106 protein-coding genes and 1 pseudogene (1 of these 107 running past the window's edge) are annotated in these 111,141 nt (G+C 73.0%); 42 read left to right on the forward strand and 65 right to left on the reverse strand.

The window, feature by feature from the left end; all coding sequences use genetic code 11:
- The first annotated feature begins 163 nt into the window (after positions 1-163).
- Complete coding sequence (locus Dvina_RS31805) at positions 164-1,642, forward strand: S8 family serine peptidase (RefSeq protein WP_223092984.1); 1,479 nt, start codon at positions 164-166, stop codon at positions 1,640-1,642.
- A 154-nt stretch (positions 1,643-1,796) separates the two neighbouring features.
- On the opposite strand, the gene Dvina_RS31810 is transcribed toward Dvina_RS31805, so the two are convergent.
- Both Dvina_RS31810 and Dvina_RS31815 read right to left on the reverse strand, forming a co-directional pair.
- Positions 1,797-2,594 (reverse strand): ABC transporter permease, encoded by a 798-nt coding sequence (locus Dvina_RS31810; RefSeq protein ID WP_223092985.1) that lies wholly within the window; start codon positions 2,592-2,594, stop codon positions 1,797-1,799.
- Positions 2,591-3,445: an ABC transporter ATP-binding protein gene (locus tag Dvina_RS31815; RefSeq protein WP_380029326.1), complete on the reverse strand. Its 855-nt coding sequence runs from the start codon at positions 3,443-3,445 to the stop codon at positions 2,591-2,593. The genes Dvina_RS31810 and Dvina_RS31815 overlap by 4 nt, the downstream gene beginning before the upstream one ends.
- Positions 3,446-3,568: 123 nt before the next feature.
- Between Dvina_RS31815 and Dvina_RS31820 the strand changes: the two genes are divergently transcribed.
- Positions 3,569-4,192, forward strand: a complete 624-nt coding sequence (locus tag Dvina_RS31820; protein ID WP_223092986.1) for an exonuclease — start codon at positions 3,569-3,571, stop codon at positions 4,190-4,192.
- A gap of 51 nt (positions 4,193-4,243) precedes the next feature.
- On the opposite strand, the gene Dvina_RS31825 is transcribed toward Dvina_RS31820, so the two are convergent.
- Positions 4,244-5,461 carry a YncE family protein gene (locus Dvina_RS31825; protein ID WP_223092987.1) on the reverse strand — a complete coding sequence of 406 codons (1,218 nt, stop codon included), beginning with the start codon at positions 5,459-5,461 and terminating at the stop codon, positions 4,244-4,246.
- A 123-nt stretch (positions 5,462-5,584) separates the two neighbouring features.
- Here Dvina_RS31825 and Dvina_RS31830 point away from each other — a divergent pair, with 123 nt between their 5' ends.
- On the forward strand, positions 5,585-6,691 hold the full coding sequence (locus Dvina_RS31830; RefSeq protein WP_223092988.1) for an RsbRD N-terminal domain-containing protein: 1,107 nt from the start codon (positions 5,585-5,587) through the stop codon (positions 6,689-6,691).
- Between the two features lie 73 nt (positions 6,692-6,764).
- On the opposite strand, the gene Dvina_RS31835 is transcribed toward Dvina_RS31830, so the two are convergent.
- Complete coding sequence (locus Dvina_RS31835) at positions 6,765-7,109, reverse strand: winged helix-turn-helix transcriptional regulator (RefSeq protein ID WP_223092989.1); 345 nt, start codon at positions 7,107-7,109, stop codon at positions 6,765-6,767.
- A 116-nt stretch (positions 7,110-7,225) separates the two neighbouring features.
- Here Dvina_RS31835 and Dvina_RS31840 point away from each other — a divergent pair, with 116 nt between their 5' ends.
- Entirely contained in the window at positions 7,226-7,537 is a 312-nt protein-coding gene (locus Dvina_RS31840; RefSeq protein ID WP_223092990.1) for an EthD family reductase, read from the forward strand.
- Positions 7,538-7,630: 93 nt separating this feature from the next.
- Here Dvina_RS31840 and Dvina_RS31845 read toward each other — a convergent pair whose 3' ends face one another.
- Entirely contained in the window at positions 7,631-9,208 is a 1,578-nt protein-coding gene (locus Dvina_RS31845; protein ID WP_246655447.1) for a methyl-accepting chemotaxis protein, read from the reverse strand.
- A 329-nt stretch (positions 9,209-9,537) separates the two neighbouring features.
- Here Dvina_RS31845 and Dvina_RS31850 point away from each other — a divergent pair, with 329 nt between their 5' ends.
- Entirely contained in the window at positions 9,538-10,470 is a 933-nt protein-coding gene (locus Dvina_RS31850; protein ID WP_223092991.1) for a S41 family peptidase, read from the forward strand.
- Positions 10,471-10,531: 61 nt separating this feature from the next.
- Here Dvina_RS31850 and Dvina_RS31855 read toward each other — a convergent pair whose 3' ends face one another.
- Positions 10,532-10,690 carry a hypothetical protein gene (locus Dvina_RS31855; RefSeq protein WP_223092992.1) on the reverse strand — a complete coding sequence of 53 codons (159 nt, stop codon included), beginning with the start codon at positions 10,688-10,690 and terminating at the stop codon, positions 10,532-10,534.
- Between the two features lie 176 nt (positions 10,691-10,866).
- Positions 10,867-12,150 carry a glycosyltransferase gene (locus Dvina_RS31860; protein ID WP_223092993.1) on the reverse strand — a complete coding sequence of 428 codons (1,284 nt, stop codon included), beginning with the start codon at positions 12,148-12,150 and terminating at the stop codon, positions 10,867-10,869.
- A gap of 63 nt (positions 12,151-12,213) precedes the next feature.
- Between Dvina_RS31860 and Dvina_RS31865 the strand changes: the two genes are divergently transcribed.
- Positions 12,214-12,681, forward strand: coding sequence for a MarR family winged helix-turn-helix transcriptional regulator (locus Dvina_RS31865; RefSeq protein WP_223092994.1), 468 nt, complete (start codon positions 12,214-12,216; stop codon positions 12,679-12,681).
- 68 nt (positions 12,682-12,749) lie between these two features.
- Here the strand turns inward: Dvina_RS31865 and Dvina_RS31870 are convergent, their stop codons facing one another.
- A complete protein-coding gene (locus tag Dvina_RS31870; protein WP_223092995.1) occupies positions 12,750-14,411 on the reverse strand; it encodes a M28 family metallopeptidase in 1,662 nt (553 codons plus the stop codon).
- Positions 14,412-14,644: 233 nt separating this feature from the next.
- A complete protein-coding gene (locus Dvina_RS31875) occupies positions 14,645-15,211 on the reverse strand; it encodes an RNA polymerase sigma factor (protein ID WP_246655448.1) in 567 nt (188 codons plus the stop codon).
- A 57-nt stretch (positions 15,212-15,268) separates the two neighbouring features.
- Between Dvina_RS31875 and Dvina_RS31880 the strand changes: the two genes are divergently transcribed.
- Positions 15,269-16,693, forward strand: coding sequence for a serine/threonine-protein kinase (locus tag Dvina_RS31880; protein WP_223092996.1), 1,425 nt, complete (start codon positions 15,269-15,271; stop codon positions 16,691-16,693).
- On the opposite strand, the gene Dvina_RS31885 is transcribed toward Dvina_RS31880, so the two are convergent.
- The 8 genes from Dvina_RS31885 to Dvina_RS31920 form a co-directional block, all read right to left on the reverse strand.
- Positions 16,674-17,252 (reverse strand): hypothetical protein, encoded by a 579-nt coding sequence (locus Dvina_RS31885; protein WP_223092997.1) that lies wholly within the window; start codon positions 17,250-17,252, stop codon positions 16,674-16,676. The two genes, Dvina_RS31880 and Dvina_RS31885, sit on opposite strands and share 20 nt — an antisense overlap.
- A 154-nt stretch (positions 17,253-17,406) precedes the next feature.
- Entirely contained in the window at positions 17,407-18,159 is a 753-nt protein-coding gene (locus Dvina_RS31890) for a hypothetical protein (RefSeq protein WP_223092998.1), read from the reverse strand.
- 84 nt (positions 18,160-18,243) lie between these two features.
- A complete protein-coding gene (locus Dvina_RS31895; protein WP_223092999.1) occupies positions 18,244-19,236 on the reverse strand; it encodes a hypothetical protein in 993 nt (330 codons plus the stop codon).
- Positions 19,233-19,745 carry a SigE family RNA polymerase sigma factor gene (locus tag Dvina_RS31900; RefSeq protein WP_223093000.1) on the reverse strand — a complete coding sequence of 171 codons (513 nt, stop codon included), beginning with the start codon at positions 19,743-19,745 and terminating at the stop codon, positions 19,233-19,235. The genes Dvina_RS31895 and Dvina_RS31900 overlap by 4 nt, the downstream gene beginning before the upstream one ends.
- 72 nt (positions 19,746-19,817) lie before the next feature.
- The gene (locus Dvina_RS31905; RefSeq protein WP_223093001.1) at positions 19,818-21,287 is read right to left on the reverse strand and encodes a GGDEF domain-containing protein; all 1,470 of its coding nucleotides are present in this window, start codon (positions 21,285-21,287) and stop codon (positions 19,818-19,820) included.
- A 92-nt stretch (positions 21,288-21,379) separates the two neighbouring features.
- On the reverse strand, positions 21,380-22,336 hold the full coding sequence (locus Dvina_RS31910) for a sensor histidine kinase (RefSeq protein WP_223093002.1): 957 nt from the start codon (positions 22,334-22,336) through the stop codon (positions 21,380-21,382).
- Positions 22,333-23,172: an MEDS domain-containing protein gene (locus Dvina_RS31915; protein ID WP_223093003.1), complete on the reverse strand. Its 840-nt coding sequence runs from the start codon at positions 23,170-23,172 to the stop codon at positions 22,333-22,335. The genes Dvina_RS31910 and Dvina_RS31915 overlap by 4 nt, the downstream gene beginning before the upstream one ends.
- Positions 23,173-23,271: 99 nt before the next feature.
- A complete protein-coding gene (locus Dvina_RS31920; protein ID WP_223093004.1) occupies positions 23,272-23,862 on the reverse strand; it encodes an AfsR/SARP family transcriptional regulator in 591 nt (196 codons plus the stop codon).
- Positions 23,863-23,940: 78 nt separating this feature from the next.
- On the opposite strand from Dvina_RS31920, the gene Dvina_RS31925 reads away from it, so the two are divergent.
- Positions 23,941-24,255 carry a hypothetical protein gene (locus Dvina_RS31925; RefSeq protein ID WP_223093005.1) on the forward strand — a complete coding sequence of 105 codons (315 nt, stop codon included), beginning with the start codon at positions 23,941-23,943 and terminating at the stop codon, positions 24,253-24,255.
- A gap of 166 nt (positions 24,256-24,421) precedes the next feature.
- Here Dvina_RS31925 and Dvina_RS31930 read toward each other — a convergent pair whose 3' ends face one another.
- From Dvina_RS31930 to Dvina_RS31960, 7 genes are all read right to left on the reverse strand, one after another.
- Positions 24,422-24,928 carry a hypothetical protein gene (locus Dvina_RS31930; protein WP_223093006.1) on the reverse strand — a complete coding sequence of 169 codons (507 nt, stop codon included), beginning with the start codon at positions 24,926-24,928 and terminating at the stop codon, positions 24,422-24,424.
- Positions 24,929-25,041: 113 nt separating this feature from the next.
- Complete coding sequence (locus tag Dvina_RS31935) at positions 25,042-25,878, reverse strand: tetratricopeptide repeat protein (protein ID WP_223093007.1); 837 nt, start codon at positions 25,876-25,878, stop codon at positions 25,042-25,044.
- Positions 25,875-28,337 (reverse strand): Hsp70 family protein, encoded by a 2,463-nt coding sequence (locus Dvina_RS31940; RefSeq protein ID WP_223093008.1) that lies wholly within the window; start codon positions 28,335-28,337, stop codon positions 25,875-25,877. The genes Dvina_RS31935 and Dvina_RS31940 overlap by 4 nt, the downstream gene beginning before the upstream one ends.
- A 2-nt stretch (positions 28,338-28,339) precedes the next feature.
- On the reverse strand, positions 28,340-28,816 hold the full coding sequence (locus Dvina_RS31945) for a hypothetical protein (protein ID WP_223093009.1): 477 nt from the start codon (positions 28,814-28,816) through the stop codon (positions 28,340-28,342).
- Between the two features lies 1 nt (position 28,817).
- Entirely contained in the window at positions 28,818-29,669 is an 852-nt protein-coding gene (locus Dvina_RS31950; RefSeq protein WP_223093010.1) for a serine/threonine-protein kinase, read from the reverse strand.
- Positions 29,666-31,756: a septum formation family protein gene (locus Dvina_RS31955; protein WP_223093011.1), complete on the reverse strand. Its 2,091-nt coding sequence runs from the start codon at positions 31,754-31,756 to the stop codon at positions 29,666-29,668. Before Dvina_RS31955 ends, Dvina_RS31950 begins: the two co-directional genes overlap by 4 nt.
- Positions 31,757-31,819: 63 nt before the next feature.
- Entirely contained in the window at positions 31,820-34,879 is a 3,060-nt protein-coding gene (locus tag Dvina_RS31960; protein ID WP_223093012.1) for an AfsR/SARP family transcriptional regulator, read from the reverse strand.
- A gap of 285 nt (positions 34,880-35,164) precedes the next feature.
- Between Dvina_RS31960 and Dvina_RS31965 the strand changes: the two genes are divergently transcribed.
- The gene (locus Dvina_RS31965) at positions 35,165-35,620 is read left to right on the forward strand and encodes a hypothetical protein (RefSeq protein ID WP_223093013.1); all 456 of its coding nucleotides are present in this window, start codon (positions 35,165-35,167) and stop codon (positions 35,618-35,620) included.
- A 164-nt stretch (positions 35,621-35,784) separates the two neighbouring features.
- Entirely contained in the window at positions 35,785-37,257 is a 1,473-nt protein-coding gene (locus tag Dvina_RS31970; protein ID WP_246656611.1) for an alpha/beta hydrolase, read from the forward strand.
- A gap of 85 nt (positions 37,258-37,342) precedes the next feature.
- Here Dvina_RS31970 and Dvina_RS31975 read toward each other — a convergent pair whose 3' ends face one another.
- Together Dvina_RS31975 and Dvina_RS31980 are read right to left on the reverse strand one after the other, a co-directional pair.
- Complete coding sequence (locus Dvina_RS31975; RefSeq protein ID WP_246655449.1) at positions 37,343-38,935, reverse strand: glycoside hydrolase family 44 protein; 1,593 nt, start codon at positions 38,933-38,935, stop codon at positions 37,343-37,345.
- Positions 38,936-39,096: 161 nt separating this feature from the next.
- Positions 39,097-39,729 (reverse strand): hypothetical protein, encoded by a 633-nt coding sequence (locus tag Dvina_RS31980; RefSeq protein WP_223093016.1) that lies wholly within the window; start codon positions 39,727-39,729, stop codon positions 39,097-39,099.
- A 44-nt stretch (positions 39,730-39,773) separates the two neighbouring features.
- Here Dvina_RS31980 and Dvina_RS31985 point away from each other — a divergent pair, with 44 nt between their 5' ends.
- From Dvina_RS31985 to Dvina_RS31995, 3 genes are all read left to right on the forward strand, one after another.
- A complete protein-coding gene (locus Dvina_RS31985) occupies positions 39,774-40,106 on the forward strand; it encodes a hypothetical protein (protein WP_223093017.1) in 333 nt (110 codons plus the stop codon).
- 184 nt (positions 40,107-40,290) lie between these two features.
- Positions 40,291-41,694, forward strand: a complete 1,404-nt coding sequence (locus tag Dvina_RS31990; protein WP_223105823.1) for a ferredoxin reductase family protein — start codon at positions 40,291-40,293, stop codon at positions 41,692-41,694.
- Between the two features lie 10 nt (positions 41,695-41,704).
- The gene (locus Dvina_RS31995) at positions 41,705-42,193 is read left to right on the forward strand and encodes an FMN-binding protein (RefSeq protein WP_223093018.1); all 489 of its coding nucleotides are present in this window, start codon (positions 41,705-41,707) and stop codon (positions 42,191-42,193) included.
- A gap of 52 nt (positions 42,194-42,245) precedes the next feature.
- Here the strand turns inward: Dvina_RS31995 and Dvina_RS32000 are convergent, their stop codons facing one another.
- The 5 genes from Dvina_RS32000 to Dvina_RS32020 all read right to left on the reverse strand — a co-directional run bounded on the left by Dvina_RS32000 (position 42,246) and on the right by Dvina_RS32020 (position 47,676).
- Positions 42,246-44,375, reverse strand: coding sequence for a cellulose binding domain-containing protein (locus Dvina_RS32000; RefSeq protein WP_246655450.1), 2,130 nt, complete (start codon positions 44,373-44,375; stop codon positions 42,246-42,248).
- A gap of 343 nt (positions 44,376-44,718) precedes the next feature.
- On the reverse strand, positions 44,719-45,315 hold the full coding sequence (locus Dvina_RS32005; RefSeq protein ID WP_223093019.1) for a hypothetical protein: 597 nt from the start codon (positions 45,313-45,315) through the stop codon (positions 44,719-44,721).
- Complete coding sequence (locus Dvina_RS32010) at positions 45,308-46,879, reverse strand: hypothetical protein (protein WP_223093020.1); 1,572 nt, start codon at positions 46,877-46,879, stop codon at positions 45,308-45,310. Before Dvina_RS32010 ends, Dvina_RS32005 begins: the two co-directional genes overlap by 8 nt.
- The gene (locus tag Dvina_RS32015) at positions 46,876-47,079 is read right to left on the reverse strand and encodes a hypothetical protein (RefSeq protein ID WP_223093021.1); all 204 of its coding nucleotides are present in this window, start codon (positions 47,077-47,079) and stop codon (positions 46,876-46,878) included. The genes Dvina_RS32010 and Dvina_RS32015 overlap by 4 nt, the downstream gene beginning before the upstream one ends.
- A gap of 138 nt (positions 47,080-47,217) precedes the next feature.
- A complete protein-coding gene (locus Dvina_RS32020; protein WP_223093022.1) occupies positions 47,218-47,676 on the reverse strand; it encodes an SRPBCC family protein in 459 nt (152 codons plus the stop codon).
- Positions 47,677-47,878: 202 nt separating this feature from the next.
- Here Dvina_RS32020 and qcrB point away from each other — a divergent pair, with 202 nt between their 5' ends.
- Positions 47,879-49,492 carry a cytochrome bc1 complex cytochrome b subunit gene (qcrB, locus tag Dvina_RS32025; protein WP_223093023.1) on the forward strand — a complete coding sequence of 538 codons (1,614 nt, stop codon included), beginning with the start codon at positions 47,879-47,881 and terminating at the stop codon, positions 49,490-49,492.
- 111 nt (positions 49,493-49,603) lie between these two features.
- On the opposite strand, the gene Dvina_RS32030 is transcribed toward qcrB, so the two are convergent.
- Positions 49,604-50,821: a pectate lyase gene (locus tag Dvina_RS32030; protein ID WP_223093024.1), complete on the reverse strand. Its 1,218-nt coding sequence runs from the start codon at positions 50,819-50,821 to the stop codon at positions 49,604-49,606.
- A gap of 261 nt (positions 50,822-51,082) precedes the next feature.
- Here Dvina_RS32030 and Dvina_RS32035 point away from each other — a divergent pair, with 261 nt between their 5' ends.
- From Dvina_RS32035 to Dvina_RS54630, 4 genes are all read left to right on the forward strand, one after another.
- The gene (locus Dvina_RS32035; RefSeq protein WP_223093025.1) at positions 51,083-51,814 is read left to right on the forward strand and encodes a mycothiol-dependent nitroreductase Rv2466c family protein; all 732 of its coding nucleotides are present in this window, start codon (positions 51,083-51,085) and stop codon (positions 51,812-51,814) included.
- Between the two features lie 112 nt (positions 51,815-51,926).
- On the forward strand, positions 51,927-52,118 hold the full coding sequence (locus tag Dvina_RS32040; RefSeq protein WP_223093026.1) for a hypothetical protein: 192 nt from the start codon (positions 51,927-51,929) through the stop codon (positions 52,116-52,118).
- 233 nt (positions 52,119-52,351) lie between these two features.
- Complete coding sequence (locus Dvina_RS32045; protein ID WP_223093027.1) at positions 52,352-53,347, forward strand: lipid II:glycine glycyltransferase FemX; 996 nt, start codon at positions 52,352-52,354, stop codon at positions 53,345-53,347.
- Between the two features lie 216 nt (positions 53,348-53,563).
- Entirely contained in the window at positions 53,564-54,688 is a 1,125-nt protein-coding gene (locus Dvina_RS54630) for a hypothetical protein (RefSeq protein ID WP_246655451.1), read from the forward strand.
- A gap of 9 nt (positions 54,689-54,697) precedes the next feature.
- Here Dvina_RS54630 and Dvina_RS32050 read toward each other — a convergent pair.
- Positions 54,698-55,411 (reverse strand): annotated as a pseudogene (locus tag Dvina_RS32050) (aminoglycoside phosphotransferase family protein); the annotation flags it as partial.
- Between the two features lie 87 nt (positions 55,412-55,498).
- Here Dvina_RS32050 and Dvina_RS32055 point away from each other — a divergent pair.
- Complete coding sequence (locus Dvina_RS32055) at positions 55,499-56,113, forward strand: class I SAM-dependent methyltransferase (protein ID WP_246655452.1); 615 nt, start codon at positions 55,499-55,501, stop codon at positions 56,111-56,113.
- 124 nt (positions 56,114-56,237) lie between these two features.
- Here Dvina_RS32055 and Dvina_RS32060 read toward each other — a convergent pair whose 3' ends face one another.
- The 3 genes from Dvina_RS32060 to Dvina_RS32070 all read right to left on the reverse strand — a co-directional run bounded on the left by Dvina_RS32060 (position 56,238) and on the right by Dvina_RS32070 (position 62,033).
- Entirely contained in the window at positions 56,238-59,744 is a 3,507-nt protein-coding gene (locus tag Dvina_RS32060) for a beta strand repeat-containing protein (RefSeq protein WP_223093030.1), read from the reverse strand.
- A gap of 261 nt (positions 59,745-60,005) precedes the next feature.
- Positions 60,006-60,983 carry a fibronectin type III domain-containing protein gene (locus tag Dvina_RS32065; RefSeq protein WP_223093031.1) on the reverse strand — a complete coding sequence of 326 codons (978 nt, stop codon included), beginning with the start codon at positions 60,981-60,983 and terminating at the stop codon, positions 60,006-60,008.
- Positions 60,984-61,106: 123 nt separating this feature from the next.
- Positions 61,107-62,033, reverse strand: coding sequence for a hypothetical protein (locus tag Dvina_RS32070; RefSeq protein WP_223093032.1), 927 nt, complete (start codon positions 62,031-62,033; stop codon positions 61,107-61,109).
- Between the two features lie 280 nt (positions 62,034-62,313).
- Here Dvina_RS32070 and Dvina_RS32075 point away from each other — a divergent pair, with 280 nt between their 5' ends.
- The 4 genes from Dvina_RS32075 to Dvina_RS32090 are packed head-to-tail and all read left to right on the forward strand — an operon-like array spanning position 62,314 to position 67,227.
- The gene (locus tag Dvina_RS32075; RefSeq protein WP_223093033.1) at positions 62,314-62,796 is read left to right on the forward strand and encodes a hypothetical protein; all 483 of its coding nucleotides are present in this window, start codon (positions 62,314-62,316) and stop codon (positions 62,794-62,796) included.
- Positions 62,797-62,807: 11 nt separating this feature from the next.
- Positions 62,808-64,364 carry a proton-conducting transporter transmembrane domain-containing protein gene (locus Dvina_RS32080; protein WP_223093034.1) on the forward strand — a complete coding sequence of 519 codons (1,557 nt, stop codon included), beginning with the start codon at positions 62,808-62,810 and terminating at the stop codon, positions 64,362-64,364.
- Positions 64,361-66,904, forward strand: a complete 2,544-nt coding sequence (locus Dvina_RS32085) for a DUF2309 domain-containing protein (RefSeq protein ID WP_223093035.1) — start codon at positions 64,361-64,363, stop codon at positions 66,902-66,904. The genes Dvina_RS32080 and Dvina_RS32085 overlap by 4 nt, the downstream gene beginning before the upstream one ends.
- Positions 66,904-67,227, forward strand: a complete 324-nt coding sequence (locus tag Dvina_RS32090; protein ID WP_223093036.1) for a P-II family nitrogen regulator — start codon at positions 66,904-66,906, stop codon at positions 67,225-67,227. The genes Dvina_RS32085 and Dvina_RS32090 overlap by 1 nt, the downstream gene beginning before the upstream one ends.
- Before the next feature lie 45 nt (positions 67,228-67,272).
- Here Dvina_RS32090 and Dvina_RS32095 read toward each other — a convergent pair whose 3' ends face one another.
- Both Dvina_RS32095 and Dvina_RS32100 read right to left on the reverse strand, forming a co-directional pair.
- Positions 67,273-68,130 carry a DUF6671 family protein gene (locus Dvina_RS32095; RefSeq protein ID WP_223093037.1) on the reverse strand — a complete coding sequence of 286 codons (858 nt, stop codon included), beginning with the start codon at positions 68,128-68,130 and terminating at the stop codon, positions 67,273-67,275.
- 90 nt (positions 68,131-68,220) lie between these two features.
- A complete protein-coding gene (locus tag Dvina_RS32100) occupies positions 68,221-68,523 on the reverse strand; it encodes a helix-turn-helix transcriptional regulator (RefSeq protein WP_223093038.1) in 303 nt (100 codons plus the stop codon).
- Positions 68,524-68,819: 296 nt separating this feature from the next.
- On the opposite strand from Dvina_RS32100, the gene Dvina_RS32105 reads away from it, so the two are divergent.
- The gene (locus tag Dvina_RS32105) at positions 68,820-71,150 is read left to right on the forward strand and encodes a glycoside hydrolase domain-containing protein (protein ID WP_246656612.1); all 2,331 of its coding nucleotides are present in this window, start codon (positions 68,820-68,822) and stop codon (positions 71,148-71,150) included.
- A gap of 22 nt (positions 71,151-71,172) precedes the next feature.
- Positions 71,173-72,240 (forward strand): hypothetical protein, encoded by a 1,068-nt coding sequence (locus Dvina_RS32110; protein WP_223093040.1) that lies wholly within the window; start codon positions 71,173-71,175, stop codon positions 72,238-72,240.
- Positions 72,241-72,308: 68 nt separating this feature from the next.
- Here the strand turns inward: Dvina_RS32110 and Dvina_RS32115 are convergent, their stop codons facing one another.
- Positions 72,309-72,671: a hypothetical protein gene (locus Dvina_RS32115; protein WP_223093041.1), complete on the reverse strand. Its 363-nt coding sequence runs from the start codon at positions 72,669-72,671 to the stop codon at positions 72,309-72,311.
- Positions 72,672-72,826: 155 nt separating this feature from the next.
- Here Dvina_RS32115 and Dvina_RS32120 point away from each other — a divergent pair, with 155 nt between their 5' ends.
- Entirely contained in the window at positions 72,827-73,720 is an 894-nt protein-coding gene (locus tag Dvina_RS32120) for a glycosyltransferase family 2 protein (RefSeq protein WP_223093042.1), read from the forward strand.
- Positions 73,721-73,971: 251 nt separating this feature from the next.
- On the opposite strand, the gene Dvina_RS32125 is transcribed toward Dvina_RS32120, so the two are convergent.
- Positions 73,972-74,433, reverse strand: a complete 462-nt coding sequence (locus tag Dvina_RS32125; RefSeq protein WP_223093043.1) for a cupin domain-containing protein — start codon at positions 74,431-74,433, stop codon at positions 73,972-73,974.
- Between the two features lie 150 nt (positions 74,434-74,583).
- On the opposite strand from Dvina_RS32125, the gene Dvina_RS55345 reads away from it, so the two are divergent.
- Positions 74,584-74,718, forward strand: coding sequence for a hypothetical protein (locus Dvina_RS55345; RefSeq protein ID WP_281428116.1), 135 nt, complete (start codon positions 74,584-74,586; stop codon positions 74,716-74,718).
- A 42-nt stretch (positions 74,719-74,760) separates the two neighbouring features.
- Here the strand turns inward: Dvina_RS55345 and Dvina_RS32130 are convergent, their stop codons facing one another.
- From Dvina_RS32130 to Dvina_RS32140, 3 genes are all read right to left on the reverse strand, one after another.
- Entirely contained in the window at positions 74,761-75,864 is a 1,104-nt protein-coding gene (locus Dvina_RS32130) for an AI-2E family transporter (protein WP_246655453.1), read from the reverse strand.
- Positions 75,865-75,957: 93 nt separating this feature from the next.
- Complete coding sequence (locus tag Dvina_RS32135; protein WP_223093044.1) at positions 75,958-76,644, reverse strand: Type 1 glutamine amidotransferase-like domain-containing protein; 687 nt, start codon at positions 76,642-76,644, stop codon at positions 75,958-75,960.
- A 160-nt stretch (positions 76,645-76,804) separates the two neighbouring features.
- Positions 76,805-78,460 carry a SpoIIE family protein phosphatase gene (locus Dvina_RS32140; RefSeq protein ID WP_246656613.1) on the reverse strand — a complete coding sequence of 552 codons (1,656 nt, stop codon included), beginning with the start codon at positions 78,458-78,460 and terminating at the stop codon, positions 76,805-76,807.
- Positions 78,461-79,001: 541 nt separating this feature from the next.
- On the opposite strand from Dvina_RS32140, the gene Dvina_RS32145 reads away from it, so the two are divergent.
- Complete coding sequence (locus tag Dvina_RS32145; protein ID WP_223093046.1) at positions 79,002-79,352, forward strand: ArsR/SmtB family transcription factor; 351 nt, start codon at positions 79,002-79,004, stop codon at positions 79,350-79,352.
- A gap of 34 nt (positions 79,353-79,386) precedes the next feature.
- Here Dvina_RS32145 and Dvina_RS32150 read toward each other — a convergent pair whose 3' ends face one another.
- The 3 genes from Dvina_RS32150 to Dvina_RS32160 all read right to left on the reverse strand — a co-directional run bounded on the left by Dvina_RS32150 (position 79,387) and on the right by Dvina_RS32160 (position 82,522).
- Complete coding sequence (locus Dvina_RS32150; RefSeq protein ID WP_223093047.1) at positions 79,387-80,577, reverse strand: FAD-dependent monooxygenase; 1,191 nt, start codon at positions 80,575-80,577, stop codon at positions 79,387-79,389.
- A gap of 95 nt (positions 80,578-80,672) precedes the next feature.
- Positions 80,673-82,022 (reverse strand): WD40 repeat domain-containing protein, encoded by a 1,350-nt coding sequence (locus Dvina_RS32155; protein WP_223093048.1) that lies wholly within the window; start codon positions 82,020-82,022, stop codon positions 80,673-80,675.
- Positions 82,019-82,522, reverse strand: a complete 504-nt coding sequence (locus tag Dvina_RS32160; RefSeq protein WP_246655454.1) for a SigE family RNA polymerase sigma factor — start codon at positions 82,520-82,522, stop codon at positions 82,019-82,021. Before Dvina_RS32160 ends, Dvina_RS32155 begins: the two co-directional genes overlap by 4 nt.
- 139 nt (positions 82,523-82,661) lie before the next feature.
- On the opposite strand from Dvina_RS32160, the gene Dvina_RS32165 reads away from it, so the two are divergent.
- The gene (locus tag Dvina_RS32165) at positions 82,662-82,997 is read left to right on the forward strand and encodes a PadR family transcriptional regulator (RefSeq protein ID WP_223093050.1); all 336 of its coding nucleotides are present in this window, start codon (positions 82,662-82,664) and stop codon (positions 82,995-82,997) included.
- Entirely contained in the window at positions 82,985-84,850 is a 1,866-nt protein-coding gene (locus tag Dvina_RS32170) for a hypothetical protein (RefSeq protein ID WP_223093051.1), read from the forward strand. The genes Dvina_RS32165 and Dvina_RS32170 overlap by 13 nt, the downstream gene beginning before the upstream one ends.
- A gap of 97 nt (positions 84,851-84,947) precedes the next feature.
- Here Dvina_RS32170 and Dvina_RS32175 read toward each other — a convergent pair whose 3' ends face one another.
- The 3 genes from Dvina_RS32175 to Dvina_RS32185 all read right to left on the reverse strand — a co-directional run bounded on the left by Dvina_RS32175 (position 84,948) and on the right by Dvina_RS32185 (position 87,378).
- Positions 84,948-85,709: a ferritin-like domain-containing protein gene (locus Dvina_RS32175; protein ID WP_223093052.1), complete on the reverse strand. Its 762-nt coding sequence runs from the start codon at positions 85,707-85,709 to the stop codon at positions 84,948-84,950.
- Entirely contained in the window at positions 85,706-86,500 is a 795-nt protein-coding gene (locus Dvina_RS32180) for a ferritin-like domain-containing protein (protein ID WP_223093053.1), read from the reverse strand. The genes Dvina_RS32175 and Dvina_RS32180 overlap by 4 nt, the downstream gene beginning before the upstream one ends.
- Positions 86,501-86,652: 152 nt before the next feature.
- Complete coding sequence (locus Dvina_RS32185; protein WP_223093054.1) at positions 86,653-87,378, reverse strand: TetR/AcrR family transcriptional regulator; 726 nt, start codon at positions 87,376-87,378, stop codon at positions 86,653-86,655.
- 95 nt (positions 87,379-87,473) lie between these two features.
- Here Dvina_RS32185 and Dvina_RS32190 point away from each other — a divergent pair, with 95 nt between their 5' ends.
- Positions 87,474-88,268 carry an SDR family NAD(P)-dependent oxidoreductase gene (locus Dvina_RS32190; protein WP_246655455.1) on the forward strand — a complete coding sequence of 265 codons (795 nt, stop codon included), beginning with the start codon at positions 87,474-87,476 and terminating at the stop codon, positions 88,266-88,268.
- Between the two features lie 46 nt (positions 88,269-88,314).
- Here the strand turns inward: Dvina_RS32190 and Dvina_RS32195 are convergent, their stop codons facing one another.
- Together Dvina_RS32195 and Dvina_RS32200 are read right to left on the reverse strand one after the other, a co-directional pair.
- Positions 88,315-88,965: a class F sortase gene (locus tag Dvina_RS32195; RefSeq protein WP_223093055.1), complete on the reverse strand. Its 651-nt coding sequence runs from the start codon at positions 88,963-88,965 to the stop codon at positions 88,315-88,317.
- 12 nt (positions 88,966-88,977) lie between these two features.
- Entirely contained in the window at positions 88,978-89,634 is a 657-nt protein-coding gene (locus Dvina_RS32200; RefSeq protein WP_223093056.1) for a DUF4142 domain-containing protein, read from the reverse strand.
- Positions 89,635-89,956: 322 nt separating this feature from the next.
- Between Dvina_RS32200 and Dvina_RS32205 the strand changes: the two genes are divergently transcribed.
- The gene (locus tag Dvina_RS32205; protein WP_223093057.1) at positions 89,957-91,444 is read left to right on the forward strand and encodes an RICIN domain-containing protein; all 1,488 of its coding nucleotides are present in this window, start codon (positions 89,957-89,959) and stop codon (positions 91,442-91,444) included.
- Between the two features lie 80 nt (positions 91,445-91,524).
- Here the strand turns inward: Dvina_RS32205 and Dvina_RS32210 are convergent, their stop codons facing one another.
- From Dvina_RS32210 to Dvina_RS32230, 5 genes are all read right to left on the reverse strand, one after another.
- On the reverse strand, positions 91,525-93,066 hold the full coding sequence (locus Dvina_RS32210; protein ID WP_223093058.1) for a methyl-accepting chemotaxis protein: 1,542 nt from the start codon (positions 93,064-93,066) through the stop codon (positions 91,525-91,527).
- A gap of 249 nt (positions 93,067-93,315) precedes the next feature.
- Positions 93,316-94,068, reverse strand: a complete 753-nt coding sequence (locus tag Dvina_RS32215; protein WP_223093059.1) for a hypothetical protein — start codon at positions 94,066-94,068, stop codon at positions 93,316-93,318.
- A gap of 67 nt (positions 94,069-94,135) precedes the next feature.
- Complete coding sequence (locus Dvina_RS32220) at positions 94,136-94,609, reverse strand: cupin domain-containing protein (protein ID WP_246655457.1); 474 nt, start codon at positions 94,607-94,609, stop codon at positions 94,136-94,138.
- On the reverse strand, positions 94,566-95,564 hold the full coding sequence (locus tag Dvina_RS32225; RefSeq protein WP_246655458.1) for a helix-turn-helix domain-containing protein: 999 nt from the start codon (positions 95,562-95,564) through the stop codon (positions 94,566-94,568). Before Dvina_RS32225 ends, Dvina_RS32220 begins: the two co-directional genes overlap by 44 nt.
- On the reverse strand, positions 95,548-96,402 hold the full coding sequence (locus Dvina_RS32230) for an SDR family NAD(P)-dependent oxidoreductase (RefSeq protein ID WP_223093060.1): 855 nt from the start codon (positions 96,400-96,402) through the stop codon (positions 95,548-95,550). Before Dvina_RS32230 ends, Dvina_RS32225 begins: the two co-directional genes overlap by 17 nt.
- Positions 96,403-96,450: 48 nt before the next feature.
- Between Dvina_RS32230 and Dvina_RS32235 the strand changes: the two genes are divergently transcribed.
- A complete protein-coding gene (locus Dvina_RS32235) occupies positions 96,451-96,846 on the forward strand; it encodes a winged helix-turn-helix transcriptional regulator (RefSeq protein ID WP_223093061.1) in 396 nt (131 codons plus the stop codon).
- A 61-nt stretch (positions 96,847-96,907) separates the two neighbouring features.
- Positions 96,908-97,330, forward strand: coding sequence for a hypothetical protein (locus Dvina_RS32240; protein ID WP_223105829.1), 423 nt, complete (start codon positions 96,908-96,910; stop codon positions 97,328-97,330).
- Here the strand turns inward: Dvina_RS32240 and Dvina_RS32245 are convergent.
- Complete coding sequence (locus Dvina_RS32245) at positions 97,327-97,842, reverse strand: DUF2269 domain-containing protein (RefSeq protein WP_223093062.1); 516 nt, start codon at positions 97,840-97,842, stop codon at positions 97,327-97,329. The genes Dvina_RS32240 and Dvina_RS32245 overlap by 4 nt on opposite strands.
- The gene (locus Dvina_RS32250) at positions 97,836-98,027 is read right to left on the reverse strand and encodes a hypothetical protein (protein WP_223093063.1); all 192 of its coding nucleotides are present in this window, start codon (positions 98,025-98,027) and stop codon (positions 97,836-97,838) included. The genes Dvina_RS32245 and Dvina_RS32250 overlap by 7 nt, the downstream gene beginning before the upstream one ends.
- 97 nt (positions 98,028-98,124) lie before the next feature.
- Between Dvina_RS32250 and Dvina_RS32255 the strand changes: the two genes are divergently transcribed.
- The 3 genes from Dvina_RS32255 (at position 98,125) to Dvina_RS32265 (ending at position 99,904) form a co-directional block, all read left to right on the forward strand.
- Positions 98,125-98,721, forward strand: coding sequence for a TetR/AcrR family transcriptional regulator (locus Dvina_RS32255; RefSeq protein WP_223093064.1), 597 nt, complete (start codon positions 98,125-98,127; stop codon positions 98,719-98,721).
- Between the two features lie 46 nt (positions 98,722-98,767).
- Complete coding sequence (locus Dvina_RS32260; RefSeq protein ID WP_223093065.1) at positions 98,768-99,193, forward strand: DUF6153 family protein; 426 nt, start codon at positions 98,768-98,770, stop codon at positions 99,191-99,193.
- 84 nt (positions 99,194-99,277) lie between these two features.
- Entirely contained in the window at positions 99,278-99,904 is a 627-nt protein-coding gene (locus Dvina_RS32265; protein WP_223093066.1) for a DUF305 domain-containing protein, read from the forward strand.
- A gap of 74 nt (positions 99,905-99,978) precedes the next feature.
- On the opposite strand, the gene Dvina_RS32270 is transcribed toward Dvina_RS32265, so the two are convergent.
- Positions 99,979-101,691, reverse strand: coding sequence for a tetratricopeptide repeat-containing diguanylate cyclase (locus tag Dvina_RS32270; RefSeq protein WP_223093067.1), 1,713 nt, complete (start codon positions 101,689-101,691; stop codon positions 99,979-99,981).
- 360 nt (positions 101,692-102,051) lie between these two features.
- Here Dvina_RS32270 and Dvina_RS32275 point away from each other — a divergent pair, with 360 nt between their 5' ends.
- The 3 genes from Dvina_RS32275 to Dvina_RS32285 all read left to right on the forward strand — a co-directional run bounded on the left by Dvina_RS32275 (position 102,052) and on the right by Dvina_RS32285 (position 104,962).
- Positions 102,052-102,585, forward strand: a complete 534-nt coding sequence (locus Dvina_RS32275) for a hypothetical protein (RefSeq protein WP_223093068.1) — start codon at positions 102,052-102,054, stop codon at positions 102,583-102,585.
- 99 nt (positions 102,586-102,684) lie between these two features.
- On the forward strand, positions 102,685-103,998 hold the full coding sequence (locus Dvina_RS32280) for a GAF domain-containing protein (RefSeq protein ID WP_223093069.1): 1,314 nt from the start codon (positions 102,685-102,687) through the stop codon (positions 103,996-103,998).
- A 97-nt stretch (positions 103,999-104,095) separates the two neighbouring features.
- Positions 104,096-104,962, forward strand: coding sequence for a universal stress protein (locus tag Dvina_RS32285; RefSeq protein ID WP_223093070.1), 867 nt, complete (start codon positions 104,096-104,098; stop codon positions 104,960-104,962).
- Positions 104,963-105,055: 93 nt separating this feature from the next.
- Here Dvina_RS32285 and Dvina_RS32290 read toward each other — a convergent pair whose 3' ends face one another.
- Positions 105,056-105,940: a class I fructose-bisphosphate aldolase gene (locus Dvina_RS32290; RefSeq protein ID WP_223093071.1), complete on the reverse strand. Its 885-nt coding sequence runs from the start codon at positions 105,938-105,940 to the stop codon at positions 105,056-105,058.
- A 230-nt stretch (positions 105,941-106,170) separates the two neighbouring features.
- Here Dvina_RS32290 and Dvina_RS32295 point away from each other — a divergent pair, with 230 nt between their 5' ends.
- Entirely contained in the window at positions 106,171-106,593 is a 423-nt protein-coding gene (locus Dvina_RS32295; RefSeq protein WP_223093072.1) for an Hsp20/alpha crystallin family protein, read from the forward strand.
- Between the two features lie 90 nt (positions 106,594-106,683).
- On the opposite strand, the gene Dvina_RS32300 is transcribed toward Dvina_RS32295, so the two are convergent.
- The 5 genes from Dvina_RS32300 to Dvina_RS32320 form a co-directional block, all read right to left on the reverse strand.
- Positions 106,684-107,439 (reverse strand): SDR family NAD(P)-dependent oxidoreductase, encoded by a 756-nt coding sequence (locus Dvina_RS32300; RefSeq protein WP_223093073.1) that lies wholly within the window; start codon positions 107,437-107,439, stop codon positions 106,684-106,686.
- A gap of 37 nt (positions 107,440-107,476) precedes the next feature.
- Complete coding sequence (locus Dvina_RS32305; protein WP_223093074.1) at positions 107,477-108,055, reverse strand: CBS domain-containing protein; 579 nt, start codon at positions 108,053-108,055, stop codon at positions 107,477-107,479.
- Positions 108,056-108,105: 50 nt separating this feature from the next.
- Positions 108,106-109,071 (reverse strand): Acg family FMN-binding oxidoreductase, encoded by a 966-nt coding sequence (locus tag Dvina_RS32310; protein WP_223093075.1) that lies wholly within the window; start codon positions 109,069-109,071, stop codon positions 108,106-108,108.
- A 77-nt stretch (positions 109,072-109,148) separates the two neighbouring features.
- On the reverse strand, positions 109,149-109,904 hold the full coding sequence (locus Dvina_RS32315) for an AMIN-like domain-containing (lipo)protein (protein WP_223093076.1): 756 nt from the start codon (positions 109,902-109,904) through the stop codon (positions 109,149-109,151).
- A gap of 113 nt (positions 109,905-110,017) precedes the next feature.
- The gene (locus tag Dvina_RS32320; RefSeq protein WP_223093077.1) at positions 110,018-110,935 is read right to left on the reverse strand and encodes a hypothetical protein; all 918 of its coding nucleotides are present in this window, start codon (positions 110,933-110,935) and stop codon (positions 110,018-110,020) included.
- Positions 110,936-111,109: 174 nt separating this feature from the next.
- On the opposite strand from Dvina_RS32320, the gene Dvina_RS32325 reads away from it, so the two are divergent.
- Positions 111,110-111,141, forward strand: the 5' end (the start) of a protein-coding gene (locus Dvina_RS32325) for a hypothetical protein (RefSeq protein WP_223093078.1). The gene runs 418 nt beyond the window's last position; 32 of the gene's 450 nt are visible here — the first part of the coding sequence; the start codon lies at positions 111,110-111,112; its stop codon lies off the right edge, out of view.

Below are 111,141 nucleotides of genomic sequence, written 5' to 3' on the forward strand. Positions count from 1 at the left end.
CAGCCCGGTTGCGGACCCGTCACCGGCCGACCGGACGGCCGACATCGACCGGGCACATCGTGTCGGGTGGCCGGACAGTTCTGCCCGGCCACCGATGACGCCGGCGCGGCCGCCCGCCATGGTTGGTCCCGGACCTGATTTTCCAAGGACGGAGCAACCTCTGGTGAACGGCAAACGAGTACAGACGGCCATAGTCAGTGCCGTGCTGGCCCCGGCGGCCGGGCTGATGCTCGGCAGCCCGGCCGGTGCGGTGACCGCGGCGGAGACCGCCCCGCCGGCGGCGACCCTGGCCCAGGTGCGGGCGATCATCGGTGCGGACACCGGCACGGCGGCGACGCTTACCGGCAAAGGCGTCGGCGTCGCGCTCATCGACACCGGCGTCGCGGCCGTCGCGGGGCTGCCGGCCGGGCAGATCGTCAACGGCCCGGACCTGTCGTTCGAATCGCAGAGCTCGAACCTGCGCTACCTCGACACGTACGGCCACGGCACCCACATGGCCGGCATCATCGTCGGCAACGACACTGCGACCGGCACCCGCGGACTCGCTCCGGGCGTGAAGCTCACCTCGGTGAAGATCGGCACCGCCACCGGCGCCGCCGACGTGTCGCAGATGATCGCCGCGCTCGACTGGGTCGTGCAGCACCGCAACGACGATCCGGCCAACCCGATCCGGGTCGTCAACCTCTCCTACGACTCCGGCGGCACCCCGGTCACCACGACCGACCCGCTGCAGTACGCGGTGGAGAAGGCGTGGAAGGCCGGGATCGTCGTCGTCGCCGCGGCCGGCAACGACGGCAACGCCGCCGGCGCGCTGACGAACCCCGCCACCGACGACTGGGTCCTCGCCGTGGGTGCCACCGCCACCAACGGCACCACCGGCACCACCGACGACACCCTGGCCCCGTTCACCAACCTGTCCTCCACGAAGACCGGCCAGGTCGACCTGCTCGCGCCCGGCACATCGATCGTGTCGCTGCGCGACCCGGGCTCCAACATCGACAACCTGTACCCGTCCGCGCAGGTCGGCACCACCCTGTTCCGGGGCAGCGGCACCTCCCAGGCGACCGCCGTGGTCAGCGCCGCGGCCGCCCTGCTGGTGCAGGCCCGGCCGAGCGCCACCCCGAACCAGATCAAGGACTGGCTCGTCAACGGCGGCACTGCGCTCGGCACCGGCACCGCGGCCACCCTCGGCCTGCGCGAGCTCAACGTCAACGGAGCATTGGCCCGCACGGGTACCGCATCCGCCACCCCGGCCCTCACCTGGTCCACCGGCACCGGGCCGCTGCAGGGCTCCCGCGGCACCAGCAGCATGAAACTCGACGGGGTGCCGCTGACCGGCGAGCGCAGCATCTGGGGAACCTTCGCCTCCGCGCAGTGGGCCAACAGCACGACGCCGGCCTGGAGTGGCGGCCTGTGGCTGGGCACCCGCATCGCCGGTGACGACTGGACCGGTACCTCCTGGGCGTCCAAAACCTGGGCCCCGGCGGCCTGGACCGCCGCGCCGTGGTCCGGCAACGCCACCGCCGGTTGGACCGACCCGGCGTGGTCGGGCCGCACCTGGTCCGGGCGCACCTGGTCGGCCGGCACCTGGTCCGGGCGCACCTGGTCGAGCAACGGCTGGTCCGGCAGCAGCTGGGGCTGACCGTCACGCGTGGGGCGGGCTTCGGTGCCCGCCCCACGCCGCGGCCGGCGTCGGCCGGCCGGGCGCGACGTCCGCCTGGCGCGTGGTGCCTTTACTGCCCGGCCGGTGCCGCCGGGCTCCGGTCACAGCGCAGGGCCGCCCGGCGGCGCCGCGCTCACCTGTCCTCGCGGCCGGTCCAGCGGAACGTCAGCAGACACAGCGCCAGCCCGCCGATCACCCACGCCCCAAGCACGACAGCGATCCGGCCCAGCTCCCACGACCCGGCGGGTTCGTTCGCGGCGAACGCGTCCGGCAGGAACACCGACCGCATGCCCTGCGCCATCCACTTGAGCGGGAACACCGCCGCGACCTGCTGCATCCACGCCGGCAGGTCGGTGAACACGAAGAAGACGCCCGAGATGAACTGCAGCACCAGCGCCACCGGGGTCACCACGGCCGGCGCCCGCTTGGCCTCCCGCGGCACCGACGAGAACGCGATCCCGCACAGCGTGCAGGCGGCGATGCCCAGCAGCGAGACCCACAGCAGCGTGAACCACTGCCGGGGTGTCGACGGCAGCGTCACGTGGAAGAACGCGGTCGCGATCGCCAGCATGACGGTGCAGCCGCCCACGCCGATGAGGTACACCATGGCGACCTTGCCGATGAAGTACGAGCCGGCCGGCATCGGCGCGCCGTACAGCCGCTTCAGCACACCCCTGTCGCGCTCCATCGGGATCTGGATCGCGAGGGTCTGGAAGCCGTTGGTGAGCTGCGCGGCGGCGATCATCCCGGCCACGAAGTACTGCGTCAGCGTCACTCCGGGCGCGACGTCGACGCCGCCGAAGACCGAGCCGAACACGACGAGCAGCAGGATGGGCAGCGCGAAGGAGAAGATGACCGACTCGCGCCCGCGGAAGAACTGGCGCAGTTCCAGGCCGCTGCGCAGCAGCCCGAGTCGCAGCGTGAGCGTCATGCCGTCTCCTGGATCATCGAGAGGTACGTGTCTTCCAGCGACGGCCGGGTGACCGTCAGCTCCGGCACCTCGCCGCCGAACCGGACGACCAGGTCGGCCACGAACTTCGCCGGGGTGTCGGTGTCGTGCTCCTGCGGGCCGTCCGGGGCGCTCCAGCGGACCTTCGCCGCCGCGCTGCCCCGCCCGCCGAGCGTCGCCGGCGTCGCGACCGCCACCAGCCGCCCGCGGGCGATCACGCCGACCCGGTCCGCGAGTGTCTCCGCCTCGTCCAGGTAGTGCGTGGTGAGCAGGATCGTCGTCCCGCCCGCCGCGAGATCCCGGATCAGCTCCCAGAACTCGCGGCGGGCCTGCGGATCGAAGCCGGTCGTCGGCTCGTCGAGGAACAGCAGCTCCGGACGGCCGATGATGCCCAGCGCCACGTCGAGCCGGCGGCGCTGCCCCCCGGAAAGCACCTTGGCCTTGTCCGCCCGCTTCGCCTGCAGCCCGACCCGCTCGATGACCGTGTCCGGGTCGTCGGGGTTCGGGTAGTACTTCGCGAAATGCTGCACGACCTCCTGCACCGAGAGCTCCTCGAACTCGCCGGTGGACTGCAGCACGATGCCGATCCGCGAGCGCCAGTCCAGCGGGCGGCGCTGCGGGTCGACGCCGAGGACCCGGACCTCGCCGCCGCTGCGCTTGCGGAAGCCCTCCAGCATCTCCACGGTCGTGGTCTTGCCGGCGCCGTTCGGCCCGAGCAGGGCGAACACCTCGCCCCGGGCAACGGTGAGGTCAAGCCCGTCGACGGCCTGGTGGGTGCCGTAGGTCTTGCGCAGGCCCCTGGCCTCGATGGCGTAGGCATCGGTCACGACCATCATCGTGGCCGCTCGGCGCGGTCCGCGGATCACCCGGTCGTTGGACGCGCGCCCGGCCCACCCGTGCATCGCCTGCATGACACAATGCTCGCCGACCCCGCACGGGCCGAGAGGAGCCTTGTGGTGACCGATACAACAGGCGGCCGGGACGAGTGGATCTACGTCGTCACCGATATCGAGGTCGACGGCCCCTGGCCCGGTCCCAACTCCATGCGGTCGTTCGCGTCCGTCGCCGTGACCGCCGAGGGCGAGGAGCGCGGGACCTTCGAGGCGGTCCTCGAGCAGCTCCCCGGCGCGGCCCCGAACCCGGACACGTTCGCGTGGTTCCAGACCCAGCCGGGGGCCTGGGCCGCGGCGACGACCGACCCGGAGCCCGTGGACCGGGTCATGGCGCGGTTCGTGGAGTGGGTCCGCCGCCTGCCCGCTCCGCGGATGTTCGCGGCCTCACCGATCGCCTTCGACGGCACGTGGATGGACTTCTACCTGCGCCGCTTCACCCGCTACGGCCTGGTCCAGGGTCCCTACGAGCGCGACGTCCTCTTCGACGGCCCGGGGCTGTGCCTTCGCAGCTATGCGGCCGCCGTGACGGGCCGGCCGGTCGCCGAGGCGTCACCGCGGCATCTGCCCGCGGCGTGGCTCGGCGACATCCCGCACACGCACCGCGCGATCGACGACGCCCGAGGCTACGCCCACCTGCTCGGCGTCCTCTTCGGACGGGCCCGGGCACTCCGGCCGCCGGCCGAATGACAGGCACGGGCCCCGGCGGCGGTACCGGCCGGGGCCCGTCTCGGCCCGTTCTTACGCGGCGATGTGCCCGATGCGGATGCGCTGCGGGTGGTCGCCGACCGGGACGCTGAGGACCTTCTCACCGGTGGCGAAGCTGATCGCGGTGATCCGGTCGGCGCCGGACTCGGAGATGATGCAGTCCCGGCCGTCGCCGCTGACCGTGGCCCAGTACGGCTTGGCCGCCGCGACCAGCGGGCCGGGCCGCAGTGTGGTGCGGTCGACGACGGTGGCGTAGTCGTCAATGGTGCCGGCCACGCACATCTTCGAGCCGTCGGGGCTCATGGAGAGGCCGTGGTGGCGGGAGTCGTTCACCCAGGCGGTGCGGTCGGGCCCTGTCGCCGGGTTCGCCGGCAACTCCTGGATGCGGGTGATCCGGTCCGCCGCCACGTCGTATTCGACGATGCCGTTGAAGAAGGAGACCTGGAAGTACAGCATCCGCTCGTCAGGGGTGAAGACGGCCGGGCGGACCGCGTCGGAGAGGTCGGGGCGGCCGGCGGCGTCCAGGCGCTGGCGCATGTCGATGGTGCGCACCACCTGGAACGTGTGCGCGTCGGCGATCGTGATGTGCCGGTCGCCCTTCGTCCAGTCCAGCCACGGGTCGTCGAGCGCGGTGTTGACCTCGCCGATGGACATGTTCCACAGGTACCGGCCGTCGCGGGTGTAGATGTTTTCGTGCGGCTTGTCGCCGGCGCTGAACGAGCCGAGCGGCCGGCCGGTGGTGATGTCCAGGACGTGCACCGTGTTCGACGTCGACGCGGAGACCGCGACCTGGGTGCCGTCGGGTGAGACGGCCATGTGGTCGGCCCGGAACCCGGACACGGGGAAGCGCCAGCGCAGCGCGCCGGTGCGCAGGTCGATGGAGGCGACGTCGGCGAAGCTCGGGCGCGACACGACGAGCGCGGAGCCGTCGGGCGTGGTGTACATGTCGTCGATGAGCTGGTCGTGGCCCTCCCCCGGACCCTGCTGGACGCCGAGGTAGAAGGCGAGCTTCACCGGGTTGAGGTAGATCTCCAGCAGCCGCTGGCGCTTGTCCGGCACCACGTCGATCCGGCCGATCCGGGCGTAGGTGCCGCTGGAGCGGACGATGTCGGCGGTGCCGTCCCAGTTGTTGCCGACGAACATGACCTCCTGCAGCGCGGGCGCGGCGGCGGCCGGGCGCAGCGGGGTGAGGACGGCGGCGAGCAGTGCGAGGCCGGCGATGGCGGCGCGCCGGCGCAGGTTCCGCGTCACGGGGTCTCCCTTGATACGTTACCGGGCGGTAGCCTTCAGGAAATCGCCGATCGGCGACGCTCGATAGGTCCCCGCCGACAACGCGGCGCCGCCCGGTTGTCGCCCGCCCACAACGGAGAGGCAATGATCGCGACGCTGCTGGCCGCGCTCGCCGGCGACGAGGGCCTCGTCGACACGCTCGTCGCCGCCGCCCGCGACGCCTCGCCCGAGGTCGCCCGGCTGCCCGTCGAGGAGAGCCGCCGCCACGTCGCCCTGCTCGTCACGGCCGGGCTGGCCGCGTTCCGGACACCCGCCGACGGCATCTCCTACGCGGACGCGGAGAAGCTCGGCGCCGACCGGGCCGCCCAGGGCGTGCCGATCGCCGGGCTGCTGCGCGGGGTGCAGGCCGCCCGGACCCGGCTGCTGGAGATCGCGGTGCAGCGCGGCCGGGCCGCCGGGGTCGCCGACGAGGTGCTGCTGTCGGCCGCGCTGGACTTCGACAGGTATGTGTCGGCCGTCGAGCGGCACGTGGTGGAGGGTCACCACGCCGCCGAGCGCGCGCTGGCCCGCGGGCGCCGCGATCAGCGTGACGCGGTGCTGCGGGCGCTGCTGCTCCCGGGCCGGCCACCCGCCGCGGCCGGTGACGTCGACGGGCTGGGACTGCGGGCGCACCTGCGGTACCGCTGCCTGGTCTTCGACGTGACCGACCCCGCACGGGCCGACGCCCTGGAGGCACGCCTTACCGCCTGCGGCGGTGTGTTCGGGACCGTCGAGGGCCGCCTCACCGGGCTCGCCGTGCGGCCGCCGGGCCCGGTCGATCCGGCGGTGCTGCTCGTCGTCGGGCCGCCGCTGCCGCTGTCCCGGGCCGCCGCCGGGTACCGGGCCTGTGTGGCCGCCCTCGCCGGTGCGGCCCGCTTCGGCGGCACCGGCCGGCAGCACGCCCTCGACCTGGCCGGCCCGGCCGCGCTGGCCGCCCAGCCGGAGCTCGCCGGGCTGCTCGCCGATGAGCTCCTGGCCGCCCTGGACCCGGCCGACGCGTTCCACCGGGAGCTCGCCGCGACGGCACTGTCCTATTTGGACCACGGGCAGCGGCTCGACCTGACCGCGGCGGCCGTCCACGTGCACCCGAACACCGTGCGGTACCGGCTGCGCGCACTCCACGAGCGCACCGCCCTGCCGCTCGACGACACGACGGTCCTGGCCACGCTGCGCTCGTGGTGGGCGCTGCGGACGTGGCTCGACCGGGCGTAGGGCCCGTCAGGGTGTGACGTCGGCGAAGCGGGGCGCGCCCGGCGCGAGCTCGACGCGGGCGGCCCGGGCGGCGCTACCCATCACCCTCCGGCGCCGTGGCCGACGCCCACGCGTCGGACCAGCGGGCGAGCGGGCGCAGCGCCTTGAAGACACCGTGCCCGAGGTCGGTGAGGCCGTAGGCGGTGTCGGGCTGCTGCGCGACGATATGCGCGTCGAGCAGTTCGGTCAGCCGCCGCCGCAGCACGCTCGAGGACATGTTGTCGCAGCGCTGCTGCAGCGCCCGGAAGCCGACGGGCCCGTCCTGCAGCTCCCAGATGATGCGCAGGTTCCACCGCCGCCCGAACAGGTCGAGGGCGGCCATCAGCGGACGCCCGGTGCTCGATCCGCGCACCGGCCGCCCCGGCCTGGGTATCGTCATCGCCCGCCCCGCCCTCTTGTCGCTTCGATATCCGACACAGTAACGTCCGCGTCGAACGATTCGATTTCCGAAGCGGATGGGGCGGTCCGGCCGTCCGCTGCCCGACGGAGGTTGCCGTGCACAAGCTGCTGGTCCTGTACCCCGAGCCCGCCGATCCCGAGCACTTCCGCCACTACTACGTGACCACCCACCTGCCGCTTGTCGCCCGCCTGCCCGGCCTGCTCGCGTGGCGTTACAGCTTCGACGTGGCGGCGACGCAGGGGCGGACGCCGTACTTCGCGGTCTTCGAAGCCGAGTTCGCCGACGCCGCGGCGATGACCGCGGCGAGGGCGTCGCCGCAGGGCCTGGAGGTCACCGCCGACGTCGCCAACTACGCGACGGGCGGTGCGATAGTCGTCCACTATCCGGTGCGGCCCGGCGCGGGCTGAACTTCCGCGCCCATCCTGCGCACCGATCAAGGCCGTGGCCCGGCCACGGCCTTGATCGGCCGGCGCCTCGCGGGCGTCAGGGATGCTCGCGGGCTACACCCGGAACCGGGAGACGAGCGCCTGCAGGTTGTCGGACATGTGGGCGAGCTCCTGCGCGGAGCGCTGGGTCTGGCTGACCGTCGCGGTGGTCGTCTCCGCGGCGGCGGCGACATTGGCGACGCTGCTGGCGATGCTGGTGCTGCCGTGGGACGCCTCGGCGATCGACCGGCTCATCTCGGCGGTCGTCGCGGTCTGCTCCTCGACGGCGGAAGCGATAGTCGTCTGGTAGTCGTTGATCTTCGCGATGATGTCGGAGATCTGGGTGATCGCCTCGACCGCGTTGCTGGTGTCCGCCTGGATGGCCTCGACGCGGCGGGAGATGTCGTCGGTGGCCTTCGCGGTCTCCTGCGCAAGGTCCTTGACCTCGCCCGCGACGACGGCGAAGCCCTTCCCGGCGTCACCGGCGCGGGCGGCCTCGATGGTGGCGTTGAGGGCCAGCAGGTTCGTCTGCTCGGCGATCGAGGTGATCACCTTGACGACGTTGCCGATCTCCGCGGAGGAGTCCCCGAGTTTGGCGACGGTGGTCTGGGCGGTCGCCGCCGAGGTCACGGCCTGCGAGGCGACGCTGGCGGCGTCCGTGGCGGACTGGGAGATCTCGCGGATGGCCGAGCCCATCTCCTCGGCACCGGCGGCGACGGTCTGCACGTTGTGTGACACGCCCTCGGAGACGGAGGCGAGCTTGGCGGTCTGATCGGAGGTGCCGCGGGCGTTGCCGGCGATCGCCTGGGCGGAGGCCGACAGCTGGTTGGAGGAGTCGGCCAGGACGCGCGAGGAGTCCGCGAGGGCGGTGACGGTGGTGCGGACCGAGGCGGTGGCCTTGTTCACCGCCTGTGCCATCTGACCCACCTCGTCGGTGCCGTCGGCCCGGGCCGTGTGGGTCAGGTCGCCGTCGGCGACGGCGTCCAGGACGGTGCGGACGCCGGCGAGGCGCCGTGAGGTATTGCGGCCGATGGCCACGGCCAGGCCCAGGGCCAGCAGGACGCCGGCGCTGACGACGACGAGGATCAAGGTGCGGGCGTCTCCGGCGTCCCGGTGCGCGTCGGTGCCGGCGGCGCCGGCCTGCGCGCGTTCGAGGCCCATGAGCGTGTCGACAGCCTTGTTCATGATGTCCTCGGACTGCGTCCAGGCCTTGATCCGCTCGTCGAGGGTGGCGGGCAGCACGGTCCCGGCGGGAGGGGGCTCATTGAACGTCAGCACGTTGACCACGGCCTTGTAGGTCTTCCAGGCCGCCCCGAACGCGTTGACCTGGGCCTGCCAGGCCGGCGCGCTGTCGGGGGCGGAGACGTAGCGGGACCCCGCGGCGTCCACCGCCTGCTGGGCGTCCTTGACCTGCTTCTGGAACGTCGCCTTGTCGGCGGGTGTGTTGCTCGGCAGCCCGAACAGGAACAGGCCGCGGTACATGTCGGCCATGCCGTTCTGCAACGACACGAGCGCGTCCAGGCGGGCGATGTTGTTGCTTTGCAGACGCTGGACGCGGCCGTCGAGGCTTCCCATGCGCGACCAGGCGACGGCGGCGGTGACCATGGCGACGACCGCGATCACGGCGACGGCCGCGATGATCTTCGTACCCACTCGCAGGTTGCTGAGTTTGAGCACGCGCGAGGGTCCAGGTGCAGGCTGGGTCATCGTCTCTCCCGGTCGGCGGGGACGAACCACCCCGGTCAGGTGGCTCCACGGCCGTATCGGCGCGGAGGCAGTGAAGTTGAGCGCAACCCATCGCGATTTTCCCATTGCGGCGGATTGCGGATCACGAGCGACTACGCTCGTCCTTCGGGATGTATCGGGGCCGGGCGCCCGCACGCCGCCGGACGGGCGAGGCCGCGCCGGCGGGCCGGCGCCGCACCCACCGCCGGGGCGCGGACGGGACCACGCCTGGGGTGAGTCTTCGATAGGGTGCGTCGATGTCGGCGAATCTCGTGGAGAAGGCACTGGAGCTGTTGTGCGGCAACTACATTTTTGCCGACCGGGCGCAGGAGGCGGCCGACGGCATCCGCGGGCGGCTGGCCGCCGGTGAGCACGACCGGCTGGACGAGGAGGCTCTCGGCCGGCGGCTGACGGCGGAGCTCTTCGAGGTCTGTCAGGACAAGCATCTGCGGGTCCGGACGCGCACGGAGGAGATGCGCGAGGCGCTCACCGAGGCCGAGATGGAGGCGGTCTGGCGCGAGCAGCAGCGGCTCACCAACTACGGCATTGCCCGCGTGGAGCGGCTCGACGGCAATGTCGGGCTGCTGGACCTGCGGTTCGTCACCGCGGCCGGCATGGGTGGGCGCGCGATCGCCGCGGCCATGGAACTGGTGTCACAGACGCACGCGCTGATCGTCGACCTTCGCCGGAACCGGGGCGGGTTTCCCGACGGCGCCCTGTTCTGGATGAGCTACTTCTTCCCGGACGGGGAGACCCACCTCAACGACATCTACGAAGGTGCGACCGGTCACACCCGTCAGTTCTGGAGCCATGCGTGGCTGCCCGGGGAGCGGTACCTCGACCGGCCCGTGTACCTGCTGACAAGCGAGTCCACATTCTCCGGCGGCGAGGACATCTGCTACAACCTGCAGGCGCAGGGACGAGCGGTCCTGGTCGGGGCGACGACCAAGGGCGGCGCCCATCCGACCGAGGCCTTCCCGATCACCCCGACCTTCGAGATCACGGTCCCGGTGGCCCGCTCGATCAACCCGGTCACCGGCGGCAACTGGGAAAGCACAGGGGTGGTACCCGACGTGTCCGTGGCCACCCAGGAGGCGTTCGACGTCGCCTACCGGATGGCCCTCCAGCACGTCCTGGCCAGCGCCACCTCGCCGGCCGTGCTGGCCGAGGCGCGCGCGGCGCTGCCGTGACGGCGCCCGCCCGATGACCTGGCCGTCCCCCCGGCGGCCCGGCGACCTGCGCTGAGGCGCGTCACCGGCGCCGGGTGCGGCTGCTCGCCACCCGCGACGCGAGCCGGCGCAGCTTCTCCTGGTTGGCCGGCTTGGACAGCTCGCGGCGACCGACCTCGACGACACGACGGCCGTTGGGACTGTTCAGGAAGCGCATGATGCGCTGCATCAACGTCGACATGATCCTGGAATACCCACCGTCCGGGGCCCCCAACCCCATCCGGCGACGACGGCGCGCCCCGCCGAAGCGCCCTGTGACCGGCCGCCGGGCGGAAGCTGCCGCACGGCGGTGCCGTCGCCGCGGGCGGCGTCCATCTACAGTGGACACTGCGGTGACCGGGCGGGGCGGCCGCGGCCTCAGTGCCGGGCGGCCGGGTCGCCGGGGCGGACGAGCTCGGTCAGTGCCGCCGCGGCCGCGTCGCCGCCCTGGTACGTCGCGAACTCGGCGCGGATGCGGCCCGCCGCCGTGCGGAGCTCCGGGTCGGCCAGCGCCCGCCGCACGGCCTCGGCGATCTGCCGCGGCGCGGGCGTGCGCCGACGCAGGTCGATCCCGGCGCCGACCCGGGTGACCCGGGCCGCGACGTCCGGCTGGTCGTTGCCCCACGGCGCCATCACCACCGGGACGCCCGCGCCGAGCGCCGCCTTGACGCCGTTGTAGCCGGCGTTGGTGACCACGACGTGCACCTCCGGCAGCAGCAGGCCGTGCGGCAGGAAGCCACTGACCCGCGCGTTGGCCGGGACCGGGCCGAGGCGGTCCGGCTCCGGCGTGGTGACCACGACGAGCGCGTCGAGATCCGCCAGGCCCTCGAGCGCGGGACGGGTCAGCAGCTCCGGGTCGGTCGCGACGGAGCCCTGGGTCACGTGGACCACGGCCCGCGCCTGCCGCAGCTGCGGCCACCACGGCGGCAGCGCCACCGAGCCCGGGGCCGGGGCGGGCGGCAGCAGCGGGCCGACGAGCCGCACCGACGGTGGCCAGTGGCGGCGCGGAAACTCCAGCAACGGCGTGCTCGCCTGCAGGTGCAGCTGGTCGGAGAGCATGTGGTCGAACGCGGTGACGCCGGCCGGCAGCGGCGGCAGCCCGTTGGCCGCGCGGCGGTCCGCGTAGGCGTCGGTCAGCCCGCGCATCAGCCGGCTGCCGATCCGCCAGGTCGCGGCGTTCGCCAGTCGCCCCAGCGCCGTCCGCGGGGGCTGACGGCCGCTGCCGAACTGCGGGATGTCGGGCGCCGGGGCGGACAGCGGGCTGATCCCGAGCGTGGCCCAGGGCAGCCCGGTGCGCTCGTGGAAGGCGCGCCCGCCGAGGCAGCACAGGTCGACGAGCACGGCGTCGACGGGCGTGTCCGCGGCGATCGCCGTGTAGTCCGCGAGCTGGCCCTCCATCCGGTCGACCATCAGCCGCCGCAGCGCGCTGACCGCCGCCGCCAGGCCGCGGGTGCCCGGCTCGGGCGCGGCGGGCAGGTCGGCGAACGACGGCGTCCGGGTGGCCGCGACGAAGCGCGCGCCGGTGCTCTCGATGACGTCGCGGTAGGGCTCGAAGCCGTGCCACAGCACGGTGTGGCCGCGGTCCGCGAGGCTCTTGGCGACCGCGCGCGCCGGTGTGACGTGCCCTGTCGCGTCCATGGTGCTGATGAGGAACGTTGCCATGAGGACTCCACCGTTACGATCGGACCGGATCTTCTCCTTTATCTTGAAAGTCGAGTAGCTTGAGTGTCAAGTGAAAGTGCCGAACTGCTGCATGCCATCGGTGACGCCTCGCGCTCGCTGCAGGCCGCCGTCGACGCCTTCGACGACGCGGTAACGGGCCTGCTCGGCATCAACCGGACCGACCTGCGCTGCCTCGACGAGCTGATGCAGGCCGGTGAGGCGAGCCCGGCCCAGTTGGCGGCCCGGCTGCGGCTCACCACCGGGAGCACGACCACGCTGCTGGACCGCCTGGAGCGGGCCGGGTACGTGACCCGCTCACCCGACCGGCACGACCGGCGCAAGGTCGTCGTGCGACCGACCCCGCTCGCGCAGCAGCGCGCCATGGAGGTCTACGGGCCGGTGGCCGCGGACGGTGCCCATGCGCTTGCCGACTTCAGCGCCGGCGATCTCGAGGCCGTACTGCGCTACCTGCGGATCAGCCGCGAGGTGCAGCAGCGGCACCTGCAGCGCATCCGGCCCGAGTCGGACTGAGCCCCCTCCGACGCCGGGGCCGCCTCCACCCCGGCGTGGGCGCCGGGGCGGAGGCGTTGTCGATCCGGTCAGCGGTCCCGGGTGCGCTCGTGGCCCCGGTACTTGAACTGGTGGCTGCTCGTGGCCGTCGTGGCGGCCGCCGCGTTCGCCTTCGGCGGGAAGGCGTTCCTGGCCCGCGCGAAGTACCAGACGGCGTGCACGAGCGTGTTCTTGAACTGCTGCAGCGAGCGCAGCGCGTTGCCGCGCAGGCTGTCGGCCTGCTGCTGCGCGAGTGCCGGGTTCGTGGCATACGTCAGCATCGTCGAGGCCGGCGGCTGCCTGGTGACAGTGGAGTACGTGTCGCAGTCCTCGTGGTAGCAGGGGTCGAGCTGCTCCCCCAGGACGCCGCCGTACCTGGCGACCTGCTCGGCGGTCTTGGGCGCCTCGGCCCCGGCGAACACGCCGCCCGCGGGAATGCCGCGGTTGACGAAGCCGACGTAGTCCGAGCGGCCGTCGAACGGAATCGGCTCGCTGACCATGCCCCGCTGCGCCCAGTATTCGGTGAGCACCCGCTCGATCGTGCCCGAGCCCTCCGGCCCGGAGTTCTCGGAGCCGAACGTCGAGCCGTCGCCGTCGTAGACGAGCCGCGCGAAGTTCGGGGAGGCGATCATGTCGGTGTCGAGCATCATGTCCGTGCGCGCGACCTCGCTGTCGGGCAGGTGGGCCGCGTAGTACTGCGAGCCGACCAGGCCGTCCTCCTCGCCGCCGAACCACAGGAAGCGGATCTTGTTGCGGGGCGGGGCGCCGGCCTTGGCGAGCTGCTCGGCGAGCTCCAGCTGGAACGCCGTACCAGAGCCGTCGTCGTTGACGCCCGGGCCCGCCGGCACCGAATCCAGGTGCGCGCCGAGCAGCACCACGTGGTTCGGGTCCCCGCGCCTGGTCTCGGCCACCACGTTCGGGTACAGCTTCTCCTCGTCGAACCCGTTTGTCGCGAGGTTGACCGTCGGGTTCCGGCCCGCCTTGTACGCGTTGTAGAGCTCCTGGCCGACGGCGAAGCTCGACACCACTGCCGGCAGCGGGTACGAGAACGGGGCCGAACGGAACAGCGCGTTGCTTCGACCCGGCGTGTCGCCCTCGTTGAACACGATCACCCCGGCCGCGCCCGCCTGTACGGCATTCTCCAGCTTCTGCGTGAACGCGCAGGTGCCGCGCTGGATCAGCGAGACGGCGCCGCGAGTGGCCGCCGGGAAGTCCGCGAGCTCGCAGCCGGAGGTCGTCCCGCCGGGACTCGGGATCACGATGTCGTCGGTCGGGACGACCTTGACGTTCGTCAGCGACGCGGTGGGCGTGTGCTCGAACGCGATGAAGTCGACCGACGGTGAGTCGTCGTCCCCGGCGCTGCCCGCGACATAGGTCCGGCCGGTTGGCGACGTCTGCTGCAGTACCGGTGCCGCGTTCTCGCGCCACAGCGGCATGCTGAACATCTCGTAGTGGGCGTTGTAGCCGGCCTTCTCCAGCGTGGCCTTCACATACGCCGCCGACGCCGTGTAACCCGGCGAGCGTGTGGAGCGCGTGCCGCCGTTGCGATCGGCGATGCGCTGCAGTGCCCGCTGATGGTCGAGGATGCCCTCGACCGTCACCAGCCGCTCCAGCCGCCCCGAATCGACGTCCGGTGGTCCCGCCGCCGCCGGCGGCGCGCCGATGAGCGCAACGATGATGACGGCCGCAGCCACCAAACCGACCCGATGCATCTGGCCTCCCGAGTCATGCTTCCTGGACAGCCACCGTCCCATAGCCGCATATCGATAACAACCCCCATCCATGCGCCGCCCACCCGACGCGGTCGCCGAGGAGCAGGGCGCGGCCGATCGCCGATCGACAGCGCCGCCACCCAGCCAGGAAAGTCCACTGTGGACAGTATCGGTAGAGTCCGGCCCGGCCGGCAGGGTGGGAACCCGTTCGTCGTCGGCGCCGCGGTGGGGTCTCAGGCGGACAGCGACGCGCGCACGCGCTGGCGGGCCGCGTGGATGCGCGACTTCAGCGTGCCGTTCGGGATGCCGAGGTGCTCGGCGATCTCCTCGTAGTCCAGCTGGCAGACGTCGCGCAGGACCAGCGGGGTCACCAGCTCCGGCCGCTCGGCGCCCAGCTGCTCAAGCGCCTCCAGGAAGTCCAGCCGCGAGCCCGCGATGACGCTTGTGGTGCGGGGATCGGCGACATCGACGCGCAGCACGTCGCTCGGCTGCTCGGCCGAGCGGCGCTTCAGCGACCGGTAGGTCTGGCGGGCACAGTTGGTGACGACCACGTACAGCCACGTCGTGAACTTCGAGCGCCCGCCGAAGGTGTGGATCTGCGTGGCGACCTGCAGCAGCGCGTCCTGGCAGGCCTCCTCGGCATCCTGCGGGCAGGGCAGGAACCGGATGCAGCGGTGCAGCACCTGCGGGCGGATCCGGCGCAGGAGGACGTCCAGGGCGGCCCGGTCGCCGGCCGCGGCGCGGTGCGCGAGCTCATCGGTCTCGAGCTCGTCGGCCCCGGCCCTCAGCTCGCCTGGCACCACGGCACCTGTACCCTCCCGGACAGCAGACTGTCCCTTACCGACGATAATGGGCACGTGCCCAATCCCGAGAAGATCGGCCGGTACCGAATCCTACAGCGGGTTGGCTCCGGTGCCTTCGCGACCGTGTGGCTCGGCGCCGACGACACGCTCGACGCACTCGTCGCCATCAAGGTCCTCGCCGACAACTGGGCCCACCACCCCGACATCCGGGCGCGGTTCCTGCAGGAGGCCCGCATGATGCGCCGGGCCGACTCGCCCCGGATCGTGCGGATGCTCGACATCGACGAACTTCCCGACGGCCGGCCGTACCTGGTCATGGCGTACGCCGCCGGCGGCACGCTCGCCGACCGGCTCGGCACGGGGCCGCTGAGCGTGGAGCAGGCGCTGGCGGTGGGGGCCCAGATCGCCGAGGCGGTGGCCGAGCTGCACCACATCGGCGTGCTGCATCGCGACCTCAAGCCGTCGAACGTGCTCTTCGACGAGGACCGGGTGCTCGTCACCGACCTGGGGCTGGCCAAGGCGCTGGCCCACGCGTCCGGGTTCACCGTTGTCGCCGGGACGCCGGGCTACATGTCACCGGAGCAGGCCCGGCTGGGCAGCGCCCTGGACGTGCGCTCCGACGTGTACGCGATCGGCGCGGTGCTGTACCACATGCTGACCGGGCAGGTGCCGCCCGCGCGCGACGGCAAGGAGCAGCCGCTGCGCCCGTCGCGGGTGCGGGCGGGCATCCCGTCCGCCGTGGACGCCCTGGTGAGCCGGGCCACCCAGACCGACCCGGCCCGGCGCTGGCCGTCCGCGGCGTCCGTCGCCGAGGCCCTGCACAGGCTCGCCAAACCCGAGTATCCGTCGCCGCGGCGCCGCTCGCGCCGGACCCGCGTGGTGGCCGTCGCCGCGGCGGCCGCCCTTGTCGGGGCCGCCACGGGCGGCGCGCTGCTGGTGCGGGCCCACACCGGGACGGTCAGGGTGAGCGACGAGTCGGGCGGCCTGTCCGTTGCGGTGCCGGCGGCGTGGGCGGGCCAGCTGCGCGACGGCGGGTGGGACCCGGCCACGATCGGCCTGCCGACGGGCCACGCACCGGGCCTGGTGGTCTCCAGCGACCTCTCGGCCTGGGCCGACCCGCACCGCACCGTGCCTGGCGTCTTCGTCGGCGTCAGCCGCGCGCTGGCCTCCGACGCGGCGGCGCCCGCCCTGCCCGAGCACGCGGGCTGCTCCCGGGTGGCCGACCGGGCCGTGACGGTGGACGGCGCCGCGGCGCAGGTGCACCGCTGGGTCCACTGCGACGGGACGGCCAACGCCTTCGACGAGATCGTGTTCGTGCCGGCGCAACGCGGCTTCGGCGTGTACGTGCAGATCCGCGAGACCGATGACCAGGATCACACCAACGCGATCCTGGCCGGCCTGCGGGTCGGCACCTCCCTGACGGTGCAGGCCGCCGGAGTGCCCCGGCGGCCCGCGCCGGTCACGACCTCGCCGCGGTGATCCCGGTGTTGTCGATGTGGAAGCCCTTGCCGTTCGCCGTGCAGGTCACGCCGGTGGTGGCCGACTCGCAGCGGAACGGCCCGACGCCTGTCACCTGCCCGTAGGCGAGGGTCGGCGTGCCCTCGCCGGGGTTGCCGATGCAGCTGCCCTGGGTGCAGGTCTTGTAGGTGCCGGTGGCGTCGAGCCTCACCGAACTGGCCGGCGTGAAGGTCTGGCAGTACGCCTCCGTGAGCCCCGCGTCCTGGAAGTGGATCTCGCAGCTGATGTTCCCCGACGGCGAGAGGAACGAGCCGCCGGTCGAGCGCTGCATCGGCACGAGTGTCGAGCCGGTCGTCGTCTTCGTGGCGGCGGCGGTCGCCGTGGTGGTGGCCGCGGCGGGGGTGGTGGAGCCGGGCGTGGAGCCCGCGCTCGGGGCACCGCCGCTCGGGGCCGGGGCCGTCGCACTGGCCGAGGCCCGCCCGCCGGCCGGGGCCGCGTTGCCGGGCTCGGTGACCGGGCCGCACGCGGCGAGCAGCAACAGCAGGCCGGCGGCCGCACCGGCGAGGGTGATCTGACGCATGGGTATCTCCTCAAGGCTCACGTTCTTGGTTGGTCGGCATGTGTGATGCCGTCCCGACGGGCCTGGTTCTCGGCCTGAGATCACGAAATGGTAACGAGCCGCCGCGGCGGCGCATCCTGTCCGGGAACGTCCGCGTGATGGTGCCGGGGCGGCCTCAGGCGGGCAGCCGGTCCCAGTCGGCGGCCATCGTCGTGGAGTCGTGCGGGTCCACCCGGACCGGGATGACGCCGCCCGGCTGCATGGTGGCCGTGCGCTGCGGCGGGACCGCGAACCGGCCCGGGCCGGCCACCGGTGCCCGGCCGTCGACCTCCAGGTGCAGCTGCACGTCGTAGACGGGGTGTCCGCGCTCGTCGAGCTGGCCGGTGAACGACGCGCCGAGCACTCTGGCCGTCGCGGGCACGCCCGTGCGGAGCAGGTGGTCCCGGAGGGCCGCGTCCGGCGGCGGGGAGGTGCCGGACCAGTCCACGAGGATCCGCTGCCGGTCGGTCGGGTCGACCGTCACCGCGAGCGGCCGGCCGTCGCTGAGCCGGCCGGTCGCGGTCAGGGGGACGAACACCTTGACGGTCACGTCGAACGTGCCGTGCACCGCCGTGCTCACCCGCAGCTCCAGCTGGACCTGCGGCTGGTTGTTGACGTACGTGCCGGTCGGCCGCGCGGCGAGCACCTGCGCCCGCCCGGGCACGCCTGTCGCGCGCAGGCGTTGGGCCGCGGCGGCGTGGCCGCGCAGGCCCAGGCCGATCAGCAGGAACAGCGCCCCGGTGACGAACAGGATGATGCCGATGATGAACAGCACCGTGCGGGCCGCCGGTGCCAGGTCGAACAGGGCCGCCGCGAGCAGCGCGCCACCGATCGCGAGCTCGGCCGAGCCGATCAGGACCATGCCGACAGGCCCGCGGTTGGAAGTCACGGGTACAGCATGATCCACAGGTGTCGGTACCGCAGTCGCGTGGGTGACTGCGGTACCGGCACCTGAGCCCGGCGGGTCACCGCGTCAGCCCAGCAGCGTCGTCCAGGTCGAGCGGTCGGTGCACGAGCCGAACCGGGTCTCGCGCGCCATCTGCTCCAGCATCGCGCGGGTCACGGTCCGGGCGTCCGGGGTGCGCAGCGTGAGGCTGCACCCCGGCTCGTACTGCACGACGAGCGCCGCCGCGCTGGTGTCGTTGTCGCCGAACCAGTCGGAGTTCTCCTTGGTGATGTACCAGGTGTCGTGCCCGGCGATCGGCACCGGCGGCCCGAACAGCGCCGCGAACTGCACATTCTGGCCGAGCTGACTCATCGCCCACAGCACGAGCCGGTGGTCGGCGTCCTGGAAGCTCAGGATCGTCAACACGTCGGCCGGCCGGGAGTCGACCGACACGGCGCGCAGGCCGTCGGGGACGAACCCGAGGCGCAGCGGCGCCCGAACGTCGCGCGGCGGCCCGATCTGCACCGCCACGGCCGCCTTCACCAGGAGATCCTGGGGCACCTTGCCGTACGCGATGATCCACGCGCCGGTCGCGTCGCGCCGGGCGACGGCCGCCACGGCGGTGCCGGGCGCGTCCTTGGCCGTGAACACCGGCAGCGCGAAGCCCGTCGCGCCGTTGCCGAGGCCGATCCGCTCCGCCCCGGCGAGCGTGCTCGGGTCGTACGTGCCCGGGTCGTGCACCTCCGCCTGCACCTGCTGACCGAGGACCAGCCGCTGCACGTCGGCGGAGGTCACGTACCCCTGCAGCTCGAACCCGCTGCCCGCCGCCACGCTCGCCCCGAGCTGGAGCATGCCCCGGCTGTACGGTGCGGCCGGGGTGAGTGTCGGCCGGGCGAACTGCCCCGCGGCGAGGGTCGCGACCACGGCGAGCACCAGCACGCCGGCCGCCGCCGCCGTGATGCGCCGGCGCCGCCGCAGCCGGGCCGCGCCGGTCGTGACGTCGTCGAGCAGGCCGGCGCCGCCGGACGCCAGGTCCGCGTGCTCGTCGAGGCTCTCGCGCAAGACGTCGATGCCGTTCACTGCTGCTGCCCTTCGGTCACGAGGCTGGGGTCGGTGAGCTCGACGCGCAGCGCCGCCAGCGCCCGCGCGGCGTTGCTGCGTACGGTGGCCGGGCGGCAGCCGAGCACGTCGGCGATCTCGGGGTCGCTGAGCCCCTCGTAGTAGCGCAGCACCACCGTGGCGCGCTGCTGCGGTGGCAGGGTGGCCAGCCGCTGCCACATCGCCTCGCGGGCGGCGGCGTCGGTGGCGTAGTCGCGCTGGACCGGGACGGCCGGCCCGTCGAGCGCGTCGAACGTCAGCGGTACCGTCACCACCCGGCGCCGGCGCCGCTGCGACAGGAACTCGTTGGTCAGCATCGCCCGCACGTACGCGTACGGCTCGTCCAGAGCGCCGATGCGCCGCCACCTGACCAGGGACTTGGTGAGGACGTCCTGCACCAGGTCCCGGGCCGATTCGCGCTCACCGCACAGCAGCGCCGCGCAGCGCAGCAACGCAGGCAGCCGGGCCTGCGCGAAGTCCTCGAACCGCATGGAACTCCTTCCGTCGGAAGAAGAACGCAAAAGTGCGGCAATCTGCTGCATCGACCATAGACCGCGGTGCGGTCAGTGCGAGGACCCGACCGGCACGTCGGTGACGCGGCGGCCGCGCCGGGCGGACTTCGCCGTGTACATGAGGGCGTCCGCCCGGCGCAGCAGCGCGTCGATGCTCACGTCGCCCGGCTCCCGCACGCCGACGCCGACGCTGGCGCCGACGACGACGCGGTGCCCCAGGATCGTGAACGGGTGGGCGAGGCGGGCCTCGATCCGGGCGCCGACCTCGCCGGCCTCGGCCCGGCTCGTCACGCCGGGCATGAGCACCACGAACTCGTCACCGCCGAGGCGGGCGACCAGGTCGGCGTCGCGGGTCTCGGCCCGCAGCAGCGCGCCGACCTCGACGAGCAGCGCGTCGCCGGCGGCGTGGCCGTACCTGTCGTTGACGGGCTTGAAGCCGTCGAGGTCCAGGTACAGCAGCGCGAGCGGGCCGTCGAACGCCTCCTGCGCCCGCTCGACGAACAGTGCGCGGTTGCCCAGCCCGGTCAGCGGGTCGTGATAGGCGAGATGGTGCAGCTGCGCCACGACGCGTTGCAGGTCCCGGCTCAGCGTGGTGTTGTCGCGCAGCGCCGCCATCTGGCGGACCAGCACCAGCAGGATCACGGTGCCGAGCAGCACTGCCGGGAAGATGGTCAGCCGCTCGCCCCGCGCCAGCAGGGCCACGGCGGCCAGGACGGCCCCGGTGAGCGGCACGTACGGCAGCCACGGCAGGAACGGGACGCTCTGCCCGCGCTCCGCCCGGCCCGACGGCACGCGGTGCGCGGCCAGGGCGATCAGGACGAACCCGGCCACCCAGCCGGTGTCGATCGGGTCGCCGCAGTTGTACGTGCCGTGCTGGTTGAGGTACGCGAACCCGAGATCGCCAATGCTCAGCGCGACGGCGGACGCGAGCATGAGCGCGGCGGTGGTGCGCTGTCCACGGGCCGCGCGCGGCAGCAGGATCAGGGCGACCGCGGCGAGCAGCACGTCGCTGAGCGGGTAGGCCAGGGACACCGCCTTGGCCGCGACGGTGAGGTTGCCCGCCCGGTAGACGCCTTCCAGTACGAAAACCCAGCTCAGAAACAACAGCGAGCCGGCGATCAGCAGGCCGTCGAGCATGACCCGCAGCAGGCCGCGCCGGACACCCAGCACGGCGACCATGCCGGCGACCGCACCCGGCACCATGATCAGGAAGCCGGCGTCGCCGAGGTTGGGAAACGGCGCATGGCCCTCACGGAACGTCACGTAGAACGCCCACACGGACTCCCCGAACGCCCAGCCGACCATGCCGACAGCGAGGGCCGTCCAGCCGGCGCGGGACCGCCCGGTGCTGCGGCGGGCGGTCCGGGCCGCGCTGAGCGCGGCAAGGAGCGCGGCCAGGATGAGCATCCCGACGCTGACGTTCGTCGCGACCTGCGAGCCGGAGGGCAGCAGCCGCAACGCCAGAAAGTGCGCGGCGACCAGACCCGAACCGAGCAGCACCGCGCGTACCTGACGCGACATGCACCCAACCTTGCGCACCGCCGGTTGCCGTTGTGGCAGCGCCGCAGTGCAGGACGGGTGCACGGCCCGCAGTGCCGGCCGCCGCCCGCCGGTCAGGCGCCGTCCGGGTCCTCCGCGACCAGGCGGACGGTGAAGCCCTCGGGCCCGCGCTGTAGCGACACGTACGCGCACAGCTGATGCATCAGCCACAGGCCCAGCCCGCCCGGTTCGCGGTCCGGCATCAGCCCGGCGACCGGGTTGGCCGGTCCGGGCCCGGCGTCGGTCACCGTGACCACGGCACGCCCGCCGCGGGCCCAGCCTCGCAGGTGCACGGGGGCCCGGCCGTGCCGGATGGCGTTGGTGACCGCCTCGCTGACCGCGACCACCAGGCCCTCGAACTCCTCCTCGGACAGTGCGGCCACCGCCCGGAGGGCGCCGACCGCGTCGCGGGCCCGGGCGGGGGACGGGTCGAGCAGTTCGATCGCCGGCGCCGCGCTCTGCAGCGGCTCGGTCCACGACGTGACCCCGCTGGTGAGGAACTGCCGCGGCGGCTGGTACATCCCGCTGGGCCGGCGGTGACCGTCGGCGCCGACCATGTGGGTGTGGGTGCGCTGCACGTCGTCGAGGATCTCGCGCGGCGCGGTGCGGGTGTCGTAGGGGCACAGGCCGTACATGGGGAACTCGTCGTAGACCTCGTTGACCGCTGACTCGTAGCGCGCCCACCACTCCCACGGCACCCCGACGCCGGGGTGCGGCACGTCGCCGGCGATGCGGATCTGCACGGCGCCGGCGTCGACATAGCGGGTGAGCATGTCGCGGTGGCGGCGGATCGCCGAGGCCGGGCGCAGGTAGTGCCGGCCCCCGTCGATGAACTCGACGCCGCTGTCCGGGCCGAAGACCGAGCGCACCAACCGCTGGTTGTGCGGCCCGAACAGCGACACGGTCGGCTCACCGGCCGCGACGCCGTCGCGCAGGAACGGCACCACCACGGCGAGGAACTCGTCGTCGGAGCCGTAGAACGCGGCCTCGTGGAACAGCCCGGAGTGCCCGAGCGCCGGTCCGGATCTCATGCCTGCACCACCACGTCCGGCCCGGCCACCGGCAGGAGGGCCAGCAGCCGGGGCAGCCCGCTGCCGGCGGCGACGATCAGCCGGGTCTCGGCGCCCCGGGCGCGCAGCTGCGCCGCGAGCGACAGCAGGCTGCGATGGTCGATGAAGGCCAGCCGGCGGGCGTCGAGCGTGACGACGCCGTCGACCGGGCGCAGCGGGATGCGGTCGAGCGCGGTCCGCAGCAGCGGGTAGCTCGCCAGGTCGACCTCGCCTTCCAGGACCGCTGTCAGGCCGGGCTCAGCCGACGCGAACAGCCGTACCGGCGTCGCCGCCGCCCGGGCCAGCGGGTGCATGCAGGCCAGCTCCGCGACCGCCCCTGCACCGAGCCGACTCCGGTCAAATGCGCACATTGCGGACATCGGGTGCGAGGTCATGTAGGCGTCGGCCAGGTGCTCGTATCGGGCGAACGCGTCCCGCCCGGCGTCGGTCTCGACGAGCGGCGTCGCGTCCACGGCGACCCGCAAGCCGGTGTAGCCGTCGGCCAGTGCCGCCTCGGTTGCCTGCGCATAGGCCCGCACCTGCGCCAGCGGGTCGAACAGCCCGGCGTCGGCATAGAAGCCGATGCCGTGGACGTGCGCGGCGCCCGCGGCGAGTCCGGCGGCGAACCAGGCCGCCCCGCTGACCTGCGCGACCTGGTCCGCACCGCCGACGAAGAGCACGCGCTGCCCACCGGCCAGCGCCTCGGCCAGGAACCGCTCGGCGGCCGGCCGGTATTCGTCGGGCGAGTCGAAGACCCAGCAGACGTGATCCTGCCGGCCGAGCCCGTCGACCGTGTCGATGAGCCCGGTCTGCCGCATAAGACGACATTAGCACTGCAAATACCTATGGCCATTTGTCGCCGGCGCCGCCCCCACCAGGGATGATCCGCCGCCGGCCCGTGGCTCACCGCGCGACGGCTACCGCGGGGTCACGCCGATCTCGGCCATCGCGGCCAGGTACCGGTCGTGGGCCCGGCGGGCCTCGCCGTGCCGGCCCGCGTCGCTCAGCAGCCGCACCAGGTCCAGGTGGGCCCGCTCGTCGTACGGGTCGTGGTGCAGCAGCCGCAGCAGGTATCGCGCGGCCTCGTCGACCCGGCCCGCGTGCCGCGCCAGCTCGGCCAGCTCGCGCACGACGTGCAGGTACGCCGCCCGCGCCTCCTCGCGGGCCGGCGTGGCCCAGTCGCCGTAGGGCTCGTCGGCGAGGAAGTCGCCGGTGTAGCGCCCCTCGGCCGCGGCCAGCACCGTACGGGCCGCCTGCGGGTCACCGTGCTCGCGCAGCCGCAGCCCGTACGCGGCGCCGGTCAGGAACGTCTCCAGGTCGACCGCGAGGTGGGTGACGTCCAGGGCCACGCTGGCCTGGTCGGCCAGGACGAAGTGGTCGGCCGGGGCGAGGCGCCGCGGGTCGAGCACGGCGCGGACCGTCGACAGGGCCACCGACAGCCGGTGGGCCAGCCGGGCCGGCTCCTCCTCGTCGCCCCACAGCAGGTCGGTGAGCCGCTCCCGGGGCACCGACCGGCCCCGCTGGCTGATCAGGATCCGCTCGACGCCGCCCGCCGCCGCCTCTACCTCGACCGCGTCGAGGAGGGCATGGCCCTGCTGGAGGCCGGCTCCCGCAAGAAGGAGCCGGAGCCGTTCCCGTGGGGCGACCAGGCGGTCCAGGCATTCACCGCGGCCGCGGCCGGGCTCGGCGGCGCGAAGGTCGTGCTCGCCGCGGTCGGCCCGGTCGACCGGAAGACCGGGGCGATCGACCCGCAGCCGATGCCGTGGCTGTCGACCGCCGGGGCTGAGCTCGCCGCCGGGCTGAACCTGCTGGCGGCCGGGATCCCCATGCCGGAGCCGGCGATCGTCCAGGAGGCGCTGCAGCACTTCGAGGCGGCGCGCGCGGCCCTGGCCGCGGGCTGAGGTTCGGCCACGAGACGGCCGGGGCGGCGTCGCCAGTGCGTCTTCTGCGCGTCCAGCCCGCGGGCGATGGCGCACGGCGACGTCGAGGAGGAGGACGACGAGGTGGTCGTCACGAACAAAGGAGGCGTCGCGCTGACCGCCGACCGGACCCGGTTTCCTGTAGGGCTCAGACGCTGCCGTAGGTGGCGTTCGGGCCCCAGTGCGGCATGGTCTTCGCGGTGTCGATCCGATCGTGCTGGTCGTACTGGCCGTCGTCGTTGCTGTCGCGGTCCATCGTGTCGAGCCGGCCGTCGTTGTTCGTGTCGGTCTGGCGCAGCTCGGGGTGGCCGTCGTGGTCGGCGTCGAGGCGGACCTCGTCGATGCGGCCGTCCTCGTTGTGGTCGTACTCCTTCTGGTCGATGGACCCGTCGTGGTTGGTGTCGTAGCCCGTCATGTCCATCTTGCCGTCGTTGTCGAGGTCGTACTGCCAGGCGTCGTCCTTGCCGTCGCCGTCGGTGTCGGCGCTCACCACGTCGACCCGGCCATCGTGGTTGATGTCCTGCTCGTGCACCTCGGGGCCGTAGTGGTGCGGCGTCTGCTGCGCGTCGATGTGATCGCTCAGGCCGGGGTGCTCGAAGGTGTGGGCATGGTACGGGTCGTCCAGATGGTCGGAGGTGAAGTCGAAGTCGGTCATGGCAGGTCAGCCTCCTCGTCGCTTGTCGCAACGCTACGACCGACTCCGGCGGGCCGAATCCCCCTTTCGTGCCGCATCCGTGCCGGGCGGCGCGCCGGCCGGTCCGCGCGATGTCACGGGTGCAGCACCAGCGTCACCGTCCGGTTGAGCGGCGCGTCGGGCCAGGGGCCCTCGGCCTGGTCGGCGGTGGCGAGGGTGAAGTCGGTGAGCGGCAGCCCCGAGGCGGCGGCCAGCCGCACCGCCGCGGCCTGGGCCCGCGCGTACGCGGTGGTCGACCCTCCACTGGTCCGGCCCCCGGCGACCGCGACGGTGTGGCCCACGACCGTCACGGTGACCCGGGCCTCCGGCAGCCGCCGGCCCACCGCGTCGAGCAGCGCCGCGGCACCGCCGGCGAACCGGGTGTCGGCGCTGAAGATTCCGATCGTGAACACGAGCCGGACGTCCTCGCCCTGCCGCTGCACGCGCACCCCGTCCATGACGAAGAGCCCGGCGACGCGGTCCGCCGCTGAGACGACCGGCGGAGACGCTGATGGAGACGCTGATGGAGAGAGCGACGGCGGCTGCTGCGTCGCCGAAGGCTGCACGAGCACGGCAGGCGGCGCCGAGCCGACGAGCCCTGCCGACGCGATCCCCCCGACGACGACCACGAACGCCGTCGCGGCCACGGCGAGGCGCAGCGGGCCCGGGCGGCCGGAGCGGAGCCGGGCGATCGCCGCCCGCCCCCGCCGCGCGTCGGTGTGCCCGGGGTCCAGCCGCAGCGCCTCGGCCCAGCAGGCGTCCGCCCGGTCCAGCTCCCCGAGCTGCGCGTACACCCGCGCCCGCAGGTCGAGCCCGGCGACGCTCGGCGCGCCGACGCCGTCGAGCAGCCGACCGGCCTCGGCCAGGCGCCCGGCCCGGGCCTCGGCCCGCGCCCGGTCCAGGGTGACGACGTCCTGCAGCTCGACGGTCATGACGCCCGGCGCAGCCCGATGACGTGGCTGCGCTCCTCCTCGGGCAGCAGCCGCACGAGGCGCTGGTTGACCGCGTCGAGTGTCCGGGTGTCCCGCTCGGCGATGGCCTGGCGGCCCTGCTGCACCAGCGGCTTCGCCGGGCCCCGTTCGCCGACGGCCTGGACGAGGCCGAAGAAGAGCCGCACCGGCCAGTCGGGGCTGCGGCGCTGGACGTCCACGACGAGCGCTATGGCGCGGTCGGTCGCCTCGCGCACGGCGGCCGGGTCGCCCGCGGCGACCGCCTCCTCGGCGCGGCGGTGCAGGGCGGCCAGCTCCTGCCGGTCGGCCGGGGTGCTCTGCAGCGGCACGACCTCGTCGGCCTCGGCCAGCACCTCGTGCAGCCGGGCGACGAGCGTGGGCAGCTCGGCGGCCTCCTCGATGTCGTCGAGCTCGGCCTGCAGGTGCAGCAGGCGGTCCTCGGCCGCGGCGGCCGCGCCGGCGTCCACGGCGGCGGCGTCGACCTGGTCGCGGGCGGTGCGCACGGCGTGCTCGTCGTCGAGCTGGTCGAGGCGTTCGCGGGCCTCGCCGGTGAGGCCCTGATCGCGCAGCCCGTTGAGCCGGTGGTCCACCCGGTCCAGCTGCTCGCGCAGCTCCTGGACCGGGCGGGTCCGCACGTCGTCGAGGTTGATCTCGGCCTCGAACTGGGCCTGGACGAGGGGGACGTCGGCGACGACGGTGACGAGGCTCGACGCGTCGACCTCGAAGGTCACCTCGACCTCGCTGCCGGCCGGCAGGTCGATGCGCACGTCGCGGGGGCGGATCTCCAGCATGCCGACCCGGCGGTTGCGGTCGCCGCGGTCGCGCTCGCCCTGCACCACCGGGATGCTGATCACCGCCTCCGGGTCGTCGCGACGCAGGGCATCGGCGGTGTGGAACACCTCCCGGGCCCGGACGGGCAGCGCGGCACCCTTGCGCAGGACCCGGGCGAAGGCCCGGTCGGCGAGCTGGATGCCGAGCGAGTGGGCCAGCTGGACGCCGCCGAACTCGACGTCGCGGTGGGTGATGGTGAACGTGGCGGGGGTCAGCGGGTGACTGGTGCCCTGGCCGTCGGTGAGCTCGACGGTGAAGCGGGAGGTGCGCCGGGTGTCGAGGTCGACCTCGGTCGCGAAGCCGCCGGTGGCGTTGAGGCTGATCCGGGCGGAGCGGAACGGCGGGCGCCCGTCCGGGTTGCTCAGGGTCACGCCCCACCCGGCCCAGCCGCCGGCCGGCGGGCCCTGGATGCGCCCGCCGACGGTCGGGCGGGTCGTGGTGACGCTCGGCTCGTAGGCGAGATCGGCGATGAACTCCCCCGGGGCCGCCGCGGCCGGAGCCGCCGCCGGCCGGCGCAGGGTGGAGGCGAAGATGGCCGCGCCGCGGGCGACGACGGTGATCGGGTCGAGGCTGGTGTCGATCGTGATGCCGATGCCGGTGTCCGGGTCGGCCAGCCGTTCCCGCAGCCCGGGCGCGAGCGTGGCGCCCCCGACGAGCAGGACGCGGTCGATGTCGGCGGCATCCAGCGACGCTTCGCGCAGGGCGGAGCGGCACAGGTTGATCGCGCGGGTGTAGTAAGGCTCGGCGAGCGCGTCGAGCTCCCCGCGGGTGAGGCTGTATTCGAAGGTGCCGTCCTCGAGGTCGACCATGACGACGGCCTGGTCCAGGCGCGACAGCTGGATCTTCGCGTCCTCCGCGGCCAGCTTGAGCTTGCTGAACGCCGGGCGCCAGGCCGCGTTCTCCCGGCGGAAGTCGGCCAGGTTGAACTCGTCGGCGACGGCCGGGGCGAGGACCCGGTCGACGAGCGCCCAGTCGATGAGCTTGCCGCCCAGATACGGGTCGCCGGCGTGGTTGAGCACCCGCAGGTCGCCGTCGCGCTTGCTGACCACGGCCGCGTCGAACGTGCCGCCGCCGAAGTCGAACACCATCCAGTACCCGCGGTCGGTGCCGTCCTGGAAGCCGTAGGCGAACGCCGCCGCCGTCGGCTCCTGCACCAGCGGGCAGCCCGCGTCGAAGCCGGCCAGTTCGGCGGCGGTCACGGTGGCCTTGTTCTGGTTGAGCGTGAACGCGGCCGGGACCGTGATCACCACCGCGCGCGGGGCCGCGCCGAGCTCGCGGGCGGCGTCGGCCCGCAGCGCCTTGAGGACCTCCGCGGACAGCTGCGGCGGGGTCAGTTCCAGCCCGGCCCGCGCGAACGAGCGCCGCGCGTCGACGAGCCCCATCTCCAGCTTGAACTCGGCGTGGGCGTTGTCCGGGTCCGACTGGGCGCGCTCGCGGGCCTTGCGCCCGACGTACACGACGCCCGGTTTGGGGATCCAGACGGCCGACGCGGTCACCTCCAGGCTCTCGGTGCTCCTGACGATCTGTGCGGCGCCGTCGCGGACCACCGCGATGGCGCTGTTGGTGGTGCCGAGGTCGATCCCGACGTCAATCGTGTCGCTGTCCCACATGCCTACTCCTGTTCCGGGCCGGCGACGATGACCTGGCCCATCTGGATACGCCGGTCGAGCAGGTACACCGTCGGCCGGACCGTCTCGACGACGACCTCGGCCGAGCGCCCGGGCTCCGCCTGGAACGCGAGCACCTCCAGCGAGCGGCCCGGGTGGTACGCGTCGCCGTCGTGGTCCTGCACGACGAGGCCGGCCTCGGCCAGCGCCTCGCGGCAGGTCAGCAGGTAGCGGCCGGTCTGGCGGTCCCGGGCCCCGTCACCGCGGGCGAGCCGGCGCTGGGCCCGCCACAGGTTCGTCGCCGCCCCGGCCAGTAGCTGCTCGTCGAAGTGCGGCGCCTCCGGCGGCGGTGGCCCCGCCGAGACCCCGGCCCGCAGCAGCGTCTCAAGCTCGAGACCCAGCGGGGGTACCGCCAGAATCCGCAGCGCCCGCGGATAGCGCAGCTGGCGAACGTGTGCGGTGAGCGACTCCAACGCCTTCACATCAGCCTCCCCCGGCGCGGGCCCGCAGCGCGTCGGCGAGCTGCCGGGCGCTGGGCGTGCGACGGTCCGGATCAACCTCGAGCGCGGCTCCCACGATCGCGTCGAGCTCGGCGTCGACGGTCTCGTTGTAGCTGCTCGGCGGGAGCAGCGGCCGGCGGAACCGGGCCAGCCGCAGCGGCTCGAACGGCCCGCCGGTGTCGTAGGGCAGGTGGTCGGTGAGCAGCAGGTGCGCGATCGTGCCGACGGACCAGACGTCGGCGGCCCGCGAGTAGCCGAAGCCCCGCAGCACCTCGGGTGCCATGAACGCGTAGGTGCCCTGGGCGCTGGCCAGCATCGTGAACGGGTCGGCGTGCTTCGCCAGCCCGAAGTCGCCGATGCGGATTCGCAGGCTCGGACCGTCGTAGCCGACGAGGACGTTCGCCGTCGTCAGGTCGCGGTGCAGTACCGGCGGGTCCAGCTCGTGGGCCACGGCGAGGCCGGAGGCGAGCTGGGTGAGCACGTCGGTGACCACCGGGGTGGGCACGGCCGGTCGGTGGCCGGCGGCGAAGCGCTGCAGCGTGCCGCCCGGCACGTACTCCATGGTGAAGTAGCCGCGCCGGCCGGCGGGCGTCGTGACGGTGCCGGCGTCGAAGATCCGGATGATGTTCGGATGGCCGAGCGTGGACAGCAGCCGCGCCTCGCCCAGCAGGTCGTGGGTCTGCTCTTCGGAGGCGACCTGCTTGAACAGCTTCATGGCCAGCCGGCCGAGGTAGGCGTGCTCGACCCGGTAGGCCTCGGCGAAGGCGCCCTCGCCGAGGAACCGGTCGACGACGAGGGTCTCCCCGACCCGGTCGCCGGGGTGGAGCAGGCTCATGCCGCCGCCCCGCTCCACGGCTGGTCGCCGACCTTGGCCAGGACGCAGACGGTGTACTTGGCCCTGGTGTTCTGGCCCCAGTAACCGCTGCCGGGCGGGCGCGCGAGGTACTGGTACGCGGGGCCCGGCCTGCGCTTGTCGTACAGCGCCCGGCAGGCGGCGTCGGCCGCGGCGGAGACGGCCTTGTCGCCGGGCCACGCGACACCCGGCTCGTACAGCACCGGGTAGCCGAGGATCTCACCCCAGTGCGGCTGCCCGCACCTGACGAAGTCGGCCGAGCCGTCGTTCTTGTCATAGCTCGCCTTGCCGGCGATACAGCTGCCCGGCGGCGGGTCGAGCGTGACGTCGAAGGCGAACATCGACGCCGGCAGCGTGAGACCGGCCTGGCTGGTGCGCAGGGGGTCGACGATGCTGCGCGTCGGCATCGGCTTGTCGCCGGGCCGGCCGACCAGGCAGGTGGCGTAGTTCTCGGTCGCCCGGCCGCCGGTGTTCCAGGTCGCCGAGCCGGTGTAGCCGCCGTCCGCGGCGTACTCCCGCGTGGACAGGCCGTTGCCGGCGAGCAGGAAGCTGCACTCGAACTGCGTCGTCTGCGCCAGGACCTCGTCGCCCGGGTACGGTCCGGGCTCGCCCAGGGGGACGTAGCCGAGGACCTCGGCCCGGTGCTCCCGGTCGCACGGCGTCGACGTCAGCGCGCCCGACCTGGTCAGCCAGTCCTTCCGGGTCAGCAGGCACGTGCCCGCGGGCGCGTTGCCGGCGATGGTGTCGGCGCCGACGGAGACCGTGCTCTGCCGGCCGGCATCGTCCCCGGACGACGAGTCGCACTGGTACACCGCCCAGCCGATGAAGGCCGCGATGAGCGCCAGCCAGACGTACCGCCCGTAGTTCGGCCGCCGGCGCCGGTAGGCGTACGGCCGGACCGGGCGCGACCGCGGGACCTGTGGCGCTCGCGGCTCCACCCGGCGCCGTTGCTCCATCTCGTCCACGAACCGGAGCAGCTCGTTGATGCGCTCGGAGTCATCGGCCCGGCGCTGTGGACCGCGCCGGCCGGGGTCGGGCGTCAGGCGTTGCACGGCCACGAGATCGGCCAGATAGGCGAGGTTGTCGTCGATCTTGGCCTCGGTGTCCGGGTCCGACACCAGCTTGCCGGCCTGTTTGAGCCAGCTGCGCGCGTCCTTGTCGGAGGCTGCGCCGAGGCTGTCGATCAGCCGGACGGCACAGTTGTTGAACGCCGTCGCCACCTCGTTGCGCAGGCGGGCCGTCCGGCGGTGCTGCGCGGCCGGGACCAGGCCCTCGAGCCGCTCGACCTTCGGCATGAGCTGCTTGCGCAGGCGCTGCACCACGATCTGCGGCTTGGTGCCGGCGTCGAGCCGCTCACTGACCGTGCGCACCTCGGTCCGGATCTGCTCGTACAGCGGCTCGGCCGCCTTCTCCAGCTCGTCCGCGACGAACGCCGTGGTCGCCGGCCAGGCGTGGGCGAGCCGGCTCAGGTCGGCCTGGCGCCCGCCCCCGGCGGCGGCCAGCTGGATGAGCGGCCGGACCAGGGTCGTGGGCAGCGCGTCGCGCAGCGCGTCGATGTCGGCCTCGTCGAGCTGCCGGTCGTCGAGCGCGGCGATCCGTTCGCGGAGGTGGTTCCAGACGGCGGCCCGCCGGGCCTGCTGGTGCCAGAGGTTGCCGGCTTTGGTCCACTGCTCGTCGAGCCGGCGCCGCTCCAGCGGGGCCGGCAGCCGGGTGGCCTGCTCGGCCTCGAGGACCTGGCTGTGTGCGCGGACCGCCGCGTCGTGGTCGCGGTGCAGCGCGGCGGTGCAGGTGCAGGTGGCCCCGGGCTCGTCCCACAGCCAGAACAGCTCGTGGACCAGGCGCGGGCGCGGGTCGCCGAGGATCAGGTCGAACGCCGCGGTGGCCGTGTCCAGGTCGGCGTCCAGCCCGGTGTCGGCGCCGACCTTCAGCAGCGTGGTGAGTTTCTGCCGGGCATCGCGCACGGCCCGGCGCTCGGCGTCGGTGCGCAGGCCGGTGATCCGGAACGCGTTGCGGCGATACAGGTCGGGGCCGGCGAGCTCCCGCATCGCCGCCTCGATCGATCCAGCCATTGCACCACCCGCACTGCAGTTGCCCCCGTAGGGGCCAGTGCAGCACGGGCGACTACACACGCCCTACATGTCGATGTGTAGATCGGCCAGCATCCGGGTGGTCGCCTGGGCTTTCGCCGCGTCGCCGACCCGGAGGGCGAGCTCGTGGGCCTCGCGCAGGGCGGTGCCGGCGGCGGCCGGGTCGAGGGTGCCGAGGGCCCGGCCCAGCAGGATGAGCGCCCCGGCCAGGAAGCGCAGCCACCCCCGGGTCCGCCACATCGCCACCGACTGCCGCAGGTAGCCGGCCGCCTCGGCGACCCGCCCCCGCCCCAGCTCGACCTCGCCGAGGATCTCCAGGGCCTCGGCCTCGTGGTGGGCCATCCGATACTCGCGGGCGACGGCGAGCGCGGCCTCGGCGGCCACGTCGGCGTCGGCGTCGCCGCGGCGCAGCTGCAGCCGGGCCATCGCGTTCATCGTGAGCGCCTCGGTGTATGCGTCGCGGTGGCGCCGCGAGATGGCCAGCGACTCGGTCAGGAACTCCTCGCTCGCGTCGAAGTTGCCGGCCTCGCTGTGGCCCATGCCGAGGAACTGCAGGGCGGTCGCCTCCCAGCGCGGGTTGCCGAGCTTCCGGGCGCAGGCCAGCGCCTGGTAGAGGTGCTCCACGGCGGCCGGCAGCCGCCCCGACTCCCCCAGCGCCACGGCCAGGGCGACGTGCGCGCGGGCCTGGCCGCCCAGGTGGTCCGCGTCCTCGGCCCAGCCAAGCGCCTCGGTGGCGGCGGCGACGGCCTCCGCGTGGCGGCCCATGGCGGTCAGCGACCAGGACCGCATCACGCCCGCGTCGGCCATCCCGCCCGGCTCTCCGGCCGCCCGGAACATCCCTTCCAGCCGGGCCGCCGCGCCGAGCGCCCGGGTCATCGCCTCGGTCGTGTGGTCGGTGGTGATCCACGTGTCAACGTCGATCAGCCCGCGCAGCATGACCGCCTCACCGCGCCGGTTGCCCGCCTCCGCACAGGCCGCCCGGGCCGCCTGCCCGGCCGCTTCCCACTCCGCGTACATGCCGCGCACGTCGAAGTACTTCTCCATGCGCTGCACCAGGTCGAACGCCACCTCGTCCCGCCCGCCGGCGCAGGCCTGCCCGATCACCGCCCGTAGCGCCGCCTGCTCCGCGTCGAACCAGCTCAGCGGCGCCACCGCGGCCAGGGCTGCGACGATCCGGCGCACGTCGGGCCGCGGCGCCCGCCCGGCGATCGGCGCGAAGCAGGGCCCGGGAAGGCGCGGCTCGAAGTGCTCGGCCACGGCCAGCCACGCCCCGAAGCCGCGGTCCAGCGCGGCGTCCAGCACCGCCGGCGCCTCCTGCTCCCGCGCCAGCTCCCGGGCGAAGAGCCGCACCAGATCGTGGAACCGGTAGCGCGCCTGCCCGGCCTGGTCGGCACCGACGGCGTTCACCAGGTGGGCGTCGACCAGCTCATCCAGGTCGCGGCCGGCCACCGCGGGCCCGTCGCCGCCCAGCACCTCGGCCAGCCAGTCCGGGAAGTCGGGCACGTCGAACGACCCCAGCAGCCGCAGCAGCCGCTGCCCGGACCCGCTCAGCCCCTCGTAGCTCAGCGCCAGCGACGCCCGCACCTGCAGATCCCCGCTGCGCAGGTGATCGAGGCGCAGCTGCTCGTCGCGGAGGAGGTCGGCCAGGTGGGCGAGCGTCCACGCCGGCCGGGCGGTGAGCCGCGCCCCGGCGATGCGCACCGCGAGCGGCAGCCCGCCGCACCGCTGCACGATCGCCGCCGCGTCGGCCGGGCTCCGGCCGATCCGCGCGTCGTCGACGATCCGCTCCAGCAGCCGCACCCCGTCGGCCGCTGGCAGCACGTCGAGGTCCGTCCACCGCACGCCCTCCAGCCCGGACAGCCGGGCCCGGCTGGTCAGCAGCACCGCGCAGGTCGGCGACCCCGGCAGCAGCGGCCGCACCTGCCTTTCCCCGGCCGCGTTGTCGAGCACCACCAGCACCCGCCGCCCGGACAGCAGCGTGCGGTAGAGCTCGGCCCGTTCCCCGGCGTCGACCGGCACGGCGGGCCCCGGCACACCCAGCGCCCGCAGGAACCGCCCCAGGACGTCGGCCGGCGCCACCGGCTCGGGGTCGGTGCCGGCCAGGTTGGCGTAGAGCTGCCCGTCCGGATAGCCCGCCGCGATCCCGTGCGCGACGTGGACCGCCAGCGTCGTCTTGCCGATGCCCGCCATCCCGGTGATGCCGGCGACGCGCAGCCCGACCGCCGGACCGTTCGGCGCCAGCAGCCGGTAGATCCGCCGCGCCTCCTCCTGCCGCCCGGTGAAGTCGGCCACGGCGGCCGGCAGCAGCGCCGGGCGCGCCCGGCGCTGCTGCTCGCCGGGCCCGCTCGTCGCGGCGCCGCGTTCGTCGAGGATCTCCCGGTGCAGCTCCCGCAGTGCCGCCCCCGGGCCGCGACCCTCGGCCCGCAGGACCCGGCTGAGCTGCTCGTAGGCGTCGAGCGCGCGCCCCCGCTCCCCGCAGCGCTGCAGGGCCCGCAGATACTGGCCCCAGAGCCGCTCCCGCAATGGGTGCTCGGCGCTCAGCCCGGCCAGCTCACCGGCCAGGGCCGCGTGCTCGCCCAGACCCAGCCGCGCCTCGACGTGATCCTCCAGCGCCGCCAGCCGGCTCTCGTGCAGCCGCGTGGCGTGGGGCTGGAACCAGTCGAACCCGGGAAGGTCCTCGAGCAGCGCACCGCGCCAGAGCCCGAGCGCCTGCCCCAGCCGCTCGGCCGCCTGCGCGGGCCGGCCGGCGTCGAGCGCCCGGCGCCCCTCGGCCGCCAGCTCCGCGAAGACGCCGATGTCGCTTTCGCCGGCCGCGAGGTCGAAGCGGTACCCCCCGGCCGTCTTGACCGGCCTCACCCCACTGCCCGGCGGTACGTCCGCCAGCGCCTGGCGCAGCGAGGAGACGTACGAGTGCAGGTTCGCCCGGGCCGACGACGGCGGCCGCCCGTTCCACAGCCCGTCGAGCAGTTCATCGATGCGCACGACGCTCCCGGCGCGCAGCAGCAGCATGCCCAGCAGCGCCCGCTGCTTACGCCGCCCCACCGGCACGAGCGCGCCGCCAGGTCCGCGCACTTCAAGGGCGCCCAGCAAGCGAAAGACCGGCACCGAGGCCCCTTCCCGCATCAAATCGGGCAGAAGGTGCGAGGTCCATTCGACCACATCCATGGCGCGTTCCCAAAGTGCCCGGGAAAGGCTTTGCCCCGGCCGGCGGACGAGGAGCAGATCGTCGCCTAGCATGCCGCGATGCTCCGCGTGCCGGGTGCCCGGTGGTGATCGGTGGCGGTCGGTGGGCAATCATGACGGTATGCAGTTGCACCTGATCACTCGCTCGTCCGGCGGGCCGCGGCGTTGAGCACTGGAGCCCGGCGAAATGATGAACCGGTCGGCTGGGTGCCGATCGACGAGCTCAGCGAACTGGCCCGGGCGCTTGTCGGCGAGCGCCTCAACGGGCGTGACGTCGTTCCGGCGCACGTGCGGGACCGGCTGGTGGCCCTGGCCGGCCGGTGGGCCGCGCACGGGTTCACGGCACAGACCGTCGCCGACTGGGTCGACCTGGAGCCCGAGGCGGCCGCGCTGCTCGTCGCGGCCGGGGCCGGCCCGGCCGAGCTGCGCCGGCAGGTCGTCACCACGCCGGAGGGTGAGATGAGCCTGTGGCAGGCCGTCGTCTCCGGCGCCCTGTCCGCGCAGCAGGCCGCCGATCGGCTGCCGGCGGCGAAGACGCCCGAGCCCCCGGCGGCGCCACGGGTGGCACCCGCGGTGTTCTCCCACCCGCCCGACGCGTCCGAGCGCGACGCCACCGATCAGCGGAGCCGATCGAGGCCGCAGGGCACGCCCTTCCAGAGCTGAGCCCGCGCCGCGGCCGGCCGCACCACCGGGCCCGGCGGCCGGCCGCGGCGTAGTGGCCGGGTGCCACGGTCGGGTCACTGTCCGCTGTTGCCGAACCGGCATGGCCGTCGCTACGTTTCGCGCATCTGCGGGAGCGGCCTGTCGGGCGGGGGACAAGCGGCGTGATGATCGATGAGGCGGCGGAGCGGACGCGCGATCTTGCGGCGTCCCCGCCGCGCGGGCGGCACCGGCACGGGCGTGGCCGCACGGTCGCCATGGCCGTGGCCTGGGTCGCGGCCGGGTGTGCGGTCGCCGGCATCGCCCTGGCGGCGCGGGCCGGGGCGTTCGATCACGTGCCGCTGCTCGATCACGCGGTGGGCGCCGGCGCCGAGGCCGCCGGCGGTGGGCTGCTGCTCGCCGCGTGGTGGAGCCGGGACCGCCGCTGGATCACCCGCACACTGCCGGCCCTGCTGCTGTCGATCGCCGGGGTCGTCGGGCTCGCCGCCTTGGTGCTGTGGGCCACCGGTACCGTCAACGACGCCTACCCGCCCTCGTTCGCGCTGTGGGTCGGGGCCGGGTTCGCGGCCGTCGCGGGATGCCCGCTCGTCCTGCGCCGGCGCCGCTGCGGGCCGGCACCGCACCGCGCGCCGGCCTGGCGCCGGGCGGCGGCCGTCGTCGCCGTCCCCGTCACGGCCGCCGGAGCGTTCATGCTCATCGACCAGCAATACGGCATCTGGCCCCAGATCGGCGACGTCCTCGGCCACTCCGGGGCGCTCGACGCCCAGCAGGCCCACAACCTGATCGACGGCACTGCCACGCCCGGTGGTCACCCACCCGCCCAGGGGGTGATAGCCGACCTCGACGCCCCGGCCACCAGGTCGCACTTCCAGCACCGATCCGGCGTGGTGTTCCTGCCACCGGCATACTTCGGCCCGGACCGGGCGACGCTGCCCGTCCTCGTCATGCTCGTCGGCTCGCCCGGCACGCCGATCAACTGGCTCAAGTCCGGGCACGGCCAGTCGACCGACGACGCGTACGCGGCCGAGCACCACGGCCGCGCCCCGGTCCTCGTGGTCGTCGACCAGAACGGCTCCGCCACCGGCGACACCGAGTGCGTCGACAGCCCGGCGGGCAACGCCGAGACCTACATGACCGTCGACGTTCCCGCGTTCATCACCGGCACGCTGCAGATCCAGCACAGCTCGTCGAGCTGGGGCATTGCCGGCTTCTCCGAGGGCGGCACCTGCGCGCTCGACCTCGTGCTCGGCCACCCCGACATCTACCAGCACGCCATCGACTTCGGCGGCGATGCCCGGCCCAACCTCGGCAACCCGCAGCAGACCCTGCAGCACCTCTTCGGCGGCAACGTCGCCGCGCAGCAGGCCCACGACCCGGCGCGGCTCATGAGCACCCGCCACTACCCCGGCGTCACCCTGTGGTTCGGCGCCGGGGCCGACGACACCCGCGGCATCGCCGTCGGCGAGCAGCTCTCGGCCGCGGCCACCCACGCCGGCATCGTCAACCACCGCTTCGTCGACACCGGCGGCCACAACTGGCAGTTCGCGAGCACCGGCTTCGCCCGGGTCCTGCCGCAGCTGTGCGACGAGATGGTCGTCAGCCGCCTGTCCCCCGCACCGGGCCGCCCCGGCCGCCTCTGAGGCCGCGTCCGGCTGCCCCGCTGGGCGCGACACGGCCGACGATGCTCCAGGGTCACCCCTGACGGGAGCCAGGGGTGACCCCGCATCAGCGCCGGCGGGCCGGTAGGACCAGGAGCGTGATGGAGTTCGCGGGGAACGTCGCGTCGACCTTGCCCCGGCGGACCGCGAGGTCGTCGCCCCGCACGATCGAGCTCGGGCTCGCCGAGCTGTAGGTGAACCGCTGCGCCGTGCCGCCGCCGTTGAAGCCGCTCACCGACAGCGGCGCGGCCTGGTCGCTGCCCGTCTTGTTGACGACCATGAGGGTCAGCGCGTTGTCGCACAGCCGCTGCGCGCCGTACACCGCCAGCTGGCCCTGGTCACTGCTGACCGCCGACACGCTCACGTCGCCGAACCGGCCGCCGGCGCCGTCGTAGTTGCGGTACATCCGGAACGCGTAGGCGCCGGGCTGGGTCGGCTGCGGCTCACCCCACATGGTGGCCAGGTCGAGCCCCTCGCGGCCGAAGATGCCGAGCACGTCGGCCTGCGCCAGGGCGCCGTTGACGGTGTCGAGGGCGCCCCAGTTGTACTCGGTGATGGCGACCTTCGTGCCCGGGTAGTACTTCGCGACCCACGCCTTCATCGTGCGGATGAACTGCAGCGGTGGCGCGTTCACGCCGCTGGGGCCGATCCACGACTCCTCGACGTACGTCGGGTCCCACAGCGAGCGGGTGGACCGCAGGCGCAGCGCGTTGGCGTCGGGGTCGGTGCCGCCGCCGATCTGCGGGTAGTAGTGCTGATCGAAGTAGGTGAGGAAGCGCCGGCCGCCGTGGGCGTCGCTGTAGTCCTTCATGTTCTTCAGGTACCACTGGGAGAAGTTGAGGCCGCCGTGCGCGGCCGCATCGGCGCCGGGCGCGCAGCCGTCGAGCCCCGACGCGACCCACTCGCAGTAGCCCCACCCGGACGGGCCGAGCACCGCCGCGCTGGGGTCGGCGGCCTTGATGGCGGCGGCGGTCGCCGTGCTCTTGCCGCCCAGCTCGTCGTACGACACCGCGTTGGGGTGCACGTCGCGGTGGGTCGAGCTCCACAGCACCGGCTCGTTGTCGAGCTCGTAGATCGCCACGCCGCCGCGCGCCGCCGGGCCGAACTGGCTCACCAGGTGCGACACCATGGCACCGTCGAACGAGGCGTCGGCCGCGATCGACGTGTCGGTGGGTACCGCCCCGGCGATGTCGGCCCCGTTGAGCTTGCCGTTGCCGCAGTTGGCGTCCCACTGGTCGAACCCGTCCTGCGCGGGGAACCGGGTGGCCGGGAAGCCGCAAGCGAACGGGTGCGCGTCCGGGGAGTCCTTGGCCACCCATCCGCTCATCGGCACGGTGACGACCTGCTTCGTCCCGCGATCCCGGTTGGTGGTCACGAACGCCTCGAGCGTCTTGTCGGGCCCGGCCACGATGTTCTCGAAGTACCAGTCGCTGCCGGTGTTGTACGTATGGTTGGTGAAGTTGTACCGGGTGCTCGCGTTGCCGCCCCAGCGCGCCACCGGCATGCCGATCTCGGTGGCGAACCCCGCGTCGGCGCCGTTGAGGCCGTAGATGTCGGGGCTGATGGCGTGCCGGGCGGCGGAGGCGTCGACGGACAGCGTGAGGCCGGTGGCCGCCGCGGCCGGGGTGGTCAGCCCTCCGGCCGCCAGCGCGGCAGTCAATCCCAGGACCGTGGCCGACCGCAGCCTCCGGCGCCGTTGCGCACCCATCACCGACACCTCCAGTTGATTTACTCTCATCAATCCGGAGGGTGGGCCGGTGCAATGCTCGAAGTCAAGTCGCGCCCCGTCACGCACCGCCGCCGCGCACGGCGGCCTGAACGTTACACGGAGCACACCGGCAGCGGTGCGGGCCGGGCGGCGGCCGCTGTACGCACTCTTGCGCACTGCCGCCCGGCCCTCACGTGATTCGTGGCGCACCGGCAACTGCCGGCGACCCGCCTGCGGACGGGCCGGCGGCCGAGCCCGAGCCCGGGGCGCGGTCCACCCGCACCGGCACGGCGGCCACACGCCCGGCCGGCGCGGCGCTGGAGCTGTCGACCGGCGGGGAAGACGAACATCGTGTCGTCGGGGTCGCGGGTGGTGACGCCGAACGCGGGGGCGAAGACGGCGCGGTTCCAGATCTGGCGGTACTGCCGACCGGGCCGGTACGTGGCGGCCGGCGCGGTGAGCATCTCCAGGCCCGTCGAGCTGTCCTCCAGGAACGAGCCGCTCCAGTAGGTCTCCGCACTGTCCACGATGGACCCGCCGGGACCGGGCCGGACCCACCGTCCACCCACGACTGTCGTCACCGGGCCGGGGCCGGAGCTCTCCGGGCCGATCCGGGCCGAGAACAGCCCGTCGAAGGAGGCGGTGAAGAAGCCGCCGAGATTGGTGGTACCGCCGAAGACGTGCTCCCGCGTCGAGAGCTCCGCGGAGACCGGGCTCACGGTGCGGTCCGGGACGGTGATGCGCACCGGCCGGCCGAGGCGCGCGTCCAGGCGGACCGTCGACGGTGCCGGTGGCCGGCTGGTTTCCCGGCCTGGCCGGCGTCATCTGCCTGCTGTGGGACCAGGACGGCATGGCGCCGCGCACCTCCGAGGCCGGCCACGCCCGCTTCGACGCCAAGTTCGGCGGCGCCCTCGCCGACGAGCTCAACGGCCTGCTCGCCGGCGCCCACGACGCCTCGTTGGGCACCCCCGGCCCGGGCGGCCCGACGCTGGCGTGGCGGCTGGACCGGCTGCGCGACCGCCGGCACATCGCCGTCAACCTGGGCACACTCCACATCGACCCAGGCGACACGTACCGAAGCTGCGGGACGGCCGCCGCCCGCTTCGGCGCGGCCGGGCGGTAGCGCCACCACCGCGGCTCACAGCGTGGTCACAGCCGGCGCACAACCGGCCCGCACCTCGGGCCCGTATCCATGAACCATGCAGTCGCCGTCCCCGCCTGATGCCGGTACCAACACCGATGCTCTTAGGAAATTTTTAGCCGGACCTACTGTTGCTCTCATGGTCGGCGCCGATGGTCGAAGCATGATGACGAGCACTGCGCGGCCGCCGGCGACCGTGGCCGGCGGCCCGCGGCGGGCGACGCCGTGGTGGTGGCGTGACGCGGGCGGGGTGGCCGTCGGGCTGAGCCTGCTCGTCGTCACCGCGCTGTGGGTCGCCAACCGCGGGCTGCAGGCGCTCGGCGGGGACTGGCCCGGCGCGCTCGACTCGCTGGGGCGCCTCACCGGGCTGCTCGCCTCCGACCTGCTGCTGGTGCAGGTCCTGCTGATGGCCCGGGTACCGCTGGTGGAGCGGGCCTTCGGCCAGGACCGCCTCGCCCGCTGGCACCGGTGGACGGGGTTCACCTCGTTCAACCTCATGGTCGCGCACATCGTGCTGATCACTGTCGGTTACGCCGGTGACGCGCAGGTCAACGTGTTCGGTGAGCTGTGGGACCTGGTCGTCGACTACCCGGGCATGCTGCTGGCCACGGCCGGCACCGCGGCCCTGGTGATGGTCGTGGTGACGTCGATGCGGGCGGCGCGGCGGCGGCTGCGGTACGAGTCGTGGCACCTGCTGCACCTGTACGCGTACGTCGGCGTCGGCCTCGCGCTGCCCCACCAGATCTGGACCGGCACCGACTTCGCCGGCTCGGCCTGGTCGCGGGTCTACTGGTGGACGCTGTACGCGGCCCCCGCCGGCGCGGTGCTCGTCTACCGCGTCGGCCTGCCCCTGTGGCGCAGCTGGCGCCACCGGCTGGTCGTCGACCGGGTGGTGCCGGAGGGCCGGGGCCTGACCTCGGTGTACCTGCGCGGCCGCGACCTGCACCGGCTGCCGGTGCGGGCCGGGCAGTTCTTCCTGTGGCGGTTCCTGGACGGGCCGGGCTGGTCGCGGGCCCACCCGTACTCCCTGTCCGCCACGCCGCACACGGGCGTCCTGCGCATCACCGTCAAGGACCTCGGCGACGGCAGCGCCCGCGTCGCCGCGCTGCGGCCGGGCACCCGGGCGCTGATCGAGGGCCCCTACGGCCGGCTCACCGCCGAGCACCACACCGGCGGGCCGCTCGTCATGCTGGCCTGCGGCATCGGCGTCACCCCGCTGCTGGCGCTGCTGGGCGAGCTGCGGTACGCCCCGGGCCAGGCCGCCCTCGTCTACCGGGCCCGCAGCGAGGCCGAGATCGCCTTCCGCGCCGAACTGGACTGGCTGGCCCAGCGGCGCGGCGTGCGGGTCGTCCACCTCCTCGGCCCGCGCGCCCGCCGCCAGCCGTCCTGGCTGCCGGCGTCCGCCGCCGGCCTGACCGACGCGGAGGCGCTGCGCCGCTGCGCACCGCAGATCGCCGCCGCGGATGTCTACATCTGCGGCCCCGACGCCTGGACCGCCGCCGCCGAAGCCGCCGCCGTCGCGGCCGGGGCGACCCCCCGGCGGATTCACACCGAACAGTTCGCCTGGTAGGAGAGCATACGTGCGACGCATCACCATCTGGCTCCTGTCGACCCTGGCCGGCCTCGTGCTGCTGTTCAGCTACCGCACCAGCCTGGGCGCCGGCTCCCCGGCCACGGCCACCGCGGCCGGGGGCGGCGGCACGACCGGCAACGGCGCCACGACCGGCGGGAACTCGTCCGGATCGTCGGGCTCCACCGGCTCCGGCGCGAACCCGGGCGCGACCGTCGGCGGCACCGCCTACCAGGGGTCAGTAGCCGCAACCCGCTGGGGCGACGTCCAGGTGACGATCACCGTCGCCGACGGGAAGATCACAGCGGTGAACGTCCCCGTCTACCCGAACGGCAACGGCCGGGACCGCCAGATCAACGCGCGCGCCCTGCCGATCCTCACCCGGGAGACGCTCACCGCCCAGAGCGCCCGCATCGACACCGTCTCCGGCGCCACCGTCACCAGCGACGGCTACATCGAGTCCCTCCAGGCCGCCCTGGACGCCGCCCACCTGTCCTGATGCTCGGTTCGCGCTCGAGCCTCGCCACCGGGCGGGCCGGCACCGCCGGGGGTCAGGGCGAGTAGGTGGTGGCACACACGGTGCCGTTGAGGGTGAACGAGGTGGGCGGCGGGTTCGCGCCGGTCTGGTTGCCGATGAAGCCGAAGCTGGCGCTGTTGGCCGCGTTCGCGGCGAGCGTGGTGTTGTAGGCGGCGGGCGTGACGACGACGTTCTGGCCGTTGACGGCGAAGGTGGCGTTCCAGGTGCTGCCGGAGACGGATTCGGTAGTGGCCGGCAGCGCGAAGGCGAGCGTCCAGCCGGTGACGGGGGTGGGGCCGGTGTTGGTGACGGTGATGGAGGCGACGAAGCCGCTGCCCCAGCCGCCGGAGATGTCGTAGGTGACGGCGCAGGTGCTGCTGTCCGGCGTCCCGGTGGTGAAGGTGACGGGCGGCGACGGCGGCGACAGGTAGCCGTTGGCGTCGGTGGCGAGGACGTTGAGGGTGTACGCGGTGCCGGGCGTGAGGTTGCGGGCGGTGAACGAGGTAGCTGTCGTGTCGCCGAGCAGGATGCTGTTGGTGCCGAACTGCTGGTACACGGCGTAGCGGGTGACCGGGCCGCCGGCCGACGGGCGCCAGGAGACGGTGGCGCTCGTGGCGGTCACCGCAGTGGCGGTGGGGGCGCCCGGGGCGCTCAGCGCGGTGGCGACCGGGTTGGTCGGCGACGGGCGCAGCTTCACGGTGACGATCGAATACGGCGGCACGAGCTGGCTGCCGGCGGTGCCCTGCTGGGCCGTGGTGATCGCGGTGGATCGCGGGCCGAAGGAGTACACGGTCGGCGTCGCGGTGCTCGGCGTCCATCCGTCGTAGTGCAGGTTCACCGTGTGCGCGGTGACCGGGTCCTGGTTGAGCAGCTCGACGGAGAGCCCGCCGTCGGTGTTGCGGGCGGCGTGCACGGCCAGCAGCGCGCTGTCCGAGCCGGCGCGGACCAGGGTGTCGCCGGGCCGGGCGACGTTGCTCAGCATCCGCAGGGCGTGGTACGGGGCGAACGGCGTGTTCAGCGGCGGCTCGCAGACGCCGTCGCTGTTGCAGTTGCCGCTGGAGAGCATGCCGCCGTCGCCGTAGGAGGTGGTGCCGTCCGGCGCGGTCGTCACGCCGTTGTCCGGCATGCCGTTGCGTGTGTTCCAGTAGTCGATGTTGAACACGCCGTTCTCGAGCGCGGTGAAGTAGACATCGGCCGCGAACAGGCCGCCGACCTGGGTGTCGGACTGGTAGTTCGATGCGGTCTCGGTGACCGCGATCCCGATGCCGGCGGCGTTCGGGCCGGCGTACCGGTCGATCTTCTGCCGCAGCTGCGCGAGTTCGCCCGGCAGGAGCTTCGTCTGCTGCAGGACGTCGGCGGCGGTGGTGTGGTTCGGGTAGTAGTGCATGATCGCGAAGTCGATGGACGGCCCGGCGATGGACAGGACGGTGCGGTTCCAGTCGCCGGTGTCCGCGGCGCCGACCACGCCGTCGGGCCAGTTGCCCGGGTCGGTGACCACGGCGCCGATCTTGATGGTGGGGTCGACGGCCTTCATGGCGGCGGCGTACTGCACGACGAGGTTGGCGTAGGTGGTGGCGCTCTTGCTGTCGTGATAGTCGAGTTCCCAGTCGGCGCCGTAGTAGCCGTTGCCGAAGATCTCGTTGCCGATCTCCCAGTACCTGACCCCGTAGTGCTTGGTGAGGTTGGCGTAGCGGACCCAGCCGGCGGCCTCGTCGGGCGTGCCGGAACCGTAGTTGGCGATCAGGATCGCCTGGGCGCCGACGGCCTGGGTGGTGTGCATGAAGGAGTCGAAGTCGGTGCCGGGGGCGACGTACCCGCCGCCGGACACGGTGTTGGTCTGCCAGTGGTAGCCGTCGCCGTATGAGCCGCCGGGGTAGCGCATCATCCGCACGCCGGCGCGGCCGAGCAGATCCACCGACGCCGGGGTGTTCATGTTGGTGTCCCAGACGGCCTGGTTCAGGCCGTACGCGGTGTCGGGCACGACCCCGAGGCCCTCGCGGGCGTTGACGGTGACGTTGATTGCGGCCGGGTCGGCCGAGGCGGCTTCGGCCGGGGCCGCTTCGGCCGAGCCGTCAAGGGTGAGGCCGCCGAAGGCGAGCGCGAGGGCGAGCGCCATCACCGACCGGCGTCGCCGGGTGCGCACCTGACTCACCGACACCAGCATGGCGGCCTCACCTTCATCCCGGCAGCGTGCGCAGCGGACCGCCGCGCACCTCCTGATCGATGGCGATGACTTTCGACACCGGGCCGGACGCCTGTCAACGGACGCCCACGTCGCGCCGAAACAATCGGCGTATTTCGCTGAAACTTTCTACGACGCGTAGGCTCTGATCAGTGGGTCGACTGCGAGGGCCAGGTCCAAATAACAGTTGCACCCCTCAATACCGTCATCTATGGACGTAAGTGGAGCGGAAAGGATCGTCGCATTTCACAGAAAGTTTCTGCGCGACGACGGGTGCACGCTGGCGATAGTCGCCAGGGCATCCATCGCGCCAGCCTGGAGCCGGTCAATGCCGGATCGAGATGCGCAGCCAGCGGGCGCGTCCGGCCGGACGGATCCGCACCTCGTCGAGGCCCGCGTCGTCGGCCTCGCCGACCTGGACCAGCCTCGTCACGAAGTCCTCGAAATCCACGGGTGAGACCTTCCCGCGCAGGTCGTCCGGCAGTCGCGCGTACAGCGCCTCGGCCGGCCACGGGTAGGCGAGCTGCTCGGTTGTGGTGTGCATGCGCAGCTGCAGGAGCAACCGCTCGTCCTGCTTCGTCAGCCGTGCTCTGCGCACGTCGAAGAGCAGCGGGAGCACCTGCGGGAACAGGAAGCCGGGAAGCTGGTCCAGGCCCTCGTGCCACATGACGCCGGCGATCAGGGCCGACGCGACAGCGAACCGGGCCACGGTGCCGCTCAGATCGACCGTCCAGCCGCCCGGCCGCATCTGCAGCCCGCGGTTCGGGTCGAGGGTGCCGAGCACGGCGTCTTCGCACGCTTCCCAGGCGTCGGGGTCGAGCGCCGGGTCGAGGCCCGTGGCCTCGGCCCAGAAGCGGCGCAGCTCGTCCGCGCTGAGGGTCGTGCGGGGCAGCGTGTCGATCAGCGCCTGATCGTCACTCATCGGGTGGCTCCTCGCGTTCGTCGAAGGCTTGGAAGTCGAATGTCGGCTCCTCGGCCAGCAGGTGCCCGATGGAGATCGACAGCAGGGGCTCGTGGCGGTCGGTGAGGTCGTCGTCCCGTTCGGTCCGGGCTCTGAGGTGGGGGTGACTGTCCAGCCACACCTCGAAGGCGGCCGCATAGGCCGGGGTGACAATTGCGATGTGCAGGCGTGACGTCGCGCCCGTGTCGAGGTACAGCTGCCACACCAGGGCGACGACGGTCCGGCCGGCCGCCCGATAGCGGGCCAGGGCATACCGGAGCCGGTGAGCGTCGCCGTCCAGCCACAGCCGCAGGTGCCGGGTCGGTGACAGGTCGACAAGCACGGTGCTGGTGTCGACGGTCAGCAGCGGACCCCACCGCTCCCGGATCTCGTCGTGGGCCAGGGCGGCCATGCTGACGCTTGTCACCACCGGGACGCCGACGTCCAGCAGCTCGGCGGGCCGGCAAGCGGTCATGTCCTTCAGGACGACCGCATGCTCGGGGCCGCCGACGGCGGCGCGCAGCAACGCCAGGTGACGGCCGGTCGCCACCGGGGTGCCGCCGAGGGAGTAGGCGGATCGCACGCGCGCGCCGGGGCGGATCGCCAGGAACAGGTGGCGGCCATCGCCCCGGCCGGCCACCAGCGACCGGAGCGGGGTCTCGGCACCGACGACGGTGGCCGGCACTGCCGGTCGCAGTCGCAGTTGTTCGCTCTCCGCCGAGCGCAGCACCACGTCGGCGTCGCTCGGCGGCCCGGCGGTGCTCGCGCCGGCCGGGACGAGCCGGATCGGGCGGCCGATCGTCTGGACCGCGCGTGCGTGGAGCCGCTCCACGTGAGCCAGCTGGCCCTCGTAGGGCAGGGTCGGGCAGCCGGCTTCGGTGAGGAGTCGCACGCAGCGGTCGTAGAAGACCCGGTTGATCTGCTCCCAGTCGTCGTCGCCCTGCTCGGCATAGTCGCGGACCGTAACCGGGCCGGAGCTGCGGGGCAGCGGACCCCAGCCGTGCGTCTGCAACGCCGCCGTCAGGATGCGCAGGCGATGGTCCGGGCGCGCCGTGCGCGACAGCGACGCCGGCGTGATCCTGTGCAGTGGCAGTGCCGTGTCCGCGACGATCATCTCCGCGATCGCGGACGGCTGCATACAGCTGCGGTACACCGCGTTCAGCGCGTGGATCAGGGTGTAGGGCTCGGCGGTGAGCTGCAGCCGCTGCCGGGCCCGGTCCGCGAGCGCGGCATAGTCTGGGTAGCCGGCCCGCAGCGACGCCAGCGCCGATCCCGCGAGCTGCTCGGTCATCCAGGCGGCGAACTCCTCGTGGGTCCGCACGGCGCCGGCGAGCAGGGTGTGCGCCTGCTGCGACCAGGTCTGCTCGCCGGAGGCATCGGCGGTCGACCACAGCACCTGCACCAGCAGGCCGTACATGGTGGTGAACTGCAGGCGGTCATGCCACATCTCGTGGATGCTCGTGAGCCGGTCGGCCTCGGCGACCCTGTCCTCGGACAGGTCGATCACCCATCCGGTGCCGTGGTAGCGGCCGTGGGCTGCCGTCACGCCGACCGCCCGCCGTGCCGCCCGGTGGGGTTGCCGATGGCCGGCCGCTTCTCGACGACCTGACGCCAGGCGCTCGTGAGCGAGGACGCCGGCACCATAGCCGGGCCGTCCAGCCGCGCCCGGGCCGAGGTGTCCCGCGCGTCATGCGCGAACGCGCCACTCGGAGCCGCGCCGAGCAGCGCCGGCATCTGTCGGTTCATCCAACCAGTATCGGCAGCGCCGCCAAGGGCTGCTCGCCGCGGTGGCGGCCGGCGCGCTCGTGCTCACCGCCCCGCGACGGCCTCAGCCGGCCGTCGTGTGGGCGGTTCGTGCTTGACGCTCCAGCGGGGCGGCCGTGCTCAGCCGGCGGTCGCCCAGGGCGGCGTCGTCGGCCCCTCGCCGGTGGTGATCAGCCGGCGCAGGCTGCTGCCGACGAAGAAGCCCCAGGCGCTCGAGCACGCCTCGAAGCACTCGAAGTCGGAGCGCAGACCCTCGTGGGCGAACCGGATCTCGGTGTTCGCACCCTGCGCGACGATGTCGAAGACGATCTCGGTGCCGGCCCACTCCGCCGGGTCGGCGGTGAACGTGAGCCGGGCCTCGGTGACCCGCCACGCCACCCGGGCGTCGGGCACGAGCTCGGTGACCAGCTGGCGCGAGTAGTGCAGGTCCGCGTACCGGTAGGTGAACTCACCGCCGGGGACGTCGGCGACGCCGTCGACGTCCCCGGTCCACCAGCCACGGACGTTGGTGACGGCCTTGAACACCTCGGCCGCGGAGTGCGGGACGGCGTACGAGAGTGCGAAGTGCTGACTGTTCACGTCTGCTCCACAGGATCGAGTCGATAGCAACCGTTTGGTTGCTATCGAGCATGACGCAACCAATCGGTTGCGTCAAGGAGCAGACCCGGAGGCCGCCGCCGAGATCGGACGAGCGCCGAAGGGTAGACAGACTACGTATAGCGGTGGACGATGGTGGGTGCCGCAGCACGACCGGCGGCCCTGTCCGGGCGGGGGAACGAGCATGACACGACGCAAGTTCGAGGTCCGGGCTCTGCCGGCCGGCTCGGCCAGGGCGCTCGACGAGCGGTTCCAGGCGGCGACCCCGCTGCGCCGCCTGCTGAACAAGGTCTTCCCCGACCACTGGTCGTTCCTGCTGGGCGAGATCGCGCTCTACTCATTCATCGTGCTGCTGCTCAGCGGCATCTTCCTCGCACTGTTCTTCGACCCGTCGATGCGCGAGGTGGTCTACGACGGCAGCTACACCCCGCTCCGCGGTGTCGAAATGTCGCAGGCGTACAACACGGCCCTGCACCTGTCGTTCGACGTGCGCGGCGGCCTGTTCATGCGGCAGATGCACCACTGGGCGGCGCTGCTGTTCATGGCCGCGATCGTCGTGCACATGTTCCGCGTCTTCTTCACCGGCGCGTTCCGCAAGCCGCGCGAGGCCAACTGGATCGTCGGCATGCTGCTCTTCTGGGTCGGGCTGTTCGAGGGCTTCGCCGGCTACTCGCTCCCGGATGACGCCCTGTCCGGCACGGGCCTGCGGATCGCGAGCGCGATCCTGCTGTCCGTCCCGATCATCGGTACCTGGATCACGACCTCGCTGTTCGGTGGCGAGTTTCCCGGTGAGGTGATTCTCGACCGGCTGTACATCGTCCACGTGCTGCTCCTCCCCGGCGCCCTGCTCGCACTCATCACCGTCCACATGGGACTGTTGGTCAAGCAGAAGCACACGCAGTGGCCGGGTCCGGGCCGGACCAACGAGAACGTGGTCGGCGTGCGGATGTTCCCGGGCTTCGCGGCCAAGGCCGGCGGCTTCTTCATGATCGTGTTCGCCATGATCGCCGCGCTCGCGGGCCTCTTCCAGATCAACCCGATCTGGCTGTTCGGCCCCTACAAGGCCGCCGTCGTCTCGGCGGCGAGCCAGCCCGACTGGTACATGATGTTCCTGGACGGCTCCACCCGGCTGTTCCCGGCCTGGGAAATCAGGTTCGACCTGTTCGGCTGGGGTGACGGCTACACCCTCCCGCCGATCTTCTGGCCCACTGTCGCGCTGCCCGGCATCCTGACGATGCTGCCGATCCTCTATCCGTTCATCGAGGCCCGGTTCAGCAAGGACAAGGCCGTCCACAACCTCCTCCAGCGCCCGCGGGACAACCCGCTGCGCACGGCGCTCGGCGCGATGGCGATCTCGTTCTATCTCGTACTGCTGATCTCCGGCGGCAACGACGTGCTGGCCGACAAGTTCCACATCAGCCTCAACGCGATGACCTGGGCCGGGCGCATCGGCATCCTGGTCATCCCGCCGCTGGCCTACTACGTCGCCTACCGCATCGCGCTGGGCCTGCAGCAGCACGACCGCGAGGTCCTGGCCCACGGCGTGGAGACCGGCATCATCCGCCGCCTGCCGGACGGCCGGTTCGTCGAGATCCACCAGCCGCTGCCGTCGGCCGGCGGCGACGGCCCGCAGTACGCGGGCTGGGTCGTGCCGAAGAAGATGAACCGCGTCGGCGCCCTCGCCCCGACGGTCAAGGGCTTCTTCTACCCGCTGGAGAAGGCGCCCGGGCCGCAGCGCCCCGCACCCCGCCAGCTCGCGGAGGAGCGCGAGCCCGAGCGGGTCACCGCGCCGCACTGAGCCGGTGCATGCCGGTCGTCAGCTCACGGGGGTGCGGTTCGGGCCCGCCCGTTGTTCCGGAGGCGAGCGGGCGCCCGCCGGGTCCGGCGGGCGCCCCAGAGCGTGGCTACATCACCCGTAGGTGATGTCGCTCTTGTTCACCTTGCAGTTCGCGTCGTTCCAGCCCTCGCCGATGTACGACGGCTCGCTGCCCTTCGCGACGCCCTTGTACTTGGCGCAGATCTTGATGCTGGAGCTGTTGAGCACCCGGACCCGGGTGATGGTCGCGACGTCGCCCCAGTTGGAGTTGATGCCCACGAGGTAGTCCACGTCATCGACGATCACGTTGTCGACCTTCACGTTGCGGGTGTACGAGTTGGTGCAGTTGCCGCAGGCCCGGTACAGCTTGCCCGTGCCCTTGAGGTAGAAGCCGCTGATGCTGACCGTGCCGTTGCCGTTGTGCTGGAACATCTTGTCGCTGCCGGAGCGCGCACCGCCGCCGATCACGTACGACGTCCCGCCGTTGGTCTGCAGGAACGTCGCGCCGTCCTCGCCGATGTCGTTCCACCACACGTTGCGGATCGTGCAGGTGCCCAGGCAGTGGATGCCGTCGCCGGCCGGCGAGCCGAGGATCACGTTCTGGATCGTGGCCCCGTTGGCCAGCTCGAACATCGGGTCCTGGCTCTCGGACTGGCTGCCGTCACCGATGCAGCAGTACGTCTTCATCCCGCCGTCGAACGTCCCGGAGACGCTCTTCGTGCCGGAGAGCGACACGTTGCCCGCGGACGACGGCCACGTCGTGGTCGGGTTGCCGCCGCCACCACCGCCGGTCGCGGTCGGCGTCGGGTTGCCACCACCGCCGGTCGCGGTCGGCGTCGGGTTCGAGCCACCGGACGAGTAGGTCTCGAACTCGGCGATCCGGGGCGCGCTCGACGCGCTCGTGATGTCGAGCGAGATCTTCTTCAGCGAGGTCGAGGAGAAGTTGATGGTGCTCGGCGTGCCGCTGCCGCTGGCCAGTACCGCGCCCGAGTCGTAGTTGAGCAGCCGCCACGCGTTGATGGAGCCACCGCCGGACGCCGTGCGGATGACGACCGAGGACACCGTCGTCGCGCTGCCCCACTTGACGTTGATCTGCCCGGTGCTGCCGTTCGGCGACCAGTACGTGCTGGTGTTGCCGTCGATCACGTTGCCGTAGCTGCTGCCGCTGGCCTTGCTGGAGCCGTCCGCACCGGCGCCGATGCTGAGGTTGGTGGCAGCCGCCGCGTTGGGCACCTGCATCGCCAGCGTGACAGCGCCCACGGCGACCGCGGCGACTCCTCCTCCCAGCCATCGCAGAGCGACTCGTCTCATGCGTGCCTCACCTTCCGAGAGTGGATGCGCCGCCCCGTGTAACAGGAAAGCGCTTTCCTGGCACCGTAGAGACGGACCAACATCAACACAAGAAGGCGTCCGTTTCGCTCGCTTATGGTCGTGAATGCTGGTGAAAACCGCTGATCAGGCCGGGTAGCGGCCATACCGCCCCGCCACGGCGATCGCGCGGCGCCGGACGGGCCGGCCGAGCTACGTTTTCCAGCAGGCCGATGAGCGGCTCCCGAGCGAAGGACGGTACGCATGGCAGCAACCGCCAAGACCGACATCAACTTCTACTTCGACCCGATCTGCCCGTTCGCGTGGATGACGAGCAAGTGGATCCGCATCGTGCAGGCGCAGCGCGACTACACCGTCGACTGGCGCTTCATCTCGCTGCGCCTCATCAACGCCCACCTCGACTACGACAGCCACTTCCCGCCGGAGTACGAGGCCCAGCACACCGCGGGTCTCCGGCTGCTGCGTGTGGCGTCGGCCGCCCGCGAACAGCACGGCCGCGCGGCGGTCGGCCCCCTGTACGCCGCGTTCGGCGCCCGGATCCTGGAGACCCCGCCCGACGAGCACCGTACCCCCGGCTGGCCGGGCACCCCTGAGCTGGCCGCGGACGCGCTCGCCGAGGCCGGCCTGCCGACCTCGCTCGCCGACTTCCTCGACGACACCTCCCGCGACCCGGAGATCCAGGCCGAGTCGGACGAGGCGCTGTCGCTGACAGGCAAGGACGTCGGCACACCGATCGTCCACTTCGAACCCCCGGAGGGCGTCGCGTTCTTCGGCCCGGTGATCAGCCGCCTGCCCGACGAGGAGCAGGCCGCGGTGCTGTGGGACCACGTCGTCGGCCTGGCACGCTTCCCCGGCTTCGCCGAGCTCAAGCGCAGCCTGCGCGAGCAGCCACAACTGCCGTCCTTCGGCGTCACGGCCGCACAGCCGGGCACGGTCGAGGACTGGCACGCCGGCAGCCGCCGCCTCAAGAAGTAGGCCCGGGCCCGCGCGGCCCCGACCCGGCCGCCGGCTCGGCAGCCCCGCTGTCCGAGCCCGCGGCGCGGCCCTCCGCACGTCGCAGGCGAGCCTCGACTACCGGCGCATCGGTGTGGTCCTGGTCATCGCGTCGATCCCGTTCGGGGTCATGCTGCTGCGGGCGGAAGACCGGCGCCGTGAAGTGCGGTTCGCGCTGCTCACGATGGGGTTGTGGCTGGCCGGCGTTCTCGTGATCGCGGCCGGATCGGCATGGGGGGTCGTCATGATGTCGCGGGTTGATGCCGAGGTGCGCTCTCCTGCGTGACTGACGACCGGTTCGAGTGCAGCGGCGTGTGCCGGCGACCGCCGGCACCGGGCCGATTATGAGGAACCGGTGAAGCCTGGGTTGGGTTTCGATCCGATTCGCATCGTTGGCGGTCTCCGGACGGCTTCTTCATCGGATCCTCACGACTGCCTTCTTATCGTACCGGCCACCGGTGCAAGGTGTGGCCGGCGCATCACCGAGCCTTACCCTCCCGGAAAGGTGAGCCCTTCCGCATGTCTCGGCAACCCTCCGCCTCGTGGTGCGACGAGGCGCCCGGCCAGTCGTGGGACGGCGAGCTGTTCGCCCGCGGCGGGCACTTCCTGCAGAGCACCCACTGGGCGGCGTTCAACAAGCGGCTCGGCCGCAAGGTGTTCTTCGGCAAGGGCCCGGGCTGGCAGTGCCTCGCCATCGTGGAGCGGTCCAACCGGGTGACCCGCCTGTTCTGCCCCTACGGCCCGGTCGCCGACGGCCTGGCCGGCTACCGGCTGGCGATCGCGCAGTTGCAGGCGCTGGCGAAGGACCAGGGCGCCATGTTCGTGCGGGTGGAGCCGTGGGCGCCGGTGACGAGGGCCGATCTGGAGCGGCTCATGCACCGGCCGGCACTGCGGGAGATCCACCCTTCGCTGGTGTTCCAGCAGGATCTGACCAAGCCGCGCGAGCAGTTGCTGCGGGAGATGTCCAAGAACAATCGGCAGCGGTACCGCAACGCCGCCAAGGCCGGTGTGCGCGTCGACGCGAGCCACGACCCGGGCGACGTGGAACACCTGCTGATGGTGGTGCACGAGGTGGCCACCCACAACCGCATCGTCCCGCTCCCGGACGACTACTTCCGAACCATGGCCAGTGTGCTGCTGCCCCGTGGCGCGGCCACCCTGTACGTCGCGCGGCACCACGATGAGCCCGTCTCCGCGGCGCTCGTCTTCGACGGCCCGACCACTCGCCACGTCGCGCACTCCGGAAGCCTCCACAGCCATCGGCACGCCCACCCGGGCGCCATCATGCGCGCCACGATGATGCTCGACGCCCAGCAGCGCGGGCAGCAGACCTTCGACTCGCTGGGCGTGTCGCCGCCCGACGAGCCGGAGCACCCGTGGGCCGGCGTGTCGAAGTTCAAGCTGTCGTTCGGCGGCGAATACCGGTACTACCTCGGGACGTGGGAGTTCCCGGTGAGCTCGCTGTACTACGCCTACCGGTCGGTCTACCGGGCCTACTCGGCGACCCGTCGCTGACGGCGGCGCGGAGGTACCCCCGCCGATCGGTAGCCCTCTATGCTGACGGCCGGCCCACCCGCCGACGCGAGGAGGATCGATGACGGCGCGGTCGTCGGGCTGCTCACGACCGGCCTGCTCTTCGCGCGGCTGCGCTGACCGTCCGTGACATTTGTACCGGGCGATGCCGTACACACGGAGCTACCTTCGGCTCGCCGTCCGGCTGATGCTCGGTACATGCGAAGAAACGCCGTTGCCCTGTTCTTCCTGGCGCCGCTGGTCGCCGAGTTCCTGCTCGGCGACTTCGGGCTCAATGCACTGTTCGCGCTGCTGTTCCTTGCGCCGATGTACGGCGGCGGGGCGATCCTCATCCGCGAGGTCGCGCGGCGCACCGGGCGGGGGTGGCCGGCGATGCTGACGCTGGCCCTCGCCTACGGCGTGATCGAGGAGGGTCTCGTCACCCAGTCGCTGTTCAACCCCGACTATGCCGGGCTGCATCTGCTGCGACACTGGTTCATTCCCGGCCTCGGCATCTCGGTGCCGTGGACGATCACGGTGCTCGCGGTCCACACGGTCTGGAGCATCGCGGTGCCGATCGCGCTCGTGGAGAACCTGAGTCCCGCGACCCGCACGACACCGTGGCTGCGCGGCCCGGGCCTGGTCGTGGCGGCGGCGCTGGCCGTGGCCGGTGCGGCCATGAACATCTTCGGCACCCGGTCCACCGACCACTTCACGGCGCCGTGGCCCCGCCTGGCCGGGGCCGCGCTCGTGGCCGTCGCGCTGATCGGGCTCGCCTTCCGGTGGCGGCACCCGGCGCCCGCGGCCGGCCCGGTGCCCTCGCCGTGGTGGCTGCTGGTGCTCACCCTCGCCGCCGGTGCGCTGTTCCGGCTTCCCGCCGCCGTGCCGACCTGGGCCGCCGTGGGCCTGATGGCCGTCGCGTTCGGCGGCATGACGGCCGTGGTGCTGCGCCTGTCGCGGCGCGACGGGTGGGGCGACGCCCACCGGCTGGCGCTCGCGGCCGGGGCGACGCTCACCTACGCCTGGCACTCCTTCTTCATGACCCCGTTCCAGGGCGACGGGCCGGTGATCACGCCCGTCAGCCACGCCGTGTTCGCCGCCCTCGCACTGCTGCTGCTGTACTGCGAGCTGCGCGCCCTCCGCCGGGCTGCGCGGCGCGCGCACGTCCCGTCCTCAGCTCGTCAGGAGCCTGGTGAGCGTGACCCGGCCGATCTGCTCGAACGGCCGGTCACCGGCCAGCCCGGCGTCCAGCAACGTCAGACCGAAGAAGACGGTCCAGCCCTTCGCCCGGGCCGTCGTGGCGGCCGGGACGCCACCGTAGGCGGCCCAGATGTCGGTGTGTGATCGGACCGGAAACAGCATCCACGCGGCGGCGAGGTCGATGGCGGGATCACCGGCGGTCATGTCGCCCCAGTCCAGCACGGCGGCGAGCCGGCCATCGTCGACCACCACGTTCTTCGGGTGCAGGTCGCCGTGGACGCAGGTGGTGAGCGGCGCCGGTGCGGCGGACAGCGCCTCGCGCCAGTGTTCGCGTACGGCGGCCGCCACCTCGCCGGCAAGGGCCTGGAACAGCTCCTCGACCCGCCCCGAGGCGTCCGCCAGCGCGATGCCGCGCCAGTCGTTGCGCGGGAAGTCGACGGGGGCGGGCTGGTGCAGCGCCGCCAGGAACCGGCCGAACGCGACGGCCTGCGCCGCAGCCGGCGGGGCGTGCTCAGCCGATCGGCCGGGGATCCACGGCACGACACTCCACGGCCACGGAAACACCTCACCGTGGGGCGCTCCGAGGCGCTCGGGGACCGGCACCGGCACCGGCAGCCGTCCGGCGAGTACCGGCAGCCAGCGTTGCTCATGGCGCAGCAGCTCGGCACCCGCCCGGATGCGCGGCAGCCGGACCGCCAGGCGCTCACCCAACCGGTAGGTCACGTTGTCCCATCCGATGGCGGTCAACCGCAGCGGCAGGGCCGCCAGATCGGGATGCTGCGCCAGCAGCAGCGCCCGGACCAGGCCGGCATCGATCTCGATCTCGGCCGCGGGCACACCGGCCGGCGTCACCGGCTCCTCGTACATCAGGGCACGCTACCGCGCCCGCCATGTATGCGGATACCGCTGCGCACTGCCGTATCGGCGGGGGTTGAGGGAGCCCTGCCCCCGGGTGTGGCGCTGGACGCGGCGTGCGGCACCGGCCGGTACACCGCGTACCTGGCGCAGCAGGGTCACCGCGTCATCGGCGTCGACTCCTCCCCCGACATGCTCGCTCACGCCCGTACGCGCGCGCCGAGCACGGAGCTGCGGCAGGGTGACCTGTGCGAGCTTCCACTGCCCGACGACCACGTGGACATCGTCGTCTGTGCTCTGGCGCTGACCCACCTTCCCGATGTCGGACCGGCGATCGCCGAGTTCGCCCGCGTCCTGCGTCCCGGCGGCCATCTGGTGATCACGGACGTACACCAGGAGCTTGTGGCATTGGGGTCGGTGCCGCGCGTTCGCGCGGGCGACGGCGATCCTGGTCTGCTCCCGGCATTCCGCCATCGGGCCAGTGACTATCTGCGCGTCGCCCTGCCGTTGGGGTTGCAGGTGCGACGGTGCGAGGAGCCTCGGATGTCCGGCCAGGCCGGCGGGGACATGCCCGCGGAGATCGGGACGGGGCCGTGGGACGCGTGGCCGTGGTCGCTGCTGGACATCGTCCCGGCGGCGTCCGGTGCCGCCTGGGATGGAACACCGAGCCAGCTGATCTGGCACTTCCAGCTGGCACCGGGCACACCCCGATGAATCTCCGTCGCCTGACGGCTGACGGCAGCGGAGCCGGACCGGTCGGGCCGGGCGGCGACGGGTAACGGGCTGAGCAGCCCGGCCGCGCAGGCGTGGCCGGGCTGCTCCTCATGTGGTGTAGGCGTCAGCGCGTTCGCGGCCGCCGATAGCCGAGCGCCACGAGGCCGATGCCGGCGGCGGTGACCAGCCCGGCCCAGATGGCCAGCCCGGCGATCGGGGCTCCGGTGACCGGCAGCCGGCCGCTGCCGGTCGAGGTCGCCGTGGTGGTGGTGGTGGTGACAGGCATCCGGATCTGGTGGGTGTTGCCGTTGGTGTCGACGCCGGAGGCGACGAGGTTGTGCCGGCCGGCGGCGACGGTGGTGGGGATGGTGACCTGTTTGGTGAAGCTGCCACCGGCGTCGGTGGTCGCGGTGCCCAGGACCACGGGTGTGCTGTACAGCACGACGGTGGCCGTCGAGTACGGTGCGAAGCCGGTGCCGACGACGGTGATCTGCTGTGCCGGCGCCACCCGGTCCAGGACGCCTTCGGTGGTGGTGAGCGTGGTGGGCGCGGCGACTGGAGCGGCCGCCGGCACCTCGGGCGAGGCCGCCGTGACCGGGCTGGACGCGGGCGAGTCGGCCGAGTCGCCGGACGGGCTGTGGGCGACGACGGTGTAGGTGTAGGCGGTGCCGCTCACCGCGCCGATGACGCACGACGTGGCGGTAATGGCCGCGGTGGTGCAGGTGGCCGGCCCGGGGTGGGCGTACACGGTGTAGCCGGTGACGGTGCTGCCGGTGGCCTGCGGCCAGGTGACGACGGCCGATGCCGTGCCCGCGGTGGCCGACGGTGCCCCGGTGGCCGCGGGCACGGTGGTCAGCGTGGTGGCGGCGCTCGCCGGACCGGTACCGGTGGCGTTGCTGGCCCGGACCCGCACCTGGTAGGCGGTCTCCGGGGTCAGGCCGGTCACGGTGCCGGTCACCGTCGGCGCGGACACGGTGGTCGGCAGCGTGGCCCAGGTCTGCCCGCCGTCGGTGGAGACCTCGTAGCCGGTGATGGCCGAGCCGCCGGTCGACGGCTCCGGGAAGGCGACGGTGGCCGAGGTCGCCGCGGGGGTCACGGTCAGCGGCGACGGCGCGGCCGGCACGGTGGCCGGGGTGACCGACGCCGACGGGCCCGACTCGGCCGAGTTGCCGGCGCTGTTCGTGGCGTGGACCGTGAACGTGTAGGCGGTGCCGTTGGTCAGGCCCGTGATGCTGCAGGGACTGGACGGGCAGGTCGCGGTCAGCCCACCCGGCGTCGCGGTCACCGTGTAGGCGGACACGGCCGCACCGCCGGTGGTGCCGGGCGCGGTGAACGCCACCGACGCCGAGGCGTTGCCCCGCGTGGCGGTGACGTTGCCCGGCGCATCGGGCACGGTGGCCGGGGTGACGGACTGCGCCGCGGACGGGTTGCCGGGCCCCTTCGCGTTGATCGCGCGCACCTGCACCGAGTACGCCGCGCCGTTGGTCAGGCCGGTGGCGGTACCGCTGAGCATGCCGTTGCTGCTCGTCGTGCTCAGCGTCGTCCACGAGAGGCCGCCGTCGGTGGAGATCTCGTAGCCGGTGATCGCCGAGCCCTCGTTACTGGGCGCCGTGAATGCGACGCCGACGCTGCCGTTACCGGCGGTGGCCGCGACGGCCGGGGCCGCGGGTACGTCCGCCGGGCTCGCGGCGTTCGAGGCGCCGGACTCCCCGGAGCTGCCCACGGCGTTCGTGGCGTGCACGGTGAACGTGTACGCCGTGCCGTTCGTCAGCCCGGTCACCGTGCACGGGCTCACCGTGCACGTCCCAGTCAGACCACCCGGGCTCGACGTCACCGTGTAGCCCGTGATCGCCGACCCGCCGTCGCTGCCGGGAGCGGTGAACGACACGGTCGCCTGCCCGGCGCCGCCGGTCGCCGTCCCGATCACCGGCGTGCCGGGCAACGACGCAGGTGTCACGGCGGCCGAGGCGGACGACTCGGCCGAGTCGCCGACGGTGTTCGTGGCGTGCACGGTGAACGTGTACGCCGTGCCGTTCGTCAACCCGGTCACCGTGCACGGGCTCACCGAGCACGTCCCAGTCAGACCACCCGGGCTCGACGTCACCGTGTAGCCCGTGATCGCCGACCCGCCGTCGCTGCCGGGAGCGGTGAACGACACGGTCGCCTGCGTGTCGCCGGGTGCCGCCGTGACCTGTGTGGGTGTGCCCGGGACGGTCATGGGGGTGACGGCGTTCGAGGCGGCCGACTCCCCGGAGCTGCCCACGGCGTTCGTGGCGTGCACGGTGAACGTGTACGCCGTGCCGTTCGTCAGCCCGGTCACCGTGCACGGGCTCACCGTGCACGTCCCAGTCAGACCACCCGGGCTCGACGTCACCGTGTAACCGGTGACCGCCGAGCCGCCGTCGCTGCCGGGAGCGGTGAACGACACGGTCGCCTGCCCGGCGCCCCCGGTCGCCGTCCCGACGGCCGGAATGCCCGGCGGCAGCGCGGGGGTGACGGCCGTCGAGGCGCTGGACTCCGGTGAGTCGCCGTTGGCGTTTGTCGCGTGGACCGTGAACGTGTACGCCGTGCCGTTCGTCAGCCCGGTCACCGTGCACGGGCTCACCGAGCACGTCCCGGTGAGACCGCCCGGGCTCGACGTCACCGTGTAGCCGGTGATCGCCGAACCGCCGTCGCTGCTGGATGCGGTGAACGTGACAGTGGCCTGCGCGTTGCCGGGCGCGGCGGCCACCTGCGTCGGGGCGCTCGGGACCGCGGGACCGTTGAAGGTCAGCGTCACCGCGCCTGTCGCGCCGTCGCCGGCGACCAGGCCCGGCAGCTGGATGCCTCCGGTGCCGCTCTTGACCGAGGTGCTCGCCCCGGTCACGTAGGTCGGCGAGGCGTACGACGAGCCGCCCCCGCCGCCGGCCTCGTAGATGTTCAAGATGCCCTGGTTGCCTGTCGCGCCGCCGCCACCGCCGCCGTATCCGCCACCGCCGCTGCCACCCGCGCTGTTGTTGGGGTAGGTGCCGCCGTTCCCGCCGGTTGCCAGCGTCAGCGCCGCCGGGTTGTTGCTGCCGCCGGCCGTACCGGCGGAGTAGTTACCGGCACCGCCGGCTCCACCGGACGACCCGCTGCCGGCGGCCCCGGGCGCGGCCAGTGCCGCGTTCTCCGAGGTGCCGGGCGACCCGGCGCTGCCGCCGTCGCCGTTGTACGAGCCGCCGCCGCCACCACCGGCGATGGCGAGCTTGGCCAGCAGCGTCTGACCGGCACCAAGGGCGAAGACCCCGGAGCCGCCGCCGCCGTAGCCGTAGCCGTGGTTGTCGCCGCCGCCCCCGGCACCGACGATCACGTAGAGCGATGTCGTGCCCGACGGCAACGTGGCGGTGCCGGTGACCTCGCCGGCGTTGCCGCCGATGTGGGAGCGGGCCGGGTAGCCGGCCCCGCCGCCGGCGCCGATCACGTCCAGATCAACGGATGTCGTGCCTGCCGGGACCGTGAGCGTGAACGTGCCCGAAGCGGAGCACGTCACGGTGCTCTGCGCCGCCGGCGCTGATGCATCCGTGCACGGCGACGTCACGGCCCACGCGCCGGTGGCCGGCACCAGCGCGGAGCCGGTCAGCGACACCAGCCCACCGAGTGCTGCCGCCACGCGACGCGCGCGACTCCACCGCCGCTCACGCACCGATACTTGCAACGACCCCATCGACAATTCCCGGATTCCAGATTCGGCCGCGACCGCCGACCAGTTCGTCCGGCAACCGCTAGAACGGCATAGTCACAGAAAGTAGCAACTCTATTACTTAGAGTCGCTCTACGCCTGTTTTATCCGTTATGCGGGGGATATCGGTACGGTCGGCCCGCCTTTCGCTCATGGTCGGCCGTTGCCGAGGTGTGCTTGTGCAGGCCCGTCTCAGCCGCGCCGCGTGGTGACCGCGACCGCCGCCGAGAATGCCGAGACGTTCCCGGCGCCGTCGCGGGCCCGGACCTGGTAGCGGTAGGTGGTCCGGGGCACCAGGCCGGTGTCGGTGAACGAGTTGGTGGCGGCGGTGCCGACCTGCGCGAAGGTGCCGCTCGAGGTCGCCCGGTAGATGTCGTACCCCGCGACGCGGAAGTTGTCGGTGGAGGGGGCCCACGTCAGCGTGGTGGACGAGCGGGTGGTCCCCGACGCGCTCGGCGTTCCCGGCGTCGTGGGTGGCTGCGTGTCCGGCGCCGGGCACGGTGGCGGCACGACGGTCACGGCGGCGGTGAAGGCGGAGACGTTCGCCGAGGCGTCACGGGCCCGCACCTCGTACTGCACGATGCCCTGCAGCGGCTCGGTGAACGTGGTCGTCGGCGTCGTCGCGACCGACGTGAACGGGCCGTTGCCGATCGAGCGGTAGACGTCGTAGCCGATGACCGCCACGTTGTCGGTGGAGGCGCCCCAGTTGAGCGTCACCGCCGCCGGGCAGCCGACCGAGATGCTGATCGCACCCGGAGTCGTGGGCGCCTGCCGGTCCGTCGGCGCCGGGCAGGGCGGCGGGACGATGCCGGCCGGGGCGGTGAAGGCGGAGACGTTGCCCGCCGCGTCGCGGGCCCGCACCTGGTACTTCACGATGCCCTGCAGCGACTCGCTGAACGTGGTCGCCGGGGTCGTCCGGACGAACGCGAACGCCTCGTTGTTGACCGACCGGAACACGTCGTAGCCGACGACGCCGGCGTCGTCGGTCGAGGCGCTCCAGTGCAGCGTCAGCACCAGGGCGCAGTTGATGGACCCGCCGAAGTTACCGGGGACCGTCGGGGCGCTCGTGTCGGCGGCGTGGGCGCTCGGCGGTCCCACGGCGACGAGGGCCACCGTCATGGCGATGGCGGCCCCGGCGAGGCGGCGAAGCAAGCGAGGAATCTGAGACATGGCGGCGCCTCCGTACCTACGGCCGGACTTCCATAGACCTCGATGTCTTGGCAAACCTTAGCCCATGACTCGGCGATGCTGAACCGCACGGCGACCCTGCGGGACTTCCGTTGGTGAACGGCTCTACAACGTCCCGGTGACGGCCCGATCCTGGCCGTCGGCGCCGCTGCGGGCCGGCAACGCGGCATCACGCCGTGTCGCTCGAGACCCCCGAGGCTCGGTGTCCGCGCCGAACAGCGGCCGGCAGAGGGCGTAGATCAGTGCGGCGAAGGCGAGGGTGAGGGCGCCGAACCCGGCGGCGAACGCCTGCGATGCGGCGGGGTCGCGACGGACGATCATGGTGATGGCCATCCCCGTCACCGACGCACCGAGCAGGGTGTAGGCGCCGACGAGCGCGTACATCGGCGGGCGCGCCCACGCCGCGTCCCGCAGGAGCCCGGCGCCGGTCACGAACGCGGCCGGCGCGACGAGGCCCAGGTCCATGAGCTTGACCAGCCAGAAGGCCGTGGGGCTGGCCAGGTACTCGGCGCGCTGCGGGGTGTCGCGCATCGCGTCGGCCAGGGTCGGCAGGTGCTGGGCGGCCAGCAGCAGCACGACGGTGAACAGTGTGGCGGCGGCGGTCCGGCGCAGGCGCGGCGTCGGCGCGGGTGGTGCGGTGCGGCCGATGACCCGCCAGGATGTGACGGCGGCGGTGCAGCCGAGCACGAACGCGAGGTACAGCAGCGGGAAGAAGCGCTCATTGTTGCCGGGCCGCTGTCCGTACTCCTCGCCGCAGATCAGCTGGGCATAGGTGTACGCGGCGAACAGGGCGGGGGCGAGGGCCAGCGCGGGGGCGGCCCGGTGCCCGCGCAGGGACAGTAGCCCGGCGGCGATGCACGCCGGCGCGACGAGCAGCAGCGCGGCCGCATCCCCGCCGGTGATCTGGCTGAGTCCGGATGCCGACGTGTGGTACCGGATCACGCCGATGCCGAACGGTCCGAGGGTTGCCGCCGTGGCGATGGTCAGGCCCAGCGCCATCAGCTCGAGTCCGAGCGTCCGTGTGTTGTGCATGGGGATTCCTTCCCGACCCGGGCCGACCGTGGACGGACCGGTCGTGAGTACCGACGGCCTCCTCTCGAGCACGGTTCGCCGGACCACCCGCGGACGCCAGGGCCGAAGGTCGCTCGATCGGTGACGGCCGGCCCGGCTGCCGCTTGCGTGCGCCGCCAAACTGGTGACTCACATCTCACGAATTAAGATTCGTGCATTACTTTACATGATATCGGCATCGTGTAATTGTGGTCCTGCACGCCAGTCGCCCTGGGCGGCCGGAGGAGCAGGAGGAGGAGCGATGCCGGACATCACCGCGGCGCAGCCGGGTCACCACCCGCATGCCGCCGCCCCGTCACCGCCGACGATTCGGCGCTGCGAGTACCGTCCGGCGGCGGGGTCGGGCGCCCCGCCGCCGTGCTGGCTGCGCACGGCCCCGCACCGGGAGCGGCTGAACCTGGCCCTGTTCACGCTGCGCCGCTACGGCGTCACGACCGCCGCCGCCCAGGGCGACTCGGTCGCCGCGGCCCGCCGGCAGCTCGACCGGCACCAGCCGACCGGCGAGGCGCAGTCCTACCTGTTCTGGACGGCCGCGGAGGACCGGGCCGGCTTCGCGGACGACGGCACGCTGCACGGCGAGCTGACGGTGCACCACAGTGCCGACGCCGCGGAGGCCGTCCGCGCCGCGCTGACCATCGCCGGGCTCGCGCACCGGCCCGGGGCCGAACCGCAGTCCGTGACGATCCTGGCCGCGGACGCCGACGCGCCCCCGTCGCCATGGTGACGGACGGGCTTGTGCTCGCGACGGTCCTGCTGCCCGGTGTGGTGTCGCTGGCGGTGCTGCCCGTCCGCGGGCGCGCCGTGCGAGGCCTCGGCCTGGCGGGTACGGGGGTCGCGGTGGCGCTGCTGGTGCTCGCGGGCGGGTTCGCGGTCGTCGCCGCCCGGCACGGCGCCGTCGAGGCGGTCGTCGTCGCGCGGCCCGGCAGGGTCTGGCTCGGCCTGGTCGTGGACCGGCTCGCCGCGCTGCTGCTGATCCTCATCATGACCGTCAGCGCGACCGCGCAGGGCTTCGCCGGCCGATACCTCGCCGGCGACCGCGGCCGGCGCCGGTTCATCGCCGCGACCGGGCTGCTGACCATGGGCTCCGCCGTCCTGGCGACGGGGGCCACGCTCGTGACAGTGGCGGCCGGATGGACCCTCGCCGGCGCCGGGCTCGTGCTGCTCCTGCGGGTCTACCCGCGGCTGGCGCCCGCTCGGGCGGGGGCCCGGCAGGCGCTGCGTACGTTCGCGGTCGGCGACAGCGCGCTATGGGTCGCCGTCGGGGCAGCCACGATCCGGTGGGGCTCCGTCGACCTGCGGCACGGCCTGCCGGCACAGGTAGCCGGCGACCGTGGCTGGGCCGCGGCCGTCGCCGGGCTGATCGTGGTGGCGGCGCTCACCCGGTGCGCGCAGGTGCCGTGGCACCGCTGGCTCCCGGCGAGCCTGTCCGCGCCGACGCCGGTCTCGGCGCTGCTGCACGCCGGCGCGGTCAACGGCGGCGGCGTGCTGCTGGTCCGGCTGGCACCGATCACCGGCGCCGCCCCGGCCGTGCTGTACCTGGCCGTCGCGGCCGGCGCGGTGAGCCTGGTCTACGGCACGTCGATGATGCTGCTCCGCGCGGACGTCAAGGGAGGCCTGGCGTACGCCACGACGGGCCAGATGGGGTTCATGATGATGACGGCCGGGCTCGGCTGGCCCGCGCTCACGGTGTTCCACATCGTCGCCCACGGGCTGTACAAGGCGACGCTCTTCCTCGGCTCCGGATACGCCGTGCGGGGCGCCGTCCGCGCCGCCGCGGGCGTCCCTCCCCCGGCGATGACGTGGCGGCGGCGCGCACTCGGCGCGGTCGTCGCGGTCGCGGCGGCCGCCGGCGTCACGGCCGCGGAGGCCTGGCGGCCGTACCCGGGCGGAGCGGTGCTGGCCGTCTTCGTGTGGGCGTGCGTGACGGCGCTGGGTCTGGGCTGGCTGCGGCGCCGGGCCACGCCGGCCGCCGCGCTCGGCGTCGTCGCCGCGGTGGCCACGGCCGCGTTCACCTACGTGGCCGCCGCCCACGCGGTCACGACGTTCCTCGCGCTGCCGGGGGGCGCGCGGCCCGCCGCGGGCGCCGTCGTGGCCGCCGTCGCCGGCGTGTCGCTCATCGCCGCCCTGCTGCGCCACCGCGCCGGCGGGCCGCTGGCCGCGTGGCACAAGGCGGCCTACGTCAACCTGCTCGTCAGCGGTCGCGGCGACCGGCCCCGCCCGGCGGCCGGACGGACCGCCGCCGCCGTCGTCCACCGCACCGCCGATCCGATCGCTGTAGGGACGCCGTCATGACCATCACCACCGAGGCCGCCCGGCCGGCCGCGCGCGCCGCCCTGCGCAGCGACGTCCTCCTGGCCGGGCGCGTGCTGCCGGTACACCATCCGCTGCACTCCTTCATCGCCGTCAACCCTCTGGCCGGGCTCGAGGTGCGACCGTTCGCCGACGCGCTGCGGTGCAGCGGCGAATGGTACGGCGCGCGCGGCACCCTGCCCGATGCCGTGATCCGGGCCGCCTACCGGGCCGGGCGGATCACGGACGCCGACCTGACCGCCGCCCTGACCCACCGCTGTCCGGGCCTGCGCGCGGAGCCCGTCGTGCGGCTCGGCGAGACGGCGCTGACCGCGGCGGACCTGCTACGGCTGGAGCTGCTCGCGGCACCGCCCGCACCGCGGCCCCGGCGGCGGCACCACACCCGCAGCGAACGCACCGCACCGGCCGTGGCGCGGCAGGTCGACGCGTACACCACGCGCTGGTGTGCGGCGTTTCTCGGCGATCCGGCCGCCTGGCCGATGCCGGGCCGCGGCGGTCGCTTCTACGCCGCATGGCGGGACCTGGCCTTCCGCGACGCCACCCTCCCCCGCCCGGCCCGGGCCGCCCTGCGCCGGCTGCCCGAGCAGGCCGAGGACGCCCTCGGCGCGGCGCTGGACCGGCTCGGCGTCGACGCCGCGGATCGGGTCGCGTACCTGCGGGCCGACCTGACGCGGATGCCCGGCTGGGCGGCGCACGTGCGCTGGCACGCCGAGCGGGGCGGGCGCATGGACCTCGTCGAGTACCTGGCGATGCGGCTGACCTACGAGTCGCTGCTGCTCCCGCCGTCCCCCGGCGCCGAGGATCCGGCGCTCGACGAGCCGGCGGCGGTACCCCCGGCGCAGCGACGCGCGGCCACGGTCGCCGCCGCCCTGGGCGCCGCCGCGACCGCCGAGCAGCTCGCCGCCGCGGCCGGCGTCCTGGCGCGCTACCCCGCACCGCCGGCCGACCTGGTGTGGCTGGAGGCGTACGAGCACCACTACCGCACCCGCCTGCTGCGTCGCCTGCCGGACCGGCCCGGGCCGGCCTCTCGTAGGCGACCGGCGGCGCAGGTCGTGTGCTGCATCGACGTGCGCTCGGAGGGTCTGCGCCGCCATCTGGAGGCCCAGGGCGACTACGAGACGTACGGCTTCGCCGGGTTCTTCGCCATGCCGATCGGCTTCCGCGGCCTCGACGGCGCGGTCCAGCCGGCACTGTGCCCGGCGCTGATCTCACCCGCCCACCTGATCAGCGAACGGCCGGCGGACCCGGCGGCCGGAGGCGGCGGGGCGGGCGTGCAGGTCGTGGCGGCGGCCGACACGGCGTGGCACGCCGCGAAGGACGGCCACCTGAGCCCGTTCGCGCTGGCAGAGCTCTCCGGCTGGGTCGCCGGCCCACTCGCGGCGGCCCGGACCGCCCTGCCCGTCACCACCGCCCGGCTGCGGCAGCGGCTGCGGGGCGCCGTGACCCCGCCCGTCCCCGGCCGGCTCGACGCCAACGAGTCAGTGCCGCTGGAGGAGCGGCTGCTGTACGCCCAGGCGTTGCTGAGCACCATCGGGCTCAGCTGTCGCATGGCCCGCGTCGTCGTGCTCTGCGCCCACGGCAGTACCACCGAGAACAACCCCTTCCAGGCGGCCCTGGACTGCGGCGCCTGCGGCGGGCACCGGGGCGGCCCCAACGCCCGCACCGCGGCCGCCGTGCTCAACGACGCCGAGGTCCGCACGGGGCTCGCCGCCCGTGACGTCGTCATCCCGGCCGACACCTGGTTCGTCGCGGCCGAGCACGACACCACCACCGACCGGGTCGTCCTGCTCGACGCCCACCTGATCCCCGAGCGCCACCGTGGCGACGTGCAGCGGCTCGCGCGGGATCTGGCCCGCGCCGGGGCCGCCTTGGCCGCCGAGCGCGGTGCCGCGCTGCCCGGCGCCGGCGGCCGGAAAGGTCGGCGGCTCATCCGCCGGGTCCGGGCCCGCGCGGACGACTGGGCGCAGGTCTACCCGGAATGGGGGCTCGCGGGCAACGCCGCGTTCATCGTCGGCCCGCGCTCGCTGACCGCCGGCCTCGACCTGGAGCGCCGGGTGTTCCTGCACTCCTACGACGCCGAGGCCGACCTCGACGGTACCGCCCTGGAGACAATCCTCACCGCGCCGCTTGTCGTCGCGCAGTGGATCAACGCGCAGTACTACTTCTCCAGCGTGGAGCCCGACGTCTTCGGCGCCGGCACCAAGACGATCCACAACGCCGTGGGCGCCATCGGTGTCCTCAGTGGACACGACGGGGACCTGCGCCTCGGACTGCCCTGGCAGTCGGTCGGCTACGGCGACGACCTCGTGCACGAGCCGATGCGGCTCCTGGCGGTCGTCCAGGCACCGCTCGACCGGATTGCGGGCATCGTCGAGCGCAACCCGGTCCTGCGCCGCCTCATCCACGGCGAGTGGATCGCACTGACCGCCCGCGAGCGGCCCGGCGAGGCGTGGCAGCGCTACGGCCGGGACGGCTGGCGACCCTGGACCGGCACCGACCCCCGAGAGCAGGAGCACACCTGATGGACCGACCGGGACTCACCCGCATGACGAAGATCGAGGTCGTCGTCGCCGGCGACGAAGCCGCCGCGGTGGAGAGCCTGTTCCACGCCGCCGGCGCGACCGGGTACACCGCCGTCAGCGGCGTGTCAGGCCTCGGTCACCACGGTCACCACCAGGGCCGGCTGCTGTTCAACCAGCAGGCGACGCTGCGGCTGCTGATCACCGTCCTGCCCGACGAGAAGGTGGACGCGCTGGTCACCGGCCTGCGCCAGCTGCTGGGACAGACCTCCGGCGTCATGTTCGTCTCGGAGACGCACGTGAGCCGGCCCGAGTACTTCGGCTGACGTCAGGCCCGGCGCCCACCGTCCGGTGGACCCCTCGCCGTTCGGTCACGGGTTGCAGTCCGGGCACTCACCGGGCGATGCGGCCCGCTCACCGCGCGGGACCGTCGTGGTGTGCCGGCAGGCGGGGCACGTGTGCACGTCGGCGCGCGGCCGCTCGGTCGGCCGCCCGCAGTCCGCGCACGGCAGCCCCGCCTCGAAGGCGGTGCGGCCGTAGCCCGGGGTGGCGCAGGCCGGGCAGCGGGTGGCGAGCCGGAGGGCCATGCGCCGCCCGAGCCGCCGCAGGACCGCCCGGCGCGTCGGGTTGTGCATGGCCCGCAGGTCGGGTTCGACGGTGGCCCGCCCGTCCGGCGAGCGCAGCCCGGCGCGGTGGATCGCCGCGGCGAGCTCCCCCAGGTCGGTGACGCCCTTGACGACCGGGTCCGATGCGGCGGTACCGGTGGCGTGCGGCCGGACGACGAGCGCCTGACCCGGCCAGCCGAGCGCCGGCAGATGAGGCCGCAGCTCGTCGAGGCCGGCCACCGTCCGCGCGACGCCCGGGATCGCGACACCGCGATGACCCTCGATGATGTACCAGCCGCGGGCGTCGTCGAGGAAGAGCAGGATCTCCTCGTGGCCCGGCCACCCCAGGCCGGGCAGCGAGCCGTAGCTGCCCTCGCTGGCCAGCGCCTGGCGGAGGCCGGTCTCGGCCAGGCCCAGGCGCGCCTTGGCCAGTGCGGTCTCGAGCGGCGGCAGGCAGCGGGCGACGTCGCCGGTGAACGTGCCGAACCGGTCGGTGTCCAGGTCCGGCGGCGCGGTGACGACGGACCCCAGCAGGCAGGCGAAGACGCCCGCGACCTGACGCTCCTTGCCATGCCGGGTGGCGAAGACGACCTCGGCCCCGAGGTACGCCGACGGATCACGCATTGGGCCTCCCTTCCACCTCATCACGCCCCCACCGGCCGGCCACGAGCGCCGGTCACAGCCGGAACCAGCGGCGAGCCGGACGTCGAGCGCTCAGCCGTCGCCGCGCACGAAGATGGCGATGAGTTCGCCGATCGCGTGGTCCCGCTCGGCCGGATGACGGAACGGGGCGTCCGCGTTGATCGTGTAGTGGTTGCGCCGACCGACCCGCTCCCGCTGCAGGTACCCCGCGGCCTCGAGGTCGGCGACGATCGCCTGGGCGGCGCGCTCGGTGATGCCGATCGCAGCCGCCACGTCACGCAGCCGGGCCTCGGGGTCGCGGGCGAGCGCCAGCAGGACGTGGCCGTGGTTGCTCAGGAAGGTCCAGGTGGGGCGCTCGTCGGCGGCGGTCGGCATGCTGCGAGCATACGCACCGCGATTCATGAAACGAGCATCGCACCGACGCCCGCCGCGCAGTGGCGGACCGGACACCGCCGCCGCCGAGCCCACCAGGTCCCACCCGTTACAGTGACGTTCTTCACTGTCTACGGGCCGATGGGCGGCCAGTTGCGGGCATAGGGTCGTCCTCGACGACTTCCATCACCATCGATACCGACGCTGCCGAGCGGGCCGGGCGATCGACGGTTGCCGCCTGCGCCCGATCGGGTGCAGGCCGCGGGGGCGCAGCGAGAAACGGGGATCGCGTGGACGAGATGGTGCTCAAGGCGCAACGGTGGGTGAACGCGACCTACGGGTCGGTGCCGGGCTACAACCGCTGCGCGGAGGACGGCAGCACCGGCTGGCAGACGATCTTCTCGCTGACCAGGGCGCTGCAGGTCGAACTCGGCATCACGTCGCTGTCCGACTCGTTCGGGCCGACCACCTTCGCCCGGCTCACCGCGTTCGGCAGCGTCGGCCAGCTCTCGCCGAACAACAACATCCGCACGATCGCCGAGGCGGGGCTGTACTGCAAGGGCTACACCGGCGGCGACGTCGACGGCTTCTTCGGCACCCGGACCATCGGCGGCGTCATGTCGATGACCCAGGACATGGGGCTGACCCCGCAGGACACCATCTCGCCGAAGGTGTTCAAGGCGCTGCTCACGATGGACGCCTACGTGCTGATCTCCGGCGGCGACACCTATATCCGCCAGGCGCAGCAGTGGATGAACCGGATGTTCAGCACCCGGCGCGACTTCTACATCAGCCCCTGCGACGGGATCTTCTCCCGAGGCGTGCAGAACAACCTGATCCTCGCCATCCAGTATCGCCTCGGCATGGCCGACGGCACCGCCAACGGTGTCGTCGGGCCCAACACCCGGTCGGGGCTGGCCACCCAGGCCTACATCAGGGAGGGTCGCAGCGACCCGGCCGGGTCGGGGTTCGTCCTGCTGTTCAAGGCCGCGCTGATGTTCAACGGCTACGACGGGCACTGGGACGACGCCCTCGCCACCTTCGACAGCCGGATCACCGGCGTGACGAGCCGGTTCCAGGAGTTCGCGAAGCTCCAACGCACCGGTGAGGGTGACTTCGACACCTGGATGTCGCTGCTGCAGTCGACCGGCAACCCCGACCGCGCCGCGACGGCGATGGACTGCGCGCTGCCGCTCACCAGCGCAACCGTCGCGACGGTGAAGAACGCCGGCATCCAGTACGTCGGCCGCTACCTCAGCGGCGGCACCACGAAGATCCTCACCAGCTCGGAGATCGCGCTCATCAACGACGCCGGGCTGTCGTTCTTCCCGCTCTACCAGGAGTTCGGCGACGGCCCCGCCTACTTCAGCTACGGCCAGGGCGGCGCGGCCGGCCAGGCGGCGGTGGCCAAGGCGCACGAGCTCGGCATCCCGTACGGCACGGTCATCTACTTCTCGGTCGACTTCGACGCCCTCGCCTCGGAGATCGAGAGCCTGATCATCCCGCACTTCCGGGGCGTCAGCAACGCGCTGCGCGGCGACGGCTCCTACGCCGTCGGGGTCTACGGCACCCGCAACGTCTGCCTGAAGCTGGCCGAGTCCGGCTACGCCACCTGCAGCTTCGTCAGCGACATGTCCACCGGCTACAGCGGCAACATGGGCTTCAGGCTGCCGGAGAACTGGGCGTTCGACCAGATCAAGAACACCTGGATCGGCGGCAGCCAGGGCACCGCCGGCGCGCTGGAGATCGACCGGGACGTCGCGTCCGGCCGCGACGTCGGGGTGAGCAGCGTGACCCGACCGCGCGACTACAACGACGCCTTCTACACGTACCTCATCTGGGTCGAGGCCCGCGCCCAGCAGTGGTGGGACCTGAACCACCACGACCGCTCGACCCAGGAGCTGACCGCGCAGTACCTGCGCATCCGCAGCGGCAAGAACGACGGCCCCGGGGCCGGGACGACGTTCGGCGAGATCGACCGCGGCTTCATCGACTACGTGAAGACGTACCCGGGCCGCCCGGACATGGCCTCCTTGCGCGACCCGAAGCTCTTCCGCGACACCGAGCCGGAGCACTTCGGCGCGGTCTACGGCGCGGTGCTCAACCACACGCTTGACGGCGACCGCCGGGTGGTCAGTCTGCAGGACTTCGGCGGCTGGGGCGGCGACCTGCTCAGCACCCTCGCCCAGTTCACCAACACGGGGCTGCCCGACGCCGACGCCTACGAGTGGTCCGCGGCCCACATAGCGCCGGACGGCGACGTCGGCTTCTTCAACCTCAGCGACTATCTCGCCGACGTCGACGCGTTCGTGTTCGGCACCGCGTACAACGCCGGCGACCGCCGCAGACTGTCGGAGATCTTCCGGTCGTACTACTCGAACCCGGCGGTCTCCTCGTCGCGGTTCTCGCAGTTCTACACGCAGCGCTTCAACGGCGATCTGACGGTCCTGCGGGCCGCGGCCAAGGGCATGTTCGTGCAGACCGGAGACGACCTGCTGGACGTCGCCCGGGCGCTGTTCTGGCAGCGGGAGGGCGGCACGCTCGCCATCGGCCTGGTCAGCGACGCCGTGTTCGAGGGTGTCTCCCGAGCGTTCGCCGACGTCGTGGTCGCCCGTGCCACCTACTCCTGAGCCCGAGAAGGATGTGAAGAGCATGACCGACCATGCCGAGCGCGGCCTGTCCCGCCGCCGGGTGCTCACCGTCGCCGGGCTCCTCGCCGGGGTCGGCACGGTGCAGGTGGTGCTGCCCGCCACCGCGGCCCACGCCGACCCGGACCACAGCCTCACACCTGTCACCCTGGAGCCGCTGTCGGAAGATCCGGTCACGGTACTGGCCGGCGACCGCACGACCGGCGCGACCGTGCCCCGGCAGCTGGCGGTGCGGATCCTCAACACCGGCGCCGAGCTGCCCGCCGGCACCACCATCGAGCTCTCCTTCGACAGGCGCGTCTACACGCCCGCCGGCGCGGCGCTGCTGACCCTCGGCCCGCGCCGGGTGAAGGCGGCGAGCACCGTGGCCCGCGACGCCGCCACCGGGCTGCTGAAGGTCACCGTCACCCTCGGCGAGGCGCTGCCCGCACTCAGGGAAGGCCAGCCGGCGGCCGTCCTGGTCGTCGCCGCCGCCAACGCCGCCCGCTACCCCGCGGACCTGGTCCGCGACCCGGCCGAGGCGACCGTGGAGCTCGGCGCGACCGCCGGCTCCCCCCGGGTGCGGCGCAGCCTGCGGGCCGGCCCGCCGAAGACCAAGGCGGCGGCGCGGGTACCGTGGGGCCTGGAGCTCAGCGGCGCGTGGGGACGGCACAGCGCCGGGGAGTTCGTCTACCACTACCCCGTTCTGCTCCGCGTGCTCGCGGTCGGCCCGGGACGCACGCCGGTGCCGGTGGCGTTCTCCGTCGCCCTGGACCCCGCGCTCGTCAGCGAGGTGAAGGTGACGGCGCTGCGGCTCAACGACAAGCCGCTCAAGGACCGCACCGACCTCGTCTCCACGGTCCGCAGCACGTCGGTCTACGAGACGCTGTGGCGCACGCCGGTGCGGCTGGACCGGGGTGACGTACTGGAGATCAGCCTGGGGGTCGCACTGCTCACCCCGCCGGCGAACCTGCCGGCGGTCAAGCAGCCGCTTGTGACACTGGCCGCGATGGGCACCGACCCGGCGCAGCGGCAGACCGGACGGCACACGCTCACCCGGCTCGACTCGGTCTGGGGCCCGGTCGAGGGCTGACGCGCGACGGCACCGGGGCGCCGCGCGGGCACCCCGGTGCCGGCTTCGTTCCCGTTCGGCGGCCGGCCTCAGAAGACGTGCAGCAGCCCGTACCCCAGCAGCACCAGCAGCACAGGGCCGGCGACGGCGGCGAGCGAGCCGGCCAGGGCCGCGGACGGCACCCGGGGCAGGGCGACCCGCAGCAGCACCCACGACACCGCCAGGCAGCCGGCCAGCACCGGCACGCCGACCACCACGAGCAGCACCACCAGCGACCCGTTGCCGCCGCCGCACCAGAAGTCGCCCGAGCCGCACGGCCGGTCCGACGCCGCCGCCGACAGCCCGGTGAGGTACCAGAGCACCACCGCCACGGCCGCGGCCAGGTACGCCGCATACCACCACAGCAGGACAGTACGGCCCGCCCGGCTCCGCGCCCCCGCGTCAAGATCCATGGCCGTCACTCTATCCCAGCCGCTGAGTCGGGCGATCGGCCCGATCAGGATGTTGTGCGCTTGGCCGCCTCGTGTTGCGCCAAGAGCTGGGTCGCGCGCTGACCAGGCACCGTTGCGGCGGTTTGAGCGTTGCCAGGCTGGACACTGGCATCACCATGCCCGAGGTCACTGTCGTGATCGCCACCCGCAACCGGCGGGCCAGCCTGGAGCGCACCCTGCACGCACTGCACGCCCACCCCGCTCCGCCCGCGGTCATCGTCGTTGACAACTGCTCGGCCGACGGCACCCCGGACATGGTCGCCGGGAGCTTCCCGCAGGCGCGGGTCCTGGCCCTGGGCCGCAACGCCGGCGCGGTCGCACGCAATCACGGCGTCGCCGCGGCCACCACCCCCTACGTCGCCTTCGCGGACGACGACTCGTGGTGGGCGCCCGGCGCGTTGACCCGGGCCGCTCGGCACCTCGACGATGCGCCCCGGCTCGCGCTCATCGCAGCGCGCACGCTCGTCGGCCCGGCCGAGCGGCTCGACCCGATGTCGGCATTCATGGTCCAGGCGCCGCTGGGGGTCGCAGATGACCTCCCGGGCCCTTCGGTCCTGGGCTTCTTGGCCTGCGCAGCAGTGGTCCGCCGGGAGCCGTTCCTCGCTTGCGGTGGCTTCGACCCGGTCGTGTTCTTCATGGGCGAGGAGGCCCGGGTCGCCCTGGACCTACGCACCGGCGGCCACGGCCTGGCCTACTGCAACGATGTGGTCGCATACCATCACCCCTCGCCCGACGTGGGCGACGGGACCGCGAAACGGCTGCTGGCCTTGCGCAATGGTGTCCTCACCGCATGGATGCGCCGTCCTGCGCGGGTCGCTGTGGCCGAGACGGCACGGCTGCTGCGGGCGGCCGGCGCCGATCCGGCCGCCCGTCGGGCCGCTGTGCAGTTGCTCCAACGGCTGCCCGGGGCGCTGGTCCGTCGAAACCCGGTTCCCGCCGATGTCGAACGCGAGCTCAGGACACTCGCGGCGATGGAGGCAGCCGCTGGATACTCCACCGCGCCGCACTGATTCGTGCCGCTGCAGTGGCGATCACCGGCGCCCTCGAACATGTGCGGGCCCGAGCCGTGACACTGCGCGGCCCCTGAACTGACCGGCCGGGCGGGCGGCAGGGGCACGTCAACTATCGACCGGGCGGCCGGCGATCAGAGCAGACTGTGCGTCACTGCTCGTAAGCGACATGGCCGACCTCCCCCGCTGTAGCGACCGAAGCGTCGACGCAACACGACCAGCGTGGTGCTACAGCCGGACCCAGTCGGCATTCACTGCAGGTATGGGGTGGTGTTGAAGCGGCTGCGGAACTCGGTGAGCATGTCATCGTCGACGACCGCGCCGGCGGCGACCGCGGCGTGGACCTGGCGGAAGTAGTTCTCGTAGCCGGCGGGCGTGTAGAGGCACAACCCGCGTACGGGCCGGTCGCCGGCGTTGCGGAAGCCGTGCGGGGCGCCGCGCAGTGCGGCCAGCAGGTGTCCCGGGCCGACGGTCGTCTCGCCATCGCCGTCGTGGACGGTGAGCTCGCCGTCCAGGACGTAGAAGAATTCGTCATGGGCGTGGTGCACGTGCGGCCGAGCGCCCAGCATCCCCGCAGCCAGGGTGAACTCCTCGAACCCGAACCGCCCGCCGGTCTGCGCGGCCGTGAGCCGGAACAGGTGCTCGACCCCGGCGGCCTCGATGAGCTCGCCGTCACCAGGGCGGCTCAGCACCGCCCGTACCGAGTCATGCATGATCACATGATCTCAGCCGATCGTCTGAGCCGCTGTCCCGGCTGCGCGGCGGTCAGGCGGATGAGCGAGGGAGCAGTGCCCGTCCGCTGCTTCCAGTTTGCTTCGGCTCGGGCAACCGTTTTGCACTGTTCGGTGGACAGACTTCTGCGCATGGTGGTGATCAGCAGCTGGACCCCGGAGGACCGGACGTACGGAACGCTCGAAGTGGCCCGTGAGCTGGCCGCCGTGTGGGTCGTGCACCTGCAGCGGTCCTACCGGATGATCCGCGAGGCCCGTCGGGCGTAGGACGACGCATCCCGCGAGCGATGGATGGTGGCGCGGCTCCGGTCAGGCCCGGACCGGGGGCTGGTTGCCGCCGGGCCCGGCCTCCGGCGGGTCGGCGACGTCGGCCGGTGTTTCCTGCGGGCCGACGGTCGGGTGCGATTTGAGGCGGCCCTGCCGCTCGTTCCACACGTCGCGCGCGATGGTCTGGATCATGCCCGCGACCGGGATGGCCAGGAGCGCGCCGAGGATGCCGGCGAGCTCGACGGCGACGAGGATGGCCACGAGGACCGCGAGGGGGTTCAGCGCGACGGTGCGGGCCAGGATGATCGGCTGCAGGAGGTGGTTCTCGACCTGCTGGTAGACGACGAAGAAGACGAGCACGACGATGCCGGCGGTGGTGGAGTGCAGAAACGCCGCACCGACGGCGACGACAGCGCCGAGGGTCGCGCCGACGAGGGGAATGAGGTCGGCGATGGCCACGAACGCGGCGATCAGCCCGGCATAGGGGACGCCGGTGAAGAACAGCACGGCGTAGGTGGCCAGGCCACAGATGACGCTGATGAGCAGGTTGCCGGTGATGTAGCCGGTGACGCTGCGGGCGCAGTCGGCGCCGACGCGCCGGATGCGCTCGGCTCGGCGCTCGGGGAACAGGGCCAGGAACCCGTCGACGAGCTTCGGCGCCTCCAGCACCATCAGGTAGGCCAGCACGAAGATCGTGATGACGCCCGCGACGGTGGTGGCGGCCCCACGCAGGAACGCGAGCGTCGGCGCGCCCAGGCCGCGGACGTAGCCTTGCAGCTGGTCACGGTGGTCGGCGATGTACTGCCGGATGTGGTACTGCTCGACGAGCGAGCCGATCGGGCCGCGGCCGCGCTGCACGTCGTTGGCCACCCCCGGGAGCTGATCGGCGAGGCGCACGGCCTCGTGGGCGAGCGGCACCACGAACAGCGTGACGACGCCGGCCAGGACGGCGAGGAACGCCAGGAACACCAGCAGGGTCGCCAGCCAGCGGCGGCACCATGCGGCGCGGCGCTCGACCCAGTTCACGGCCGGGTACAGCGCCGTGGCGAAGAACGCGGCGATCACCATCCAGGTCAGCACCTGCCGCGTCTCGTACACCAGCAGCAGCGCGAGCCCGGTGGCCAGCACCAGCCCGATCACCGTCATCGTCGTCCGCGCGACCGAACGATCCTCGCGGCGGCTTGTCATCATGCTTCCCGGATGACCCGTCATGGGGCGTTCAAACGCGCGCGGGCAGGGTCAGGGGTTGATCAGCGTCCAGTCGCCTTCGGAGATGACGGCTACTGTGCCATCCACCACCTTGATCGCGGTGTCGTCGTCGATGGCGTAGGTCGGGACCGGGATCTCGGATGCCCACCTCTGGATGTCGGACAGCCTGGTGCCCTCCATGTCGGGGTGATTGAGGTGGGGGTACAGCGTGAAATCCACCAGCCCGAGCGCCCGGTCCGCGTCCTGCGCCATGTCGCTGCCTTCGGGGACGAAGCCGCGGTTGAATTCGGCGTCGCAGTTGTACGGGGTCACGGCGATGCTCCCCGCGCTGACCCCGACCCAGACCGTGTCGCTCAGCGACGGCAGGAGGCCGGCCAGGCCCGACTGGCGCAGCCAGTAGGTCAGGTACAGCACATCGCCGCCCCACACGAGGAGAGCATCGGCCGCCCGGACCGCCGGGACCCAGTGCTCCTCGCGGACGCTCGGCAGTGCGGTGAGTTCCAGCAGCCCCAGGGACTTCCAGCCCAACTGGACCAGCGGGATCGTGGCCCGGCCCTGGATCGCCTGCCACGCCCGCTCACTCCCAGCGGGAAAGGGGTAGACACCGGTAGGGATGAACAGGGCCGTGGCCTCGGCGATCGGCTTGCCGAGGAGGTCGACCAGCGCGTCGGCGATACTCGGGTTGCGAATGCCCGACGACGTGAGCAGGAACTTCACGACTCCACTCCCCCTGACGCCGGCACCTGACGACGGTCACGGCGTCCACAGGCACCAGCATTCCACGCGTCGACCCGAGCGGCGCATCGACGGGTCATCCGCCGGTGGCCGTCCGGCCATCACCCGGAGGCGGTGACCGGCCGGGTCCTGCGGGCCATGGTCAGGTGACGGTCGGCACCGGGAACACGAGGATGGCGATGTCGTCGGTCGGCTCGGCGCCGCGCAGGACGTCGGCCAGGATGTCGTCGACTCCGCCGCTGTCGAGCGGGTTGTGGCGCCCGAAGGCGGTGGCGAGCCGGTCCATGCCGGAGTACAGGTCCTCACCGGGGCGTTCGATGAGGCCGTCGGTGTAGAGCAGGAGGGTGGCTCCAGCGGCGTGGATGGATGTTTCGTGGAAGCTGTCCAGCCCGATGCCGAGGGCCGGTCCGGGGGCGCCGTCGAGTCGCTGCACCGTTCCGTCCGGCCGGCGCAGCAGCGCGGGAGGATGGCCGGCCGATGCGTACCGGATGTCGCCGGTGGTCTCGTCGATCATGGCGCAGAACATCGTGGTGAGCGTCGGCTGCCGCTCACGGTCGACGTGTTGGGCGAGGCGGTGCAGCATGTCGGCCGGCCCGTCGGCCTGCTCGGCGAGGACTGCGGCGGCGGTGCGCAGCTGGCCCATGACCAGCGCGGCGTCGATATCGTGCCCGGCCACATCGCCGATGATCAGCATGGTGCCGGACGGGCCGAGCGGCAGGACGTCGTACCAGTCGCCACCGACGGCGATCGGACGGGAGGCCGGCTGGTAGCGCACCAGGACGTCGGCCGGCACCGTCTGGGGTAGTAATGATCGCTGGACCCGCCAGGCGAGGGCGTTCGCCGCACCGATGTGCGACCGGCGAGGGGCGTCGAGGCGGTCCACGCGCCGGGCGAGCCAGATGCCGCCGGCGCCGATGGCCAGCAGGACGGCGCCGAGCTCGGTGGCCTCTCGGCGCATGGCCCCGTCGGCGGACGCGAACGTCGCCGCGGCCGGCCGCTGCACGACGACGCTTTCACCGAAGGGCTCGAAGCGGGCGAAGGCGACGACCTGGTCCGGCCGGCCGTCGAGCCCGGTCGGCATCGGCCGGGCGCCGTAGGCGAAACGTTGCCGGTTCGCTTCGAGGACCGCGCCGACGGCCGGCGGCATCGGCTGGGTACGACCGATCCCCGGCCCGGCGATCAGCCGTCCGTCGCGGTCGACGACGAACAGCTCCGCATTCGAGCCGTACAGCTCGTCTCCGAGCGTGGCATTGCGCTCGTCGGTGACGGCCCGGACGAAGTCGAGCCCCCAGCCGCCCGCCAGCACGCCGGTGATCCGGCCCGTGTCGTCGCGGGTCGGTACCGCGAAGATCAGGACCTCGCCGGTGAAGCTCGCGGAGTGCAGCGCCGGGGTCACGATCCAGGCGCTGTCGCCCAGGGCCTGCGGACTCCACTCGGCTTCGGTGGGCGCGCCGGCCGCGGCGCCGGTGGAGGCCCGGACCACGCCGCCGGCGTCGGCCCAGGCGAGACCGCCGGTCAATCCTTCGAACGACACGCCGGCATTCGCGAGCCGGGCCTGCACGGCGGCCGGGGCCGCGCCGCGCAGCGCGGGGTCCGTGGCCAGCGTCTGCAGGCTCCGCACGATGCCGAGGCGGTAGCCGAACACCTCGATCGCGGCCAGCCGGGCCCGGCCGGCGGCGTCGGCAAGCGCAGCCTCCCGGGCCCGCTCGTGCTGCCGGTAGATCAGAACCGAGCACGCGCTACCGAGCAGCAGCAGGAGCAGGCCGGCGGTGAGCAGGAGACGCCGCCCGGGGCGCATCCCGTTCAATGCGGCGCTCGGCTCGTCCGCTGGAGCCCGCCGCTGCGCGGCCCATCCGAGCCGCCGCCGCAGCCTGGACGTCCGGAGCACCTACGCCGCCCCGCCGTCAGCCATACCGCCGGACGACTGCGCGGCGCGGACCGTATCCGTCCAGGCGCCGGTGCCGTGCCCCGGGCCCAGCGCGCCGCCTCGAAGGCTGTGGCTCATGGCGCCCGGACGGCGGCACCATGCTTCGGCGTACGTCACTCACGCCCCTCGTGATCGCCCGACAACTCTTGCATCGATTCTTGCATCGATTCGCGTGGCCTGCGCGTTGAGACGAGCACACCGTCGCGCCTGTCACCGGGGCGAGATCCGACCCGGGCATGCCGGACGTTTGCCTGAGAGCATCTGCAAGTAGCCATATGATGGATCCAGGTCCGGCCTGGGCGACCAGGCCGGCAAACCCAGTGACGCCTGACCGCCGCTCCGCGGCGGCAGGTGCGAGTCATCGACGTTTGCAACGACCGACGATTGCCAGGAAGCTTGGACACCTGCTCACATGTGGACCTCCTCCCCGATCCCGCTGCGCGCCGGCGGCCCGGTGCCGATCGGCGACCGACCCTCGGCCGCTGAGGCCGCTGCCGCGCTTGCTCCCGCATACAAGGCGCTGGGAAACCCCATCCGGCTCCAGCTGGTGTTCCTGATGGCCTCGGCATCGCCCGACGGACTCACGCTGGCGCACCTCAGCGAACGTCTTGATCTACCAGCCCCGCTCGTCTCCCATCATCTGCGGCTCCTCCGGTTCGCCGGGCTCGTCGAGGTCGACCGCCGCCGGCCGCACCCGTCCCACCGGATACAGCAGCCGGTACTGCACCTGCTCGGCAACATCCTCTGCGGCGCACACCCGTGAACGCCGTGGGGCACTCACCCCGGCCGGCGGGTCATCAGACCGCTGCGTATTCCGGGAGGTGCAGGGTGTCGGCCGGTGGGGCGAACAGGCGGGCGCCCAGGGCCCGGGCCGGGCGGGACGCGGCCAGACGCAGGCCGGTGTTGAGCAGTGCGACGCCGGCCCGGGTGGTCGGGTTGGCGATGCGCGGCGTGCCCGGGGGCAGCTTTTGGGCCCTGGTCACGTACTGTCGCATGCGTTGCTCGTAGCGGCGCAGCGCGTCGCGGTGGTTGGGCCAGGTGGTGAGCTCTCCGGCGAGGATGTAGGCGCCGGCCAGGGCGAGGGTGGTGCCCATCCCGCTGATCGGTGAGGGACAGTAGGCGGCGTCGCCGACCACGGCGATCCGGCCGCTGGTCCAGGTGGCCAGGTGCACTTGAGCGACCCGGTCGAGGTAGAAGTCGCTGTGATCGGCGGTGAGGGCGTCGAGGATCCGCCGGGCCTGCCACGGGTCGTCGGCGAAGAGGTCACGCAGCCGGGCCAGCTGCCGGCCGGCCGGGAGCCGCTCGAGACCGTCGGGTGATGCCATGCAGGCCAGGGAGGCCCGGGTGGTGCCGACGTTGTCGGGCCGGAGCATGACCGCTCGCCCGCGGCCGGCGGGGAGCCAGTTCCACCACTTGTCGTCGTGGTCGGCGCGGGGAATCGCGCCGTAGGCGATGTACTGGCCGAGGTCGCGGATGCGGGTCTGCCCGGGGAGGGCGAGGTCGCGGGTGTCGGAACGGATGCCTTCGGCGATCACCAGCACGTCGGCGTGTCGTCGTCCGCCGTGCTCGAGGACGACCTCGACGCGGTCGGGATGCTGCGTGACGGCGGTGATGCGGTCGCCGTAGTGGCGCTCGACCCGGGCGGGCACCAGCTCGTCCAGGGCGGTGACCAGCTGGCCGCGGAGGATCTCCCGTTCGGCGGTGGGGCCGTCGGTGTCGCCGGTTCCGGCGGGGAACTCGGCGACGGTGCGCCCTCGGGCGTCGATGAAGCGGGTGCCCACCTCGCCGGTGCTCGATGCGGCGACGCGCTCGTCGAGGCCCATGCGGCGGATCACGTCGCGACCGGCGCCGCGGATGTCGACGTTCTGCCCGCTGCTGCGCAGCGTCTCGGCGCGTTCGAGCAGGGTGACCGGCCAGCCGTACCGGTCGAGCCAGTACGCGACGGTTGCGCCGGCCACGCCGGCTCCGGAGACGATCGCTGTGCGCATACGTCACGAATTCCCGCGGCCGCAATGTCCACACGTGGCTGTGGCGTGTCGCGCGGCGAGGTGGCGCGGCGGCGGCCCGCGCCGCCGGGACGTCGTCATGGGGCGACCCACCGTCGCCGGGTCACCCAGGCCACGCTCACCACGGCGGCGACGAGTGCGGGGCAGGCCGCCCAGCTCAGCGCCGGGCCCCAGTCCTCGGCCGGGTTGCGGCCGAACTCCGGCCGGCCCACCGGCCGCACCCGGTCCACGAGATCGGTGGCGACACCGAGCTCGTGGGTGCCCTCGGGGCCGGCGAGCACGACCTGCGGCGCCGGCGCGCCCGGTGCCAGCCGCACGAGGGCCGCGCCGCCGATGTCCATCCGGTCGTCGGTGCGGCCGTTGGTGTACGCGACGACCGCGTACGCCACGTCGCCGCGCCAGGTCACCACGTTGACGAACATCGCGTCGCGGATCTCCGGGTACGCGGGCGCCGCCACCGCCTCGCCGGTGGCACCGTCGAGCGCCCGCAGCCGCCAGGTGCCGGGTGCCCAGCCGCAGCCCGAGCAGCCCGTCACCTGCCGGTCGAAGACGAACAGCCGCCCGTCCGCGCGCCACGCCGCCCGCCCGCCGATCCGCCGCAGGTCATTGCTCGCCGTCTGCGACCAGCGCAGGTCGCCGTCGGCGCCGTACACCCGGAAGAGGCCGTTGCTCTGCACGGCCAGGTCCCGGCCGTCCGGGGACAGCGCCAGGTCCTGGTCGACCGGCCGCTGCCCGGGATGGCGCACGAGGCGCTCGACCTGGCCGGACGGCCACGAGACGATCATCGTGCGGTCGTTTTCCGCGGCGATGAGCCGCGTCCCGTCCTCGGTCCAGCGCCCGTAGAGCGTGGTGTTGTCGCCGGGCGGCGTCTGGCCGTCGGGCGACAGGTGCGCCTCGGTCGGCGCCGCGGCCAGCCGCAGCCGCTCCCGCCCGGTCGCCAGGTCCACGACGCGGCCCTCGGCGATGAGGTAGCGGCCGTCCGGGGAGAGCTCGGCGCCCGTGTAGTAGCCGCTGCGCACGATCCGGTACGCGTCGCGGTCCCGGGCCACGATCGTGCTGCTGGCCACGGTGTGCCCGCCCCGCCACCACGCGAAGTCGAAGTCCTCCGGGTCCGACTGCGGGTTGTCCTCACCGAGCGAGTAGATCGCCGCGGCCGGCCCGACCGGGCTGCGCTCGACCGTGTCGGTGTCCCGCGGCACGGTGACGAGGTGCTGCGGCAGGCCGCCGCCGGGGTCCCGGGACGCCGGCGGCTGCGAGCGGGCGAGCGGGACGGCGAGCGCCAGTGCCACGAGCGCGATCACCGCCGCGAGCGCAGCCAGCCGGCGCCGCGTCCGCCGACGTCGGGCCGTTTCCAGCAGATTTGGCGGTACCGTCACAGCCGGCGCCTGCTCGGCCAGTTCCCGGAACACGCTGCGCAGCGTCGTCATCGCAGCACCCCCTTGTGCTCGTCGGCCAGCTCCGGTGCGATCTCGCGCAGGCGGCGCAGCGCGTCGCGAGTCTGGCTCTTGACGGTGCCGGTCCCCACGCCGAGCAGGTCCGCCGTCTCCGCCTCGGTGCGGTCCTCGTAGAAGCGCAGCACCAGCACCGCCCGCTGCTTCGGGGTGAGCCGGCCGAGGGCCTGGGCCAGCACGATGCGCAGCTCCGGGTCGACGGCCGAACCGGCCGGGCGCTCGGGCGGGGCGTCGGTCAGGACCTCCCGGCGCCGCCGGCGCAGGACCCGCCACCAGGAGACCGCCCGCGTGTACAGCACCCGCCGCACGTACCGCTCGGGGTCGTCGAGGCGGCCCCACCGCTCGGCGGCGGCGAGCAGGGCGGTCTGGACGAGCTCCTCGGCGTGCTGCCGGTCGCCGGTCAGCAGGTATGCCGTCCGGGCGAACGCCCCGGTCCGGGCCCGCACGAACTCCTCGAAGTCCCCCACAACAAACACAGACGCATCAACCCGACGGTTTGGAGGGGAAGCACCGGAAGATACCGGCGCTGCGCATCGAACGCCGCCCCGGAGCGGTGAGCCCGCGGCCGTACCCCTATGTAGCATAAGCCCGCCGACCTATGTAGGATAAGCCGCCATGGCCCCGCCGTTACGGATCACCACCACCCTCGTGCAGGTCCTCGAGGTGTTCCTCGCCGACCCCGGCGCCGAGCGTTACGGGCTCGACGTCATGCGTGTCACCGGCATGCCGAGCGGCACCGTGTATCCCATCCTCGTCCGCCTGCAGGGCCTCGGCTGGCTGCAGGCGCACTGGGAGGACATCGACCCGGTGCAGGCGGGCCGGCCGGCCCGCCGCTGGTATCGGCTCACGCCGGAGGGTGTGCAGAGCGCCCGGGCGGAGCTCGCCGCGTATCAGCAGCGGCGCGGCCCGCGGCGCGGTGCGGTGAAGCCGGAGCTGACATGGGACTCCTGACCCGCACCATCCACGCCTGCCTGCGGGCGGGAGGTCGGCGCTGGCCGGCCGAGCTGCGCGACCAGCTGACCCAGGAGTGGCTCGCCGAGCTCGCGGCGCTCGAAGGTGAGCCGCACGGCGCCTGGCGGCGCCTGCGGTTCGCGGTGAGCCTGGCCGCCAGCCCGGTGACGTATGACGAGCACGGCCTGCCGAGCGGCCGGTGGGAGCGGTGGCGGACCCCCGGCCGGGTGCTGCGCACGGCAGCCGGGTTGCTGCTCGCGGGCGCGTTGGGCGTCGGGCTCTGGGCGACACTGAACATGCTGCTGGGCTTCCTGGTGATGCAGTCCGACGCGGGCTATGACCAGTCGTCGTTCATGCGGCGCAGTTTCGTTGCAGCGGCGGTGTCCGCCGGCCTCACGTCGGCCTATGCCGCAGCGGCCGGCTGGTGGCTGGGCGGCGGCGCCGCCGGCGGCCGGGGCGCGGGAAACTGGGGCCGGGCCGGCCTCGCCGCCGTCGCGCTCGGCGCCGTCTTCCTCGCCTGGACGCCCAGCCTGTACCCCGGGTTCAACGGCGACGGCCCGAAGCACGGCTCGACCATGATCGCTGTCTGGGTGCTCGTCACCTTCGCGGCGGCCGTCGTCGTGGCCGGCCGTGTCGCAGCCGGGCAGCCGGGCCTCGGCTGGGCGGCCGGTCTGGCCGGGGTCCTGCTCGCGGCCGTCCTGCCCGTCATGGCGGCGATGCCGCGCACGACGCTCGGTGGCGCCTCCCCCGCGCGGTGGGAGCTCGCGGCGCTCGCCTGTCAGCTCCTGCCGTCGGCGGTGTGCGCGGTGGCGTTCGGCTGGGCCGCGGCACGGCCGCGGCCGGCCGGGCTCGCGCCGGGCGCGACGGTTGCGACAGTCGCGGCCGGGCAGCCGGTGGTCGACGGCGGAGCCCGGGATCGGCGGTTGGTCACGACGCCGGCGGCGATGGCCGCGGCGGCCATGGGTGTCGCGGTGCTCTGGGCGATGCAGCTGTGGGCCGACAGCAGCGATACCAACTGGGCAAGGGACCTGCGCTGGGACGCGATCGTCGCGATGGTGCTGGCGGTCGTCGTCTGCGCCCGCGGGCAACGGCGGGTCACCGTGGAGGCGCTCGTCGGCGGGCTGGTCTGGCTGGCTGCCGACACCGCCCTGGACCGGGCCGGCCTGTCACACGCCAGCGCCCCGCTGGCGGTGGGCGCGGCCTCCGTGGCCGCGCTCGGCTGCTATCGCGGCGTCACCGGCCGGGGCGCCCCACAGCCGGCCGCACTCCCCGTCGTGGCCGGCGTCGCCGCCATGCTGGCGGGTGTGAATCTGCTGGCCGAGCCGTCGTCAAGCACCGGGCCCACGTTCCATGTGGGCAGCGCCGTGGTCAGCGGCGCGCTCGGGCTCATCGCGGTCGGGGCGGCCTTCAGCACCGCGGTCCACATCTCCCGGCTCCGGTTCGCGGTCTACTGCCTGAGCAGCGCAGTCGCCGTCACGACACCCTGGCTGCTGCGCGAGCGGCACATCCTGGCGACGAACTCCGACCGCCTGCTGCACGTCATGGGCCTCACGGCGCTGCTGACGGTGTGCGCAGTGATCGTGGCCCGGCCGCGCCCGCGGCGGCTGCGGCAGTGGCTGCGGTATCCGGCGGCGGCGAGCATCGCCTTGCTGATGTTCCCGCTTGTCGGGCTGCCCGTCATCACCGCCACCAGGTTCCTCGACATCGGCCCCGTCTTCACCGCACTGGCCGGCCGGCCGGTGCGGCCGGAAGCGTTCGACGACTACATCCTCACAGTGCCGGCCCTGTTGTCCGGGCTCGTCCTGGGCAGCCTGGTGCTCGGCCGGGCGCACCGGTCCGACAGTGTCGCGTGACGGCGGCGCCCGCCCGGCACGGACGCCGACGTCCGGGCGGGCGCCGCGGCGACGCCGATGCGCGCATCGGCGTCGCCGCGGCAAGCGGAGCGCGGTGCTACTTCGTGAGGATGTCGGGCTTGGCGGCCTTGTCGACCGGGATGAAGCTGACCGGCACCGGATACTGGCCGAGCACGAAGTTGAGGATCGCGGCATGCATCGCCTCGACCGGCTGGATCGTAGCGGCGGTCATGATGCCGCCCGCGTCGGAGACGTTGGCCGTGGCGAAGGTGTAGGTCTGCGCCGCGGCGTCCTCGAGGCCGAGCGCCAGCTTGACGACGTCCGGTACCGATGCCGTCTTGTCCAGGGCGGCGACCGCGTCGGCCGTGATGGTCAGCGGTGCGTCGGTGATCGCCGGCTTGCCCGCCTTCGTCAGGACCGAGTTCCACACGGCGGCGTGGTCGGCGTGCTGCTTGCGGGCGGTCTGCACGAACGTGGCCACCGCGGGCGGGACCGTGCCGAGCTTGCCGTCGGTGGCCCGCTTGAGCGCCCCGTCGTAGGCGGTGACGGCCAGGTTCTCCAGCGCCGCGGCGAGGGCCACGATCTTCAGATCGCCGGTGTAGGCGCCACCGGCGGCCGAGGAGGTCATGGCCGACGGCGCCGCCGTGGTGGCGTCGTTGTCCTTGTCGTCGCCGCACGCCGCCAGCACGCCGAGGGCGACAGCACCGCCCGCGCCGAGCAGCAGCGAGCGCCGCGACGGCGTGAAGTCGGCGATGGTGCGGCGCACCTCGGGGAACGTGGACTCGTGCAGGTCGTCGAGGTCGCGGGTCATCGACTTGAGCTGCGCCTCGGAGATCTGCATGGGCTCTGGCCGGGTCACTTGACCGCTCCTTCGTCGGCCGGGGAGGCCTTGTCCGTGGCGTAGAACGAATCCGGGAAGCCGACACCACCGGCCGCGGCGGGCAGCTTGGCACCGTCCGGCGGCAGCGCTATCAGGTCGGCCGCGTTGCCGGCCAGCAGCGCCTGCACGGCGAGCAGGATGGCGCGGTGCTGCGCCTCGACGCCGGCGACGCTCGCGAACAGCTGCCGCAGCTCGCCCGTGGACACCTGGGTGACGTTCTTGACGTACGTCTGCGCAGCGACGTCCTCGAGTGTGATGGCCAGCTTGACGACGTCCGCCGCGGTCTTGATGGTCGGCACCGTGCTCGCGACGATCGGCGCGTACTTCGGGTCCGGCGCGGTCTGCTCCTTGCCGCCGAGCTTCTTCACCGCGTTGTTGAACGCCTGCGCGTGCTCCGTGTGCTGCTGCATGGTCTTCATCGCGAACGCCTTGACGACCGTGTTCGCGCTCGCGCCGCCGATGTAGGGCAGCGTCAGTGCGGTCTTGTACGTCGACACCGCGAGGTTCTCGAGCGACGCCGCGGTCTGGAGCACCTGCACATCGGTGTCGGCCGCATACGCGGCACCGGCCGTGCCGAGGACCGCGGCACCGGCCACGCCGGCCGCGAGTCCGGCCAGCACGAGCGGCCGACTGCCGCCCAGCCGTTGTTCCCGAGCCGCGTTCACGTACTCCGCGAGATCGGCACGCCCCTGCCGCATCGCATCCGCGTGCAGATCCTGCGACTGCTCCATGAGCGTGCGCAGATGGCGTTCATCGAGATGGTGCTCCACTCGTTCTCCCACCGTAGCCGGGCCTTCGAAACACTTGTGCTTCGTAGCGCGACCCTAGGCAGATGGGAGGGGTCATCCGATCGAGTCCGCGAAAATTCCACTCGGACGGGCACTCACCGCGGCTCGTGGGCCGTTGGGCCCGATACGGTTCGTCAGGCTGAGCCGTGCAGCGCGATGTGTGCGGCCAGGCCGTCCAGGATGAGCGCCAGGCCGAAGGTGTACTGCCCCGTGTGGAAGTCCGGCTCGGACGGGGCCGCGCCGGCCCGGGCGAGGTGCGGGAACACCGCCGGGTCGACGAGGGCGGCCATGCGCTGCCCGTAGGTGCCGGGCCGCACCCGTGGCGCGCGGGTCGCACCGGCCGCGCCGATCTGCAGGCTCAGGGCGGTGTGCGAGCGCACGAACCCGTCGATGACCAGCAGGGCCGAGAGCTGATCGGGGACGGGCAGGCCGGTGCCGCAGAGCACGGCCAGGCCGGCCTCGGTCCAGGCCAGCGGGTTGGGCTCTAGCGGCGGCTCGGCCATCGGCACCTGCACGATCCACGGGTGCTCGTGCAGCCGCGCGGCGAGCGCGGACGCCCACTGCTCGGCGCCGGCCCGCCAGTCGGCGGCGGGCGGCAGGTCCGGCCGGCCGTAGGCGATGTGGAGCATGAGCGACAGCAGCTCCTCTTTGGACTCGAGGTAGCGGTAGAGCGACATCGTGCTCAGGCCCAGGTGCGTGGCCATTGCTTTCATCGACACCGCGTCGAGCCCGTCGCGATCGGCCACGGCGACCGCCTGCCGGCCGATCTCGTCAAGGGTCAGGGCCGGCTTGGGGCCGCGCCGGCGTGCGGTGTCGCGGCCCCATAGCTGCTGCAGGTAGCGAGGCATGTCGACGTCCATGCCACCACGGTAGCAGTTTCTGCTTGACCCATACGCAGTATCTCGGCTAGCTTCATTTCTGCGTACGCCACACGCAGATAGTGAAGGAGCTCCGGATGCCGGCCGTCGGTACGACGCACAGGGAGAACACGATGGGCACGCTGCACAACACGACAGCACTCGTCACGGGTGGATCGCGGGGTATCGGCCGGGCCATCGCACTGCGCCTGGCCGCCGACGGCGCCGAGGTCGCCGTCCATTACGCCGGCAACGACACCGCGGCGGCCGCGACGGTCGCGCAGATCCACGACGAGGGCGGCCGGGCATTCCCGGTGCGAGCCCGCTTCGGCGACGACGGCGCGCTCGACACACTGTTCGACGCACTGGCCGGGCGACGCCTCGACATCCTCGTCAACAACGCCGGCCTCGGCTCCGGCCACCCGATCGCCGAGATGACCCCGCAGGAGTTCCAGCAGTTGCTCACCGTCAACGTCACCACGCCGTTCTTCCTCATCCAGCGCGCCCTGCCACTGCTCAACGACGGCGGCCGCATCATCAACATCGGGTCGACGGCCAGCCGGTTCGCCGTCTCGACCCAGATCGGCTACACGGTCAGCAAGGCAGCGCTCGAGTCGATGGCCCCGTCGCTGGCCAACGAACTCGGCCCGCGCGGCATCACCGTGAACACGGTCGCCCCGGGCGCGGTTCGCACTGACATGACGGCCGGCTACACCTCGATCCCCGAAGTGCGCGCCAGCATCGAGGCGATCACCGCGCTCGGCCGCCTGGGCGAGCCGGAAGACGTCGCCGACGTCGTCGCCCTGCTGGCCGGCCCGGCGGGCCGGTTCATCACCGGCCAGACCATCGACGTCTCCGGGGGCACCTACCTCGGCCCCATCATCCCCGCCTGACCGGCGCCGCACCGGGCCCGAGTATCCGGCCCACAGGGATCCCCAGTCAGTCGGCGACGGGCTCGGCGTAGACGACCACGTTGCTCGCGTACGAGCCGTTGCGGAACGTGCCGCCGCACGTGATGAGCACCAGCCGGGCCGGGCCCGCGGTGGTGAACAGGTCCCGGGGCAGCCGCTGCTTGCCGTAGCTGCGCCGGGCCGCGACCCGGTACGTCACCGACAGGTCGCCGGACGCCACGCCGACCTCCGCGCCGACAGGGAGGTGCTCCAGGTCGTACAGTGCGCCGCGGCCGGCCTTGGCGGTGTCGACGTGCCCGGCGATGAGCACGGTGCCCGCCGGCGCGCCCGGCAGGGCCGAGCCGATCCACCAGCCGACGCGGCCCGGGTCGTCGGGCACCCCGAACGCGCCGGCCGACGTCACGCCGGCCGGGTCGACCGGCGCGTCGACGCCGAGGGCGCTGATGTGCAGCCGGGTCGGCGTGGCGAGCTCGCGGGTCGGCGCCGGCGACGAGGGCGGGGCCGATCCGCCGGTGGCCGCACCCGAGTCGGCGGGCGGCGGCGGCAGCACTCCGGCGTCGACCGGGCCGGGCCGCGCCGTGAGCGCCAACGCGATCGCGACCACGACAGCGGCCAGGCCGGCGCCCAGCGCGGCCCAGCCGAGGGCGCGCCGGGAGCCGGCCGTGTCACGGATGTTCAACGGGTGCCGCGCTCAGACCTGGACCCGGCGCGGGCGACGAAGGAGGAACAGGCCCGTGACCGCGGCCACGGCACCGAGCAGCAGCAGCGCGAGCACGGTGCCCGCGTGCTGGTTCGCGGCGGCCGCGCCGCCGTTGCCGGTGTCGACCTCGGCCGGCAGCCCCAGCGCCGAGGCGGCCGAGCGGAGCAGGTCGTGGTGCGAGTTGATGACCGGGGCGGCGTCCTGGGCCGCCTTCTTGGCCTGCGCGTCGCTGCCGCTGCTGATCTCACGCTGGCCGTTGGCGGCGGCCTTCATGTGCGCGTCCATCTGGGTCGCGATGAACAGCGCGTCGAAGTCGGTGCCGTTTGCCGCCTGGTATCGCGCGGCGAGCGCCTGCTGCTCGCTGTTCGGCGACCCCGGCAGCGCGACGCCGAGCGCCTGGGCGGTCTGGCTCGTCGCGGCGTCGAGCTGCGTGTGATCGGCGACGAACTTCGACCCGAGGTCCTTCACCTGCTGGCTCTGGCCCTTCTGCTGCGCGAGGTTCCCGGCGGCGATCTCGGCCAGGTTCGCCTGGTGCGCCGCGACGAGGAACGTGGAGTCCTGCTGGGACGGTGCCGCCTGGGCCGGGGCCGCGGCCAGCACGAACAGCCCGACGGTGCCGAGTACGGCGATGGTGCGCCTCATCATCATGCATCCGCCACCACCCCGAGTCTGCGTCGATATGTGCGTCGATTTTCACGGACCTCAATGTTTGACCGGCGCCGGACCGGATGCCGGTGTCCGGCCCGTTCGAGTCGCGGGCACGGCTGCCGAACGCGGTCATGTTCGTCTGTGGACGGTTTTGATCGAACCGGTTCGAATGATGGCGCGGCCGCAACCGTCGCGATTATCAAGATATTGCTGGGGATTGCGCCTCCGGCGGGTCGCGGCAACTGTCCGATTGCCACGCCGCCCGGCACGGGCGACGGCGCCGACATCCGACAGCGGTCTCGGACCATCTGAGAGGAACTGCATGAGGATTCGTACGAGGATCAGGGCCGCCGGGCTGGCGGCGGTGACGGCACTGGCCGCCATCGGTATCTCGGTCGTGCTGACCGACGGCACCGCCCATGCCGCCACGGCGCAGTTCAGAGGCATGAACTGGGCCGTGCTCGGCGACAACTTCAACAAGAACCCGCTCGTTTTGCAGGGCCTGAGCCAGTCCGACAGCAACGCGACGGTGCGGGCCAAGGCCAATGCCCTCTACGACGACATGGCCGCCACCATGGGCGTCAACACCGTCCGGCTGCCCGTCAACACCTACACGGTGGCCAACACGACGTGGTGGAACGCCTACCGGGGCGCTATCGACGCCGCCACCGAGCGAGGGTTCAAGGTCATCCTCGCCTACTGGGAGGACGCCGCCTCCGCCTCGGGCGGCCGGATCACCAACGTCGCCGCGTGGAACACGATGTGGTCGAGCGTCACGAGCACGTACGCCTCCAACCCCAACGTGTACTTCGAGCCGATGAACGAACCGCACGGCTACAGCTCGGCCGAGTGGCGCGACGTCGCCGCGAACTGGCTCAGCTCCCACCCCTCGGCCGTGCCCGGGCGGGTACTCATCGGCGGCACCGGCTTCAGCCAGGACCTGCGGGACATCTGCAACGACAGCCGCTTCAGCGCCACGCTGCTGTCGTTCCACTATTACGCGTTCTTCTACAGCGCGATGACCTACGACGCGTTCCGCAGCGACATCCAGATGCGCCTGGGCAACTGCGCCTCACGCGCGGTCGCGACCGAGTTCGGCGCGCCCATGGACAACGGTCTCAACTACGCCGACGCGAACAGCACCGACAACTTCGTGCGCTACATCCGGGCCATGGCCCAGGTCATGCGGGACAACCAGATGGGCGGCACCTACTGGCCCGCGCTCGGCGGCAAGGTCGGGACGTCCGGCTACGACTGGTACTCGATGTTCGCCCTGAGCGGGAGCGGCACGAGCCTCGACCTGACCATCCGCAACAGCTCCGGCGCCGACCGGGTCCGGTATGCCTGGGGCGACACCTTCGGCGGTGGCTCCACGACGCCGCCGCCGTCGGGCTCGTACTACCGGATCACCAACCGCAACAGCGGCAAGGTCATGGACGTCTCAGGACAGTCCACCGCCAACAGCGCCGAGATCAAACAGTGGACCTGGTGGGGCGGCGCGAACCAGCAGTGGCGCTTCGACGACGCGGGCGGCGGCTACTTCCGCATCGTCAACCAGAACAGCGGCAAGTGCCTCGACGTCGCCTCCGCGGCCACGAACGATGGCGCGAACATCGTGCAGTACACCTGCGGGAGCGGTACCAACCAGCAGTGGCAGTGGCAGGCCCAGGGCAGCTACTTCCGCCTGGTGGCCCGGCACAGCGGCAAATGCCTCGACGTCTACCAGTCAGGCACCGCCGACGGCGCCGACATCCAGCAATGGACCTGCGGCACCGGCAACAACCAGCAGTGGACGCGCACCGCGTCCTGACCTTCCTGGCGCCGGCCGTGCTCAGCAGACCACGGCCGGCCGCCACCCACCCGCGACCGGCGCCCGGACGGCGCCGGTGATCAGGCCCGTTCGAATGCGGAGGCCATACTGGCCTGGCGTTCCAGGACGCTGTTGATGCGGGCCTGCACGAGGTCCAGCTGGCCGATGGTGTCGCTGGTGCTGTGAATGCCGGCGGCGACCGCGTCGCTGCTGGCCTGGATGCCCGCGATCTGGCCCGATACCTTCTGGGTCGCCTCGGCGGTTTCCCGCGCCAGCTCCTTGACCTCTCCGGCCACGACCGCGAAGCCCTTGCCGACCTCGCCCGCCCGGGCCGCCTCGATTGTCGCGTTGAGCGCGAGCAGGTTGGTCTGCTCGGCGATCCCGTTGATGATCCGGATGACGTCGTTGATCGCCGCGGACGCCTGGCCGAGCGCCGCTACCTCCGCCGTCATCGCGGCGGAGCCTTCCACCGCCTGACGGGCCACCGCCTCGGCGTCCTGCGAGGCGGCGCGGAGCTCCGTGACGGTCTCGAGCAGGCCCTTCGCCTTGGCGGCGTCCTGCTCGGCCCGGCGCAGCACCGCCAGGCGCTGTGACACCAGCAGCTGCACGTTGCGCAGGGACTCCCGGCGCGAGTCCGACAGGTCGATCGTCTCGCTGGTGAAGAAGTCCATGGTCCCGATCACCCGGGCCCCGTCCATGATGGGGAAGCAGATGCCGGACCGCACGCCCGCCCGCTGCGCGGCGGGCGCCCGCACGCAGTCGGTCAGCTCGGCCAGATCCCGGACGAACACCAGGTCCCTGGCCTTCCAGGCGCGCCCCGACAGGCCGACTCCCTCCGCGAACGAGGCGGCCAGGGTGACCTTCCGGAACTCCTCGCCGGCCGAGCCGGACTCGATGCTGAACCGCAGGGTGTTCGTCTCCTCGTCCAGGGCCCAGTACGACCCGTAGGTCCAGCCGAAGGCGGTGCAGACGCTGTCGAGCGCCATGCGGATGGCGCCCTGCTGATCGCGGGCCTCGCCGACCTTGGTGACGACGGTGGTGACGGCCGCCCGGTCGTTGAGCGTCTCCTGGAGCTCGGCGGCGGCAAGGGCCTGATGCCGGGCCAGCAGGGCGATGCGGATGATCGCGTCCCACTTGTCGGTCCCGAACGCCGGCAGCGGTTCCCGGCTGAAGAACTCCATGACCGAGACGACGCTGCTCTTCTCGATGATCGGGACGTATCCGCCGTAGGCCATGCCCTGCGCCCGGGCGTGCGCGCAGCGGCCGCACCGATCGCTGGGCGCCTCGTCCAGCTCCACGAGCTGCGGGCGGCGGCTGGAGACCGCCACACCGAGCATGCCCGCGTCGGCCGGGAGACGCCGGGCACCGCCGACGGCGCCCGCCATCTGCGTCACCAGCGGGCCCGTCTCGTGCACGAGCCCGTAGTCGTTGCCGTCGCGCTCCCACAAGGCGCCGTACGGCACCTGCAACGCCTCTGACAGCGTCTTGATGATCGCGGTCTGAGCCTGCGCGAGCGAGCCGACGCCGGTGTCCAGCACCCGCAAGACCTGTTCGAGCGCTTCCACGTCGCGCGGCACCGGAGCCGGCGCGTGCGTCGGACCCGACTTTGCCCACCACGGCATAACACAACCTCCGCCGAGCCGGAGCCACCGACGCTCGTCGTCACGCGGCTCTGCCTGGTCGATCGGCAGCCGGCAGCGTCGACTTGAGGGGTTATCGGCCGAAGGTCGCCCCGCCCGGCCGGCTCTCGCCGTCCGATTGCTCGCGCTGGGTGATGGCTGCTGTGACCGAAGGGGTGTCTGGGGCCGGCCTGGCCGTTGGCGTCCGTGGCGGCCGGCACCATCCGACTGCGCGGGCCGCCGAGCGCCCGATCAGCCGCCGGGTCGCAGCGCCACCGTCCGCCGCCGGAGCAGGGCGGTCGCGACCACCATCAGCAGCCCGGCCGCCGCGGTCGCGGCAAGCACCGCCAGGCCCGCCATGACGGCGCTCACGGTGACGCCGGCCAGCGCCCAGCCGGTCGTCAACGTGTACGGCAGCTGGCCCCGGAAGATGTAGGCACCGGCGGCGGCCGCTGCGGTCGCGGCGAGCACGAAGGTGCACTGCAGCGCCAGCCCGGTGGGGCCGTCAAGCGCGCCGCGGGGCAGCAGCGTCGCCGCGTTGATCCACAGCGCCGCTGTGGACCAGCCGGTGTACACGCCGAGCGCGCCGCCGAGCAGGCCCCGGCTGACCCGGTCACCACCGGGGTCGGTCAGCACCCGGCGCAGCACGACGACCAGCCCGATCAGCATGCCGGCGAAGATCGGCAACGTGAGCCAGGCCAGGCGTGACCCGGCGGCGAACAGCCAGGCCACGAAGCCGAGCTGCACGAGGCTCAGCGGCAGCTGGATCAACCGGTACGGGGCGGCGCCGGCCCGCCGCCGCGGCAGGCCCCACACCGCCGCGAGCAGGCAGCCCAGCACGACCACCCCCCACACGGCGAAGAACGGGCCGGGCGGCACGATCGGCGGGTCGGCGGCGTCACTGTCGAAGCCGACGAGCGACGGTGCGGCCGCCTGCACCAGCGCCGTGCCCAGCAGGAGCCATCGCCCGCCGCCGCCCGGCATACGTTCGGTTCGATCCGTCATACCCCGGATTCGGTGCCGGCCGGTCCCCCGGATGCATCGCCGGTGCCGTGCGGCTTCACGAACAGCTTCATGAGGCGTATTCGGTCGAGATCTCGGTGGCGTAGCGCTGCCACAGCGGCTTCATGGTCTCGGCGTTCACCGGCCGCCCGGAGTCGATCATGGCCTTGAAGTCGCGGAAGTACTGCACGTACAGGTCCGGCGTGAACGTGTTGAGCATGACCGCGTTCTCGTCGCCGACGTTGGCGAACGTGTGCGGCGCCCCGGTCGGCACGATGACCCAGGTGCCCGGCCCGGCGTCGTACTGGTCCTCGCCGACGGTGAACCGGAACGTCCCCGCCAGCACGTAGAAGCCCTCGTCGTGCTGGGCGTGGCGGTGTTGCAGCGGGCTCGGGGTGCCCGGCGGGATGGTGACCTCGGCGAAGCCCAGCCGGTGATCGGTGTGCTCGCCGTTCTCCAGGATCCGGATCTGCTGCGCCCCGCTGCCGAGGATCTCGCCCTCACCGGGGCGGACGATGTTGACCTTCGCCACGACTCTTCCCATCTGTCGCCTGCCGTTGTCGATCACCATCCTGTTCCGGGCCGGCCGTGCGCGTCTTGGTCGCCCGTGCACGGTTGCTGGTCACCAGTGCACCGGCGTTGTACCCGTACGTCGTCTTGAAGAGCTTGCTGAAGTGGGCGGGATCGGAGAACCCCCACCGGGCGGCGACAGCGGTGACCGTCCGTCCGCTTCCGGTCAGCTCGGCCCGGCAGCGCTCCAGACGGCGACGGCGGATCAGGGCCGCGACGGTGAGCGGCTGGTCCTCGAACAGTTTGTGCAGCCGGCGTACGGAGATGTGGTGGGCGGCGGCGATGCTGGGCGGAGACAGGCCGGGATCGGCCAGCCGGGCCTCGATATAGCCGGCGATCCGGTCCCGCAGCCGCTCGTCCGGGGCCGGCCGCTCATCGCCGAGCCGGGCCTCCAGCGCGACCGCGAGCAGCTCGACGACGGCCGCCGCCGACCTGAGCGCCTCCGCCTCACGAAAGCCGGTCGCCGATCGCGCCGACTCCCGGGCCAGCACGGAGACGAGCGCGCCCGGGCCGTGGCTGCCGTCGATGCGCACGCCGACGAGCCGGTCGAGCTGCGCGGGCCGGATCCGAAGCTCCCGGCGCGGGACCAGCATGGTGACGTGGGCCGCGGCGGTGCTCTCGAACCGGATCGCCCGCGTGGGATCGAGCAGCACCAGGTCGGCCGGCCCGAGTTCGGCGTCGCCGCGCCCGTGCTCGATCCGCGTCCGGCCCCGGGCCATCACCTTGACCGCCAGGTTGTCACCGTCGACGGCCGTGCGCTCCCGCCCGATGCAGGAGCTCTCGGGTGTGACGAGGGAGAACAGCCGCAGCGGCCCGAGGGCACGGGTGGCGATCCGGCCTCGGAACCCGCCCCCGGCCAGCCTGTTGACAAGCGGCGGAAACCCGCCGGCGGCCAACTCGTCCTGGAACATCTCAAGGTTGCCGATCACCGGTCAACGATACGGCGGCGCCTCCGCTCGGGCGCGCCATCTCCCGCAGCACCCCGGTCAGCCGGCGGGCCGCGGCCGGGTCGAACGCCGGGCCCGTGACGTCGACCGTACGGCGGCCCCGGAACGCCGACAGCGTGGCCTCCGGCGGCGTGTCGATCCGCGCGACGACGGGCTCGATCGCCCGGTCGACCGGCGCCGCGAACAGCTTCACCGCGACCTGCACCGCGGCCCGCTTCGGCAGCCGGAACGGCTCGGCCAGCCCGGTGTCGACGAACACCGGGTTGTGCAGCACATATCGAACCGGCGTGCCGGAGTGCGCCTCGCTGAAGGCGACGCCGAGCAGGTCGTTGGCGCGAGCGCCCTGCATGATGGCCGCGGTGGGCCGGTACCGCGCGCGGAGCTGGAGGTCGTCCCAGTGCAGGCGGCCCGCCCGGCCCCCGGTGCCGCACAGGTTCACGACGACCGGGCGGGGCGCCTGCTCCAGCGCGGGGCGGAGCTCCTCGGCGAGGAGGAATCGGCTCATGACGTACAAGGCGAAGGTCCGTTCGAGTCCCTCGGCGGTCTCCTGCCGCACGGTCTCGTAGCGGAACGCGCCGAGGACGAGGGCGTCGATACGGGGGTACCGCGCCCGCAGCTCACCGCCGAGCCGGATCGTGTGTGCGGCCGAGCTCAGGTCGACGGGGAGGAACACGCCGCGCCGGCCGGCCTCGGCCAGCAGCGCCTCGCCCCGCGCCGGGCTGGAGCCGATGGCGATGACCTGATCACCCCGCCCCAGATACTGCAGGGCCAGCGCCTTGCCGATGCCGTGCGTGCCGCCGGTGATGACAATCGTTCGCATACGCTCGATCCTCAGCCGACGGGCCGAGGGCGGAAAGAGGGAACATCGATGTCTCCACGCATTGCGGTGCCGGTCTCCACGCAGGACCGATCGGCGTGCGCGGCGGTGGACGTCCTGCGGCGCAGCGGGGACAAGTGGAGCGTGTTGCTGATGGCGGTGCTCGAGTCGCGGCCGTACGGGTTCAACGAGCTCGACCGCGCCGTGGACGGGCTGAGCCGGCGCATCCTCATGCGCACACTGCGGACCCTGGTGCGCGACGGGCTGGTCGACCGGTCGCCGCAGCCCGGCCCGGCCGCGCGGGTCGAGTACACACTCAGCGACCTCGGCCGGTCACTGCTGCCGCTGATCGTGGCGGTGGGCCGCTGGGCGGAGGAGCACCACGACGACATCCGAGCGGCCCGGGCCCGCCACGACGACGTGGTCGAGCGCATCGACGCGGCGTAGCCGTCGCATGCACTCGCCCGGGCGGCGCGGTGCCGGGCCCGGTAGGGTCGGACCGGTGGGGATGGTCTCGCTCGACAACCTGGGCGCCTGGCTGCTGAAGGCGAACGGCAACACGTCGGACATCGCCGAGGTGGCCGCCCGCCGCGAACCGATCCCGCACTGGTGCGTGCAGCCGAGTTACCGTACCGACCTGATGGCCGCCGGCCAGCCGCTGCTGTTCTGGGTGAGCGGCCGGCGCCACCCGGGCGTGTGGGCCACCGGCGAGCTCACCGGCCCGGCGTCCTGGGACCTGGTGCCGCACCAGCGCAAGCTGCGGGTCCCGCTGCGCCTGCGATGGCTTGACGAGCACCACCGCATCCCCCGCCCGGCCCTGCTGGCGGACCCGGAGCTGGCCGCGCTGGAGGTCCTGCGGCAGCCCCAGGCGGCCAATCCGTCATTCGTCACCAAGTCCCAGCTCGCCGCGGTCCAGCAGCGGCACTCCTAGCCGGACCGGCCGGGACGGCCCTGGTGGCGGCGTCCGTAGCCGGTCAGACCGCGTGGTTTGTACACCGACAGGGCCAGTGCGACGAGGAGCAGCCCGATCGCCGCGGCGGCGTGCACGACCGGCGAGGCGGTGCGCAGCTGCGCGAGGCTGGTGTCGGGGTCGGCGGCCAGGTCGGCGAGCATGGTGAGGGTCTGCATGTACAGCAGCAGGACGCCGGTGGCGACGAGGTTCATGAGCAGTTTGCACAGCACCCAGTAGTGCCGCACGAGGCCCCACGGGGTGCCGAGGGACTGGACGATGCCGGTGAGCAGGCTCGCCAGGCTCAGCGGCACGAGGGTCCACCAGCCGACCGGCTCCAGCACCAGGTACACCCCGCGCGCGCGGCTCGGATCGGCGGTGGCCAACCCGAGCACACCGAGCGCGAGCGACGCGGCGACCGCACCGAGCCAGCCGACCGACGCCCCCACGTGCAGGACAAGCATCAGCTTGCGGGCCGGCGGCCGCATCACCATCCCGACCCGCTCACGGCCGGTCGCACGGGGGACGTGCCGTGGTGCAGATGCCGGCCCGGGCCGTGCCCGGCCAGCAGCGCCACCACCACCAGCAGCACGATCACCCCGCCGGCGATCGCGAACCCCTTGACCCAGCGCGGCGTCCCGGGGCGGTCGACGTCCCGGGCGGGCGACGGTTCGGTCATCACAACCTCCACAGCTCGACTGCCCACCACTTTGCAAGACACTCTGTCATTTTCCAAGACATGTTGTCTGACTCCCGTCGGTGTGTATGGTGTGGTGGTGCCGAGGTTGTGGAACGCGACGATCGACGAGCACCGGCGCACCGTGCACGCCGCGATCCTGGACGCCACCGCGGCGCTCGTCGCCGAGCGCGGCCTGGCCGCAGTGACGATGTCGCAGATCGCCGCGCAGGCCGGGATCGGCCGGGCCACGCTGTACAAGTACTTCCCGGACGTCGAGGCGATCGTCGTGGCCTGGCACGAGCGGCAGGTCGGCGAGCACCTCGCCCAGCTGCACGAGGCCGCCGCCCCGGCCGACCCGGACGCCCGGCTGCGCAGGGTGCTCCTCACCCTCACCGAGCTGACCGGCGGCCGGCATCAGCCCGCCACGGCCGGGCACGGCCCCGACATGGCCGTGCCGCTGCACCGCGCCGAGCACCTGCACCAGGCCCGCCACCGCCTGCATGCGCTGCTCACCGACGTGATCAGGGCCGCCGCCGAGGCCGGCCACGTCCGCACCGACATGCCCGCCGCCGACCTGGCCACCTACAGCCTGCACGCCCTCGCCGCGGCCGCCGACCTGCCCGCCACCCGCCCGGCCCGCACCCGCCTGGTCGAGCTCACCCTCGCCGCGCTGCGGCCTGCACCGGCCGGCTGACGTGCCCGCCGCGACGCGCCGGCCGCCGACCGGTACCGTGGATCCCGTGATCGGCAGCGCGCACGTCCGGCCCGGGCGGACCGCCCGGGTGATGCTGCTGCTGGCCACCCTGTTCGGTCTGGCCGCCATGCACACCCTCGGCCACCACGGACCGCATCTGAGCCTCGGCCACCATCACCGCGATCACCCGGCCGTGATGGCCGAAGACGCCCCGGCCACCGCGGCCGTCATGCGCGCCGCCGCCGAGCTGACCGCCCCGATCCGCGGTGGTGACAGGCCCAGCGGCTGGGACCTCTGCGTCGCCGTCCTCGTCGCGTTCACCGTGCTGCTGCTCGCCGCCCTGCTGCTGCGCGCCCGCCGGGCCGCCGCGACGCCGAGCCGGGCGGGCCGGTCGAGTCCGGCGCAGCCGCGTGGCCCGCCGGTCAGACGGTTCGGCCTTTCCCTCGCCACGGTGTCGGTGCTGCGCATATAGGACGCCCCGCGCGACGCCGGCGTCCAGCCGGCGGTGCGCCGCCGTGTCCTGCGCAGATCTCGACACCGAAAGGTCAACATCACCATGCAGCGCACCCTCGTGCGCCGAGCCACACTGGCCGGCGCCGCCCTCACCACTGCCCTGCTCCTGGCCGCCTGCGGCGACCACGGCTCCATGCCCGGCATGGAGCACGGCAGCGGTACCACGACAGCGGTCGGCAGCGCATCGCCCGGCGCGGCCGCGTTCAACGCCGCCGACGTCATGTTCGCCCAGATGATGATCCCGCACCACCGGCAGGCCGTGCAGATGGCGGCACTCGCCGGCACCCGCGCCGCCGACGCCGAGGTCAAGACCCTCGCCGGACAGATCAAAGCCGCGCAGGACCCGGAGATCCAGACGATGACCGGCTGGCTGTCCACCTGGGGCCGGCCGGCACCGGCGATGAGCGGCATGGACATGGGCGGCATGGGCCACGCGATGCCCGGCATGATGTCCGACGCCGACCTGGCCAAGCTCGAAGCGGCCACCGGCAAGGACTTCGACAAGCAGTTCTGCACCATGATGATCGCCCACCACCAGGGCGCCATCGCCATGGCTCAGGACGAGATCAAGCAGGGCAGCAACCCCGACGCGAAGGCCCTCGCGCAGCGCATCGTCACCGCACAGCAGGCCGAGATCGACACCATGAACACGATCCTCGCCAGGCTCTGACACACCATGACGGCGGGCCGCCCGGCCCGTTCCGGGCGACCCGCCGTCACGCGCATGCAACGACCGTCACGCGGTCAAGCCGCCTCGACGCGGTTGCGGCCGTTGCGCTTCGCCCGGTAGAGCTGGGCATCGGCCCGGCCGAGCAGCGCGCCGTGATCGTCGTCGCGCCGGTGCCCGGCGAGCCCGAAGCTCGCCGTGACGTGCAGCCCCGCCGCCAGCCGGCCCCAGTCGAACGCGGCCACCCGCGCCCGCAGCGCCTCGCAGACCTCGGCGGCCTGCCGGGCGTCGACGCCGGCCAGCGCCAGCAGGAACTCCTCGCCGCCGAGGCGGGCCACCATCGCGCCGGGCAACTCGCCGGGAAGCCCGTCCCGCAGCAGGCCGGCCATCCGGCGCAGCACCTCGTCGCCGAGCGGATGCCCGTAGCGGTCATTGACGCCCTTGAACCGGTCGACGTCGATGATCGCCAACCACAGGTCCGGCTCATCCCGGTCGCCGTCGGCCATCGCGATCAGCTCCGGCAGCCGCAGCTCGATCCAGCGCCGGTTGGGCAGGCCGGTGAGGTGATCCTCGTGCGCGTACCGGTCCAGCTGCCGCGCCTGCCGCTGCAGCGCCTGCTTGTCCTCCTCCAGCTCCCGGCTGCGCACCCGGTGCAGCTCCGTCTCGAGCCGCGCGTTCTCCGCCTCGAGCCGTGCGTTGTCCAGCTCGAAGTGGTGCGTCATCAGCCGGGCCCGGACGGCCGCCACGTCGCTGCGGGCCTGCCGTTCCAGCAGGTGGTACCGCCGATAGTGATGCAGCGCCAGGCGGTGGTCGCCGGTCTGCTCGTACGCCTCGCACAGCTGCTCGTGCGCGGTCATCGCATCCGGCGTCTGGCCGCTCTCCTCGGCCCGGCGCAGCACCTGCGTCAGCCCCCGGATCGCCTCGGCGAACTCGCCGCGCAGCCGGTGCACGCTGGCCCGATGCCGCCAGGCCGAGTACTGCAACCCGCGGTACCCGTGCCGCGTGGCCAGGTCGAGCGCCTCGTCGATCGCGCCGAACGCCTCGGGGTAGCGCCCGGCGTGCCCCAGGAGCATCCCGAGATTGTCCAGGCAGATCGCCATGCGATACGGATGGTCGGCGGCCCGGGCCAGCCGCAGGCCCTGCGCGGCCCGATCGAGCGCGGCGGCGAGGGCGGCCTGCGCGTCGGCCTCCCGGCCGGCCGCCCGCAGCGCCGGCACCAGCCCGGTGGCGTTGTCGGCCAGGTTGTTGAGGATGCAGAACCCGGCCTCGATGTCGCGCTCATCGCCCAGCTCCAGGGCGTGCCGGAGATGCACGTCGGCCTGTTCGTGCTCGCCCATGCAGCTGTGCACGACGCCGATGCGGTTGTGCACCCAGTACAGCAGGCTCCGCTCACCGACGCGCAGCGCGATCTCGCGCGCCTCGGCCAGCCCTTCCAGCGCCTCGTCGAAGAGGCCGAGCTCGCTGAACGCCATCCCGAGGGCGGTCAGCTCCAGACAGGTGCCCCGATCGTCGCCGGTGCGCTCGAACTGCACCAACGCGTCGCGCGACGCGGCGATCGACGCCTCATGCTCACCCAACCGCAGCAGCTGGTTGGCCAGGCAGTGCAGCGCGCGGGCCTGATCGGCCGCGCCGGCGGCCGTCCCGGCGATCGCGACCGCCCGCCGGGCATGGGCCGCGCCGGTCCGATAGTCGCCGCGCAGCCTGGCCTGCTCGGCCAGCTCCAACAGCTCGTCCAGCAGCGCCGGCCCGTCGTCGAGGCCACTGGTCGGTGCTACCCCAGCCACTGCCACGGCTCGGCCCTCCACCACTCGACGCGGGCTACGTCGCAGCCCGTGGCGCTCCATCGTCGCGACCCGTCGTCACCTGAGCCGGAGCCCCGAGCCGCAACCGCGCGGGACCCGAGCCGAACCGTCCGCCCTCGGACATCGTCGACAATGCAGGGATGGCGGACGATGGGTTCGGCAAGCCGGCCCCAGCCATTCGCCGAGTGCCGTACCATTTGACGCTCGGCAGTGCTTTTCCGGCCGGATGAATCTGTGCCTGAATTGTACGTCTCGGGACCTTCGGCCCCTCCGATCTTGCCCGCCGCGCGGTATGACTCGGTCATCACAACCTTGAGCCGGGCACGGAGCGGGATGGGGTAGCCGACTGTGACCACTGTTGCTGTCGTCGACGCGCAGCGGGCCGGCGGTTCCCGCCGCGGCGAGCTCGGGGGCCTGGACCTGCTCGTGGCGACCGTCCGCCGGCACGAGGTCGTCATCGTCGTGCGGGGGGTCGACCGTGTGGCCGCGGTCCTCGACACATTGCGGACGCGCATGCCGCGGTTCCGGTTCGTTCCGCTGCTCGTCGCCGGTCGCATCGCGTTCGATTGGACCCTCGTCCAGCGGCTGCTCGACGACGGCGACGTGCCATTGGTGGCGGTCGACCCCCTCGCCGTTCGCCGGGCGGTCGGCGACGCTGTCCGGCTGCTGCGCCCGAGCAACATTCTGCAGCTGAACGTGGTGACGGCCGGTCCGCGCCCCCGCACCGGCGATGTCCGCGACGAGCCGATCCCCCAGCGACTGCCCGCATCATTCCACGCTCACCCCGGCGGCTGGTGCACCCGGCCCGCCCAGCAGTTCTGCCCCCGGACGGCGGCAATCGGCTGCTCGGGCTGCCCGGCCTGGTCCTACCATCCGAACTGACACGGAAGACCCCTCTGGCGATCCAGCCGCCCCGGACGGCACACTGGTGCCGACCCTGGAGGCGAGATGAACGGATCGGCGAATACCGGCGGTGACGGCGTGGACGTCGGTTTCGTGGCGGCCGCCCGGTTGGAGCTCGACGACCTGCTCGAACAGCTGGTCGAGCGGATCCACGACGTCCAGCACACCCAGGGGAGGCTGCGCGGGCTGCTACGGGCGAACCTGGACATCGCCCAGGGCGTGGACCTCGAGCCCGTCCTGCGGCAGATCGTCTCCGCCGCCCGCGGCCTCGTCGACGCCCGCTACGCGGCGCTCGGCGTCGTCCGCGACGGACACCTTGTCCGATTCCTGCACGAGGGCATGCCGGCCGAGGACGTCGAGCGCATCGGCGGCCTGCCCGAGGGCAAGGGCGTGCTCGGGGCCCTGGTGGAGGACCCTCGCGCGATCCGGCTCACCGAGATCGCCGACCATCCGGCCTCGGCCGGCTTCCCGGCCGGCCACCCGCCCATGCACGGCTTCCTCGGCGTGCCGATCCGCGTCCGCGACCAGGTGTTCGGCAATCTGTACCTGGCCGAGAAGCGCAACGGGGCACAGTTCGGCCGCGACGACGAGGAGGTCGTCAAAGCCCTCGCCGCGGCAGCCGGGATCGCGATCGAGAACGCCACCCTGTTCGCGGAGACGCGCCGGCGCCGCGACTGGCAGGAGGCGATGACCGCTGTCACCACCGCGCTGTTCCAGGGCGCCGACAGCGACACGGCGATGCGCTGCATCGCGGACTGCGCGTCGCAAGCCGGCAGCGCGGCCGGCGCCGCGTTCACCGCGCCGCCGGGAGCGGCCTCGCCGGACCTGCACGTCACGGTCGGGATCGGCCTGCTGGAAGCCTGGCACGGCCGCCACGTGCCGGCCACGGGCACGCTCACCGAAAGCGTGCTGGAGACCGGTGAGCCCGCGCTCGTGCCGGACCCGGCGGTCGATCCCCGCACCGCCGAAGCCGTCCGGGCCGTCCCGCACATGGGCTCCACGATGACCGCACCGGTGCCGGGCAACCACGGCATCCATGGCGTGCTCACGATCGCCCACAGGCGCGGGGCGGAGACCTTCGACCAGGCCGACCTCGAGCAGCTGGCCAGGTTCGCGGCCCACGCCGGCCTGGCGTTGGACCTTGCGGGCCTGCGCCGGGACAACGAGCAGATCCGGGTCCTCGAGGACCGGCAGCGGGTCGCCACGCAGCTGCAGGAGACGCTCATCCGCGACCTGTTCGGGCTCGGGCTGTCGCTGCAGAGCCTCGCCGCCCGCTGTACCGCCCCGGACACCCAGGCCGGGATCGCCGCCGCCGTCGATGACCTCGACAGCATCATCCGCGGGGTGCGGACTGCGATCTTCGCGATGCAGCCCCGCCCGGACCGGGACTGAAGACAGGCCGGTCGGCTCGATCGGTGGTCCCGATAGGCCCTGCCGCGCGCAGCGGCCGGGATCGACTCTGAAGTCGGAAACGACTGAGGAGGACGCGATGAACGCGAATCCCGGCCCGGGCCGGATCGTCGTCGGATACGACGGCTCCTACGAGGCCCGCCAGGCCGTCCACTGGGCCGCGGCCGAGGCCGAACGCACCGGTGCGCCGCTGCAGATCGTCAACGCCTACCAGATCACGTGGCCGGGCGCCTACTACCCTGCCGTCGCCGAGCAGCTCGAGGCGGCGCAGGAGGTGTCCGAGCAGCGGGTGGGTGAGATCGCCGACCGCATCCGCGGGCTGCACAGCGGCCTGGAGGTCACCGGCCTGAGCGTGGACACGCCCGCCGCCGCGACACTGCTGGACCTCGGCGATGCCGGCGCCAAGCTGCTCGTGGTGGGCAACCGCGGCGCCGGTGGGCTGACCAACCTGGTCATGGGCTCGATCGGCCAGCAGGTCGCCACGCACTCGCGAGTCCCGGTCGCGGTCGTCCGCGGGCGCTGCGCCGTCACCGAGGGCCCGGTCGTCGTCGGTGTCGACGGCTCCGCCTCCAGTGCCGACGCGCTCGGGCTGGCGTTCACGGCCGCCCGTGCTCGCGGGGTTGAACTGCTCGCCGTCCGTGCGTACGTGACGCCCGCCTACTCCCCGTTGCCGCGCGCCGAGGTCGAAGCGGTCGAGCGGACGGTGCTCGACGCCGGGCTGGCTCCATGGCGGGAGCAGTACCCGGACGTCAAGGTCGAGGCGCTCGTCGCCGGAGGTTCGGCGGCCAAGGTGTTGACCGGCCTGTCCCACACGGCCCAGCTCGTCGTCGTCGGCAGCCGTGGCCACGGCGGCTTCGCCGGCCTGCTGCTCGGCTCCGTCGGGCTGCAGCTCATGCACCATGCCGAGTGCCCGGTGCTGATCGCGCACGCGTCCCCGGCCGGGTGAGCGAAGCCTCGGCGCCGCTGCTGCACGGAGCACTGCATCCGTGCAGGAGCGGATCGCCCCGGGCCGACAAGCACTGCCTTGAAACAAGCGGACTCAGCGGGGGTACTTGTCCAGGACCTCGCGCAGCCGGGCGGCGAACCGCAGCGACTCGTCGTGCGGGCGCTGCCAGATATTGCGGCCGAAGATGAGCCCGGTCGCGCCGGCCTCCATCGACATGCGGGCCTTCTCCAGCATGGCATCGTCGCCCGACTTCTCCCCGCCCGAGATCAGCACCAGCGAGCGGTTCGCCGAGCGGACCACCGCGCCGATCGCCTCCTGCTGGGAGTACTCCTGCTCGTAGGGCGGGCGAACGCCGGTCCGCTTCTCCGGGTGCGGAAAGTTGACCTTGACGACGTCCGCGCCGAGCTCGGAGGCCACCCGGGCCGCATAGTCGACGGCGTAGAACGAGTCCTTGCCGCCGTGCTCCTCGATGGCCGCGCCCCGCGGGTACGCCCACACGATCAGCGGCATCCCGAGCCGCTCCGCGGCCCGCCGGACCTCCCGGTACTGCTCGAGGTCGCGTTCCTGAGCGGGCGTGCCGACATAGAGCGTGTATCCGACCGCGTCGGCGCCGAGCCGGACGGCCTCCTCCACCGTGGCGTTGACCGGCGACAGCGCGGCGCCGTCCCGCGGGATCTCGGTCTTGCCGTTGAGCTTGAGCACGAGCGGCACCTCGCCGGCATACTCCCAGTAGAACTTCGTGGCCAGCCCGATCTGCACGGCCACGCCGTTGAACCCGCCCTCGACGGCCAGCTTCATGATGTACGACGGTGAGCGGGCGGCCGGGTTGGCGAAGAAGTCCCGCGGGCCGTGCTCGAGACCCTGGTCGTAGGGCAGGAACAGCGCCGTGCCGTTACCGGCTCCGTGCCGGTACAGCATGCGGGTGAGCCTGGCCTTCTTGCCGGTGCCCAGTCCGAGGTCGCGTGCCTTCGTGGTCATTGACCCTCTCCTCTCTGTGCGCACTCCGAACGCTCCGCGCTGCGGGCCGGTCCCACCAGGGCCGACCGGCGCACCGAGCCCGGGCCCCTTGCCCCGGTGCGCGGCGGATGTCCGCGGAGCCGCTGTGCACGACAGGCCGAACGCCCCCGCGTCGCGGGCCACCCGCCCTACCTCCGGCTGTCGCCGGCGGCGTCTGCTGGAGATGCAACAACGCCGGAAGGAGGCGCAACATGAGCACGACCAGCAGACTGTTCCCGCTGGACCTGCTGCAGCTGCCGACGGCCCTGCTCGGGATGCAGGCCGTCAGGGTCGAGGAGTACACGGATGGCGACACCTTCGTGGTGCGCGCCGAGGCTCCCGGTCTTCACCCCGAGAAGGACATCACCGTGTCGGTGTTCGGCAACCGGCTGCAGATCCGCCTGGAGCGCACGGAGGAGCGCGTCGACAAGGCCCACTCGGAATTCCACTACGGGACGTTCACCCGGACGGTGGCGCTGCCGCTGAACGCCGCTGAGGACGGCATCACGGCCACCTATGTGGCAGGCATCCTCGAGGTCCGGCTGCCGCTGACCGGCACGGTCACACCCGGCCGGGAGATCCCGGTGACGACACCCAAGCCCTCGGCCGCGGCCACGGCCGCGAAGCAGAAGTGAGCCGACATCGGCGCTGGACGACCGGGCCGCCGGCCGCCCGGCGCCGATGCCCACCGTCCTGAGCGGGCCGGCGCGGCGCGGCCGTATCGGTCAGGCGGTCCAGCCGCCGTCGGACGTGATGACCGCGCCGTTGACGTTGCGGGCCTCGGGGCTGCCCAGCCAGCCGATCAGGGCGGCGATCTCATCCGGGTCGGCCGTGCGCACGGCCCGGGCGGACGAGCGCGACAACCGGTCGAACGCCCACTGCGAGCCGACCGTGGCGGTGCGGCCGATGCCGGTGTTCACACCACCGGGGCACACCGCGTTGGTACGGACCCCGTCGGGGCCGTACAGAAAAGCCAGCGACCGGGTCAGCCCGACCAGACCGTGCTTGGCCGCGGTGTACGCGCTGCCGGCCACGGAGCCGGTCAGGCCGCCGATCGATGCGACGTTGACGATCGCACCCGCACCGTTCGTGCGCATCGCGGGGATGACCGCGCGGCACAAGCGCATCGGGCCGGTCAGGTTCACGGCGAGGACGTGCTCCCAGGTGTCGTCGTCGAGCTCGGTGACCGGCAGGAAGTGGTCCATGATGCCGGCGACGTTCGCCAGCAGGTCGATGTCGCCGCCGGGCAGCGCATCGACCACGCGCTGGACGCCGGCCGGATCGGTGATGTCAGCGGCGAGCAGGGTCGCCGTGTAGCCGTCGTGGGCCAGGAGCTTCCCGGTCGCCTCGAGCCCGGCGGTGTCGACGTCGCAGCCGACAACGTGTGCGCCCTCGTGCGCCAACCGCAGGACCGTGGCCCGCCCGATGCCGGAGGCCGCCCCGGTCACCAGGGCGACGCGGCCGGAGTACCGCTGCGTCATGGCAGTCCCCTCCTATCAGGACACCTCCACCCACGGTTCAGCCCGTCTTCTCCGCGACGCGAACGGCGGCGATCCCGGGCGTGGACCGGACAAGTGCCTCGGCGACCGCGAGCTCGGTGTCGTCGTCGAACTCGCCCTCGATGATCGCGATGCCCGCATCGACGGTGACCGGCCAGCGCTGCCGCCCGTCCGCGTAGGCGTCCAGGCGGCGCTGCGCGTCGCGCCGGGCCGCCTCATCCGTCGGCAGCAGCGTGCGCAGCACGTCGCACCGGCTGACCACGCCGATGACGCGTCCGTCGGCGACGACCGGGATCGTGTGGGCGTCCTGCTGCACCATGACCGCCGCCAGGTCGCCGACCTCGGCCTCCGGCCAGGCCACCACCGGCAGGCCGGTCATCACGTCCCGCACGAGCCGCGGCCCGGTGGCCTGGGCCGTCACGACCGCAGCCTGGCGCAGCAGGTCCCGTTCGCCGAGCATGCCGACGAGCGTGTCGCGGTCGTCGACGACGGGCAGTGCGGTGATCGCGAAGTGCTGGAGCAGTTCGATCGCATCAGCGAGCGGTGCGTCGGCCCGGACTGTGCGGGCCGGGGTACTCATGATGTCCTGGGCGTGCATCGCCCCTCCTCGTCTCCGTGGTGCCGATGCCGGCCCGGCCGGTGCCCGCGTCACGGATCGATGACGTCGGTGACCGGTCGCCGGTTGGTGTAGCAGGTCGTCGGCGCATAGCCGAAACGCAGGACCAGCTGCGGATCGTGGATGCGGCCGACCGCGGCGCGGAGCCGTTCCCGGGTGGCCGGCACCTCGATCGGCTGGGAGTACATCGCTGTCGCCAGCCCGAGATCCGCGGCCGTCAGGAGGACGTTCTGCAGCGCCAGCCCGGCCCGCAACGCATCGTCGGAGTCGTCGCCGAGCACGCCGAGCACCGCCACGACGGGCCGGCGGGCGACGTCGCACGTCATCGGCCGGCCCGGACCGCCGAAGTCGCGGCGGGTGAGCAGTTCGGCCGGGTGCGGTGCGGCGCCGGCGGCCAGGGCACCGATGCCCTCGACGCGGTGGTCGGCGCCGGTGCTCCAGGCCCGCAGTTCTGCCGTGTAGGCCGCGTCGGCCCGCAGCCGGGCGTCCGCGTCGCGGATGAGCTCGGCCAGCGAGAGCAGGGCGGCGTCGTCGGTCACGAAGTCGAGCCAGCCGCCTTCGCCACGGGCCGCGGCCATCAGCTGGTGCGGCCCACAGGGGTCCAGGGGGACATCGGCGAACGCACCGCGGTTCGTGTGCCGGCGCGGGATCTGCCAGTGCAGCCGCGCCTCGGTCGGCGTGGGCGGGCGGGGCCGCGCCGGCCGGAGGTGCACCAGCACCGGCCCCGAGTCGAGCCGGAGCCGCGCCGGCAGGCCGCTCACTGCGAGCCCCAGCCGCAGGTTGAGCACGGCCGCGCCGCAGGAGATGCGGGCCATCCGGCCGTCCGCATCGGCGGCCGCCAGCCGTCGGCGCTCGTCGAGCATGACCTCGATCCCGTCGTCGCCGAGGCGGAAGCGCCACGGCTGGCTGTTGTGGACCGAGGGTGCCTGGACGGCGTCGCCGACCGCGGCGGTGAACACGGCAGGACTCCAGGTTGCCGGTGTTGTCGTGGTCATCATCGCCGGACCTCCCGTCCGTGTGCGCCGTCATCTCAACCATGCCGCGCGAGCACGGTCCGCGTGAGGCCGAAGGTCCCTTACCGCCACGCGATGTCGATCGCGACGGTGTACGTCGTCCGGCCTCCGGCGCCGATCCGGACGACCTCGTACGCGCGCACCCGCGGCTGCGGGTTGCCCTGGCCCGGCCGGTCGATGCCGATGCCGTAGGTCAGCACGCCCTCGAAGTCGCCCGCCGCCGCGTAGTCGACCATCCGCGTCAGGTGCAGCGGGCGGCGGGGCTGGGTGCCGATACTCGACGCCGTTCCGTCGGCGGTGTGGGCCTGGGCCGGCTGGAATATCACCCGCAGCACCCCCCGGCCGGCGATCGGCACCGGCCGGCCGCCGGCGTCGCCGACGAGCTGATCGACGAACGCGAAGCGATAGCCGGGCAGGGCAGCGGTGAAGGTGAACGACATCCGGTCGAACGCCGGCTGCGACCCGGAGGCCGGGTGGCTCGCGGCGCCGATGGCGACAAGCGCCGGGACCGGCGGCACGGCGACGTCGTGGCGTACCGCCCCCGGGCGCGCCGGATCGTTCGGCCAGTGCCACGGGTAGGCCACGGACGCGGAGACGACCCGGTTCGACGCGGTCGCCGTCGCGGCGGGTGACGATGACGATGACGGCACCGGCGCCGGTGACGAGGGCCCGGCCGACGCGGAAGCAGTGCCGGAAAGGGTCGGGGCCGGACCGGCCGGGCCCGGCGCACCACCGGCTCCGGGCCGCCCGCAGCCGGCCGGGACAGTGGCGAGCAGTACGGCAGCCATGAGGACGGTCAGCTTGCTGTAGGGAGCCATCACGTCCTCCAATCGACGAATGCGATGCTCTCCCTCGCAGTGCAGCGCGGGCCCGGGGTGCGCGCCAGGGGCACTCGACCCGGCCCGCCGGGTCCTCGGCAACCGGTCGCCGTTCAACCCCCCGTGACGGCGTCGAAGACGGCAGCGTCCCCGCCGTCGGCCGCGCACGCGAGTGCGGCCCGGACCCGCCACGCGTCGGCGGCCAGCACCGCGGCCGCGCCGACGATCGAATCCTCCCCGGAGCCACCCCGGCGCAGCAGCGCCAGTCCCCCGGACTCGAGCCGCCGCCACCAGGCGGCCTCGCCGAGCCAGAGATCCTGCGGTCCGCCGACGGTCGCGAACGGCCACCCGGCTCGGGCCGGCAACGCCGCCACGAACTCGGGCCACGACGCCGCGCCGAACGCCGCCGAGCCGATCAGCGGGGCCGCCGTGGCGTCCTCCGCCTCGCCGAGCCACCGTTCCCGGGCGACGAGCAGCGCCGCCCCACCGGCCGCCCATGCCTCGGCGGCGGGAAACCCGGCCATCCGCCGGGCCCACGACAGGCGCATGGCGAGCATCGCACCCCGACCGGTGCCCGGACCCCGGCGGCACCAGCCCGAGGCGGCGAGCTCGCCCAGCAGCGCCGGCACGGTGCCGGCTCGCGCGAGGCGCGGCCAGGCGGTCGCCAGGGCGCCGAGCTCGAAGGGCGGCCGGGACGCCCGGCCGCCCAGCTCGCGCAGCCGGCGCTCGACGTTGGCGATCTCGAACCAGCCGGCCGCCGCGCGGAGGACTTCGGCGCCGCCGGGTGGCAGCCAGCCGGCGAGCACCCGCAGATGCCACAGCAGTGTGGCGGCGATCCCGTCCTGCGCCCCGGCCACCGACTGGCCCGGGTGCACGCCACGGCCGTAGGCGGTGGCTGACAGCGCGACGAGTGCCGCATCGAGACCGGGCCGGGTCGCCACGCCGCGGGCGGCCGGACCCATCCGCCGCCGGGCCAGCCCACGGGCGCGCACGGAGGCGGCCACGTAGCCGGCGCTGGTGCGTGTTCCCACAGTTGCAGCATCGGACGGCCCCCGGGCGGCCGACAAGTGCCCGTCGCCCCGGGCGGGCGGGCCGCACGGCCGGGCCCGGGTGACCTTCGGCTCTGCCGGCCCCGGCCCCGACCCGCCTACCGTCGTCACTGACGGACTCGGTCACGGTCGGCCCGGTAGGAAGGGCATGGGTCCATGGACATTCGCGAGCTGTTCCGCAGATTCCG

Origin of the sequence: Dactylosporangium vinaceum (assembly GCF_019904175.1) — a bacterium.
Taxonomy (GTDB): domain Bacteria; phylum Actinomycetota; class Actinomycetes; order Mycobacteriales; family Micromonosporaceae; genus Dactylosporangium; species Dactylosporangium vinaceum.

Excerpts from the sequence above, each read along its gene's own strand:
- Dvina_RS32005 (WP_223093019.1), bottom strand. The coding sequence starts at position 45,315 with ATGAGTGACGATCAGGCGCTGATCGACACGCTGCCCCGCACGACCCTC.
- Dvina_RS32120 (WP_223093042.1), top strand. The coding sequence starts at position 72,827 with ATGCCCGAGGTCACTGTCGTGATCGCCACCCGCAACCGGCGGGCCAGC.
- Dvina_RS32125 (WP_223093043.1), bottom strand. The coding sequence starts at position 74,433 with ATGCATGACTCGGTACGGGCGGTGCTGAGCCGCCCTGGTGACGGCGAG.
- Dvina_RS32065 (WP_223093031.1), bottom strand. The coding sequence starts at position 60,983 with ATGTCTCAGATTCCTCGCTTGCTTCGCCGCCTCGCCGGGGCCGCCATC.
- Dvina_RS32105 (WP_246656612.1), top strand. The coding sequence starts at position 68,820 with ATGGTGCTCAAGGCGCAACGGTGGGTGAACGCGACCTACGGGTCGGTG.
- Dvina_RS32085 (WP_223093035.1), top strand. The coding sequence starts at position 64,361 with ATGACCATCACCACCGAGGCCGCCCGGCCGGCCGCGCGCGCCGCCCTG.
- Dvina_RS32315 (WP_223093076.1), bottom strand. The coding sequence starts at position 109,904 with ATGGCTCCCTACAGCAAGCTGACCGTCCTCATGGCTGCCGTACTGCTC.
- Dvina_RS55345 (WP_281428116.1), top strand. The coding sequence starts at position 74,584 with ATGGTGGTGATCAGCAGCTGGACCCCGGAGGACCGGACGTACGGAACG.
- Dvina_RS32215 (WP_223093059.1), bottom strand. The coding sequence starts at position 94,068 with ATGACGGATCGAACCGAACGTATGCCGGGCGGCGGCGGGCGATGGCTC.
- Dvina_RS32030 (WP_223093024.1), bottom strand. The coding sequence starts at position 50,821 with ATGAGACGAGTCGCTCTGCGATGGCTGGGAGGAGGAGTCGCCGCGGTC.
- Dvina_RS31885 (WP_223092997.1), bottom strand. The coding sequence starts at position 17,252 with ATGCGTCAGATCACCCTCGCCGGTGCGGCCGCCGGCCTGCTGTTGCTG.
- Dvina_RS32220 (WP_246655457.1), bottom strand. The coding sequence starts at position 94,609 with ATGGGAAGAGTCGTGGCGAAGGTCAACATCGTCCGCCCCGGTGAGGGC.
- Dvina_RS32015 (WP_223093021.1), bottom strand. The coding sequence starts at position 47,079 with ATGAACCGACAGATGCCGGCGCTGCTCGGCGCGGCTCCGAGTGGCGCG.
- Dvina_RS32245 (WP_223093062.1), bottom strand. The coding sequence starts at position 97,842 with ATGGTGATGCGGCCGCCGGCCCGCAAGCTGATGCTTGTCCTGCACGTG.
- Dvina_RS32300 (WP_223093073.1), bottom strand. The coding sequence starts at position 107,439 with ATGACGCAGCGGTACTCCGGCCGCGTCGCCCTGGTGACCGGGGCGGCC.
- Dvina_RS32250 (WP_223093063.1), bottom strand. The coding sequence starts at position 98,027 with ATGACCGAACCGTCGCCCGCCCGGGACGTCGACCGCCCCGGGACGCCG.
- Dvina_RS32190 (WP_246655455.1), top strand. The coding sequence starts at position 87,474 with ATGCCGGCCGTCGGTACGACGCACAGGGAGAACACGATGGGCACGCTG.
- Dvina_RS32265 (WP_223093066.1), top strand. The coding sequence starts at position 99,278 with ATGCAGCGCACCCTCGTGCGCCGAGCCACACTGGCCGGCGCCGCCCTC.
- Dvina_RS32075 (WP_223093033.1), top strand. The coding sequence starts at position 62,314 with ATGCCGGACATCACCGCGGCGCAGCCGGGTCACCACCCGCATGCCGCC.
- Dvina_RS31900 (WP_223093000.1), bottom strand. The coding sequence starts at position 19,745 with ATGCGGTTCGAGGACTTCGCGCAGGCCCGGCTGCCTGCGTTGCTGCGC.
- Dvina_RS32235 (WP_223093061.1), top strand. The coding sequence starts at position 96,451 with ATGTCTCCACGCATTGCGGTGCCGGTCTCCACGCAGGACCGATCGGCG.
- Dvina_RS32210 (WP_223093058.1), bottom strand. The coding sequence starts at position 93,066 with ATGCCGTGGTGGGCAAAGTCGGGTCCGACGCACGCGCCGGCTCCGGTG.
- Dvina_RS31930 (WP_223093006.1), bottom strand. The coding sequence starts at position 24,928 with ATGACCGACTTCGACTTCACCTCCGACCATCTGGACGACCCGTACCAT.
- Dvina_RS31850 (WP_223092991.1), top strand. The coding sequence starts at position 9,538 with ATGTCGGCGAATCTCGTGGAGAAGGCACTGGAGCTGTTGTGCGGCAAC.
- Dvina_RS32200 (WP_223093056.1), bottom strand. The coding sequence starts at position 89,634 with ATGATGATGAGGCGCACCATCGCCGTACTCGGCACCGTCGGGCTGTTC.
- Dvina_RS32240 (WP_223105829.1), top strand. The coding sequence starts at position 96,908 with ATGGTCTCGCTCGACAACCTGGGCGCCTGGCTGCTGAAGGCGAACGGC.
- Dvina_RS32230 (WP_223093060.1), bottom strand. The coding sequence starts at position 96,402 with ATGCGAACGATTGTCATCACCGGCGGCACGCACGGCATCGGCAAGGCG.
- Dvina_RS32310 (WP_223093075.1), bottom strand. The coding sequence starts at position 109,071 with ATGATGACCACGACAACACCGGCAACCTGGAGTCCTGCCGTGTTCACC.
- Dvina_RS32035 (WP_223093025.1), top strand. The coding sequence starts at position 51,083 with ATGGCAGCAACCGCCAAGACCGACATCAACTTCTACTTCGACCCGATC.
- Dvina_RS32140 (WP_246656613.1), bottom strand. The coding sequence starts at position 78,460 with ATGCGCCCCGGGCGGCGTCTCCTGCTCACCGCCGGCCTGCTCCTGCTG.
- Dvina_RS31915 (WP_223093003.1), bottom strand. The coding sequence starts at position 23,172 with ATGCGGCAGACCGGGCTCATCGACACGGTCGACGGGCTCGGCCGGCAG.
- Dvina_RS31855 (WP_223092992.1), bottom strand. The coding sequence starts at position 10,690 with ATGTCGACGTTGATGCAGCGCATCATGCGCTTCCTGAACAGTCCCAAC.
- Dvina_RS31935 (WP_223093007.1), bottom strand. The coding sequence starts at position 25,878 with ATGACCGTCGAGCTGCAGGACGTCGTCACCCTGGACCGGGCGCGGGCC.
- Dvina_RS32150 (WP_223093047.1), bottom strand. The coding sequence starts at position 80,577 with ATGCGCACAGCGATCGTCTCCGGAGCCGGCGTGGCCGGCGCAACCGTC.
- Dvina_RS32090 (WP_223093036.1), top strand. The coding sequence starts at position 66,904 with ATGGACCGACCGGGACTCACCCGCATGACGAAGATCGAGGTCGTCGTC.
- Dvina_RS32070 (WP_223093032.1), bottom strand. The coding sequence starts at position 62,033 with ATGCACAACACACGGACGCTCGGACTCGAGCTGATGGCGCTGGGCCTG.
- Dvina_RS31860 (WP_223092993.1), bottom strand. The coding sequence starts at position 12,150 with ATGGCAACGTTCCTCATCAGCACCATGGACGCGACAGGGCACGTCACA.
- Dvina_RS31990 (WP_223105823.1), top strand. The coding sequence starts at position 40,291 with ATGACGAGCACTGCGCGGCCGCCGGCGACCGTGGCCGGCGGCCCGCGG.
- Dvina_RS31810 (WP_223092985.1), bottom strand. The coding sequence starts at position 2,594 with ATGACGCTCACGCTGCGACTCGGGCTGCTGCGCAGCGGCCTGGAACTG.
- Dvina_RS32170 (WP_223093051.1), top strand. The coding sequence starts at position 82,985 with ATGGGACTCCTGACCCGCACCATCCACGCCTGCCTGCGGGCGGGAGGT.
- Dvina_RS32295 (WP_223093072.1), top strand. The coding sequence starts at position 106,171 with ATGAGCACGACCAGCAGACTGTTCCCGCTGGACCTGCTGCAGCTGCCG.
- Dvina_RS31815 (WP_380029326.1), bottom strand. The coding sequence starts at position 3,445 with ATGGTCGTGACCGATGCCTACGCCATCGAGGCCAGGGGCCTGCGCAAG.
- qcrB (WP_223093023.1), top strand. The coding sequence starts at position 47,879 with ATGACACGACGCAAGTTCGAGGTCCGGGCTCTGCCGGCCGGCTCGGCC.
- Dvina_RS32305 (WP_223093074.1), bottom strand. The coding sequence starts at position 108,055 with ATGCACGCCCAGGACATCATGAGTACCCCGGCCCGCACAGTCCGGGCC.
- Dvina_RS32115 (WP_223093041.1), bottom strand. The coding sequence starts at position 72,671 with ATGGATCTTGACGCGGGGGCGCGGAGCCGGGCGGGCCGTACTGTCCTG.
- Dvina_RS31925 (WP_223093005.1), top strand. The coding sequence starts at position 23,941 with ATGGCCCTGCTGGAGGCCGGCTCCCGCAAGAAGGAGCCGGAGCCGTTC.
- Dvina_RS31835 (WP_223092989.1), bottom strand. The coding sequence starts at position 7,109 with ATGACGATACCCAGGCCGGGGCGGCCGGTGCGCGGATCGAGCACCGGG.
- Dvina_RS32095 (WP_223093037.1), bottom strand. The coding sequence starts at position 68,130 with ATGCGTGATCCGTCGGCGTACCTCGGGGCCGAGGTCGTCTTCGCCACC.
- Dvina_RS31950 (WP_223093010.1), bottom strand. The coding sequence starts at position 29,669 with ATGAGCCTGCTCCACCCCGGCGACCGGGTCGGGGAGACCCTCGTCGTC.
- Dvina_RS31940 (WP_223093008.1), bottom strand. The coding sequence starts at position 28,337 with ATGTGGGACAGCGACACGATTGACGTCGGGATCGACCTCGGCACCACC.
- Dvina_RS31910 (WP_223093002.1), bottom strand. The coding sequence starts at position 22,336 with ATGAGATCCGGACCGGCGCTCGGGCACTCCGGGCTGTTCCACGAGGCC.
- Dvina_RS32100 (WP_223093038.1), bottom strand. The coding sequence starts at position 68,523 with ATGCCGACCGCCGCCGACGAGCGCCCCACCTGGACCTTCCTGAGCAAC.
- Dvina_RS31830 (WP_223092988.1), top strand. The coding sequence starts at position 5,585 with ATGATCGCGACGCTGCTGGCCGCGCTCGCCGGCGACGAGGGCCTCGTC.
- Dvina_RS32290 (WP_223093071.1), bottom strand. The coding sequence starts at position 105,940 with ATGACCACGAAGGCACGCGACCTCGGACTGGGCACCGGCAAGAAGGCC.
- Dvina_RS31905 (WP_223093001.1), bottom strand. The coding sequence starts at position 21,287 with ATGTCGCGTCAGGTACGCGCGGTGCTGCTCGGTTCGGGTCTGGTCGCC.
- Dvina_RS32165 (WP_223093050.1), top strand. The coding sequence starts at position 82,662 with ATGGCCCCGCCGTTACGGATCACCACCACCCTCGTGCAGGTCCTCGAG.
- Dvina_RS32285 (WP_223093070.1), top strand. The coding sequence starts at position 104,096 with ATGAACGCGAATCCCGGCCCGGGCCGGATCGTCGTCGGATACGACGGC.
- Dvina_RS32000 (WP_246655450.1), bottom strand. The coding sequence starts at position 44,375 with ATGCTGGTGTCGGTGAGTCAGGTGCGCACCCGGCGACGCCGGTCGGTG.
- Dvina_RS32155 (WP_223093048.1), bottom strand. The coding sequence starts at position 82,022 with ATGACGACGCTGCGCAGCGTGTTCCGGGAACTGGCCGAGCAGGCGCCG.
- Dvina_RS54630 (WP_246655451.1), top strand. The coding sequence starts at position 53,564 with ATGCGAAGAAACGCCGTTGCCCTGTTCTTCCTGGCGCCGCTGGTCGCC.
- Dvina_RS32110 (WP_223093040.1), top strand. The coding sequence starts at position 71,173 with ATGACCGACCATGCCGAGCGCGGCCTGTCCCGCCGCCGGGTGCTCACC.
- Dvina_RS31955 (WP_223093011.1), bottom strand. The coding sequence starts at position 31,756 with ATGGCTGGATCGATCGAGGCGGCGATGCGGGAGCTCGCCGGCCCCGAC.
- Dvina_RS32145 (WP_223093046.1), top strand. The coding sequence starts at position 79,002 with ATGTGGACCTCCTCCCCGATCCCGCTGCGCGCCGGCGGCCCGGTGCCG.
- Dvina_RS32045 (WP_223093027.1), top strand. The coding sequence starts at position 52,352 with ATGTCTCGGCAACCCTCCGCCTCGTGGTGCGACGAGGCGCCCGGCCAG.
- Dvina_RS31970 (WP_246656611.1), top strand. The coding sequence starts at position 35,785 with ATGATCGATGAGGCGGCGGAGCGGACGCGCGATCTTGCGGCGTCCCCG.
- Dvina_RS32185 (WP_223093054.1), bottom strand. The coding sequence starts at position 87,378 with ATGGACGTCGACATGCCTCGCTACCTGCAGCAGCTATGGGGCCGCGAC.
- Dvina_RS31870 (WP_223092995.1), bottom strand. The coding sequence starts at position 14,411 with ATGCATCGGGTCGGTTTGGTGGCTGCGGCCGTCATCATCGTTGCGCTC.
- Dvina_RS32130 (WP_246655453.1), bottom strand. The coding sequence starts at position 75,864 with ATGACGGTGATCGGGCTGGTGCTGGCCACCGGGCTCGCGCTGCTGCTG.
- Dvina_RS32205 (WP_223093057.1), top strand. The coding sequence starts at position 89,957 with ATGAGGATTCGTACGAGGATCAGGGCCGCCGGGCTGGCGGCGGTGACG.